94 protein-coding genes, 5 tRNA genes, 3 rRNA genes and 1 pseudogene (2 of these 103 only partly in view) are annotated in these 115343 nt (G+C 61.6%); 51 read left to right on the top strand and 52 right to left on the bottom strand.

Translation table 11 applies throughout. The annotated features are described in order from the left end of the window. The 3 genes from REH59_RS06165 to REH59_RS06155 form a co-directional block, all read left to right on the top strand. Nucleotides 1-774, top strand: partial view of an OprD family porin gene (locus tag REH59_RS06165; protein WP_012051471.1) — the 3' portion only. It extends 492 nt beyond the left edge of the window; only the last 774 of its 1266 coding nucleotides appear in the window; the start codon falls outside the window, past its left edge; the stop codon is at nt 772-774. Nucleotides 775-934: 160 nt separating this feature from the next. Next, the gene (locus tag REH59_RS06160; RefSeq protein WP_004575745.1) at nt 935-2650 is read left to right on the top strand and encodes a proline--tRNA ligase; all 1716 of its coding nucleotides are present in this window, start codon (nt 935-937) and stop codon (nt 2648-2650) included. Nucleotides 2651-2670: 20 nt separating this feature from the next. After that, a complete protein-coding gene (locus REH59_RS06155) occupies nt 2671-3624 on the top strand; it encodes a hypothetical protein (protein WP_003254789.1) in 954 nt (317 codons plus the stop codon). Between the two features lie 26 nt (nt 3625-3650). Here REH59_RS06155 and dinB read toward each other — a convergent pair whose 3' ends face one another. Beyond that, entirely contained in the window at nt 3651-4709 is a 1059-nt protein-coding gene (gene dinB / locus REH59_RS06150; protein WP_167551148.1) for a DNA polymerase IV, read from the bottom strand. A 221-nt stretch (nt 4710-4930) separates the two neighbouring features. On the opposite strand from dinB, the gene REH59_RS06145 reads away from it, so the two are divergent. From REH59_RS06145 to REH59_RS06125, 5 genes are all read left to right on the top strand, one after another. Next, nucleotides 4931-5007: transfer RNA gene (locus REH59_RS06145), tRNA-Met, on the top strand. 134 nt (nt 5008-5141) lie between these two features. Beyond that, nucleotides 5142-5218, top strand: a tRNA-Met gene (locus tag REH59_RS06140). A gap of 134 nt (nt 5219-5352) precedes the next feature. Further along, nucleotides 5353-5429, top strand: a tRNA-Met gene (locus REH59_RS06135). 261 nt (nt 5430-5690) lie between these two features. After that, nucleotides 5691-8333, top strand: a complete 2643-nt coding sequence (mprF, locus tag REH59_RS06130) for a bifunctional lysylphosphatidylglycerol flippase/synthetase MprF (protein ID WP_128573779.1) — start codon at nt 5691-5693, stop codon at nt 8331-8333. Then, nucleotides 8333-9625 (top strand): virulence factor family protein, encoded by a 1293-nt coding sequence (locus REH59_RS06125; RefSeq protein WP_014861198.1) that lies wholly within the window; start codon nt 8333-8335, stop codon nt 9623-9625. Before mprF ends, REH59_RS06125 begins: the two co-directional genes overlap by 1 nt. 49 nt (nt 9626-9674) lie before the next feature. On the opposite strand, the gene REH59_RS06120 is transcribed toward REH59_RS06125, so the two are convergent. After that, nucleotides 9675-11585, bottom strand: a complete 1911-nt coding sequence (locus REH59_RS06120; protein WP_012051466.1) for a potassium transporter Kup — start codon at nt 11583-11585, stop codon at nt 9675-9677. A 235-nt stretch (nt 11586-11820) separates the two neighbouring features. Here REH59_RS06120 and rimO point away from each other — a divergent pair, with 235 nt between their 5' ends. Continuing rightward, nucleotides 11821-13152 (top strand): 30S ribosomal protein S12 methylthiotransferase RimO, encoded by a 1332-nt coding sequence (gene rimO, locus REH59_RS06115; protein WP_004576169.1) that lies wholly within the window; start codon nt 11821-11823, stop codon nt 13150-13152. A gap of 71 nt (nt 13153-13223) precedes the next feature. Here rimO and REH59_RS06110 read toward each other — a convergent pair whose 3' ends face one another. The 4 genes from REH59_RS06110 to REH59_RS06095 all read right to left on the bottom strand — a co-directional run bounded on the left by REH59_RS06110 (nt 13224) and on the right by REH59_RS06095 (nt 17406). Then, entirely contained in the window at nt 13224-13973 is a 750-nt protein-coding gene (locus tag REH59_RS06110) for a hypothetical protein (RefSeq protein ID WP_012051465.1), read from the bottom strand. A 54-nt stretch (nt 13974-14027) separates the two neighbouring features. Beyond that, the gene (locus REH59_RS06105; protein WP_320450408.1) at nt 14028-15782 is read right to left on the bottom strand and encodes a DUF5666 domain-containing protein; all 1755 of its coding nucleotides are present in this window, start codon (nt 15780-15782) and stop codon (nt 14028-14030) included. Beyond that, nucleotides 15779-16624, bottom strand: a complete 846-nt coding sequence (locus tag REH59_RS06100; protein ID WP_003254799.1) for a DUF6502 family protein — start codon at nt 16622-16624, stop codon at nt 15779-15781. The genes REH59_RS06105 and REH59_RS06100 overlap by 4 nt, the downstream gene beginning before the upstream one ends. A 191-nt stretch (nt 16625-16815) precedes the next feature. After that, nucleotides 16816-17406: a hypothetical protein gene (locus REH59_RS06095; protein ID WP_265536610.1), complete on the bottom strand. Its 591-nt coding sequence runs from the start codon at nt 17404-17406 to the stop codon at nt 16816-16818. Between the two features lie 294 nt (nt 17407-17700). Between REH59_RS06095 and REH59_RS06090 the strand changes: the two genes are divergently transcribed. The 4 genes from REH59_RS06090 to tsaA all read left to right on the top strand — a co-directional run bounded on the left by REH59_RS06090 (nt 17701) and on the right by tsaA (nt 20196). Continuing rightward, a complete protein-coding gene (locus REH59_RS06090; protein ID WP_003254803.1) occupies nt 17701-18156 on the top strand; it encodes a GNAT family N-acetyltransferase in 456 nt (151 codons plus the stop codon). Nucleotides 18157-18275: 119 nt separating this feature from the next. Next, nucleotides 18276-18986 (top strand): rRNA pseudouridine synthase, encoded by a 711-nt coding sequence (locus REH59_RS06085; protein ID WP_010952344.1) that lies wholly within the window; start codon nt 18276-18278, stop codon nt 18984-18986. Between the two features lie 49 nt (nt 18987-19035). Then, on the top strand, nt 19036-19497 hold the full coding sequence (locus tag REH59_RS06080) for a DUF1456 family protein (RefSeq protein ID WP_003254807.1): 462 nt from the start codon (nt 19036-19038) through the stop codon (nt 19495-19497). A gap of 6 nt (nt 19498-19503) precedes the next feature. After that, nucleotides 19504-20196: a tRNA (N6-threonylcarbamoyladenosine(37)-N6)-methyltransferase TrmO gene (gene tsaA, locus REH59_RS06075; RefSeq protein WP_014861188.1), complete on the top strand. Its 693-nt coding sequence runs from the start codon at nt 19504-19506 to the stop codon at nt 20194-20196. A 194-nt stretch (nt 20197-20390) separates the two neighbouring features. On the opposite strand, the gene REH59_RS06070 is transcribed toward tsaA, so the two are convergent. The 4 genes from REH59_RS06070 to REH59_RS06055 all read right to left on the bottom strand — a co-directional run bounded on the left by REH59_RS06070 (nt 20391) and on the right by REH59_RS06055 (nt 24883). Further along, complete coding sequence (locus REH59_RS06070) at nt 20391-21713, bottom strand: dicarboxylate/amino acid:cation symporter (RefSeq protein ID WP_014861189.1); 1323 nt, start codon at nt 21711-21713, stop codon at nt 20391-20393. 349 nt (nt 21714-22062) lie between these two features. Next, a complete protein-coding gene (locus REH59_RS06065) occupies nt 22063-23409 on the bottom strand; it encodes an ATP-binding protein (RefSeq protein ID WP_014861191.1) in 1347 nt (448 codons plus the stop codon). Then, nucleotides 23406-24083 carry a response regulator gene (locus REH59_RS06060; RefSeq protein ID WP_004576835.1) on the bottom strand — a complete coding sequence of 226 codons (678 nt, stop codon included), beginning with the start codon at nt 24081-24083 and terminating at the stop codon, nt 23406-23408. The genes REH59_RS06065 and REH59_RS06060 overlap by 4 nt, the downstream gene beginning before the upstream one ends. A gap of 194 nt (nt 24084-24277) precedes the next feature. After that, nucleotides 24278-24883 (bottom strand): outer membrane beta-barrel protein, encoded by a 606-nt coding sequence (locus REH59_RS06055; RefSeq protein ID WP_320450407.1) that lies wholly within the window; start codon nt 24881-24883, stop codon nt 24278-24280. Nucleotides 24884-25012: 129 nt separating this feature from the next. Here REH59_RS06055 and REH59_RS06050 point away from each other — a divergent pair, with 129 nt between their 5' ends. Next, nucleotides 25013-25804, top strand: coding sequence for a dienelactone hydrolase family protein (locus REH59_RS06050; protein ID WP_003254816.1), 792 nt, complete (start codon nt 25013-25015; stop codon nt 25802-25804). Between the two features lie 247 nt (nt 25805-26051). After that, complete coding sequence (locus tag REH59_RS06045; protein WP_121782961.1) at nt 26052-26753, top strand: 4'-phosphopantetheinyl transferase family protein; 702 nt, start codon at nt 26052-26054, stop codon at nt 26751-26753. A gap of 3 nt (nt 26754-26756) precedes the next feature. On the opposite strand, the gene REH59_RS06040 is transcribed toward REH59_RS06045, so the two are convergent. Together REH59_RS06040 and REH59_RS06035 are read right to left on the bottom strand one after the other, a co-directional pair. Beyond that, nucleotides 26757-28364 carry an ATP-binding protein gene (locus REH59_RS06040; protein WP_003254818.1) on the bottom strand — a complete coding sequence of 536 codons (1608 nt, stop codon included), beginning with the start codon at nt 28362-28364 and terminating at the stop codon, nt 26757-26759. Next, entirely contained in the window at nt 28361-29059 is a 699-nt protein-coding gene (locus REH59_RS06035; protein WP_004576832.1) for a response regulator transcription factor, read from the bottom strand. The genes REH59_RS06040 and REH59_RS06035 overlap by 4 nt, the downstream gene beginning before the upstream one ends. Nucleotides 29060-29807: 748 nt before the next feature. Here REH59_RS06035 and REH59_RS06030 point away from each other — a divergent pair. From REH59_RS06030 to REH59_RS06020, 3 genes are all read left to right on the top strand, one after another. Continuing rightward, nucleotides 29808-32687, top strand: coding sequence for a ribonucleoside-diphosphate reductase subunit alpha (locus tag REH59_RS06030; protein WP_003254820.1), 2880 nt, complete (start codon nt 29808-29810; stop codon nt 32685-32687). Nucleotides 32688-32826: 139 nt separating this feature from the next. Beyond that, nucleotides 32827-32958 carry a hypothetical protein gene (locus REH59_RS06025; RefSeq protein WP_003254821.1) on the top strand — a complete coding sequence of 44 codons (132 nt, stop codon included), beginning with the start codon at nt 32827-32829 and terminating at the stop codon, nt 32956-32958. 440 nt (nt 32959-33398) lie between these two features. Then, nucleotides 33399-34649 carry a ribonucleotide-diphosphate reductase subunit beta gene (locus REH59_RS06020; protein ID WP_003254823.1) on the top strand — a complete coding sequence of 417 codons (1251 nt, stop codon included), beginning with the start codon at nt 33399-33401 and terminating at the stop codon, nt 34647-34649. Between the two features lie 437 nt (nt 34650-35086). Here REH59_RS06020 and REH59_RS06015 read toward each other — a convergent pair. The 3 genes and pseudogenes from REH59_RS06015 to REH59_RS06005 all read right to left on the bottom strand — a co-directional run bounded on the left by REH59_RS06015 (nt 35087) and on the right by REH59_RS06005 (nt 36975). Next, a pseudogene (locus REH59_RS06015) lies at nt 35087-35374 on the bottom strand (type II toxin-antitoxin system RelE family toxin). Continuing rightward, a complete protein-coding gene (locus REH59_RS06010) occupies nt 35364-35603 on the bottom strand; it encodes a type II toxin-antitoxin system RelB/DinJ family antitoxin (RefSeq protein WP_014861196.1) in 240 nt (79 codons plus the stop codon). Before REH59_RS06010 ends, REH59_RS06015 begins: the two are co-directional and overlap by 11 nt. 152 nt (nt 35604-35755) lie before the next feature. Then, a protein-coding gene (locus tag REH59_RS06005; protein WP_143496094.1) for an IS3 family transposase occupies nt 35756-36975 on the bottom strand; the annotation gives its coding sequence in 2 pieces (ribosomal slippage) (nt 35756-36627 and nt 36627-36975; 1221 coding nt in all). Between the two features lie 713 nt (nt 36976-37688). On the opposite strand from REH59_RS06005, the gene REH59_RS06000 reads away from it, so the two are divergent. From REH59_RS06000 to REH59_RS05965, 8 genes are all read left to right on the top strand, one after another. Continuing rightward, on the top strand, nt 37689-38927 hold the full coding sequence (locus REH59_RS06000) for an OprD family porin (RefSeq protein WP_004577198.1): 1239 nt from the start codon (nt 37689-37691) through the stop codon (nt 38925-38927). 707 nt (nt 38928-39634) lie between these two features. Next, entirely contained in the window at nt 39635-40441 is an 807-nt protein-coding gene (locus REH59_RS05995; protein ID WP_014860606.1) for an NAD-dependent epimerase/dehydratase family protein, read from the top strand. Between the two features lie 22 nt (nt 40442-40463). Beyond that, nucleotides 40464-41345, top strand: coding sequence for a glucurono-1,5-lactonase (locus REH59_RS05990; protein WP_014860607.1), 882 nt, complete (start codon nt 40464-40466; stop codon nt 41343-41345). A gap of 64 nt (nt 41346-41409) precedes the next feature. Beyond that, nucleotides 41410-42381 (top strand): TRAP transporter substrate-binding protein, encoded by a 972-nt coding sequence (locus REH59_RS05985; protein ID WP_003254830.1) that lies wholly within the window; start codon nt 41410-41412, stop codon nt 42379-42381. A 66-nt stretch (nt 42382-42447) separates the two neighbouring features. Continuing rightward, nucleotides 42448-42975, top strand: a complete 528-nt coding sequence (locus REH59_RS05980) for a TRAP transporter small permease (RefSeq protein WP_003254832.1) — start codon at nt 42448-42450, stop codon at nt 42973-42975. Further along, nucleotides 42976-44256 carry a TRAP transporter large permease gene (locus REH59_RS05975; protein WP_014755560.1) on the top strand — a complete coding sequence of 427 codons (1281 nt, stop codon included), beginning with the start codon at nt 42976-42978 and terminating at the stop codon, nt 44254-44256. 54 nt (nt 44257-44310) lie between these two features. Continuing rightward, nucleotides 44311-45234 (top strand): EamA family transporter, encoded by a 924-nt coding sequence (locus REH59_RS05970; protein WP_003254835.1) that lies wholly within the window; start codon nt 44311-44313, stop codon nt 45232-45234. Nucleotides 45235-45258: 24 nt separating this feature from the next. Next, nucleotides 45259-46128, top strand: coding sequence for an aldose 1-epimerase (locus REH59_RS05965; RefSeq protein WP_014860609.1), 870 nt, complete (start codon nt 45259-45261; stop codon nt 46126-46128). 73 nt (nt 46129-46201) lie between these two features. Here the strand turns inward: REH59_RS05965 and REH59_RS05960 are convergent, their stop codons facing one another. From REH59_RS05960 to REH59_RS05895, 14 genes are all read right to left on the bottom strand, one after another. Then, a complete protein-coding gene (locus tag REH59_RS05960) occupies nt 46202-47098 on the bottom strand; it encodes a LysR family transcriptional regulator (protein ID WP_014860610.1) in 897 nt (298 codons plus the stop codon). Nucleotides 47099-47206: 108 nt separating this feature from the next. Next, entirely contained in the window at nt 47207-49243 is a 2037-nt protein-coding gene (locus tag REH59_RS05955; protein WP_014860611.1) for a pyridoxamine 5'-phosphate oxidase family protein, read from the bottom strand. Nucleotides 49244-49270: 27 nt separating this feature from the next. Continuing rightward, nucleotides 49271-49900: a glutathione S-transferase family protein gene (locus REH59_RS05950; RefSeq protein ID WP_012051444.1), complete on the bottom strand. Its 630-nt coding sequence runs from the start codon at nt 49898-49900 to the stop codon at nt 49271-49273. A 169-nt stretch (nt 49901-50069) separates the two neighbouring features. Next, nucleotides 50070-50621, bottom strand: coding sequence for a UPF0149 family protein (locus REH59_RS05945; protein WP_014860612.1), 552 nt, complete (start codon nt 50619-50621; stop codon nt 50070-50072). Nucleotides 50622-50712: 91 nt separating this feature from the next. Beyond that, nucleotides 50713-51702 carry an asparaginase gene (locus tag REH59_RS05940; protein ID WP_014860613.1) on the bottom strand — a complete coding sequence of 330 codons (990 nt, stop codon included), beginning with the start codon at nt 51700-51702 and terminating at the stop codon, nt 50713-50715. Next, entirely contained in the window at nt 51699-52853 is a 1155-nt protein-coding gene (locus REH59_RS05935; protein ID WP_014860614.1) for a hypothetical protein, read from the bottom strand. The genes REH59_RS05940 and REH59_RS05935 overlap by 4 nt, the downstream gene beginning before the upstream one ends. Before the next feature lie 10 nt (nt 52854-52863). After that, on the bottom strand, nt 52864-53760 hold the full coding sequence (locus REH59_RS05930; protein WP_320450406.1) for a nitrilase family protein: 897 nt from the start codon (nt 53758-53760) through the stop codon (nt 52864-52866). Nucleotides 53761-53905: 145 nt separating this feature from the next. After that, nucleotides 53906-55840: a flavin monoamine oxidase family protein gene (locus REH59_RS05925; RefSeq protein WP_014860616.1), complete on the bottom strand. Its 1935-nt coding sequence runs from the start codon at nt 55838-55840 to the stop codon at nt 53906-53908. A gap of 142 nt (nt 55841-55982) precedes the next feature. Then, nucleotides 55983-57626, bottom strand: a complete 1644-nt coding sequence (locus REH59_RS05920) for an acetolactate synthase large subunit (protein ID WP_004576806.1) — start codon at nt 57624-57626, stop codon at nt 55983-55985. 923 nt (nt 57627-58549) lie between these two features. Then, a 5S ribosomal RNA gene (gene rrf, locus REH59_RS05915) occupies nt 58550-58665 on the bottom strand. 131 nt (nt 58666-58796) lie between these two features. Further along, nucleotides 58797-61689, bottom strand: a 23S ribosomal RNA gene (locus tag REH59_RS05910). 234 nt (nt 61690-61923) lie between these two features. Next, nucleotides 61924-61999, bottom strand: a tRNA-Ala gene (locus REH59_RS05905). 6 nt (nt 62000-62005) lie between these two features. Then, nucleotides 62006-62082, bottom strand: a tRNA-Ile gene (locus tag REH59_RS05900). A 77-nt stretch (nt 62083-62159) separates the two neighbouring features. Further along, a 16S ribosomal RNA gene (locus REH59_RS05895) occupies nt 62160-63696 on the bottom strand. The 16S, 23S and 5S rRNA genes sit together here with 2 tRNA genes alongside, the layout of an rRNA operon. Before the next feature lie 457 nt (nt 63697-64153). Here REH59_RS05895 and REH59_RS05890 point away from each other — a divergent pair. The 3 genes from REH59_RS05890 (at nt 64154) to REH59_RS05880 (ending at nt 69042) form a co-directional block, all read left to right on the top strand. Beyond that, nucleotides 64154-65050: a formate/nitrite transporter family protein gene (locus tag REH59_RS05890; RefSeq protein ID WP_014860086.1), complete on the top strand. Its 897-nt coding sequence runs from the start codon at nt 64154-64156 to the stop codon at nt 65048-65050. Nucleotides 65051-65331: 281 nt separating this feature from the next. Further along, the gene (locus REH59_RS05885; RefSeq protein WP_014860085.1) at nt 65332-66405 is read left to right on the top strand and encodes a diguanylate cyclase; all 1074 of its coding nucleotides are present in this window, start codon (nt 65332-65334) and stop codon (nt 66403-66405) included. 51 nt (nt 66406-66456) lie between these two features. Then, nucleotides 66457-69042, top strand: coding sequence for a bifunctional diguanylate cyclase/phosphodiesterase (locus REH59_RS05880; protein WP_012051436.1), 2586 nt, complete (start codon nt 66457-66459; stop codon nt 69040-69042). A gap of 14 nt (nt 69043-69056) precedes the next feature. Here REH59_RS05880 and REH59_RS05875 read toward each other — a convergent pair whose 3' ends face one another. The 8 genes from REH59_RS05875 to REH59_RS05840 all read right to left on the bottom strand — a co-directional run bounded on the left by REH59_RS05875 (nt 69057) and on the right by REH59_RS05840 (nt 74456). After that, nucleotides 69057-69395: a DUF2025 family protein gene (locus tag REH59_RS05875; RefSeq protein WP_003254855.1), complete on the bottom strand. Its 339-nt coding sequence runs from the start codon at nt 69393-69395 to the stop codon at nt 69057-69059. A gap of 222 nt (nt 69396-69617) precedes the next feature. After that, a complete protein-coding gene (locus REH59_RS05870; RefSeq protein WP_003254857.1) occupies nt 69618-70487 on the bottom strand; it encodes an HlyD family secretion protein in 870 nt (289 codons plus the stop codon). A gap of 12 nt (nt 70488-70499) precedes the next feature. Beyond that, complete coding sequence (locus REH59_RS05865) at nt 70500-70706, bottom strand: DUF1656 domain-containing protein (protein WP_003254859.1); 207 nt, start codon at nt 70704-70706, stop codon at nt 70500-70502. Next, complete coding sequence (locus REH59_RS05860) at nt 70693-72681, bottom strand: FUSC family protein (RefSeq protein ID WP_003254861.1); 1989 nt, start codon at nt 72679-72681, stop codon at nt 70693-70695. The genes REH59_RS05865 and REH59_RS05860 overlap by 14 nt, the downstream gene beginning before the upstream one ends. A gap of 205 nt (nt 72682-72886) precedes the next feature. Then, the gene (ccoM, locus tag REH59_RS05855; protein WP_003254862.1) at nt 72887-73003 is read right to left on the bottom strand and encodes a cytochrome c oxidase subunit CcoM; all 117 of its coding nucleotides are present in this window, start codon (nt 73001-73003) and stop codon (nt 72887-72889) included. Nucleotides 73004-73138: 135 nt separating this feature from the next. Continuing rightward, nucleotides 73139-73300, bottom strand: a complete 162-nt coding sequence (locus REH59_RS05850; RefSeq protein WP_003254864.1) for a hypothetical protein — start codon at nt 73298-73300, stop codon at nt 73139-73141. Between the two features lie 67 nt (nt 73301-73367). Continuing rightward, nucleotides 73368-73697 (bottom strand): hypothetical protein, encoded by a 330-nt coding sequence (locus tag REH59_RS05845; RefSeq protein ID WP_012051431.1) that lies wholly within the window; start codon nt 73695-73697, stop codon nt 73368-73370. A 63-nt stretch (nt 73698-73760) separates the two neighbouring features. After that, nucleotides 73761-74456, bottom strand: a complete 696-nt coding sequence (locus REH59_RS05840) for a M949_RS01915 family surface polysaccharide biosynthesis protein (RefSeq protein ID WP_014860082.1) — start codon at nt 74454-74456, stop codon at nt 73761-73763. 150 nt (nt 74457-74606) lie between these two features. On the opposite strand from REH59_RS05840, the gene rapA reads away from it, so the two are divergent. Both rapA and REH59_RS05830 read left to right on the top strand, forming a co-directional pair. Next, complete coding sequence (gene rapA / locus REH59_RS05835) at nt 74607-77453, top strand: RNA polymerase-associated protein RapA (protein WP_014860081.1); 2847 nt, start codon at nt 74607-74609, stop codon at nt 77451-77453. Nucleotides 77454-77729: 276 nt separating this feature from the next. Then, the gene (locus REH59_RS05830) at nt 77730-79994 is read left to right on the top strand and encodes a putative bifunctional diguanylate cyclase/phosphodiesterase (RefSeq protein WP_014860080.1); all 2265 of its coding nucleotides are present in this window, start codon (nt 77730-77732) and stop codon (nt 79992-79994) included. On the opposite strand, the gene REH59_RS05825 is transcribed toward REH59_RS05830, so the two are convergent. Further along, nucleotides 79894-80781, bottom strand: a complete 888-nt coding sequence (locus REH59_RS05825) for an NAD(P)-dependent oxidoreductase (protein WP_003254870.1) — start codon at nt 80779-80781, stop codon at nt 79894-79896. The genes REH59_RS05830 and REH59_RS05825 overlap by 101 nt on opposite strands. Before the next feature lie 192 nt (nt 80782-80973). After that, a complete protein-coding gene (locus tag REH59_RS05820; protein WP_004576203.1) occupies nt 80974-81285 on the bottom strand; it encodes a DUF2288 domain-containing protein in 312 nt (103 codons plus the stop codon). Between the two features lie 360 nt (nt 81286-81645). On the opposite strand from REH59_RS05820, the gene REH59_RS05815 reads away from it, so the two are divergent. The 8 genes from REH59_RS05815 (at nt 81646) to nhaA (ending at nt 90534) form a co-directional block, all read left to right on the top strand. After that, a complete protein-coding gene (locus tag REH59_RS05815; RefSeq protein ID WP_012051426.1) occupies nt 81646-82761 on the top strand; it encodes a branched-chain amino acid ABC transporter substrate-binding protein in 1116 nt (371 codons plus the stop codon). A gap of 185 nt (nt 82762-82946) precedes the next feature. Continuing rightward, entirely contained in the window at nt 82947-83870 is a 924-nt protein-coding gene (livH, locus tag REH59_RS05810) for a high-affinity branched-chain amino acid ABC transporter permease LivH (protein WP_003254876.1), read from the top strand. After that, nucleotides 83867-85123, top strand: a complete 1257-nt coding sequence (locus REH59_RS05805; RefSeq protein ID WP_003254877.1) for a high-affinity branched-chain amino acid ABC transporter permease LivM — start codon at nt 83867-83869, stop codon at nt 85121-85123. Before livH ends, REH59_RS05805 begins: the two co-directional genes overlap by 4 nt. Then, nucleotides 85120-85887, top strand: coding sequence for a high-affinity branched-chain amino acid ABC transporter ATP-binding protein LivG (gene livG / locus REH59_RS05800; protein ID WP_003254878.1), 768 nt, complete (start codon nt 85120-85122; stop codon nt 85885-85887). Before REH59_RS05805 ends, livG begins: the two co-directional genes overlap by 4 nt. Then, nucleotides 85888-86589, top strand: coding sequence for an ABC transporter ATP-binding protein (locus REH59_RS05795; RefSeq protein WP_003254879.1), 702 nt, complete (start codon nt 85888-85890; stop codon nt 86587-86589). Between the two features lie 88 nt (nt 86590-86677). Then, nucleotides 86678-87352 carry a COG3650 family protein gene (locus REH59_RS05790; RefSeq protein ID WP_014860078.1) on the top strand — a complete coding sequence of 225 codons (675 nt, stop codon included), beginning with the start codon at nt 86678-86680 and terminating at the stop codon, nt 87350-87352. A 103-nt stretch (nt 87353-87455) separates the two neighbouring features. Beyond that, nucleotides 87456-89063, top strand: a complete 1608-nt coding sequence (locus REH59_RS05785; RefSeq protein WP_003254881.1) for an NAD(P)/FAD-dependent oxidoreductase — start codon at nt 87456-87458, stop codon at nt 89061-89063. Between the two features lie 277 nt (nt 89064-89340). Next, nucleotides 89341-90534, top strand: coding sequence for a Na+/H+ antiporter NhaA (gene nhaA, locus REH59_RS05780; RefSeq protein ID WP_029380530.1), 1194 nt, complete (start codon nt 89341-89343; stop codon nt 90532-90534). A gap of 69 nt (nt 90535-90603) precedes the next feature. On the opposite strand, the gene REH59_RS05775 is transcribed toward nhaA, so the two are convergent. After that, on the bottom strand, nt 90604-91068 hold the full coding sequence (locus tag REH59_RS05775; RefSeq protein WP_003254883.1) for a glycine zipper 2TM domain-containing protein: 465 nt from the start codon (nt 91066-91068) through the stop codon (nt 90604-90606). 147 nt (nt 91069-91215) lie between these two features. On the opposite strand from REH59_RS05775, the gene REH59_RS05770 reads away from it, so the two are divergent. After that, nucleotides 91216-91449 carry a hypothetical protein gene (locus REH59_RS05770; protein WP_014860076.1) on the top strand — a complete coding sequence of 78 codons (234 nt, stop codon included), beginning with the start codon at nt 91216-91218 and terminating at the stop codon, nt 91447-91449. A 39-nt stretch (nt 91450-91488) separates the two neighbouring features. Here the strand turns inward: REH59_RS05770 and pdxH are convergent, their stop codons facing one another. From pdxH to dinG, 5 genes are all read right to left on the bottom strand, one after another. Then, nucleotides 91489-92136, bottom strand: coding sequence for a pyridoxamine 5'-phosphate oxidase (gene pdxH, locus REH59_RS05765; protein WP_003254885.1), 648 nt, complete (start codon nt 92134-92136; stop codon nt 91489-91491). 19 nt (nt 92137-92155) lie between these two features. Beyond that, complete coding sequence (locus REH59_RS05760; RefSeq protein WP_012051421.1) at nt 92156-93133, bottom strand: OmpA family protein; 978 nt, start codon at nt 93131-93133, stop codon at nt 92156-92158. Between the two features lie 99 nt (nt 93134-93232). Continuing rightward, the gene (locus REH59_RS05755; RefSeq protein WP_004576208.1) at nt 93233-94378 is read right to left on the bottom strand and encodes an EstA family serine hydrolase; all 1146 of its coding nucleotides are present in this window, start codon (nt 94376-94378) and stop codon (nt 93233-93235) included. Between the two features lie 134 nt (nt 94379-94512). Next, nucleotides 94513-96747: a beta-galactosidase gene (locus tag REH59_RS05750; protein ID WP_014860075.1), complete on the bottom strand. Its 2235-nt coding sequence runs from the start codon at nt 96745-96747 to the stop codon at nt 94513-94515. Nucleotides 96748-96826: 79 nt separating this feature from the next. Continuing rightward, nucleotides 96827-98971 (bottom strand): ATP-dependent DNA helicase DinG, encoded by a 2145-nt coding sequence (dinG, locus tag REH59_RS05745; protein ID WP_003254889.1) that lies wholly within the window; start codon nt 98969-98971, stop codon nt 96827-96829. 98 nt (nt 98972-99069) lie between these two features. Here dinG and REH59_RS05740 point away from each other — a divergent pair, with 98 nt between their 5' ends. Next, nucleotides 99070-99534, top strand: a complete 465-nt coding sequence (locus REH59_RS05740; RefSeq protein WP_003254890.1) for a CopD family protein — start codon at nt 99070-99072, stop codon at nt 99532-99534. Nucleotides 99535-99656: 122 nt separating this feature from the next. Here the strand turns inward: REH59_RS05740 and REH59_RS05735 are convergent, their stop codons facing one another. The 3 genes from REH59_RS05735 to REH59_RS05725 form a co-directional block, all read right to left on the bottom strand. Beyond that, the gene (locus REH59_RS05735) at nt 99657-99932 is read right to left on the bottom strand and encodes a DUF1145 domain-containing protein (RefSeq protein WP_003254892.1); all 276 of its coding nucleotides are present in this window, start codon (nt 99930-99932) and stop codon (nt 99657-99659) included. Nucleotides 99933-100030: 98 nt separating this feature from the next. Then, nucleotides 100031-100750: an OmpA family protein gene (locus REH59_RS05730; protein WP_004576210.1), complete on the bottom strand. Its 720-nt coding sequence runs from the start codon at nt 100748-100750 to the stop codon at nt 100031-100033. Between the two features lie 89 nt (nt 100751-100839). Continuing rightward, nucleotides 100840-101532, bottom strand: coding sequence for an OmpA family protein (locus tag REH59_RS05725; protein ID WP_010952284.1), 693 nt, complete (start codon nt 101530-101532; stop codon nt 100840-100842). Nucleotides 101533-101691: 159 nt separating this feature from the next. Between REH59_RS05725 and REH59_RS05720 the strand changes: the two genes are divergently transcribed. The 4 genes from REH59_RS05720 to REH59_RS05705 are packed head-to-tail and all read left to right on the top strand — an operon-like array spanning nt 101692 to nt 103352. Beyond that, nucleotides 101692-102186, top strand: coding sequence for a DUF6231 family protein (locus REH59_RS05720; RefSeq protein ID WP_004576211.1), 495 nt, complete (start codon nt 101692-101694; stop codon nt 102184-102186). Nucleotides 102187-102188: 2 nt separating this feature from the next. Then, a complete protein-coding gene (locus REH59_RS05715) occupies nt 102189-102665 on the top strand; it encodes a YchJ family protein (RefSeq protein WP_003254897.1) in 477 nt (158 codons plus the stop codon). A 2-nt stretch (nt 102666-102667) separates the two neighbouring features. Continuing rightward, nucleotides 102668-103141, top strand: coding sequence for an LEA type 2 family protein (locus REH59_RS05710; RefSeq protein ID WP_014860072.1), 474 nt, complete (start codon nt 102668-102670; stop codon nt 103139-103141). Nucleotides 103142-103148: 7 nt separating this feature from the next. Continuing rightward, a complete protein-coding gene (locus REH59_RS05705; RefSeq protein WP_014860071.1) occupies nt 103149-103352 on the top strand; it encodes an SEC-C metal-binding domain-containing protein in 204 nt (67 codons plus the stop codon). A gap of 167 nt (nt 103353-103519) precedes the next feature. Here the strand turns inward: REH59_RS05705 and REH59_RS05700 are convergent, their stop codons facing one another. From REH59_RS05700 to REH59_RS05685, 4 genes are read right to left on the bottom strand one after another with little or no spacing between them, the layout of a single operon-like run. Continuing rightward, nucleotides 103520-104422 carry a pyridoxal-phosphate dependent enzyme gene (locus REH59_RS05700; protein ID WP_014860070.1) on the bottom strand — a complete coding sequence of 301 codons (903 nt, stop codon included), beginning with the start codon at nt 104420-104422 and terminating at the stop codon, nt 103520-103522. After that, nucleotides 104419-105630: an MFS transporter gene (locus REH59_RS05695; protein ID WP_014860069.1), complete on the bottom strand. Its 1212-nt coding sequence runs from the start codon at nt 105628-105630 to the stop codon at nt 104419-104421. The genes REH59_RS05700 and REH59_RS05695 overlap by 4 nt, the downstream gene beginning before the upstream one ends. Then, complete coding sequence (locus REH59_RS05690; protein WP_004576216.1) at nt 105627-106415, bottom strand: alanyl-tRNA editing protein; 789 nt, start codon at nt 106413-106415, stop codon at nt 105627-105629. Before REH59_RS05690 ends, REH59_RS05695 begins: the two co-directional genes overlap by 4 nt. Then, nucleotides 106412-107125 (bottom strand): serine O-acetyltransferase, encoded by a 714-nt coding sequence (locus REH59_RS05685; RefSeq protein ID WP_003254905.1) that lies wholly within the window; start codon nt 107123-107125, stop codon nt 106412-106414. Before REH59_RS05685 ends, REH59_RS05690 begins: the two co-directional genes overlap by 4 nt. A 172-nt stretch (nt 107126-107297) precedes the next feature. Here REH59_RS05685 and REH59_RS05680 point away from each other — a divergent pair, with 172 nt between their 5' ends. The 6 genes from REH59_RS05680 to REH59_RS05655 form a co-directional block, all read left to right on the top strand. Further along, nucleotides 107298-108638 (top strand): PLP-dependent aminotransferase family protein, encoded by a 1341-nt coding sequence (locus REH59_RS05680; protein ID WP_012051411.1) that lies wholly within the window; start codon nt 107298-107300, stop codon nt 108636-108638. 103 nt (nt 108639-108741) lie between these two features. Then, nucleotides 108742-111183 carry a penicillin acylase family protein gene (locus tag REH59_RS05675; RefSeq protein WP_014860068.1) on the top strand — a complete coding sequence of 814 codons (2442 nt, stop codon included), beginning with the start codon at nt 108742-108744 and terminating at the stop codon, nt 111181-111183. A 126-nt stretch (nt 111184-111309) separates the two neighbouring features. Further along, entirely contained in the window at nt 111310-112326 is a 1017-nt protein-coding gene (locus REH59_RS05670) for a ligase-associated DNA damage response exonuclease (RefSeq protein WP_012051409.1), read from the top strand. Further along, nucleotides 112323-113981 (top strand): ATP-dependent DNA ligase, encoded by a 1659-nt coding sequence (locus tag REH59_RS05665; protein WP_014860067.1) that lies wholly within the window; start codon nt 112323-112325, stop codon nt 113979-113981. Before REH59_RS05670 ends, REH59_RS05665 begins: the two co-directional genes overlap by 4 nt. A 113-nt stretch (nt 113982-114094) precedes the next feature. Beyond that, nucleotides 114095-115210, top strand: coding sequence for a succinylglutamate desuccinylase/aspartoacylase family protein (locus tag REH59_RS05660; protein WP_003254913.1), 1116 nt, complete (start codon nt 114095-114097; stop codon nt 115208-115210). A 67-nt stretch (nt 115211-115277) separates the two neighbouring features. Then, nucleotides 115278-115343, top strand: the 5' portion of a protein-coding gene (locus REH59_RS05655; protein ID WP_014860066.1) for a ligase-associated DNA damage response DEXH box helicase. The gene runs 2385 nt beyond the window's last position; only the first 66 of its 2451 coding nucleotides appear in the window; its start codon is at nt 115278-115280; its stop codon lies off the right edge, out of view.

Here is a 115343-nt window from a genome sequence, read left to right as displayed (position 1 = left end):
ACCAGCAACGAGATCGAAGGGCTGACCCTGCACGCTGGTCACTTCACCAGCCTGACTGCCCAGGAACAAACCAACCGCGACAGCTTCGGCCTGAAGGAAGCCAACGTGGTCGGCGGCACCTACGCCTTCACCGACAACCTCAGCACCAGCCTGTACTACTCGAAGGTTGAAGACTACTGGCGCAAATACTACGCCAACGTCAACTGGGCGCTGCCAATCTCCGACAATCAAGGCCTGGTGTTCGACTTCAACATCTATGACACCAAGAGCGAAGGCTCTGCCGAGTACCGCGCATTCGATGGCGAGAAGCTGGACAACCGCGCGTTCAGCCTGTCCGGCGCCTACAACATCGGCGCTCACACCTTCACCCTGGCCTACCAGAAAGTCACCGGTGACGGCGACTATGGTTATGGTATCGACGGTGGCGGCACCATCTTCCTGGCCAACTCCGTGGCCCGCTCCGACTTCAACGCCGAAGACGAGAAATCCTGGCAGGCTCGCTACGACCTGAACTTTGCCGAATACGGCATTCCAGGCCTGACCTTCATGACCCGTTATGTACGCGGTTCCGACGCCAACGTCGCCGGCACCACCAACGGCAAAGAATGGGAACGCGACGTCGACATCAAGTACGTGCTGCAGGAAGGCCCGGCGAAAGACCTGAGCTTCCGCGTGCGTCAAGCCACCTACCGTTCTTCCGATGGTGTCTACTACGATTCCCCATCGATCGACGAACTGCGCCTGATCGTGGAGTACCCGCTGAGCATCCTGTAAGCCTGGCTTGCAGTGCCCCGCACCTGAAAAAGCCCGGCAATCACGCCGGGCTTTTTCTTGGCTGACAAGTGTCACGCCCTGGGGCATCCTGTACGCCTTCGTTTCCCCCCCGTACAATGCGGGGCTATTTCAACGTCTTAGGCAATCGACACGGCTAACCATGCGCACCAGTCAATATTTGCTCGCCACCCAGAAAGAAACCCCTGCCGACGCAGTGGTCATCAGCCATCAGCTCATGCTGCGTGCCGGCATGATCCGCAAACTGGCCTCCGGCCTGTACACCTGGCTGCCGATGGGCTTGCGGGTAATGCGCAAGGTCGAAGCCGTGGTGCGTGAGGAAATGAACGCCGCCGGCGCCCTGGAGGTGCTGATGCCGAGCATCCAGCCCGCCGAGCTGTGGCAGGAATCCGGTCGCTGGGAGCAATACGGCCCTGAGCTGCTGCGCCTGAAAGACCGCCACCAGCGTGACTTCTGCGTCGGCCCTACCCACGAAGAAGTGATCACCGACCTGGCCCGTAACGAGCTGTCCAGCTATAAACAGCTGCCGCTCAACCTGTACCAGATCCAGACCAAGTTCCGTGACGAAATCCGCCCGCGCTTCGGCCTGATGCGTGGCCGCGAGTTCATCATGAAGGACGCCTACTCGTTCCATGCCGACCAGGCTTCCCTGCAGGAAACCTACGACCGCATGCACCAGGCGTACAGCAATGTGTTCACCCGCCTGGGCCTGGACTTCCGCCCTGTGCAGGCCGACACCGGCTCGATCGGTGGCAGCTACTCGCACGAGTTCCACGTGCTGGCCGAGTCCGGCGAAGACGACGTGATCTTCAGCGACAGCTCCGACTACGCCGCCAACATCGAGAAAGCCGAGGCTATCCCGCGTGAAACCGTGCGCCCTGCCCCTACCGAGGAGCTACGCCTGGTCGACACCCCGAACGCCAAGACCATCGCCCAGTTGGTGGAAAACCACGGCCTGCCGATCGAAAAGACCGTCAAGACCCTGATCGTACGCGGTGCCGAAGAGGGCAAGCTGATTGCCCTGATCGTCCGTGGCGACCACGAACTGAACGAAATCAAGGCCACCAAGCTGGAACAGGTTGCCGACCCGCTGGTCATGGCCACCGAAGCCGAACTGCGCGACGCCATTGGCGCCGGCGCCGGCTCGCTCGGCCCGCTCAACCTGCCACTGGAAATCATCATCGACCGCTCGGTTGCCCTGATGAGCGACTTCGGCATTGGCGCCAACATCGACGACAAGCACTACTTCGGCGTCAACTGGGAACGCGACCTGCCGGTGCCACAGGTTGCCGACCTGCGTAACGTGGTCGAAGGCGACCCAAGCCCGGACGGCCAGGGCACCCTGGTGATCAAGCGCGGCATCGAAGTGGGCCACATCTTCCAGCTGGGTACCAAGTACAGCGAGGCATTGAAATGCCAGGTACTGGGCGAGAACGGTAAGCCGGTGGTTCTGTCGATGGGCTGCTACGGCATCGGCGTTTCCCGCGTGGTCGCCGCGGCCATCGAGCAGAGCTATGACGACAAGGGCATCATCTGGAACGACGCCCTGGCCCCGTTCCAGATCGCTCTGGTGCCGCTGCGCTATGAAACCGAGGTGGTCCGTGAGGCAACCGACAAGCTGTACGCCGAACTGACTGCTGCCGGCTTCGAAGTGCTGCTGGACGACCGCGACAAGAAGACCAGCCCAGGCATCAAGTTTGCCGACATGGAGCTGATTGGCATCCCACACCGCATCGTCGTCAGCGATCGCGGCCTGGCCGAAGGCAACCTGGAGTACAAGCACCGCACCGAGCAGGACGCCCAGGCGTTGCCGCTCAATGAAGTGCTGACCTTCCTGCAGGCCCGCGTTCGCCGCTGATAACCAATGCACGAGTGATCATGTACAAGCGAAGTACCTTTACCCTTGGGGGCGCCGCACTGTGCGGCGCCCTGCTCGTCAGCGGCTGCGCCAACCAGATGTCCCAGCGCAGCGACCATGAGGAGCGCGTCGAGCGCAAACTGCTCGAGCACACCCTGCAGATCGATGTCGGCGAGCCGAAGGTGATGGAGCTTCCGCAGCGACGTGTGCGCGTGCATGAGCAAAAGCGCTTCGAAGTGACCGAATTCGAAGTGACCCGTCGCTATGACCGCTACACGCCTTACCAACCCTGGCGGGAGATCTACGAGATCCCGCTGGGTGCAGTGGCCGTGGTGGCGGGTGTCGGCGCCAATGTGGTCAACGTCTTCGCCTTGGGCAACCTGCCGCAAAGTATCACCCACGACTGGCTCAGCTATGGCGTGGATGGGCTCAATCCGTTCATGAACGTGCCATCCAACGGCCGCGCCCAGCAGAACCTGGCCGGGATCAGCGAAGTGCAGAAAGGCCAGCGAGAGGAATCCACCAGCCTGCCCTGGAGCGAGCGCCTGGTCGAGGTCAAGGCCGGCAAGATGACCCACGAGCTGACCACGGACCGCAACGGCGTGCTGCGCCTGAACCTGCTCGACAGCCCGTTCTCCGAGCAAAACCTCAACCACGTCGGCACCCTGCACCTGCAAGTACTTGACGAGGACAATGCGGTACGAGGCGATGCCAGCCTGTTGGTCAGCGCTACCCTGCGCAATAAGCTGCTCGAAGCCCATGAGCTGATCTTCGATGACCTCGAAGATGATGATGTCGGCCAGTGGGTGCACCGGGTCAAGCGCCTGTCCGAACTGGGCCTTGAAGAGGAAGCCAGTGAAATGGAACAGAGCCTGATCGAGCTGACCCGCAACGATCCGGAGCTGCAACAGGAGTTCCTGCAGTCGCTGACCAAGGCCACTGGCCGGTTGGTGGCGGATCCAGGCGTGCATTAATAGAAGGGGCTGCATTGCAGCCCCTTTCATTTAGGCGGGAACAGCTCCAGCTGTTCATGTGCGCCCCGCAAGTCACGCAACCTCACCCCTACCCCTAGCAAGCGTACCGGCTTGCCGCCACGGGCGAACGCCTGCCCCAGCAATTGCCGATAACTCTCCAGGTCCCGGCCGGCCCCGGCTTGCTCCATGGTGGTCTGGCTGAAGTCATGGAACTTGACCTTGACGAACGGCTTGTCTGGCCGGTAACTGCTGTCCATTCGAGCGATGCGTTCGTTCAGGCTAGCCAGCAGATCTGGCAGCCGCGCCAAGCAACTGGCCAGGTCTGGCAGGTCGGTGTCGTAGGTATTTTCCACACTCACCGACTGGCGTCGGCTGTCGTTATGCACTGCACGCTCATCGATCCCCCGCGCCAACCCCCACAACCGCTCGCCAAAACTGCCGAACTCGCGCACCAATGCCAGCCGCGACCAATCACGCAACTGCAGGCAGGTTTCGATGCCCAGCCGCGTCAGTTTGTCGGCCGTCACCTTACCCACCCCATGCAACCTGGCCACCGGCAAGGCTGCAACGAACGTTTCCACTTCATTTGGGGTAATCACGAACAGCCCGTTGGGTTTGCGCCAGTCACTGGCGATCTTGGCCAGAAACTTGTTAGGCGCCACGCCAGCCGACACGGTGATATGCAGGGTGCGGGCAACACGCCGGCGTATATCCTCGGCAATGCGCGTTGCGCTGCCCGAATACCACTGGCTGTCGCTGACATCCAGATAGGCTTCGTCCAGGGACAAAGGCTCGATGAGCTCTGTGTAGTCGCGAAAGATCGTGTGGATTTCCCGCGAGGCCTCACGGTAGGCCTCGAAGCGCGGCTTGACGATCAACAGATCGGGGCAGAGCTTCAGCGCATGCCGCGATGACATGGCCGAGCGCACGCCATAGGCACGCGCTTCATAGTTGCAGGTGGCGATTACCCCGCGATGGTCGGGCGAGCCCCCCACCGCCATGGGGCGACCGGCCAGGCGCGGGTCATCACGCATCTCGATCGCAGCGTAGAAACAATCGCAGTCGACGTGGATGATCTTGCGCAAGGACATGGACGACCGTCAGCACTGTAAATTCATACAGATAGTATCGCATGCGCCCTCCTCTGAAACAGCTCACCTGCTTTGCTACACGATAATCGGCCTGAAAGCCCCGCCGTGACTGAGCTGTACACGGATATGAAGCGCTAAGGGTTTGAACAAAAAAGGTTTTTCCAAAACAATTGCTTGACATCGGAGCGTAAATCCGTAGAATTCGATCTCACAGGCGCGGGATGGAGCAGCCTGGTAGCTCGTCGGGCTCATAACCCGAAGGTCGTCGGTTCAAATCCGGCTCCCGCAACCAGATTCGAGAAAAGGCCACTGTTAACGCAGTGGCCTTTTTCTTTGCCCGTTAAAAAGCTTTTCCGAAAAAGCCTCGAAAAATCAAAGCCTAGCGCTTGACATATAAACTACACGCTGTAGAATCCGCCCCACTGACGCGGGATGGAGCAGCCTGGTAGCTCGTCGGGCTCATAACCCGAAGGTCGTCGGTTCAAATCCGGCTCCCGCAACCAGATTCAAGAAAAGGCCACTGTTAACACAGTGGCCTTTTTCTTTGCCTGCTGATAAGCATTTGCGAAAAAACGTCGAAAAATCAAAGCCTAGCGCTTGACATACAAACCACACGCTGTAGAATCCGCCCCACTGACGCGGGATGGAGCAGCCTGGTAGCTCGTCGGGCTCATAACCCGAAGGTCGTCGGTTCAAATCCGGCTCCCGCAACCATATTCGTCAGAACAAACCCCGCCTGTGTAAAAGCAGCGCGGGGTTTGTTGCTTTATACCTCCCTGACTTTCGTCGCCTCGATTTTCCCTCCCCTCATGCCAACCCGCAGGCTTGAGATGTCGTGCCCAGGATGAACTATCTTTAACCCTGCCAAGCCGCTGCAAACGCCTGAGGCCGGAGTAACATTGGATACGTTTTCCTAAGGGACTTTCACTTGGCCGCACCTTTCCTTCACCTCGCGCTGCATGCCCGGGGCAACTCATGACTTCGCACAATCCCGAACCTCCGGTGCCACTCGCTACGGCGCTACCCGGTGCTGTGCAGCGCCTGCCCCTACTCGAACGCCTGAGTCGCTACCGCCAGCCCATAGGCCTGATGGTGACCCTGTTACTGTTCACGATGGCCTTGATTGCCTGCCGCCACCTGCTGAGCGAGCTGGACATCTATGCCTTGCACGATGCCATGCTCAGCGTGCCCACCCAGTCATTGCTGGGCGCCTTGCTGGCAACGGTGATCGGCTTTGTGATCCTGCTGGGCTACGAGTGGTCGGCCAGCCGCTATGCGGGCGTGAAACTGCCAGCACGCAGCCTGGCACTGGGCGGCTTCAGCGCCTTTGCCATCGGCAACGCCATCGGCCTGTCGATGCTCTCTGGCGGCTCGGTTCGCTATCGCCTGTACGCACGGCAAGGGCTTGGTGCTGGCGAAGTCGCACGCATGACCGTGTTTGCCAGCCTGTCACTGGGCTGCGCGCTGCCGCCCCTGGCCGCCTTGGCGACATTGAGCAACCTGCCGGCGGCCTCGACAGCGCTCGGGTTGGCGCCCGGCCTGCTGGCAGCTGTTGCCAGCGCCGTGCTGGTGGTGTCTGCCTTACTGGTAATTGGCTTGTACCGCCGACGCCTGGCCGAGCAACCGGCGGCCAATAACCTGCTCGTTCAACTGGGGCGGCGCACACTTCGCCTGCCGGATGCACGCCTGGCGGCCCTGCAATTGCTGATAACCGCGCTGGATGTGGCGGCGGCGGCCACCGTGCTCTACCTGTTGCTGCCCGAAGCCCCTCCTTTCGGCGCGTTCGTGCTGGTGTACCTGCTGGCCTTGGCCGCGGGCGTGCTCAGCCACGTACCGGGCGGCGTCGGGGTGTTCGAAGCGATCCTGCTGGCGGCCTTTGCCGACCAGCTCGGTGCCGCACCGCTGGCGGCTGCCTTGCTGCTGTACCGGCTGATCTATGTGGTGCTGCCACTGCTGCTGGCCTGCGTGTTGCTGCTGGCCAATGAAGCCCGACGCCTGCTGTTTGCGCAACAGGCCATCAAGGCCGCTTCAGGTCTGGCCGCACCGATCCTGTCGATTCTGGTGTTCCTGTCCGGCGTGGTGCTGCTTTTTTCCGGTGCCACGCCCGAGATAGATACGCGCCTGGAGCATATGGGTTTCCTGGTGCCACACCGGCTGATCGACGCCTCTCATTTCGGCGCCAGCCTGATCGGTGTGCTATGCCTGCTGCTGGCCCAAGGCCTACGCCGGCGCCTGTCCGCCGCCTGGCTACTGACCACCGTGCTGTTGCTGGTCGGCGCCCTGCTGTCGCTGTTGAAGGGCTTTGACTGGGAAGAGGCTTGCCTGCTGACCTTTACCGCCGCCCTGCTCGCACTGTTCCGCCGCTCGTTCTATCGCCCCAGCCGACTGCTGGAGCTGCCCTTCTCACCGGTTTTCCTGGTGGCCAGCGCCTGTACGGTGGGCGCATCAGTGTGGCTTCTGCTGTTCGCCTACCAGGATGTGCCTTACAGCCATCAGCTGTGGTGGCAGTTCACCCTCGATGCCGACGCGCCACGCGGCCTGCGCGCCGCCATGGGCAGTGCCTTGCTGCTGGCTGCCGTGGCACTGACGTGGCTGCTGCGCACAGCGCCGCCCGTGATCCACCTGCCCGATGAAGAAGAGCTGCAACGCGCCAACCGCATCCTGCAGGCCTCCGACCAACCCGACGGCGGCTTGGCGCTGACTGGCGACAAGGCGTTGCTGTTCCACCCGCGTGGTAACGCGTTCCTCATGTACGCCCGGCGCGGCCGCAGCCTGGTGGCGCTGTACGACCCGATAGGCCCGGCCCAGGAACGCGCCGAGATGATCTGGCAGTTCCGCGACCTGTGCGACCTGCACCACGCACGCCCCGTGTTCTACCAGGTACGTGCGGAGAACCTGCCGTTCTACATGGACATCGGCCTGACCGCATTGAAGCTCGGTGAAGAAGCCCGGGTCGACTTGCGCCGCTTTGACCTTGAAGCCAAAGGCAAGGAGATGAAAGACCTGCGCTACACCTGGAACCGCGGCGGACGCGATGGCCTGAGCCTGGAGATCCATGAGCCCGGCCACGCCCCGTTGACTGAGCTGAAGGAAATTTCCGACGCCTGGCTCGGCGGTAAAAACGTGCGCGAGAAAGGCTTCTCGCTGGGGCGCTTCAGCCCAGACTACCTGCAACACTTCCGCATAGCCCTGATTCGCTTCCAGGGCCGCCCGGTAGCCTTCGCCAACTTGCTGGAAACCCATGGAAACGAGCTGGCCAGCCTCGACCTGATGCGTGCGCACCCCGAAGCGCCAAAGCTGACCATGGAGTTCATGATGATCGGCTTGATCCTGCACTACAAAAGCCATGACTACGGGCGTTTCAGCCTGGGCATGGTACCGCTGTCCGGCCTGCAACCCAGGCGCGGCGCCCCCTTGACCCAGCGCTTGGGTTCGCTGGTGTTCCGCCGTGGTGAACAGCTTTACAACTTCCAGGGGCTTCGACGCTTCAAGGACAAGTTCCAGCCGGACTGGGAACCCCGCTACATGGCCGTGCCAGCCGGGCTTGACCCGCTGGTGGCACTGGCCGACACCGCCGCCCTGATTGCAGGCGGCCTGACTGGATTGGTGAAACGCTGATGACCCGACGCTTTTGGTTGTACCTGCTGGTTCCCCTGCTGCTGGCCGCCCTGGGTGGTGCGCTGGCCTTCTGGCTGTGGACGCGCCCGGCCCCCGAGGCGCGCCTGGAGCAAATGAGCATCAATGACACCAGCATCACCCGTGTTACCCCTGGCGTGCACCCCAAGGCCCGGGTGGCCATCGGCGTGCCACAAGACCAGGCACTGACGGGCAAGCAACTGCTCGACCTGAGCCAGGCCGGTGAAGCCCAGCTGGTACAGGTGATTCTGCCGCCTGGCGACTGCAGCAAGCAGCAACAGGCCATGGACCAGGCGCTGACCCAACTGCAGGAAAAACCGACCTTGGTCGCCGGCATCGGCCCCGGTGCCACCCAGGCCTGGCGCTGGCTGGCCAGCCAGAACGATGACAAGGCGCGGGCCATTTCCGTGGGCTTCACCCTCGAACAGCCTGACTGCCAGGCACCGCTGCCCAAATCGGCTGCCCATGGCCACTGGAACGTCGCCTGGAACGACAACCCGGATGACGCCAGCGCCGCCTTCGTGCGCGACCAGGCCAACGCCGAAACCAGCATCAGCGACTACGACATCCACTTGCCACAAGTGCTCAAGGCGCAACTGACCCAAGCCCTGGTCGGCCGCGACGGTAACGCACTGGCCATCCCGGTGGTCGAAGTGCCGGCCGGGCAAACCACAGACACGGTTACCTTGTTCCTCTCTGGTGATGGCGGCTGGCGCGACCTGGACCGCGACGTGGCCGGGGAAATGGCCAAGCTGGGTTACCCGGTGGTGGGCATCGACACGCTGCGCTACTACTGGCAGCACAAGACCCCGGAACAAAGCGCCGCCGACCTTTCCGAGCTGATGCATCACTACCGGCAGAAGTGGGGTACCAAGCGCTTCGTATTGACCGGCTATTCGTTCGGCGCCGACGTGCTGCCGGCAATCTACAACCGCCTGCCCGTCGAGGACCAGCAGCGTATCGACGCGGTGGTGCTGCTAGCCTTTGCGCGCAGTGGCAGCTTCGAGATCGAGGTCGAGGGTTGGCTGGGCAAGGAAGGCCAGGAAGCGCCAACCGGGCCGGAAATGGCCAAGCTGCCAGCGTCCAAGGTCGTGTGCGTATATGGCGTCGAGGAAACCGACGAGAGCGGTTGCACGGAAAAGACGGCAGTGGGTGAGCGCCTGAAACTGCCTGGTGGTCACCACTTCGACGAGAACTACCCGGCACTCGCCAAGCGCTTGATTGGCGAGATCGAGACGCGCCAGGGCAAGACCAGCGTAGCTGAACAGAACTGACAAGGGTCAGGGCCGCTCTGCGGCCCTGACCCTTTCTGTGCAAACCCATTCAGATCTCGACCTGCGTCCCCAGTTCGATCACCCGGTTCAACGGCAGGTTGAAGAAGCGCAAGTTGCCGTTGGCATTTTTCAGCAGGAACGCGAACAGGTTGCCCCGCCAGCGCGACATCCCCTCCAGCCGTGACGCGATCACCGTCTCGCGGCTGAGGAAGTAGGTAGTGCGCATTGGCGTGAAGTCCAGGTCATCCAGATGACACAGCTTCAACGCGGCAGGCACGTCCGGCTCATCCATGAACCCAAAGTGCAGCAACACACGGAAGAATCCGTCGCCATAGGCTTCCACCTCGAAACGCTCATGTTCCGGTACCCGCGGCCGGTCTTCGCTGACCACAGTCAGCAGCACCACCTGGCTGTGCAACACCTGGTTGTGCAACATGTTGTGCAACAGCGCATGCGGCACGGCATCGGAGCGTGCCGTCAGAAACACTGCAGTCCCCTCGACCCGATGCGGTGGCTGAATGCGGATGCTGCTGATGAACAATGGCAATGGCAGGGCACCTTCATCGATGCGCTCGACCAGAATCTGCTTGCCGCGCTTCCAGGTGCTCATCAGCAGGTAGAGCACACCACCGGCCAACACGGGGAAGGCACCACCCTGGACGATTTTCGGCACATTGGCGGCGAAGAACAGCCCGTCGACAAACAGGAAGCCGACCAGAATCGGCACTGCAAGCAGCGGCGGCCACTTCCACAGCAGCAGCATCACCGCGGACACCAGGATGGTGGTCATCAGCATGGTACCGGTGACCGCAACCCCGTAGGCTGCCGCCAGAGCGCCCGAGGACCCGAAGCCGATGACCAGCAGCACCACACCCACCATCAGCGTCCAGTTCACTGCACCAATGTAGATCTGCCCCTGCTCGTCGCTTGAGGTGTGCTGAATCTGCATACGTGGGATGTAGCCCAGCTGAATGGCCTGACGGGTCAGGGAGAAGGCCCCGGAAATCACCGCCTGCGAAGCGATAACCGTGGCCATGGTGGCCAGCCCGACCAACGGCAGCAGCGCCCAGCCCGGCGCCAGCAGGTAGAACGGGTTGCGCGCGGCCTCCGGGTTTTGCAGCAGCAGTGCACCCTGGCCAAAATAATTGAGCACCAGCGCCGGGAGCACCAGGATGAACCAGGCCCGGGCAATCGGCTTGCGGCCAAAGTGCCCCATGTCGGCGTACAGCGCCTCGGCACCGGTCAGCGCCAGCACTACCGCACCCAGAATGGCCACGCCAATACCGGGGTGCACCACGAAGAAGTTGACTGCCCAGCCCGGGTTGAACGCCTTGAGTACTTCCGGGCTCTGCGAGATGCCATGCACACCCAGCGCGCCCAGCGCCACGAACCAGGTCACCATGATCGGACCAAACAGCTTGCCGATCTTCTCAGTGCCATGTTGCTGCACCAGGAACAGCGCCACCAGCACCACCAGCGAAATTGGCACCACCCAGTGGTCGATGCCATCGAAGGCCAGGCCCATGCCCTCCACCGCCGACAGCACCGACACCGCCGGGGTGATCATGCTGTCGCCATAGAACAGCGAAGCGCCGATCAAGCCACAGATCACCATCAGCGTGCGCAGCCGCGGGTACGCCGCCGTGGCCCGCCGCGCCAGAGCGGTCAACGCCATGGTGCCGCCCTCCCCCTGGTTATCGGCACGCAAGATGAACATCACATACTTGAATGACACCACCCACAACAACGACCAAAGGATCAGCGACAGGATCCCCAGCACGCCATCATGGTTGACCGACACCCCGTAGCCGCCGGTAAAGACTTCCTTGAGGGTATACAACGGGCTGGTGCCGATATCGCCATAAACTACCCCGACCGCCGCCACGAGCAGGCCCACCGACCGTGACGCACCCTGCTTCCCCTCGTGCCCGCCCTCAGCGTGACTGCTTGCCTGAACCATCGACCACTCCCGCAAACGGCCTTCACGGCCCTTGGTAATCAATCTGCCACCAGGCCCTGGAAGGTACCCCGGCGCAACGGCGCGAAGCATAGCGCAGCGTTCGTCGTATTTCTGCTGGTCAAGCGCCCTTGCGCTCGCTAGAATTGCGCACTTTTTGATCAGAGGCGCCAAAAGCGCCCGTCAAGTTCGCCCCCGATTCCGGCCGGGCGACCTGTATTCAATACCGAGGTTAGTCATGTCCACCACGCCCGCCACCCCCAAGGTAGGTTTCGTAAGCCTGGGTTGCCCAAAAGCCCTGGTCGACTCCGAGCGCATCCTGACCCAGCTGCGCATGGAAGGCTATGAAGTCGTACCCACCTACGAGGACGCCGACGTGGTGGTGGTCAACACCTGCGGCTTCATCGACAGCGCCAAGGCCGAATCGCTGGAAGTGATCGGCGAAGCCATCAAGGAAAACGGCAAGGTGATCGTCACCGGCTGCATGGGCGTCGAAGAAGGCAGCATCCGTGACGTGCACCCAAGCGTGCTGTCGGTCACTGGCCCGCAGCAGTACGAGCAGGTAGTCAACGCCGTTCACGAAGTGGTGCCGCCGCGTCAGGACCACAACCCGCTGATCGACCTGGTGCCGCCACAGGGCGTCAAGCTGACCCCGCGCCACTATGCCTACCTGAAGATCTCCGAAGGCTGCAACCACAGCTGCAGCTTCTGCATCATCCCGTCGATGCGCGGCAAGCTGGTCAGCCGCCCGGTGGGTGAAGTGCTGAGCGAGGCCGAGCGCCTGGTCAAGGCCGGGGTGAAGGAAATCCTGGTGATTTCCCAGGACACCAGCGCCTACGGCGTCGACGTCAAGTACAAGACCGACTTCTGGAACGGCCGCCCGGTGAAGACCCGCATGCTCGAGCTGTGCGAAGCACTGAGCAGCCTGGGCGCCTGGGTACGCCTGCACTATGTGTACCCTTACCCGAACGTTGACGACGTGATCCCGCTGATGGCTGCCGGCAAGATCCTGCCGTACCTGGACATCCCGTTCCAGCACGCCAGCCCGAAAGTGCTCAAGTCGATGAAGCGCCCGGCCTTCGAAGACCGCACCCTGGCGCGCATCAAGAACTGGCGCGAGCAGTGCCCTGAGCTGGTGATCCGCTCCACCTTCATCGTCGGCTTCCCGGGCGAGACCGAGGAAGACTTCCAGTACCTGCTGGACTGGCTGACCGAAGCCCAGCTCGACCGCGTGGGCTGCTTCCAGTACTCGCCGGTGGAAGGCGCCCCGGCCAACGACCTGGGCCTGGCCGAAGTACCGGACGACGTCAAGCAAGAGCGCTGGGACCGCTTCATGGCCCACCAGCAGGCCATCAGTGCTGCCCGCCTGCAATTGCGCATCGGCAAGGAAATCGACGTGCTGATCGACGAAGTCGAGGAACAAGGTTCGGTTGGCCGCAGCTTCTTCGATGCACCGGAAATCGATGGCAGCGTGTTCATCGATGGCGACCATGGTTTCAAGCCAGGCGACAAAGTGCGTTGCCGTGTGGTGGATGCCGACGAGTACGACATGTGGGCTGAACCCATCTAAAACGGCTGAAGCCTGCAAAGCCCCTGCCCCGGCGTTCTCCATAGGGAATGACCGGCGCAGGGGCTTTTTTGTCAGAACGTGTGAAACAGCATCAGGCCGCCCTCGGCATCCGGGCTGGCATCCGAGAAGCCTTTGACTGCATAGAGTTGGACTTTCCACTGCTGGTTGAGCTTGTGGGTGAGGAACAGGGTAAGCTCCTTGATCTGCGCCCCGGTCGAGACCACTTTCTGCCGCCAATCGTAGGAGGCGCCGGCCGAAGTACCGACCGCCACCGGAAGGGCAAAGCCGAGACTGGCAAATACCGGGTCATCGAAGTCGCTATCGGGCGGGTCACCGAACTTCTTCCAACCCAGCGTCGCGAAACCGGTGACCGGGCCAAAGCCCTTGGCTATGTCGACCTGGGTGGTGTAATCGTACTGGCCGGTGCCCAGGCACTGGTCTTCATCAGCGGTAGGGAATTTGACCTTGCCGATCAGGTCCAGCATCAGGCCGCCGTCACGACCATCGAGCAGTGCATAGGCGGCGCTGGCAACCGTGTCACCCAACCCGCTTTCCACGTCTCGGCAACCACCGGGCAAGGGGTCACCATTGGGGCCGACTTCGGGGTTGGTGATACGCAACCAAGGCACGGTAACCTTGTAGGTCATGGGGCCGCTCTCATACTTGCCGACCACCGGCACATACCAGATTTCCGAAGTGGTGCCGGTACCATAGTCGCCACTTGAATAATCCATGCCAATGGCGGCACTGAAGGTATCGGCCAGCGCCGACACGCAGGTGCACGAGAGCAAACAGGCGAACAGAGGGAGCGTGGGTCTCATTTGCAACTCAGTACTCTTTCGGGAAGCATGGCCAGACTTACCCAGCCTAGTTGGCTAACGCCCGGATCGCTCTGGATGCTCGACTTTTTCCACCGTCTCTGCCTTTTCCGGCCTCTCCACCTTTTCAACTTTCTCTGGTAACTCCACCTTTTCGACCCGTTCAGGCTTTTCTACTTTTTCTACTTTCTCGGGCTTCTCGACTTTCTCGACTTTCTCGACTTTCTCGACCTTCTCGACTTTCTCGACCTTCTCGACCTTCTCGACCTTCTCGACTTTCTCGACTTTCTCGACCCTCTCGACTTTCTCGACTTTCTCGACCTTCTCGACCTTCTCGACCTTCTCGACCTTCTCGACCTTCTCGACCTTCTCGACTTTCTCGGGCTTCTCGACCTTGTCTACTTTTTCGACCTTTCCGGTGTTTTCGACTTCGACCTTCTCAACCCGATCGGAGCTTCCACTGTTGCTACGCGTCGATTGCTCCGATGCGTCGAGGTGTACCGACTCTCCCGACTTGTCACCACTGCCATGGTCACTGGGGCCGTCAACGGCACTGCGCCCACTGTGATCATCGCTGTTTTCATCACGATCGTTGGCCCCATCGCTTGCGCCATGACCGCTGCTGGAGCCGCCGGAGCTGCTTCCGTCATGCTCACCACCGTGCCCCGACTGGCTTCTGTCAGGATTGTCGACACGGCCGTCCTGGAATTCCACGCGGGTTGCCCGCAGCTCGTGAGTTCCATTGAGCACCCCGCTCACCCGCACACGTTGATCAAGCGCCAACGCCGCTGGCTGCCGACCGACAATTACGGTGCCCTGCCCCAATGTCACATTGAGACCTGCAACCACCAACTGCCGAGCTTGTGTGCGCTGTACCAGCCCTTCAACCACCGCCTGCTGGACACGACCAGCAAAAGGCAGGCTCGGGTCTGGACGGGTTTGTGCCACTTCAAGCTGGCGCCCGGTCCACTGGCCGCGCACCAGCACCTCACGTGCAGGCGCCACACGGGTACCCAACTTCAACCCTTGAAGGCTGCCAGTGCGATCAACCGCGCCGATGGCGCTGGCCTCCCTCAACCCCGGTGCCCGTTCGATACGGGTCGCCACGACTTCTCCCCGGGCATCGCGCAGGCCGCTGACCCTCACGGGCTCACCCGGGCGCAACCCTTCAGCTACCCGCGCGCCAGCGGCCAGCCGCACGGGTTGCCCCATGACCCGCAGTGGGGCCGAGGCATTGGGCAGCGCCGTCAACGGCCCTTCGAAGACGTTGAGGATCGAAATGCGCCCCGCTTGCAGGCCGCGCTGGGTGGCGAATGCCTCCACCGCCACCACCTGCCCGATCGCCAGGTGACCACTGCTGGCAGGCGCACCGTTCTCACTCACCGGTACGTCCTTGCCATAGTGCACTTCCATGCCATTGACGCAGATCGAGGCGAAGCCGGTGATGGTACCGACGATGCCTGTACCCCCAGTACCACCCGGGCGCAGGATCGGCGTACCGGTACCACCTACATCACCGTGGCGCTGATCAAAGTAGGTGCCGTCCACACCCTCCGCCACCGCGCCTGTGCCGCCTGTACCACCCGGGCGTTGCTGGACTGGGGCACCGGTGCCACCGACGCCGCCATTTTCATTGCGCACACCGGTGCCGCCCATGCCACCGGGGAACTGCAGGCCTGCGGCACCGGCCATACCCATCTCGTCACGGCTGACACACACCGGCGCTGCGGCCACCTCGGCCGGGGCCATCAGGTTCCCCCCGAAAACCAGGGCAAACATGACAGCACTGAGGTAGCGCACAGGAAGAGTCATGGGCCGGGTGTCTTCGACGGGTCGGAATCGGTAGCTTCAGTGTAGAAATAAAGCCCGACAGTGATGCGCTGACGTTGTTCGATACCGGGCTCATCAGCACTCTCCAACGCTGCTGCAAGCCGGCTGAAGGCAAGTAGTGTCTGCATGCCATCCTTGGCTACCACATCTCGCAAATGCTCGACGCTGGCCGGGCTCAAGGCATCGTAGTGCACGCTACGCTCAAAAAATGGCGGACCTTCGCCGCTGAGGTTGTGCACCGCCGCACAGGCATGGTCATGCAGGTTGTGGCCGAAGTACGCAGCCTTTTCATCAAAACCCTTCTGTGGCACGAATGCATGGGCTTCCAAGTGCACGCAATCCTGCTCATCGAGCCGCACGACGCCCAGGCGCAACCATTCGTCCAGCACCACCCGGCCGCGGATATCGGTGCTGACCTTGGCGACCAGGGCGTCGAATGAGCAATCGCCACCCACACTGGCTAGCCGCGCAAGCGCCCTCGCCTGGCCGGGTGCCGAGCAGAATGGTGGGGTGTTGGTCCATACATTGACCAATTGTGCACCTAGCGTGATGTTATCCGGCAGGGCCGCAATTGCAGTGTCACCCTCATTACGCAGCCGCCGGACATCTTTACGATGTACGCCGGTAAGCAGGCTGATGCGGCTATCGGTTGGCGCGGTGTCGTTCAGGCGAAACTCGCGATGGGCCACATCGACGAACACCTCCTTGAGCAGGTCGGTGAACATCGTGTAGGTAACCCCTTTGCGCAGCATCAGGCGCACCAGCGGGCGCATCACACGCCGCAGCGCACTCAGCATCGACGGGGGTAAGACAGGCGATTGCATCGAGGGCATTCCTTGACAGAGGCACCCAGTATAAGACGCGGGAATTAATCCCACGCAAACCGCAATCATATCCCGGCATGGACGAGGAAAAAGCTGTCAGCGCTCATTGGAAATGACGTGATAAAGGCAAGACAGGCCAGAACCTGCTCATACAAAACCCGTCCGCTGGGTTTTGTATGGGCCACTTCGGGTCAGCGCCAATCAGCTTCTGCTGTTGTCATCCCCGGCCTCGCCGCCGGCATGAACACCGTGGTCATCACCGGGTTCGCCACCCACATGGTTGCCGTGATCGTCACCAGGTTCACCACCAACATGATTGCCGTGATCATCGCCAGGCTCACCGCCGACATGATTACCATGATCATCCCCGGGTTCCCCACCCGCGTGATTGCCATGATCGTCACCCGCTTCAGCATGGTTGCTGCTGCGCCCAGCGTTTGAATTACCCTCGTGGCCACTGCCGCTGTTGCCGGCATGGCCACCACCGTCACCGCCGCTGCCGTGGCCACCACTTCCGCTTCCGCCACCATGGCCACCGCCGCCACCACTTCCACCACCACCGTGGCCACCGCCACCGCCACTTCCACCACCACCGTGGCCACCGCCACCGCCACTTCCACCGCCACCGTGGCCACCGCCACCGCCACTTCCACCGCCACCGTGGCCACCGCCACCGCCACTTCCACCGCCACCGTGGCCACCGCCGCCGCCACTTCCACCGCCACCGTGGCCACCGCCACCGCCACCGCCACCGCCATCTTTAGCGTAGGCACTGGAGCCATGAGAAATCGAGTCAGGGATCAAGGCAATGGACATCGACAACACGCCAGCTACAGCAGCCGCGAGTAAAGCCTTCTTGAACAGCAGGTGGATTTGCATAGTCCGTCTCCAGGTCTTCGCCACGAGAACGCCAAATCGGTCAGTAATCTTGCTTCAGATTGAACTTATATTTGCGTGGGATTTTTTCCCACGCTTAATTAATAGACCGTCACTCCCCAGGTCTCAAGCGCCAAGCGAACAAGCCGACCGGTGGTTGGCCTGCTATGTTTTCCCTATCGTCCCAGAGGAACACCGGCATGGCTGCGCTACTGACGCTGCAAACCCCGCGCTTGTGCGACTACAGCGAGCTGGTACAGGTGTGGGAGGATTCAGTACGCGCCACCCACGACTTTCTGCCAGAGGGCTATATCCTGCTACTGCGCGAACATGTGCTGCGCCGCTACCTCGACGCAGTGATGCTGATCTGCTGCAAGGACCGCCAGCGCATCTGTGGTTTCGCCGGTGTCGCCAACGGGCGGGTGGACATGCTGTTCGTCGCACCTGGCTACCGCGGCCAAGGGGTAGGCAAGCGCCTGCTGCGCTATGCCATCAATGAGCTGAATGCCGAGTACCTTGACGTCAACGAACAGAACCCGAAAGCGCTGGGCTTCTACCTGCATGAGGGTTTCGAGGTCATCGGCCGTTCGGAAACCGACGGCCTGGGCCAGCCCTATCCTCTGCTGCACATGAGGCTAATGCGCACAGTGCCTTGAGGCGGCGCCTGAATGTGCCGCGCTATGTGTCCAAAATGGCGCATCTGACACAGATTCCCATCATCTACCGCTTGCAGGCAGGTACAATGGAGGCCTTTCCCTGCCTTGCGAATTGCCCCATGTCCGAACCCGTCCGCCTGTCCAAACGCCTCATCGAGCAGCTCGGCTGCTCCCGCCGCGAGGCCGAGCAGTACATTGAAGGAGGCTGGGTAACGGTCGATGGCGTGGTGGTCGAGCAGCCGCAGTTCAAGGTTGAGCAGCAGCGCGTCGAACTGCTGCCGGGCGCCCGTGCCGAAACCCTGGAGCCAGTGACCCTGCTGCTGAACCAGCCAGCCGGCATGGACAGTGAGGACGCCCGCGCCAGCATGAACATGGGCAGCCTTAGCGAGGCCCACCGCGAAGGCGTGCGCGCCCTGCACGGGCATTTTGCCCGGCAGGCCTGCGTGGCACCGCTGGAGCGTGGCGCCAGCGGCCTGCAGGTGTTTACCCAGGACTGGCGGGTATCCCGCAAGATCGAGGCCGACCTGCGTCGCCTGGAGCAAGAGTTCATCATTGAAGTGCGCGGCGAAACCACCCCCCAGGCGCTGGAACGCCTGGCGCGTGGGGCCATGCGCAATGACCGCGAGTTGCCCAAGGCCAAGGCCAGCTGGCAGAACGAGACACACCTGCGCATGGTGTTGAAAAACCCACAACCAGGGCAGATTTCCGAGCTATGCGCCTACCTGCGCCTGGAGCTTTTAGGCATGCGACGCATTCGCCTGGGTGGTGTGTCGATGGGCAAGCTGCCCTTGGGCCAATGGCGTTACCTGGCTACCTCCGAACGTTTCTAAGCAATACGCCGCGCCGGAACGCGCGGCACCTGAACAGGATTCTGCTGCAATGAACCACAACGACGTCCTGCGCAGCCTGCGCTACATGCTCAAGGTGAACGACGCCAAGATGGCCGAGATCATCGGGCTCTCTGGCCTCGAAGTGCATCCTCTGGTGCTGGCCACCTACCTGAAAAAAGAAGAAGAGGAAGGCTTCGTGCGCTGCCCGGAACGGGTGATGGCGCACTTCCTTGACGGCCTGGTGATCTACCGCCGAGGCAAAGACGATAGCCGCCCGCAGCAGCCGATCGAGCTGCCGGTAACCAACAACCTGATCCTCAAGAAGCTGCGTGTGGCCTTTGAGCTCAAGGAAGACGACCTGCACGCGATTCTCAAGTCGGTCAACTTCCCGGTCAGCAAACCTGAGCTCAGCGCGCTGTTCCGCAAGGCTGGCCACGACAACTACCGCCCGTGTGGCGACCAGTTGATGCGCAACTTCCTCAAGGGCCTGACCCTGCGCGTGCGCGGCTGAGTGGCCATGCAGCATACGGTTGTCCCGGTCGGCATCGTCCACTCCTGTTTCAAGGAAAAGTTCGCCATTCCGCGCCAGCCGCAGCTGGCGCCTGCCGCCCGTGGCGTGCTCGAACTGTTGCCGCCGTTCAATCAAGGTGACGCGGTCGAAGGCCTGGAGCAGGTCAGCCATATCTGGCTGCTGTTCCTGTTCCACCAGGCCCTGGAAGAAAAGCCGCGCCTGAAAGTGCGGCCTCCGCGTCTGGGCGGCAACAAGAGCATGGGGGTGTTCGCCACCCGCGCCACCCACCGGCCCAACGGCATCGGCCAGTCGGTGGTACGCCTGGAGGGCGTGGAGCCCGGGCGCCTGCTGCTGTCCGGGATCGACCTGCTCGACGGCACGCCGGTGCTGGACATCAAGCCGTATGTGCCCTATGCCGACAGCGTCGCTGGCGCCAGCAACCAGATGGCCAATGCAGCGCCTGTGGCAATTGCCGTGCAGTGGGCGGACAACGCCCTGATCCAGGCCCGCGAGCATGCGCTGCGTTTGAATGAGCCGCTGGTGCAACTGATCGAGCAATGCCTGGCGCAGGACCCACGGCCGGCCTACCAGATACCACCGTCCGAGCGGGTGTACGGGGTGAAGTTCTGGGATGTGCAAGTAAGGTGGCATTACCCACAGCCGGAGGAGATCCGGGTGTTGGAGGTGGTACTGGGCTGAGGGCCGCCGCATCGCCCTGTGTGGGAGCGGCCTTGCGTCGCGAAAGGGCTGCGCAGCGGCCCCAAGAATTCAGCCATCCTGCAAGGTCGCCGGGGCTGCTGCGCAGCCCACTCGCGACGCAAGGCCGCTCCCACAGGGACCGCGCAGACACGAAAAAGGCGACCTTGGGTCGCCTTTCTCATTTCAACCGGCTATCAACGAGCCGGGCCTTCAGCCACGCCCAGGTCGTCCGTCGGGCGGGTATCGATCAGCGGCGCACCACCGGAGGCCAATTCCGAAGCCAGCTTGTCGTTGTCCATTTCCTTGACCCACTTGGCCACTACCACGGTGGCAACGGCGTTGCCCACCAGGTTGGTCAGGGCGCGGGCTTCGGACATGAAGCGGTCGATGCCAAGGATCAGCGCCAGGCCGGCAACCGGCAGGTGGCCAACAGCCGACAGGGTCGCGGCCAGCACGATGAAGCCCGAACCGGTAACGCCGGCAGCACCCTTGGAAGCCACCAGCAGCACCAGCAGCAGGGTGATCTGGTGAGTGATGTCCATGGTGGTGTCAGTGGCCTGAGCGATGAACACCGCAGCCATGGTCAGGTAGATCGAGGTACCGTCCAGGTTGAACGAGTAGCCAGTCGGGATAACCAGGCCTACTACCGATTTCTTGGCACCCAGGCGCTCCATCTTGGCCAGCATGCGTGGCAGGGCCGACTCCGAGGACGAAGTACCCAGCACGATCAGCAGTTCTTCACGGATGTAGCGGATCAGCTTGATCACGCTGAAGCCGTGGGCACGGCAGATACCGCCCAGCACCACCAGCACGAACAGCAGGCAGGTGATGTAGAAGCAGGCCATCAGGTAGCCCAGCTGCACCAGCGAGCCAACACCGTACTGGCCGATGGTGAAGGCCATGGCGCCGAAAGCGCCGATCGGGGCCAGCTTCATGATCATGTTGATGATGTTGAACATGACGTGGGCGAAGCGGTCGATCATGTCCAGTACCGGCTTGCCGTAGCTGCCCAGGCGGTGCAGGGCGAAGCCGAACAGTACCGAGAACATCAGCACTTGCAGGATGTCGCCGTTGGCGAAGGCGCCGACGACCGTATTGGGGATGACGTTAAGCAGGAAGCCGACGGTCGTCTGCTGCGCGCCGGCGGCGGCGTAGGCAGCCACGCTGCTGGCGTTCAGGGTGCTGACGTCGATGTGCATGCCAGCGCCTGGCTTGACCACGTTGACGACGACGAGGCCGATGATCAGGGCGATGGTGGAGACGATTTCGAAGTACAGCAACGCGTAGCCGCCGGTTTTGCCGACCGACTTCATGCTCTGCATGCCGGCAATGCCGCTGACCACGGTACAGAAGATGATCGGGGCGATGACCATCTTGATCAGTTTGACGAAGCCGTCACCCAGGGGTTTGAGGGCAACGCCCGTTTCCGGGTAGTAGTGGCCGAGCAGGATGCCGATGGTGATGGCGACCAACACCTGGACATACAGGGATTTGTACAGCGGCTGACGTGTCGTCATGGCTAATTTTCCTCAAGTGTGCCGGTTCACCCTTCCCAGGGTGATGGGGGCACCTGAATCGCTAACCCTCCTGCACTTGGAGGGATTTGTCGTTGTGTTCGAGCTGCCTGGGCAGGCCTCTGCGAGGATCAATAGCAAGGGTGGTGCCAAAATGCCCATGAAGGGTGCAAAGCCCGTATTTGCTAGGAATAAATGCCCAACGACAGGGCGATATTCCCGAGACGGATTGGCGGATTTCCGCCCGATGGCGGAATTTGTACAAGGAGGAATGGCGGAAATCCGCCCTTTGTGGATTGCCTGTGCCCCCATTCGCGGGTTGACCTGCGAATGGGCCGGCACAGGCTAGGGATCAATCCAGGTTGAAGGTGATCCTGAACGCAGCGCCCCCCAGCGGCGAATCGCCAAGGCTCAGTTCGGCGTCATAGCTGTCGACGATATCCTTGACCACGGCCAAGCCTATGCCCTGCCCCGGGTGCTGGCTGTCCAGCCGCTCCCCACGCTCCAGAATGCGTTCACGCTGGTCGGCGGGCACGCCCGGCCCGTCGTCCTCGATGCACAAGGTCAGATACCCCGGCGCCTTCACCAGGCTCACCCGCACTTGGCCCAGGCTCAGCCGGTAGGCGTTCTCCAGCAGGTTGCCGAGCATTTCCAGCAACGCGCCCTGCTCCATCGGCACCTGCGCCGCGTCCGGCAACTCCAGCAGCACGTTCACACGTTTTTCCCGGTAAACCTTGGCCAAGGTGCTGCACAGGCTGTCGAGCAACGGCCGCAGCAATACGCTGTGGCGGACCAGGCCACTCTTGCGCAGGCTGGCGCGTTGCAGCTGGTAGTCGATCTGCTGGCTCATGCGCTCGATCTGGCTTTGCAGCACCCGCGCCTGCTCGCGCTCGCCGCTGCGCTGCTGCAAGCTTTCACCCACACCCTGCAACACCGCCAGCGGCGTCTTCAGGCTGTGGGCCAGGTCGTCCAGCGAATCACGGTAGCGCGTGCGCTGCTCACGCTCACTGCGCAACAGACGGTTGAGCGAGCGGGTCAGGCGCAGCAACTCGCGTGGGTGCTCACCGCTCAGACCGTCACGTGCACCTGATTCCACTTCATCCAGTTCGTGGCTGAGGCGTCGCAACGAGCGCAGCCCCCAGGTCAGGCCTGCCCACAACAACACCATGAGCGCCAGCAATGCAGCGCCGAACCCCAGGTAGAGCTTTTCGCGCAGGCCATTGAGGGTGGCCTTGTACTCGCTCACGGGCTGCAGAGCGACAATGCTGTAGGCGGCACTCTGCCCACCCAACAGCTTGATCTCGACGTCGTACACGAAGAACTCTTCGCCATCGGACTGGTGAATGCGGTCGAACTCGTTGCCGCGCCCGTCATAGCGCGGCTGGTAGTTGATGTGCCGGTCGGCGGTGGCACGCGACTGCCAGACCAGCTTGCCGTCGCGGTCAAAGATATAGCCGAGCAGGCCTGTGTAGGGCAGGTTGTAGCGCTCGTCCGGCAGCAGTGTCGGCATCTGCAGCTGGCCATGCTCGATACGCGCAGCGGAAATCAGCGTGGTCACATCAGAGGCCAGACGCTGCTCGATCGATTCCTGCAGAGCCAGGCTGAAGGCCTTCTGCAAGGCCGGCAGCAGCGCCAGCATGAACAGCAGCGCCAACACTGCGGCGGCCAGCATCAGGCGCACCCGCAGCGAGCGGATCATCGGCAGCGCTCGGTGAACAGGTAGCCCAGGCCGCGCACCGTGTCGATGGGTTTGAAGCCGCGCTCGCCTTCAAGCTTGCGGCGCAGGCGGCCAACCAGCACTTCGATGACATTGGGGTCGCGCTCCTCGTCACCTGGGTACAACTGTTCCATCAGGCGATCCTTGGCCACCACCTGCTGGTGATGGCGCATGAGGTATTCGAGGATGCGGTATTCGTAGGCAGTCAGGGCCAAGGCGTGTTCGTCGAGGGTGGCCTGCTTGCGGTTGAGGTCAAGTACCAAGGGGCCAGCGGTGATGGTCGACTGGATGAAACCACTGGAGCGGCGTAACAGGGCATTGAGCCGTGCTTCAAGCTCCTCGAACTGGAACGGCTTGACCAGATAGTCGTCGGCACCGGCGGCCAGGCCCTCGACCTTGTCTTGCCAGTTGCCACGGGCTGTGAGGATGAGAATGGGGAAGGTCTTGTCCTGGCTGCGCAGCCGCGTGATCAGCTCCAGGCCGCTGATACCGGGCAGGCCCAGATCGATGATGGCAAGGTCGAAATGGTACTGCTCGGCCTGGTACAGCGCCTCTTCGGCATCAGCGACCGCCTCGACCACATGGCCGCTTTCGCCCAGGCGGGTGTAGAGGTGATGGCGAAGCAGGGCTTCGTCCTCGACCACCAGCAGTTTCATGTGCAGCTCCTTATGTGTATTGCCTGTACCGGCCTATTCGCGGGTATGCCTGCTCCCACAGCAATCGCACAGTCTCTGAAACGTGTGCAGCACCCGCACAAGCCAAAGGTACTGCACAGTTTCAGCGGTTTGTGCAGTACCTGTGGGAGCGGGCGTACCCGCGAAGGCCGCTACAGGATAACGCGGCTCGTTCGTCAGAACTTGTAACTTGCTGCCAGGTAGGTCTGCGCGCTGCTGGTCAGGCGCAGGGTGCCATCCTTCGGCCCGCCATGCGCGCCCACCTCGGTCGCGGCATTGGTGCGCAGGTAACTGTAGCCCAGTTCGACCGAGGCCTTGTCGGTGATGTCCTGGATCACACCGGCCTGCAAGCCGTAGGCATAACCGTAGTCAGTGTCCCGGCTGGCGCCTGGCGAGTCCTGGGTCAGCTTGGTCACACCCAGGCTGCCACCACCGAACAGCTTGGTGGTATCGCCCACCGGCAGGAACAAGTCGTAGCTGCCAAGCAGGTTTTCCTGGCGCAACTTCAGGCCACTGTGGTCGCCAGAGACGTTGTCATAGGTCATGTAGTAGCGGCCCTGGTCGTTGATCTTGCCCAGACGCACACCCCAGGTATCGTCCTTGCCGATGATACCGTCGGCGTTGAGGTGGTCGGTGTTGCGTTGCAGCAGGCCGGACTTGCGGACTTTGTCGCTGGTCTGGCCGTAGGTGAGGCTGGCGAAGTTGTCGTCCGCAGCTTGGGCGGTGGTGATGCCAGCGGCACAGACGGCCATGGCGGCAAGCAGGGTATTGAAGGTTTTCATGGCTGGGTACTCCAGTTGGGTGCGCTGTTTCGGTCTGGAAGCTAGAGTAATCAGGGCACCCTGAACCGCGACTGAACCCTGGCTGAACCCCGGCTGAACGAACCGATAGCAAAACAAGGAGTTGTGAACATGCGAGCCCTGCTGGCCCTGACCCTGATGTGCAGCGCCGCCCTCGCCCAAGCGGCGGTAGTGACCCGTGAAATTCCTTATCAGGACGACGATGGCAACCGCCTCGTCGGCTACTACGCCTACGATGACGCGCTGGACGGCAAACGCCCAGGCATTGTTGTGGTGCATGAATGGTGGGGCCTGAACGACTATGCCAAGCGTCGTGCGAGAGATCTTGCCGCCCTGGGCTACAAGGCACTGGCCATCGACATGTACGGCGATGGCAAGCACACCGAGCATCCGCAGGATGCCCAGGCATTCATGGCTGCAGCGATGAAGAACCCGGCCGCAGCAGCAGCGCGCTTCGACGCGGGCCTGGAGTTGTTGAAAAAGCAGCCGAATGTGAACAAGCATCAACTGGGCGCTGTCGGCTACTGTTTTGGCGGCAAGGTGGTGCTCGATGCCGCACGCCGGGGAGAAAAGCTCGATGGCGTGGTGAGCTTCCATGGCGCACTGGCCACCCAGACCCCGGCAAAACCTGGCGTGGTGCGGGCCGATATCCTGGTCGAGCATGGTGCGGCGGACAGCATGGTCACCCCACAGCAGGTGGAGGCGTTCAAGGCCGAGATGGATGCGGCCAAGGTCAACTACCAGTTCGTCAGTATTGAAGGGGCCAAGCACGGGTTCACCAACCCCGATGCCGATCGGCTCAGCCACGGTGAACATGGGGGGCCGGACATTGGCTATAACAAGGCCGCGGACGAGCGTTCCTGGGCGGATATGCAGGCGTTCTTCAAGAAGGTGTTCAAATAAAAGATTGTGCAATCGTTGTAGGAGCAACTGTCTTGCTCAATTTCTAAAAGCTGGCGCGATCCCTGTGGGAGCGGGCTTGCCCGCGAACACGGGCGAAGCCCGTGCCATCCACCGCGGTGTATGCTTCGCGGGTAAACCCGCTCCCACACGGATCACGCTGTGATCTGCGCCATGTTTTCATGGCTGCGGTAAGTCATCCTGCCACGCCACCTCCCTCAGCGCCTGCACAGCTGGCACAATAGCCGCCATGAACACACTTCCTGCCTGTTGCGCCCCGCTCCAGCACCACTGGCCCCTGCCCCGCCCATTGCCCGGCGCGGTGCTGGTCAGTTGCGCCTTCGACCCTGCCCACTTGGCCGCCGACGACTTCCAGCGCGCTGGCGTACTGCCCAGCGCCAGCCTGCTGCGCTCGGTGGCCAAGCGCCAGGCCGAGTACCTGGCCGGCCGCGTATGTGCCCGCGCCGCGCTCCAGCACCTGGACGGCCGCGACTACGTGCCCGGCACCCACGAAGACCGCTCGCCCATCTGGCCCGCCGGTATTCATGGCTCGATCACACACGGCAAGGGCTGGGCCGCCGCGGTGGTCGCCGGCGAAAACAGCTGCCAAGGTCTGGGCCTGGATCAGGAAGCCTTGCTGGATGACGAGCGCGCCGAGCGGCTGATGGGCGAAATCCTTACCCCGGCAGAGCTGGAGCGCCTGGACCGCCGCCAGCTTGGGCTTACGGTCACCCTGACGTTCTCGCTGAAGGAAAGCTTGTTCAAGACCCTGTACCCACTGACTCGCCAACGCTTCTACTTCGAACACGCAGAAGTGCTCGACTGGTCCGCAGAAGGGCTGGCGCGCTTGCGCCTGCTCACCGACCTGTCACCGCAGTGGCAGCAAGGCGCAGAGCTGCAAGGTCAGTTCTGCCTGCAGGACGGCCACCTGCTGAGCCTGGTCAGCGTCTGACCTTCACAGCGGTGCCTGCTGCCTTGGCCAGTTCAGGCTGAAGCAGGCACCGCCCAACGCCTCGCTGCGGCCCACCGTGGCCCGGCCCGCGTGCCAGTAGATGATCCGCCGTACGATCGACAGGCCCAGGCCATGCCCGCCCGAGGCACGGGTGCGGCTGTCATCGAGGCGGGTGAAGGGCGTGAAAATGCGGTCCCAGAAGCCCTCGGGGATCCCTGGGCCGTCATCCTCCACATCGATACGGCAACGTTGCTGGCCCAGCTGATAGCTCAGGCGCACTTCGCCCTCGGCATGGCGCATGGCATTGCCGACAAGGTTCTGCAGGGCCCGGTGCAAGTAGCGCGGCTCGGCCTCGACCCAGGCGCCTTCGGCATCCGCGCCCTGACAGTCGCCGCGCACCACCCGCACCTCGGCACGCAAAGGTGCCAGCTCTTCGATCACCCGATCGAGCAAGGCATCCAGATCGACCCGCTGGAACTTCAAGGCCGGTGCGCCCTGCTCCAGGCGGGCGTAGGTCAGCATCTCGTCGACCAGCTTGTCGAGGTCCTGGATATCCCCGTCCATGCCCGCCAGATGCTTTGCCCGCACCTGTTCAGTCGTGGCGCTTTCGATCATCTCCAGGCCAAAGCGCAGGCGCGCCACCGGCGTGCGAAGCTCGTGGGACACCGCTCGCACCAGCTCGCGCTGCATGGTCAGCGAGCGCTGCAGGTGCTCGGCCATGCCATTGAAGGCAGCCGCCAGGCGCCCTACCGAGTCGGCGTCGCCGGCCGGCACGCGGGTATCCAGGCTGCCTTGGGCGATGCGCGTGGCAGCAATCTCCAGGCCGGACACACGACGTTCCAGCTGACGCACCAGCAGGTAGACCACCAGGCCGATCAGGCACAGCCCCAGGAAGGCAATCAGAATCAGCAACTGCGGCGGGTAAGGGTTGAGCTGGTACAGCGGGCCGATTTCCAGTACCCATGGCGAGCCCGTCAGCCCGGCGAACACCCGGATCGAGTCACCATCCTTGCCCAGCGCCATCACCGTGTCGCCCTCCTCCACGCGGCGCCGCTGGTCATCGTCCAGGCTGACCCGCTCGATACGTTGCAAGGCAACGCCAAAGCCGAAGCCCTTTTCCTGCTTGATCTGTGCCAGGCGCTGCTGCTGTTCGGTTACCGGGTAGCGCACCAGTTCGTCGGCCAATAGATAGAGGGTGGCCCGCGCCAACTGCTCGCTGATCTGTTTGATCTGCGCGACCAGCATCAGGTCTTCCTGGCCCACCTTGCGTAGCACTTGCGCCGCATGCGGGCCAATCTTCTCGACCACCACCAGGCCACGGTACAGGCGCGCCCGCTGGCCACCGTCAAGGCTGCGTGCGCTCATCGGTTGCAGCGCCAACGGCACGCCAAGCAGGCGTTCCCAGATCAGCAGCGAACGCTTGCGTTGGGTTTCATTCTGCATTGCCAGGTTGTCGGCCATCAGGCTGAAGGTGCCCTGGGCCAGGCCCTCGCGATGCTGGGCAGCGCGCACTTCGTTGACCAGGTGCAGGCTGAGCACGCCAAGCAGGGCCACCAGCACCAGCACGGCCAGCATGCCGCCGTAGATGCGCAGGAAGATCGAATTGTTCATGGTGCCTCGCCCACGAACAGGTAGCCTTTGCTGCGCAGGGTCTTGATCAACCGCGGCTGAAGCGGGTCGTCGCCGATCTTGGGGCGGATTTTCGAGATGCGGATATCGATGGAGCGGTCCTGGCCGTCGTAGCCCACGCCACGCAGTGCGGTGAAGATCTGTTCACGGGTCAGCACCCGGCCAGCGTTGCTGGCCAACAGCCAGAGCAGATCGAATTCGGCGCCGGTCAGTTCGATCAACTGCTCGCCCAGGTGCGCCTCGCGCAGGCGGTTGTCGATACGCAGCGCACCGAAGGCCAGGTCCTGGCGCTTGCTGTCCACGGTTTCGCTGCGGCGCAGCAGGGCCTGGATACGCGCCAGCAGCAAGCGTGGGCGCACGGGTTTGCAGACGTAGTCGTCGGCACCCAGGTCCAGGCCCTGAACCTGGTCGAGTTCATCGCTGCGCGCGGTGAGCATGAGGATCGGCCCCTGGTACTGGCTGCGCACCCGACGGCAGATGCTCAGGCCGTCCTCGCCGGGGAGCATCAGGTCGAGGATCACCAGGTCGGGCTGGCTGTCGATGATGCGCCTCGCGGCGCGGGCGCCATCGGCCTCCACCGCGACCTCGAAACCATTGGCCTGCAGGTATTCGGCGGTGAGCTCGGCGAGGCGCTGGTCGTCTTCGACGATTAGGATGCGGGGTATGGGGTGGTCCATGGCTTTGGCCTTGTTGTTCTTGGGATCGTGTCAGGGCAGCTGAGAGTATGAATGTAGATGGGGGGCCCTGCGAGACCGAGCGCCCCGCGGACGGTGCTCGATCTCCCAGGCACCCCAGATCTTCAGACACGCCCTACCGCCCCCTCGACTGAACCGTTTTTTGTGACAGGCTTCGCGCCCAAAAAAAACTGCCCAAGGGCGTCACGGTGCAGAAAAATACTGCAAACCACTTGGCACAAGGCCTACAGCGAATACCCACCATTCACTCACAAAGTACACACAACTTATCCACAGGCGCTCGCCTTGCAAAGCCCCCAATACCGCATTATCTTGTATCCCGATCGTAGCGAACCACTAGATATAGGGGTTCGTGCAAAATCACACACAAAAGTCAACCCGCAAGATCAAGCGATTTTCCGGGTGGAACTTCAGGTGATTTCAGCAGCCAAACCGCTCCTGCGGAGGCGACCGAGGCAAGCCCTTCCAGGGCCTTGTTCGGGCATGGGTGTTGCAGGCCAGCCCTGGCATCCATCAGCAACAGATTTTGGGCCCCGCCCAAAACCTTTGACTTCGGCCAGGGAGCGGCAAGCCATTGCCCCTAATTCCTGAGTCTGTCCCGAAGTCGGTACGCCCGTGCGGGCGGATGCGCATGCTTTGTGCATCCCCGCAGGGCCATCGAGCAAGTGGACGGAACGGTGGGCGCCCATAGGGCGCCTGAACAATATAGAAATTGTGGAGACACCCACCCATGCAAACCGACACAACTCGCGAGAACCCGCAGGCCAAGGTGCCGCAGGCCGCCGATTCCAACCAGGATCTGGCTGCCACCGCCCCTGGCCAACTGCGCGTGATCAAGCGTAACGGCACTGTCGTCCCTTACACCGACGACAAGATCACCGTCGCCATCACCAAGGCGTTCCTCGCAGTTGAAGGCGGCACCGCCGCCGCTTCGTCGCGCATCCACGACACCGTCGCGCGCCTGACCGAACAGGTTACCGCCACGTTCAAGCGTCGCATGCCATCGGGTGGCACCATCCACATCGAAGAAATCCAGGACCAGGTCGAACTGGCCCTGATGCGCGCCGGCGAGCAGAAAGTCGCCCGCGACTACGTGATCTACCGTGACCAGCGCGCCAAGGAGCGTGCCACCCGCGCCAACACCGACGCCGTGGTCGAGCCGCACCCGAGCATCCGCATCACCCTGGCCGACGGCAGCCTGGCGCCGCTCGACATGGCCCGCCTGAACACCATCATCAGCGAAGCCTGCGAAGGCCTGGCCGAAGTCGATGGCGACCTGATCCAGCGCGAAACCCTGAAGAACCTGTACGACGGCGTGGCCATCAAGGACGTCAACACCGCCCTGGTGATGACCGCCCGTACCCTGGTGGAGCGCGAGCCGAACTACTCGTTCGTTACCGCCCGCCTGCTGATGGACACCCTGCGCGCCGAAGGCCTGGGCTTCCTGAATGTAGCCGACAGCGCCACCCACCACGAAATGGCTGACCTGTACGCCAAGGCCCTGCCGGCCTACGTCGCCAAAGGTATCGAGTTCGAGCTGCTGAACCCGGCCCTGGCCGACTTCGACCTGGAAAAACTGGGCAAGGCGATCAACCACGAGCGCGACCAGCAGTTCACCTACCTGGGCCTGCAGACCCTGTACGACCGCTACTTCATCCACAAGGATGGCGTGCGCTTCGAGCTGCCGCAGGTGTTCTTCATGCGTGTGGCCATGGGCCTGGCGCTGGAAGAGAAAGACAAGGAAGCCCGTGCGATCGAGTTCTACAACCTGTTGTCGTCGTTCGACTACATGGCCTCGACCCCGACCCTGTTCAACGCCGGTACCCTGCGCCCGCAGCTGTCCAGCTGCTACCTGACCACCGTGCCGGACGACCTGTCGGGCATCTACCACGCGATCCACGACAACGCCATGCTGTCGAAATTCGCCGGCGGCCTGGGCAACGACTGGACCCCGGTCCGTGCACTGGGCTCGTACATCAAGGGCACCAACGGTAAATCCCAGGGCGTCGTCCCGTTCCTGAAAGTGGTCAACGACACCGCCGTTGCGGTCAACCAGGGTGGCAAGCGCAAAGGCGCTGTATGTGCCTACCTGGAAACCTGGCACCTGGACATCGAAGAATTCATCGAGCTGCGCAAGAACACCGGTGATGACCGCCGTCGTACCCACGACATGAACACCGCCAACTGGATTCCTGACCTGTTCATGAAGCGTGTCTTCGATGACGGCAAGTGGACCCTGTTCTCGCCTTCGGAAGTGCCAGACCTGCACGACCTGACCGGCAAGGCCTTCGAAGAGCGCTACGAGTACTACGAAGCCCTGACCGAGTACAACAAGATCAAGGTGTTCAAGACCATCCAGGCCAAAGACCTGTGGCGCAAGATGCTGTCGATGCTGTTCGAGACCGGCCACCCATGGCTGACCTTCAAGGACCCGTGCAACCTGCGTTCGCCGCAGCAGCACGTGGGCGTGGTCCACAGCTCGAACCTGTGCACCGAGATCACCCTGAACACCAACAAGGACGAGATCGCAGTCTGCAACCTGGGCTCGATCAACCTGCCGAACCACATCGTCGATGGCAAGCTGGACACCACCAAGCTGCAACGCACCGTGAACACCGCTGTGCGCATGCTCGACAACGTGATCGACATCAACTACTACTCGGTGCCGCAAGCGCGTAACTCGAACTTCAAGCACCGTCCGGTCGGCCTGGGCATCATGGGCTTCCAGGATGCGCTGTACCTGCAGCACATTCCTTACGGCTCCGATGCTGCCGTCGAGTTTGCCGACAAGTCGATGGAAGCGGTCAGCTACTACGCCATCCAGGCTTCTTGCGACCTGGCCGATGAACGCGGCGCCTACGAGACCTTCCAGGGTTCGCTGTGGTCCAAGGGCATCCTGCCGCTGGATTCGCAACAGATCCTGATCGAGGCCCGTGGCCAGAAGTACATCGACGTCAACCTGGAAGAAACCCTGGACTGGGCGCCGGTACGTGCCCGCGTGCAGAAAGGTATTCGTAACTCGAACATCATGGCCATCGCGCCAACCGCGACCATCGCCAACATCACTGGCGTGTCGCAGTCGATCGAGCCTACCTACCAGAACCTGTACGTGAAATCGAACCTGTCGGGCGAATTCACCGTGATCAACCCGTACCTGGTTCGCGACCTCAAGGCCCGCGACCTGTGGGACTCGGTCATGATCAACGACCTGAAGTACTACGACGGTTCGGTACAGCAGATCGAGCGTATCCCGCAAGAGCTGAAAGACCTGTACGCCACTGCGTTCGAAGTCGAGACCAAGTGGATTGTCGACGCTGCTTCCCGTCGCCAGAAGTGGATCGACCAGGCGCAGTCGCTGAACCTGTACATCGCGGGTGCATCGGGCAAGAAGCTGGACGTGACCTACCGCATGGCCTGGTACCGTGGCCTGAAAACCACCTACTACCTCCGTGCCCTGGCCGCGACCAGCACCGAGAAGTCGACCATCAACACCGGCAAGCTCAACGCCGTTTCCAGCGGTGGCGACAGCGCCCCGGTCCAGGCAGCCGGCCCAGCGCCAGTGCCGAAGGCCTGCGCGATCGACGAGCCTGACTGCGAAGCCTGCCAGTAAGGCCTGAATGCCGTGCGGGGTGCCTACGGGTGCCCCGCGCGGCATTTTTGTATCCGCGCCTCAGAGAAACCTTGCCCTTTGCCCACTGTTCACGCAGCTCGGTAAAAGAACAGGACCTCTCAAAAAAGGATGTAAGCCCATGGCGCGGAAAAAACTGGCATCTCGCAAGATTGGTCGCAACGCAGAAACCGGCCGTTTCACCTCAGTGGAACAGGCACGCAAGCACCCCAAGACACACATTGTCGAAACGCTGTATACCCACCGTAGCTAGGGGTAGCTGGCCTCATCTCCGGCAAGCCCGCGGTGAGGCCGATTCCGCCAATACAGCCCTCAGAAACACCATATGATGTGCCTTAAAATTTAAACTGGCACAACATATAGGTTGGCGCTACACTCTCCCCCCGTAGAAGAAGCCACCCGCTTCGTGAACGGACGCACGCCAAACCGGTCAAAAAAGTTACCCTCGCCGGCAAGACACGCGCCCCGATCGAAGGTGAATTCCGGTATACTTTGCGCCCTCTGAAAAGAGCACCTATTCAATTGTCCTGGCCCCTCCCAGAGGCCTGGCCAGGTACAAGCCAGAACACATTCAGATGTAAACGAGAGTCAGCCTCTCGAGCTGCCCATTCGCCGTTACGGCCTTGCGTCAGGCATCACATTCTTAAAATCCAACCGGTTGCCTCTGGGCGACCCTCAAGCAGGAGCCAAACCATGCTGAGCTGGGACGAATTCGACAAAGAAGACGGCGAAGTAGCCGCCAAAGGCAACACCCCTGCGCAGGCCGCTGCCGCCGCCACCCTCGACAAGCTCGACAGCGCCGGTGGTGCCGCCGCCCTGGAGGCCCGTGCGGCCACCGCTTCTGACTCCGAAGCCGTCAAACGTGCCAAGGCTGCCCTCGACGCCCTCGACGTTGCCGAAGGCCTGGCCGAGCTGGAAGGCTCCTCGGCCCGCGTTGCAGTAGATGAAAAGCGCATGATCAACTGCCGCGCCGACCTCAACCAGCTGGTACCGTTCAAGTACGACTGGGCCTGGCAGAAGTACCTGGACGGCTGCGCTAACCACTGGATGCCGCAAGAGGTCAACATGACCGCCGACATCGCCCTGTGGAAGAGCCAGGACGGCCTGACCGAAGACGAGCGCCGCATCGTCATGCGCAACCTCGGCTTCTTCTCCACCGCCGACTCGCTGGTTGCCAACAACCTGGCCCTGGCCGTGTACCGCCTGATCACCAACCCGGAGTGCCGCCAGTACATCCTGCGCCAGGCCTTCGAAGAGGCGATCCACACCCACGCCTACCAGTACTGCATCGAGTCGCTGGGCATGGATGAAGGCGAGATCTTCAACATGTACCACGAGATCCCGTCGGTCGCTAAAAAAGCCGCATGGGGCCTGAAGTACACCCGCGCCATCTCCGACCCGGAATTCAACACCGGCACCGTCGAAACCGACAAAGAGCTGCTGCGCAACCTGATCGCCTACTACTGCGTCCTGGAAGGCATCTTCTTCTACTGCGGCTTCACCCAGATCCTGTCCATGGGCCGCCGCAACAAGATGACCGGCGTGGCCGAGCAGTTCCAGTACATCCTGCGTGACGAGTCGATGCACCTGAACTTCGGTATCGACGTGATCAACCAGATCAAGATCGAGAACCCGCACCTGTGGGATGCGGCGATGAAGGAAGAAGCGACCCAGATGATCCTGCAAGGAACTCAGCTGGAGATCGAATACGCCCGTGACACCATGCCACGCGGTGTACTGGGTATGAACGCGGCGATGATGGAGGACTACCTCAAGTTCATCGCCAACCGTCGTCTGACTCAGATTGGCTTGAAAGAAGAATATCCAGGGACTACCAACCCGTTCCCATGGATGAGCGAGATCATGGACTTGAAGAAAGAGAAGAACTTCTTTGAGACGCGTGTGATTGAGTATCAGACTGGTGGGGCGTTGAGCTGGGACTGATCGTCCGGGCTGAGCATCGAGAAGGCTGCCGATTGGCAGCCTTTTTTTATGATTTTCCCCGAGAGTCCTGACGTCAGTTACGAAGATTGATTTCTTAATCCTATAAAAGACCGCCCCTGCGAAGGCCCATGTGAACAGGGGACCATTTATTGCCTGTGCTGGCCTCTTCGCGGGTGAACCCGCTCCTACAGGGATCGCAGTTTGCCGGGGTTACCTGGCAAGCTGGTCTGCCTGACTTGGCAATGAGCCCTATGGGCTGATGGGGGACCTGTGCGGGTTCATCGAGGCGTTGAACCCCCGCGAACACCGGCGCAGCCGGTGCCATACACCGAGTCGGATTCTTCGCGGGCATGCCCGCTCCCACCGGAGCAGAGCTCTGGCTTTGAGGCGGTGATTTACCTTGAGATTGCGACCTGGGACCGCCAAATCCTTGAAGCCTACTCAAGGCGCTCAGCAGCCTTTTTGTAAGCTTGGTCTCTTTCACGGCGATCGACAGCGACGACAAAAACCACGATCTCTTGGTCAATGACCTGATAAACCAGCCTATACCCGCTGCTGCGAAGCTATATCTTGTAGCAATCTAGCAGCGAGTGAAGGCGGTTTGCCTCGATTCGAGGTTTCAGCAGGACCTCTGCCAGTTTCTTCTTGAACTGCTGACGCACGGTATCGCCCAGCTTCTTCCACTCTTTCAATGCGCGGGCATCGAAGTCGAGGCTATAGGTCATCCAGCTTTACCCTCACGCGCTGCGGAGAAGCAAGCCGCTCTTGTACGGTAGCAATGAGATCTTCATCTTCCTCGGTCATCAGGACCGGCCGGAAGGGTAGCTTGCCCCGCTCAGCTACATATTGCAGGGCCTGGCGCATGAGTTCGGAGGGGGTGACACCGAGGCGATTGAGCTCTTTGTAGGCGCGGGCTTTGAGATCATCGTCGACGCGGATATTGATAGAAGCCATGACATAGCCCTCATGTAAAGACGATTGTCATTACACTGCACTGATCGTGGGGACTCTGCAATGGCAGTTTGTCTGCCGGAAGTGACCACAGCGCCATTCCCTTTGTCTAGTCCTGAAATAGGTTTACACCTGTTCAGGTAGGCCGACATGCCTCAAAACGCCCGATGCACCGCATCGGGCGTTTTGTTTTTCAGGGCCATATGAGGCCGTTCTGTATTGTAAATCTGCACTGCCTCGTCAACCATCTGCCTCGCTTGTTCCAGATCTTCAGGGCTACTCAACAGCAGCTCCATCTTGAGGATTCCGTTGATTCGCTCGGCCAGCGCGTTCTGGTAGCAGTCATACCCATCAGTCATGGAGCACTGAACGCCGTGCCGTTGATGTAGTGACTGGTATAGCGCCGAGCAATATTGGATTCCTCGATCCGAATGGTGGACTAATGGCTGGCGACGACGGCGCTTGCGTAATGCCTGCTTGAAGGCTTGCGCCACTGACTCGGCATGCAGGCTTTCATGGACGTGGTGGCCAACAATCTTCCTGGAGTACGCATCCGTTACCAGGCTCAGGTACAGCGGGCCCTTGCGTGCCGGCAGGTAAGTAATGTCGGCAACCCAGACGTGCTCCGGCCTTGTCGGAACGATCTGACTTGGGCCGGGTTTGAGTAAATTGGGATGGCGGTAGAAGCGATGAAAGCTTTGTGTTGTCTTGTGATAGGCCCGCTTAGGCAGCACTAGCAAACGGCGCTCTCCCAAGACCTGGAACAGCCTATCTCGGCCGACCTGGAATCGTCTGTCAGGTTGGCAATGCAGCAGATAGTGCAGCTTGCGTGTGCCCAGACGAGGCTGGCGTATCCGGATCTGCTGTACAAACTCAACCACCCGGTCTGCCTGGCGTTCTTTGCCATCAGCAACTCGATTGCGTTTGTAGTAAGCCTGTCGACTGATGCCTAGAAACTGACAAGCCCTGGCAATGCTCAGTCCTGCGACTTGACCTTGCGTGAGGACTTGCCGGATCGCTTTTTTACGACCGAGACACCATAGTCATTTTTCAGAACATCAACGACCGTCTCAAAGAATTGGGCCTTCTGGCTCATCAGCTCAAGCTGCTGCTCAAGCTCTTTGATCCGCTGCTCTGGAGTGAGCGTTTTTGGGTCAGACATCGCGCAGCTCCTCTCGTCGCGGATCGAGGCCCCCTGGCTCCAATCCTGCCGACCGTGCTTACGCAACCATACCAGAACCGTCGAGCGACCCTGGATGCCATACCGCACCTGGGCCTGCTTGTAGGTCAGTTCGCCTTTTTCTATCTGATCAACCACCGCCAATTTAAAAGACAGTGAGTAATCACGCTGTGTGCGCTTTACACCTTGCTCCATCAGACTCTCCGGAAATTCGGGATGGGAGGTGTAAACCTTATTCAGGACGGGACACTTCAAATGAAGAGGCCTCGCCCCTGCCGACAGGAGGGGTACGGCACCAGCAAGGATGCCGGGACTGGACATGCCAGTCTACGTGGTCAAGGGCGAGGCCAGATCTGAAGATAGCGCAGGCTCGGGGATGGGGCCACCGCAGTTACGATTTGATTTTTAACCCTGCCCCCGGTTTGCGGTGCGAGGCGGCCAATGGGGTGGATGGCACGGGCTTTACCCGTGTTCGCGGGCAAGCCCGCTCCTACCAGTAGATCGTGTACGTGCGTGGCATGGTGCATGGCAGTTGTAGTATGTCTGCAGCGCGTTCAGGGTAGAGCCTCTGCCGCTCAGTTTTTGGCGTCTAGTACCCTATTTGCTCTGCGATCAGCCGTTGACAGCCCTCCTCCCCCTTGCTAATAATCGCCCACAGTTGTACGACAACGCATAACAAAAACAACAATCAGTGGACGAACTCATGTCGACATCCATCCCGCTACACCTACGTCTGTTGCATACCCCTCTTCCCCCGGCCAGCTCGCGTAAACCTGCCAGTACGTAGCGCCCGGTTACCGCGCATTCACCCCTGGCCCTGACCGGCCCGTTATCTACCCGCCCCTGCCGCAGGCCGCTTGCGCGTGCCCGGTGGACGGGCTGCCACACCCTTAGGGAGCACAACAATAATGAAAATCTGCCACACCCTACCCTTCGCCCTGCTTGGCGCCGGGGTTATCGCCGGCCTGCCGGGCACCAGCCTGGCAGCGGGATTTGTCGAGGACAGCAAGGCCACCCTCGGGCTGCGCAACTTCTACATCAACCGCAACTTCACCAACCCCAGCAACCCACAGAGCAAGGCCGAGGAGTGGACGCAAAGCTTCATCCTCGATGCCCGCTCGGGGTTCACCGAAGGGCCAATCGGCTTCGGCGTGGATGTGCTGGGGCTGTGGTCGGTCAAACTCGACGGCGGTGGCGGTACCTATGGCACGGCGTTGCTGCCACGCCATGACGATGGCAAGCCGGCAGACGACTACGGGCGCCTGGCAGTGGCGGGCAAGGCGCGTATTTCCAAGACCGAACTGAAGATCGGTGAATGGATGCCGGTACTGCCGATTCTGCGTTCGGACGACGGGCGTTCGTTGCCACAGACGTTCCGTGGCGGGCAGGTTACCTCCAACGAAATCGCAGGGCTGACCCTGTACGGCGGCCAGTTCCGCGGCAACAGCCCGCGTAACGACGCGAGCATGGAAGACATGAGCTACGGCGGCGGCGTGTCGGACCGTTTCAACTTCGTCGGCGGCGAGTACAAGTTCAACCAGGACCGCACGCTGGTGGGGCTTTGGAATGCGGTGCTGAAGGACGTGTACCAGCAGCAATACCTGCAACTGAGCCACAGCCAGCCGGTGGGTGACTGGACCCTGGGTGCGAACCTGGGCTACTTCCATGGCGACGAGGACGGCTCCGAACGCGCCGGGCAGCTGGACAACAAGACCTACTCGGGGATGTTCTCGGCCAAGTACGGTGGCAGCACCTTCTGGGTGGGGCTGCAGAAAGTCGATGGTGATACCTGGATGCGGGTGAACGGCACCAGTGGCGGGACCTTGGCCAACGACAGTTACAACTCCAGCTTCGACAATGCCAACGAGCGTTCGTGGCAGGTACGCCATGACTTCAACTTCGTCACCGTCGGGGTACCGGGGTTGACCCTGATGAACCGCTACATCAGCGGGCGCGATGTGCACAGCGGGGGCGTGACCGATGGCAAGGAGTGGGTGCGTGAAACGGAGCTTGCGTATGTGATCCAGAGCGGGGCGTTCAAGGATTTGAGCGTGAAATGGCGTAACTCGTCGATTCGCCGGGATTACAGCAATAACGAGTTCGATGAGAACCGGTTGATCTTCAACTATCCGCTGTCGTTGCTCTGATCAAGACCTGCGGGTTTACCCGCGAATACGGTGGTGGCTGCGACGGTGAACGACGGGTGGAGATTGGCCAGCAGGGCCGGCCCTTTCGCGGGTGAACCCGCTCCTACAACGGCCTGCGCCCAACCACCGACCTGTGTCCACACCCGATCAGGTGTAGGAGCGGGTTTACCCGCGAATACGGTAGCGGCGGCAACGGCGAACGGCGGGTGAAAACTGGCCAGCAGGGCCGGCCCTTTCGCGGGTAAACCCGCTCCTACACAGCGGCCTGCGCCCAACCACCGACCTGTGTCCACCCTCGATCAGGTGTAGGAGCGGGTTTACCCGCGAATACGGTGGTCGCGGCAACAGTGAGCGGCGGGTGGAGATTGGCCAGCAGGGCCGGCCTCTTCGCGGGTAAACCCGCTCCTACACGACGGCCTGCGCCCAACCACCGACCTGTGTCCACCATTGATCAGGTGTAGGAGCGGGTTTACCCGCGAATACGGTGGCGGCGACAACGGTGAACGGCGGGTGGAGATTGGCCAGCAGGGCCGGCCCTTTCGCGGGTAAACCCGCTCCTACGGGCGACCGCGCAGGCCTTTCGCCCTTTCTTACCCGCGAAAAGGCCGGCAAAAGCCGCCCAAGCCTCATTGACAACACACAGAACCACCGCCAATAATCACCCAAGTCATACGACAACCTACAACAACTAACAACAAGAGCCGGCCATGACCACTACCCCCTTCAATCGCCTGCTGCTCACCGGAGCCGCAGGCGGCCTGGGCAAGGTCCTTCGCGAACGCCTGAAAGGCTACGCCGAGGTCCTGCGCCTGTCTGACATCAGCCCCATGGCCCCGGCCGCGGGCCCGCATGAAGAAGTCATTACCTGTGACCTGGCCGACAAGGCTGCGGTACATGCCCTGGTCGAGGGCGTAGACGCCATCATCCACTTTGGCGGGGTTTCTACCGAACACGCCTTCGAAGAGATTCTCGGCCCCAATATCTGCGGCGTGTTCCACGTGTACGAGGCGGCGCGCAAGCACGGGGTCAAGCGCATCATCTTCGCCAGCTCCAACCACACCATCGGTTTCTATCGCCAGGATGAGCGCATCGACGCTCACGCGCCGCGCCGTCCCGACAGCTATTACGGGCTGTCCAAGTGCTACGGCGAAGATGTGGCCAGCTTCTACTTTGACCGCTACGGCATCGAGACCGTCAGCATTCGCATCGGCTCTTCGTTCCCGCAGCCACAGAACCCGCGCATGCTCTGCACCTGGCTGAGCTATGACGACTTGGTGCAACTGATCGAACGTGGGCTATCGACGCCCGACGTTGGCCATACCATCGTCTACGGCGCCTCCGACAATCGCACCGTGTGGTGGGACAACCGCCATGCCGCGCACCTGGGCTATGTGCCCAAGGACAGCTCGGAAGCCTTCCGCGCAGCCGTGGAGGCCCAACCGGCACCCGCCGACGATGACCCGAGCATGGTCTACCAGGGCGGCGCTTTCGCCGTGGCCGGCCCGTTCAACTGACCCCACGCCAGGAGGCACGGCCATGAACTGCGAACTGATCGTCGACGCCCGTAACGGTACCGGCGAAAGCCCTGTGTGGCACCCCGGTGAACAGGCCTTGTACTGGGTAGACATTCCCGCTCGCCAATTGCATCGCTGGCAAGCGGCCGATGGCAAACACCAGTTCTGGCAAGGCGACGAGATGCTGGCCTGCATCGCCCGCAGCGGTCAGGGCTGGGTTGCGGGTATGGAAAGCGGCATCTTTCAGCTCCAGGCCAGGGCGGACGGCAGCCTGGACAGCCGGCTGCTCAGCAACGTGCAGCACGCCCAGGCCGGCATGCGCTTCAACGATGGCCGCTGCGACCGTCAGGGCCGCTTCTGGGCCGGGACCATGCTGCTGGACATGCAGCAAGGCGCCCATGTGGGTGCGCTGTACCGGCATGACGGCGAAGGCCACCTGCACCTGCAGCAGGACGGCATGATCGTGCCCAACGGCCTGGCGTTCAGCCCCGACGGCAAGCGCATGTACCTGTCCGACTCACACCCCAACGTGCAGAAGGTGTGGGCCTTCGACTACGACACCGACAACGGCACGCCGCACAACAAGCGGCTGTTCGTCGACATGCGCGGCTACCCAGGGCGCCCCGACGGCGCCGCGATCGACCAGGATGGCTGCTACTGGATCTGCGGCAACGACGCCGGGCAAGTTCACCGCTTCACCCCTGACGGGCGCCTCGACCGCTCGCTCAGCGTGCCGGTGAAAAAGCCGGCCATGTGCGCCTTTGGTGGCGCCAACCTCGACACCCTGTACGTCACCTCGATCCGCCCCGCGGGCATCGACCTCGGCGACCAGCCACTGGCTGGCGGGGTATTTGCCCTCAACCCTGGCACCAAGGGCCTGGAGGAACCTGCCTACCGGGGCTGAGCCCCACTGCCACACCCACACTTGCACGCCCGAAACCGGATAATAAAAACCACGGAGTTTCATCATGACGTTCAAACGCAAGCTGCTTCTTGCCGTACTCCCGTTCGCCTTCAGCGTGGCCATGCCCGCCTCGGCGCTGGACATCAAGTTCGCCGAAATCCACCCGGCCGGCTACCCGACCGTGGTCGCCGAGCAGAACATGGGTAAAAAGCTGGAACAGGCCAGCAATGGCGACATTACCTTCAAGATGTTCGCCGGCGGCGTGCTGGGATCGGAAAAGGAAGTGATCGAACAGGCTCAGATCGGCGCCGTGCAGATGACCCGCGTCAGCCTGGGGATCGTCGGCCCGGTAGTGCCGGATGTGAACGTGTTCAACATGCCGTTCGTGTTCCGCGACCATGAGCACATGCGCAAGATCATCGATGGCGAGATCGGCCAGGAGATCCTCGACAAGATCACCAACTCCGACTTCAACCTGGTGGCCTTGGCCTGGATGGACGGCGGCTCGCGCAGCATCTACACCAAAAAGCCGGTGCGCAGCCTGGAAGACCTCAAAGGCATGAAGATTCGCGTACAGGGCAACCCGCTGTTCATCGACATGATGAACGCCATGGGCGGCAACGGCATCGCCATGGACACCGGGGAAATCTTCAGTGCCCTGCAAACCGGGGTGATCGACGGCGCCGAGAACAACCCGCCGACCTTGCTTGAGCACAACCATTTCCAGAGCGCCAAGTACTACACCCTGACCGGCCACCTGATCCTGCCGGAGCCGGTGGTGATGTCCAAGACCACCTGGAACAAGCTCACTCCGGAGCAGCAGGTGCTGGTGAAAAAGGTCGCGCGCGAAGCACAGATGGAAGAGCGTGCGCTGTGGGACGCCAAGTCTGCCGCCAGCGAAGAGAAGCTCAAGGCCGCCGGTGTCGAGTTCATCACTGTCGATAAGAAACCGTTCTTCGAAGCCACCGCATCGGTACGCGAGAAGTACGGCGCGCCGTACGCCGACCTGATGAAGCGTATCGACGCCGTCCAGTAATACCAGCCCCTTCCAAGACGACCTCGGCAGTGCGGCCGCCGCCGCCCTGCCGCTTTGGTGATGCCTATGAAATCGCTTTTCCTGAGCGTGAACGACACGCTGTACCGCAGTTGCATCTGGATCGCGGGCCTGTCGATCCTGGCCATGACGCTGATCATCCCGTGGGGCATCTTCGCCCGCTACGTGCTGGGCACCGGCTCCAGCTGGCCAGAGCCAGTCTCTATCCTGCTGATGGTGGTATTCACCTTCGTTGGTGCCGCCGCCAGCTATCGCGCCGGGGCGCATATGGCGGTGGGGATGATTACCGACCGGTTGCCGCCGCTGCAGCGCCAGCTGGTCGCCCTGCTGGTACAACTGCTGATGATCGTGGTGTGCGTGTTCATGACCTATTACGGCACCCGGCTGTGCATCACCACCTGGAACCAGTCGCTGGCCTCGCTGCCCGGTGTGCGGGTCGGCATGACTTACGCGCCGATCCCGGTCGGCGGCGTGCTGACGCTGGTGTTCGTGCTGGAAAAACTCCTGCTGGGCGATCAGAGCAACCGCAAGGTCGTGCGCTTTGATCTGGTCGAAGAAAACGAAGGAGCTGCGTAAATGGAAGCGTTCATTCTGTTGGGCAGTTTCATCGTGCTGATTCTGATCGGCATGCCGGTAGCCTACGCCCTGGGCCTGTCGGCACTGATCGGCGCCTGGTGGATCGACATCCCGCTGCAGGCGATGATGATCCAGGTGGCCAGTGGGGTTAACAAGTTCTCGCTGCTGGCGATTCCGTTCTTCGTGCTGGCCGGCGCGATCATGGCCGAAGGCGGCATGTCGCGCCGGCTGGTGGCCTTTGCCGGGGTGCTGGTGGGCTTCGTGCGTGGCGGGCTGTCGCTGGTCAACATCATGGCCTCGACCTTCTTCGGTGCGATTTCCGGCTCGTCGGTAGCCGATACCGCCTCGGTGGGCTCGGTGCTGATCCCGGAGATGGAGCGCAAAGGCTACCCGCGTGAATTTTCCACCGCCGTGACCGTCAGCGGTTCGGTGCAGGCGTTGCTGACCCCGCCCAGCCACAACTCGGTGCTGTACTCGCTGGCGGCGGGCGGCACGGTGTCGATCGCCTCGCTGTTCATGGCAGGGGTGATGCCCGGCCTGCTGCTGAGCGCGGTGATGATGGGCCTGTGCCTGTTGTTCGCCAAGAAGCGCAACTACCCCAAGGGCGAAGTGATCCCGCTGCGCCAGGCGCTGAAAATTGCCGGTGAGGCGCTGTGGGGCCTGATGGCCATGGTCATCATCCTCGGCGGTATCCTGTCGGGGGTGTTCACCGCCACCGAATCGGCAGCCGTGGCGGTGGTGTGGTCGTTCTTCGTGACCATGTTCATCTACCGCGACTACAAGTGGCGCGACCTGCCCAAGCTGATGCACCGCACAGTACGGACCATCTCCATCGTGATGATCCTGATCGGCTTTGCCGCCAGCTTCGGCTACGTAATGACGCTGATGCAGATCCCGTCGAAGATCACCACCGCGTTCCTGACCCTGTCGGACAACCGCTACGTGATCCTGATGTGCATCAACTTCATGTTGTTGCTGCTGGGCACAGTGATGGACATGGCGCCGCTGATCCTGATTCTTACCCCGATCCTGCTGCCGGTGATTACCGGCATCGGCGTGGACCCGGTGCACTTTGGCATGATCATGCTGGTAAACCTGGGGATCGGCCTGATAACGCCACCGGTGGGCGCGGTGCTGTTCGTGGGCTCGGCCATTGGCAAGGTGAGCATCGAGTCGACGGTGAAGGCGCTGCTGCCGTTTTACCTGGCGCTGTTCCTGGTGCTGATGGCAGTGACTTACATTCCAGCGATCTCGCTGTGGCTGCCTAGCGTGGTGCTGTAATTTTGACCGGGGGCCGCTTGGCGGCCCCTGGGCTCTTGCAAATGGATCCTGCACATGGCTGTCCCCTCCTCGGCTGTACCGCTTTTCCCCCGCAAACTGGCCATCGCCTTGCTCGCCCTGCTGGCCTGTTCATTCGCCGGCAACCACATCGCCGCGCGCATCGCCTTCGATGACGGCACCGGCGTGCTGCTGGCCATCCTCTGCCGCTCTGGCATCACCTTCCTGGTACTGGCCGGGCTGCTGCTGTGGCAACGCCAGGCCCTGGCCCTGCCCGCTGGTGCGCGCCGGTGGCAGCTGCTGCTCGGCCTGCTGATTGCCACCCAGAGCCTGTGCCTGTACTCGGCGGTGGCGCGTATTCCAGTGGCTTTGGCGCTGCTGGTGGGCAACACCTTCCCGATGCTGCTGGCGCTGCTCACCTGGGCGCTGGGCGGCGCACGCCCCACGGGCCGCACCGTACTGTTCATGGGCCTGATCCTGTGCGGCCTGGTGCTGGCGCTGGATGTCCCGGCACGCCTGGCCGACAGTGCTGCGGCCAACCCGCACTGGGTGCCAGGGGTCAGCCTGGCCTTCGGCGCCGCCTGTGCCTTTGCCTGCGCCTTGTGGATCACCGACCATAAACTGGCCAGCGTGCGCGGCCCCGTGCGCAGCCTGCTGACTTTGCTGATCGTGTTCTCCAGCATGCTGGTTGCAGGCGCAAGCGGCGTGATGCCGTCCGGTTTGTCACTGCCAGGCAGCAGCAGTGGCTGGGCGGCCTTGGCCAGCCTGGTAGTGCTGTATGGCTTGGCCTTCACCTTGCTGTTCGTTTGTGTGCCAAGGCTGAACATGGCGCAAAACGCACCCGTGATGAACGTCGAACCCATCGCCACGCTACTGCTGGGCTGGGCCTTGCTCGACCAGCAACTCGGCACCCTGCAATTACTCGGCGGCGCGGTGGTGGTGTGCGGCATCGTGCTGCTCACCTACCGTCGGGCCAATTGATCGTTCATTTAAATGGAGCCTTGAATGCCTGCGACCGAACTGCACCTGCAGGACCGCCTGACCCGCCTGAGCCTGGCTCCGGAGTTGGGCGCCAGCCTGGTCAACTGGGAAGTGAAAGCGACCGGGCAAGCGCTGCTGCGCCATTCCGACCTGGCCGCACTGGAAAGTGGTACGCCACGACGCCTCGCCTGCTACCCACTGGCGCCTTGGTCCAACCGCATTGGCGAGGGTGGCTTTGCCCGACCCGAGGGGTGGCAGGCACTGGCACCCAATACCGGGCATGACCCTTACCCGATCCATGGCAGTGCCTGGCAGCAGGCCTGGCAGGTGGAGCACCACAGTGAACAGCGAGCACGGCTGACGCTAGACAGTGCTGTGCCGTTTGCTTACCGGGTCACGCTGGATGTGCATCTGCATGAGGGGTGCCTGAACCTGGACCTGCATGTAACCCATCTGGATGAGTCGGCCAACTGGTACGGGTTGGGGTTGCACCCTTACTTTCCGCGGTATCCCGATACCAAGTTGTACGCATCGGCACGCAACGTGTGGCTGGCCGAGGATGGGCGGTTGCCGTCGTACCAGGCCGAGGTGCCCGAACAATGGCGCTTCAATGCCCTGGGGCGTTTACCCGAGACAGTGGTTGATCACGCCTTCAGTGGCTGGCCAGGCGAGTGCGTGATCGAACAGCCCAGCGCGGGTTATCGACTGGCGTGCAGTGCCAATGGGGCCGAACACTTCTTGCTGTATTGCCCGCAGGGACAAGGTTTTTTCTGCTTTGAACCTGTTAGCCACCCAATCAATGCGCATCACCTGCCAGGGCGACCGGGGTTGCGGTTGCTGAACCGGGGGGAGGCAATGACCCTGGGGTTCAGGATGCAGTATCGGGCGTTGTGAGCGGGCTGCCTGAAAAAGGGCCGTCACGATAGCGAACATTGTCTGGCGCCATTTCTCGACGCGCTGAACGACCTCAATCCAGCTGCTGATCGCGCAAGTCTTGCGCCAGCATGTCGATAAAGGCCCTGACCTTGGCCGAGCCGTACTTGCTTTCGCGGTGCAGCACATGAATGGGCCAGGGCGCCTCTTCGTACTCGGCCAGCAGCACCTGTAACTGCCCGCTGACCAGTTCGTCTGCCACCTGGTACGACAGCAGCCGGGCAATCCCCAGCCCGCCGCTGGCAGCTGCGATTGCCCCGTCATTGCTGGTTACCGTCAGCCGTGGCTTCATGCGCACCAAGGTCGGCTCGTCGGTCACTCCGAAGCGCCAACCCGCCCGCGGCGACAGGTTGGTGGTGCCGATTATCGCATGCCCGGCCAGGTCCGACGGGTGCTTCGGCACACCATGGCGCGCCAGGTAGTCGGGCGAGGCACACAACATGCGCCGCACCCTGCCCACCCGCAACGCCTTCAACCCGGAGTCGGGCAACGGCCCGATGCGCACGGCCACGTCCATGCCCTCCTCGACCATGTTCACCACGCGGTCGAGAAAAAACGCGGAAACGTCGACTTCCGGGTACTGCTGCAGGTAACGGACGATGCACGGCATGACGAACTTCTTGCCGAACAAAATCGGCGCGGTCACCGCCAGGTCGCCCCTGGGCGTCGCGTTGATGCCGGCAGCGGCTTCATTGGCCTCGTGAATACTGGCGAGAATGTGCCGGGTGTCTTCCAGATAGCGACCGCCGGCCTCGGTCAGACGCACGCTGCGTGTTGTGCGCAGCAACAGTTTGACCCCGAGCTGCTCTTCCAGGGCGCTGACGGCGCGGGTGACGGCGGCCGCAGAAATGTCCAGACGGCGGGCAGCCGCGGCGAAGCTTTCCAGCTCGCCGACGGCGACGAATACCTTCATCAGGTGGATCTGGTCCATGCGGGCTCCTGAGGGTAATGGGGCGTGCGGATTATCGTTCATCTGGATGCGTGGTGTTAGCTGTGCCGGCCTCTTCGCGGGCAAGCCCGCTCCTACGACTGGCTTGAATCAGACATCCAGCACCAACGCCTGCATCCCCTCCTCCCCCTTCGCTGGCACAGCACAACAGATCAGCACCGACCCTGCCTCCGGCAACTCTGCCGGCGGATTCGGATAATGCACCTGGCCGCTCACCAGCCGGGTCTTGCAGGTACCACACGAACCACCCCGGCAACTGAACTCCGGTGCCAGCCCACGCGCCTCGGCCAGTTCCAGCAAGGTGCCGCTACCGGGCACCCAGCGAGCCTCCTTGGCCGACGCAGCAAAATACACCGGCACCGGTTCGTCGGCGGCAGGCGGCTGTTGCAAGATTGGCTGATCTGCGTCGGTGTGCCGCCGCAGCGTCGACGGGCCAAACGCTTCGGCGTGAATCCGCGCATCCGGCACATGCACCCCACGCAGCCCTTCGTAAAGCTGCTGGGTGAAGCTGCCCGGCCCACACAGGTAGAAATCGTAGTCGTCCAACGCCAGCGTTGCCTTGACCTGTTCGATACCCAACCGGCCGGCAAACTCGTAATCACGACCGACCTGCGCGTGCCCTTCAGGCTGGCTCAGGGCGCGGTGTATATGCAGTAGTTCGCCAGCCTGTTGCTGCAAGGTCGCCAGTTCCTGCTGGAACGGCAAGTCGGCCAGGCTGCGTGCGCCATGGAACAGATGAATGCGCCGGGCCTGCCCCGTCCTCAACTGCTGACGCAGCATGGCCAGCAACGGCGTGATGCCCACGCCCGCGCCGATCAGCACCAACGGGCGCGTGCTTTGCTGATCAAGCGTGAAGCTGCCCATCGGCGGCCGCACATTCAACACCTCGCCGGCCACAACGTGCTCATGCAAATACCGCGAAGCCGGGCCCTGGGCTTTGACGCTGATGCGCAAGAATCCATCGTCGGGGGCACTTGAAAGGCTGTAGGTGCGGATCAGCGCCGGCTCGCCATCACGCGTCACCTGCACAGGCAGATGCTGGCCAGGGGCAAAGGCCACACGGCAGCCTGCCGGTGGTTCGAGATAGAACGAGCGGATGTCGCGGCTTTCCTGCTCCACCCGCAGCACCCGCCAGGCCAGCCATTGGCGCTGTTGTCGCCGCTGCTCCAGGCGCGCATCGGCCTCGGCCCAGGTACCGGTCATCAGACTGGTCGGCGCGTATTCCTTGAAAGCCCAGCGCAGGGCAACGGCTGCCGGACGCCACACCACCTGCTCGACCTGCAGTGTCCATAACCGCTCAGCCCCTTCAAAGGCCTGGATGGCCGGGCTGTCCAGCAGCACCTCGGCACGCCCGTACAGTTGCAACACATTGCCATTATTGAAGTCGATGAACAGCAAGCCGGCCCGCGGGTTGACCACCAGATTACCCAAGGTGTTGAAATGCAGATTGCCAGCATAGTCGGGAATCGTCAGCCGATTGCCTTCGACCTTGATGAACCCTGGCCGGCCACCACGGTGAGAGACATCTACCGAGCGCTGGCCGTCAGCATGCTCGACATAGCTGGCGACGAAGAAGGTATCGGCCGCCTGGATCATGCTGACGGTTGAGGTATCCAGTGTTGTCGCATCGATGCGCCCGAGGGCGGGTTCGGTGACGCGGGTGTAGTCACGCAACTGGATGTACTGCGGGCAGTTGCCAAACGCCTGCTCTACGGCCACTTGCAGTTGCCCTTGGGCAGCGTGGCGGATCTGCCCGTTGATGCGATTGCGCCGACGGGTGTGCAGTTCGATCCCCAGCAGGCCGACCGCCTGCCCGGCTGCCAACCCGGGGGTGGCGGGGTCATCTGCTGGCAGCGTGGTGTGGATCGTCAGCATACGAGGGTCGGGCGAGCTTACGAACCCTTCTGGCCCCTCCAGCAGCGTGGCCCAAGGCCGACCCTGGGCATCCACACTGGCGGCGACCATGAAGGGTAACTGGTGATAGAACGTTCGGTGCTGGTCGGGCATGTGGTCACGAATGACCTTTTGCCCGAACGCCTCCATGCGTTCTGCTACACCGACCTTTTCCTGCAGGGTCTTTTCACCCGTATGCCAGGGCGAGGGGCGGTGATCAGGAGATTGTTGCATGGCGGCGCTCCTCGCGATGGCGGGGTTTCAGGCGTGGGTTTGCAGCCCGATCACGGTGCGCGGCATGGGGACGAAACGCGGCAGCGCCTCGATCCGCGCCAGCCAGTTGCGCACATTGGCATAGGGCTCCAGCGACACGTTGCCTTCAGGGGCGTGAGCGATGTAGGAGTAGTTGGCAATGTCCGCAATCGTGGGTGTGCTACCCGCCAGGAATGGCGTCTTCGCCAACTCGGCATCGATCACCTTGAGCAAGGTGTGGGCACGGGAAATCACTTCGTCGGCATTGAATGAAGCCCCGAACACCGTGACCAGGCGGGCGGCGGCCGGGCCAAAGGCCAGCGGGCCGGCAGCGACTGATAACCAGCGTTGCACACGGGCGGCGGCGGCAGGTTCTTCGGGCAGCCAGGCGCCGTTGTCATACTTTTTGGCCAGGTAGACGAGGATGGCGTTGGAGTCGGCAATCACCGTGCCGTTGTCATCAATGACCGGAACCTGGCCGAACGGGTTGAGGGCGAGGAAGTCCGGCTGCTTGTGCGCGCCTTTGGCCAGGTCGACGAACACCAGCTCGGTGGGCAGGTTCAGTAGCGAGAGCATCAACTCGATGCGATGAGCATGGCCAGACTTGGGGAAGTTGTAGAGCTTGATCGGGTTCGACATGGGCTTGGCTCCTGGTCAGCGCCGGGATGGGGCTGATGGAGCACATGCTGCACTGGATCGGCTGGTAGCAGAATCAGTGCGCAGGGGAAACCATAATTTCGCAGGGCGGAATAATGGTTTCCAAACACTTGCGCTGGCGCCTGCAGGTGAGCGCTAGCCTACGATCCGATCAGTGCAGTTTTTTGAAATGTCGGTACAGCCCACGCGCAGCCTCGACCACCTGCGGCACACAGGCCTGGATATCCTCATCGCTCATCTGGTCCAGCAGCTCGAAGTTATCTTCCAACCCATGTAGCGAAATGGCCTTGAGGAGCGGGGCCTGCTCCGGTGGCAACTCGCCCCAACCGGCCACCTGGGTACCGCGCATGTAGCCGAAACACCACTCCTCCATCACGATCACAGTGCCCTGCTCGCATTCGCGTTCCTCGAATAGCGGTTCGAACTGGTCGACCTCATTGCTCAGTTCTTCTGCCACCTGGCTGGCATAACGCAGCATCAATGCCGTGTAGGCCTCCTCATGGGCGGGCTTCTTGAACTTCGGTACCTTGCCACCCGCTACCGCCGGCAGCCATTGTTCCGGCAGGACAGTGATCGGCGAACTGGCGAGTGCGACGAAAAAGCCATTGAGCTCGGCCAGGTCCAGCACCGAGTAGTCATTGCCATAGGTGATCAGCAGGTCTTCGAGGCGGTCGAGTTCTTTTTCGCTGAGTACGGGGAGCATGGGTAAGAATCCTGGGAAGCAAAAGTGTGTGCACCCTAGCACAGCAACGCCGGAAGGGCTGCCCGCGCGAACGCCCGCGCGGGCAGATGGTTCAGGGCTGCAACCAGGCCTGCAGCTCATGTTGCCGGTCGGTGCCTATCAGCAGCCACAGCAAGATGCGGCATTTGCGCGGGCAGAGTGGCCCAGCCATGTAGACGCCTTTTTTCTGCAAGTCGATTTCTGCGCCAGCAAACCCGTAGGTTGCCCGGGCTGTAGGCCCTCTCCCAGTGCGTGTAGCAACCAATACCGGCAAGGTGGGCGCCAGGTGTTCCAGCACTTCGGACCAACTGGCAGAAACATGACCAGCACCGAAACCGGCGATGACCACCCCCTCGTAACCCAATGCGGCCACAGCCTGCAGCAGCGCCGTGTCTGCGTCCAGGCAGGCTTCCAGCAGGGCAACGCGCTGGTCGGTGCGATACGGTAACGGCAACACTTCCCGTCGCCCGGGCGGATGGCGATACAACACAACACCCTCCACAACGTCGCCCAACGGGCCACATCCGGGCGACTCGAATGCCGCCATCGCCAGGCTGGCCGTCTTGCGAACCCTTGCCGCGCAGTGGACCTGATCATTCATGACCACAAGCACACCTCGCCCACGGCTGTCTTGTGCCAATGCAACCTGAGCCGCAGCCAACAAATTGGCCGGCCCATCATTGCCCGGCTGACTCGCCGAGCGCATGGCACCGGTCATCACCAATGGCGCATCGAATGGCCAGAGCAGATCCAGGAAATAGGCCGTTTCCTCAAGGCTGTCGGTCCCTTGGCTCAATACCAAAGCCTGGGCTCCGCGCTCCACCTCGCCCCGGGCCCATGCCAGCACCTCCAGCAACGTCGCGAAGCCCAGCGATGCACTGGGGAGCAGGCACAATGAAGCAACGTTCAACTGCGCCATCTCGCGCAACTGTGGAACCTGAAGCAGTTGCCGCTCACAATCCAGGCTTGGCGTCACACCATCCCCGACAGTACCCAGCCGCATACTGACCGTGCCGCCCAGAGTGGCGATCGACAGCCTGGGCAGGCTCGAATGTTCGCTCATGCTTCTCCCCCCACAATCAACCCGACTATCGGCACAATGCCAAGCGTGCAGATGGCCATCGACACCACATTGCCGATGTAGCCATGCACATAGGCCGGCAACCGCTGAGTGATCGCCACTGCCAGCGGCGGAGCCACCAGGGCACCCAGCACTGCACTGGCCACCACCACTTGCCAGCTGCCGCCATGTGTCAACACCGCGGCCGGGACGATCGACACGATCGGAATGTAGGTAGGGTACCACCCACGGGCTTTCCACTGTCCACGCCAGCATACAACCCCGACCAGGGATGCCAGGGCCTGCCCGGCCACTATTTGCATCACCAGCATAGAACCGTAGGACAGTGCAGCCGGGCTCAACAGGTAAGCCAGCAACACACCCAGCAGTAGCCCGAGGCTGGCCAATTCATTACCAAAGAATGGGGCTTCGCTGAAGTCGGCCAGAACGCGCCGCAAAGTCCAGACCACACCGTAGTCAGGCTGATTGACAACCGGCGCCACGACGGTGGGTTCACCGCATTGGCGTACCCATGAAGGAAAGCGCTTGCACAGGATGAAGGCCACGACGCTTGCCACAGCCATGCCACTCACATTGCCCACTACCACGGGCAACTGCAGGGGATAACACAGGTAATTGACCATCAGCAGGCTGGCCGGTGTTACCAGTAGTGCCCCCAGTAGCGCCCCCGTGATCGTCACCCGCCAGCCCGCACCAAAAAGCAAGACCATGGCTGCCGGCAATGACACGAAGGCAACGAACGTTGGTTGCCAGATGCCACTGGCCAAGGTCCATCCCCACAACGCATGGCTGAGCAGCAAGCCCAAGAGCGAGCTGGTAAACACCCATGGCCATAATCCGCTGCCATAGCAAATGGCAAAGCCCTGCCAGCGGTACCCTCGCACCTGCGCCCAGTGCGCCAGGCACGCGCCCAGCAGCAAGCCCAGCGCGGGCAGTTCGTGCTTGTAGAAAGCCACTTCACTGATATCACCAACAATCCAGCGCAAGCGGCTGAGCGGCTCATCGAGCGTCGCCACCCTCTGTGCATAATCCAGCCATTGGCCATGGGCAAGGCTTGCAGCGAGAAACACCAGCAGGCAGCCGAACATCAACACAAGCCAATGCTGCTGTCGTGAGAAGAAGTGCGTGTTCATTCGCAACTCCTCAACGTGGCATAGGTGCATGCAAGCGATAGCCAAGGGTGGCATCGTAGAGGTCGGTTCGCCGGTCTCTTGGCAGGTCGTTGAGGCTGTTCCAGATCGGTGCCGACCGTGCACTGCTCAAATCGACATCGGCATAGATAATCTCCTCGGCTTCTGCACTGCCCACCTCGCCGATCGGCCAGCCATGAGTACCGGCGATCAGCGAGCAGCCCAGGAAGCGCCCGCCCCGCTCACTGCCGACGCGGTTCGCGGCGGCGATATAAACGTTGGTGACATGCGCTGCCGTCATGGTCAGGTACGAGGCCATGCAGCGCCCTGCATCATCGAACAACGGCGGCGGGGTCCATACCCAGTTGTTGAGGCTGCAGATGATGTCGGCACCTTGCGCGGCCATCACCCGTGGCACTTCCGGGAACCAGATGTCCCAGCAGATCAGCAGGCCGATACGGCCGATAGGCGTCTCGAACACCGGGAACCCCAGGTCACCAGGGGTGAACCAAAGCTTTTCCTGGTTCCACAGATGCGCTTTGCGGTAGTGCCCGAGCAGGCCTTCGGGGCCAAACAGTACAGCACTGTCGTATAGCTTCAGCCCGTCACGTTCGGCAAACCCCGCAGCCAGGTATACCTGGTACTGCTTGGCGAAGTCGGCCCAGGTTTTCAGGCAAGGGCCGTCCTGCAGCACCTGCGCATGGGAATAGGCATCGGCACGGGAGTTGAAGGTGTAGCCCGTGTTGGCCAGTTCAGGCAGTACGATCAGGTTGGCACCTTCGCGTGCTGCGCGCCGGGCCAATGCCAGGCCTCTGCTCACGTTGCTCTCACAGTGCTCAAGACCGACCTGAGGGTCGTACTGGATGACAGCGATACGTACGGGGCTGACGGGGGAACAGGATTCAGACATGGCGGCTTCCTTCTTGTGGTTGTTTTGGAAGGACGCCAGTAAAGCGATGTTGGGTCAGGGAGCGACAGTCAGGAGAGTCCTATGGAACCAAAGGAAAATCACACAATGGCAGTAGGACTCCCCCTACAAAATGACCCGTACGCCGTTATTTCCCAACCTGATAGTGGGGGTAGTACTCGAGGGTAAAGCCACCATTGAACTCGGCTGACGTGTTGTTGCAGAGGTTGATGACCGTATCGATTGCCGTGCGCAAACACGGCTCGGTCCATCCAGCGTCAACTGAGAAGGACTCGCCAGCCAGATACAGCCCTGAGCGCGCACTCAGGTCTCGGTTGTATTTCATCAGGTTTACAGCATCAAAGTAGGTACCTGCCCTATACAACTTCGCGCACCCGAGCGCATTTCGATCTGTGATCCAACGCTGTATGCAAATATTTCGAGTATCGACGTAAGGTGAAATAGCCTCCCCCACATTGGTGCAGCGTAGAAGGATCCGATCGAGCTCCTTCAGACATTTACTCGCCAACTCCGCATCAGAGAAGGCTGCCAATTTGGTAGCGTCATCCTCCCAGGTATAACTGAGGAGAATGCAGTCATCTGGATAGCTATCGTTGTACCGATAGGCATAGACATCGTGCACAAAGCTATCGGTAATCAGAATTTGCGGCATCGGCTTGTGGTCGAGGAAACTTTTCTTCAACGGTGCATAGACCTTGCAACTGGTCTCCCAATGGGCATGCTTCCAGGCATCGATAATCGGCTGCGGCAACATCTGGCGGGTGAAGCCGCTGAGGCTGATGTTGGTTTCGATCAGCCATGACGGAGTGGTCATGATTACGCTGTCGAAGTCTTCATATTCGGTGCTCTCGTGTAACGGATCACTGCATCGCCAACGGTATCCGACCCGAATACGGCCACTTTCCAGCTTCTGCACCGCACACACGGACGTATCAGTCAGTAGCCCATCACTTGTTTTCAGAAGATGTTCATATAGCGAGATCCCACCCATGCCGACGTCTAGGTGCAAAAGGCTTTCGTCGAGGGCCGCAAGTCCGAGATAAGCTGGCCCTTGAAACGGCAATCCCCTGCTATCAGGGATATTGTTTGCTTCAAGATGCGGCGCAGTGTAAGGCACCCCTCCTGAATCCACACGGCCATGCACCAACTGCAAGTGACTGCTGAAGCCAAAGATTGCCGTACGTAGCGGGTACAGGCAGCAAACATCATAAAATGCTCCCCAGCTGCCATCGCCAATACCGATTGCATAGAAAATGGCTGACTCGTCACTGCTCATGCCCAAACCGCCAAAGTCACCCGGGTTTTCAGGATCCCAGGCAGCAAGGGCGGGCAAATGCACCAGATCCCTGAACGACAGTCGATGATAGCGTTCGACGATTTCCCGCCATATCGACTCCCAGCTTGACGTGCCATAAACCGCGGCAACATGTTCAGCAAATTGCTGAGCAAAATTGCGCCATTTCTCGTAGACCTGCTGCAAGGCTGCCGTAGGGGGTGGGGTTTCGCCTGACGGATTACGCCAGATCAAAAGACCCGGGTCACCTTCCCCTTCTAATTGACCTTCGCGAAGATAAATTCCCGTAGCATTCACCCAAGGTGTACCTGGGTTAGGGAAGTCAGAAATCCGCAGCTCGAACAGCTTTGCGTAATAGGCCATGAGCGAGCGACCCTCTTTAGGCGACTCTCCAGTCCTATTGAAGAACGGCATGCGCATCGCCCCCATTTCAAAAGGGGTTGCAGGTTGCTTGTGGCTTGCTGAGCTGTTCACGACCGTCAGGTGTCGCCCGCCTACACGCCGGGACTGCTCAATCAAGGTGATACGGTTGAAACCACAGCGCAATAACTCGCGGGCAGCAGTCAGCCCGGTAACTCCGGCACCGACGATGCAAATGCGGTGATCGGGTTGTGTGGCACGTGCGACGCCGCCCTCTTGTTCGAGAAGCCGGCGGTAGTCGAAGCAGAGATCCGGGGGATTAGGGAAACGTGCGGCCCATGGCTGCATAGGCCGTGATGGGTCGATGGCCAGATCGGCAGGATGGTTGTGTGTTGAACCAATAGTCATGTTCTCGGGTTCTCCATGAGTAGAGAACCTGAGAATGATCAATTGCAACAGGCGTGAAGTGGTTGCTAACTACCACCCGCCGGCACCTACAGGATCTGAGATACCTGTGGGTGCCGGCTTACAGCGATAAGGTCGTCAGGGCTTACACCGCCAGCGCGCGCTCACGCAGCTCGCTGTTGAGGATGCGGTCGTTCTCGCTGTAATCGACCGGGCAGTCGATCACGTGCACACCTGGGGTCTTGATGCAGTGCTCCAGCAGCGGCAGCAGGCCTTCGGCGCTTTCCACGCGGTGGCCGTTGGCGCCGTAGGCTTCGGCATACTTGACGAAGTCCGGGTTGCCGTAGTCCAGGCCGAAATCGGTGAAGCCCATGTTGGCCTGCTTCCAGCGGATCATGCCGTAGCCGTCGTCACGCAGGATCACCACGGTGATGTGCATGCCCAGACGTACTGCAGTCTCCAATTCCTGGCTGTTCATCATGAAGCCGCCGTCACCACACACCGAGATTACCGGGCGGTCCGGGTGCACCAGATGCGCAGCCATTGCCGATGGCAGGCCGGCGCCCATGGTCGCCAGGGCGTTGTCCAGCAGCACGGTGTTTGGCTTGTGCGCTTTGTAGTTGCGGGCGAACCAGATCTTGTAGATGCCGTTGTCCAGGGCGACGATGCCTTCGGACGGCAGTACACGACGGATGTCAGCCACCATGCGCTGTGGGTAGACCGGGAAGCGGTCGTCGTCGGCGCCTTCGGCGATCTGTGCTTCGTTGGCTTCACGGATGGCCATCAGGCGGGTGAAGTCCCAGTGCGACGTGTCGTTCAGTGCTTCACTGATCTGCCACACGGCGTTGGCGATGTCGCCGATCACTTCTACTTGCGGGAAGTACACAGCATCGACTTCGGCAGAGCGGAAGTTGATGTGGATGACTTCGGTGCCGCCACGGACCATGAAGAACGGCGGCTTCTCGATCACATCGTGGCCGATGTTGATGATCAGGTCGGCGGCTTCGACGGCGCGGTGAACGAAGTCGCCCGACGACAGCGCAGCGTTGCCGAGGAAGCGCGGGTGGCGCTCGTCGACCACGCCTTTACCCATCTGGGTGGTGATGAACGGGATGCCGGTCTTGTCGATCAGTTGCTTGAGGACCTTGGCGGTCATCTTGCGGTTGGCACCGGCACCGATCACCAGGATCGGGTTACGCGCGTTCTGCAGTTTCTCGACGGCAGCTTCAATGGCCACGTGCTCGGCCAGCGGGCGGCGGTGCAGGCTGCGCGGGATCGGCAGCGCGTCGGTCTGCTCGGCGGCGATGTCTTCCGGCAGCTCCAGGTGCACCGCACCCGGCTTTTCTTCTTCGGCCAGGCGGAAGGCTTCGCGCATGCGGGCCGGGATGTTGTCGGCCGAGGCGAACTGGTGGGTGTACTTGGTGATGGGGTCCATCATGCCGCACACGTCAATGATCTGGAAGCGACCCTGCTTGGACTTCTTGATCGGCTTCTGCCCGGTGATCATCATCATCGGCATGCCGCCCAGGTAGGCGTAGGCGCTGGCGGTCACCAGGTTGGTGGCACCAGGGCCGAGGGTCGACAGGCTGACGCCGGTCTTGCCGGTCAGACGACCGTAGGTGGCAGCCATGAAACCTGCAGACTGCTCGTGACGGGTCAGTACCAGCTTGATCTTCGACTTGCGCAGGGATTCGAGCAGGTCGAGGTTTTCCTCACCGGGAATGCCGAATACATACTCGACACCTTCGTTTTCCAGGCATTGCACAACGACATCGGCGGCCTTGGCCATCTTGCTTGCTACCTCAAGTGATGGGACGGGGAAGTCCAGAAATGCGCAGCACGGTACGCTGGCATCGCCAGGTCCAGAGCAGAAGTGCCCCGAACCAAAGTCTTGACGTAGGGGGGGGGCGGGAAAGTCACGTTAATGATGCGTGGAGGCCATTCTAGCCTGGCGTCGCACCATCCTCTGTAGGAGCGGGTTTACCCGCGAAGAGGCCGGCCCTGCTGGCCAATTTCCACTTGCCGTTCACCATTGCCGCCGCCACCGTATTCGCGGGTAAACCCGCTCCTACACAGTTTGGTGGTGGACACACATCGGGGGGTGGACACAGGCCGTCGTAGGAGCGGGTTTACCCGCGAAGAGGCCGGCCCTGCTGGCCAATTTCCACCCGCCGTTCACCGTTGCCGCCGCCACCGTATTCGCGGGTAAACCCGCTCCTACACAGATTGGTGGTGGACACACATCGGGGGGGGACACAGGCCGTCGTAGGAGCGGGTTCACCCGCGAAGAGGCCGGCCCTGCTGGCCAATTTCCACCCGCCGTTCACCGTTGCCGCCACCACCGTATTCGCGGGTAAACCCGCTCCTACACAGATTGGTGGTGGACACACATCGGGGGGTGGACACAGGCCGTCGTAGGAGCGGGCTTACCCGCGAAGAGGCCGGCCCTGCTGGCCAATTTCCACCCGCCGTTCACCGTTGCCGCCGCCACCGTATTCGCGGGTAAACCCGCTCCTACACAGTTTGGTGGTGGACACACATCGGGGGGGGGACACAGGCCATTGTAGGAGCGGGTTTACCCGCGAACACCGGCGAAGCCGGTGCCCTCCACCGAGCTGCCTGTTCCCACAGTGATTCGAGCAGGTCCAGTTTTTTTGCCCACAAAGACAAAACCCCTACCTGCATGCGCAGATAGGGGTTTTGCGAAATGAATCTTGACGATGACCTACTCTCACATGGGGAAACCCCACACTACCATCGGCGATGCATCGTTTCACTACTGAGTTCGGGATGGGATCAGGTGGTTCCAATGCTCTATGGTCGTCAAGAAATTCTGTTGCCAGAATGTCCAGATGGACAGCCCAGCGAATTCGGATATGCGATATTTGTGGTCTTACGAATTTTCGGGTCTTTCGTCTTCACCACCGCAATCTGCGTCAGCAAATTGCTTGGGTGTTATATGGTCAAGCCTCACGGGCAATTAGTATTGGTTAGCTCAACGCCTCACAGCGCTTACACACCCAACCTATCAACGTCGTAGTCTTCGACGGCCCTTCAGGGGATTCAAGATCCCAGTGAGATCTCATCTTGAGGCAAGTTTCCCGCTTAGATGCTTTCAGCGGTTATCTCTTCCGAACATAGCTACCCGGCAATGCCACTGGCGTGACAACCGGAACACCAGAGGTTCGTCCACTCCGGTCCTCTCGTACTAGGAGCAGCCCCTCTCAAATCTCAAACGTCCACGGCAGATAGGGACCGAACTGTCTCACGACGTTCTAAACCCAGCTCGCGTACCACTTTAAATGGCGAACAGCCATACCCTTGGGACCGGCTTCAGCCCCAGGATGTGATGAGCCGACATCGAGGTGCCAAACACCGCCGTCGATATGAACTCTTGGGCGGTATCAGCCTGTTATCCCCGGAGTACCTTTTATCCGTTGAGCGATGGCCCTTCCATACAGAACCACCGGATCACTAAGACCTACTTTCGTACCTGCTCGACGTGTTTGTCTCGCAGTCAAGCGCGCTTTTGCCTTTATACTCTACGACCGATTTCCGACCGGTCTGAGCGCACCTTCGTACTCCTCCGTTACTCTTTGGGAGGAGACCGCCCCAGTCAAACTACCCACCATACACTGTCCTCGATCCGGATAACGGACCTGAGTTAGAACCTCAAAGTTGCCAGGGTGGTATTTCAAGGATGGCTCCATGAGAACTGGCGTCCCCACTTCAAAGCCTCCCACCTATCCTACACAAGCAAATTCAAAGTCCAGTGCAAAGCTATAGTAAAGGTTCACGGGGTCTTTCCGTCTAGCCGCGGATACACTGCATCTTCACAGCGATTTCAATTTCACTGAGTCTCGGGTGGAGACAGCGCCGCCATCGTTACGCCATTCGTGCAGGTCGGAACTTACCCGACAAGGAATTTCGCTACCTTAGGACCGTTATAGTTACGGCCGCCGTTTACCGGGGCTTCGATCAAGAGCTTCGCTTGCGCTAACCCCATCAATTAACCTTCCGGCACCGGGCAGGCGTCACACCCTATACGTCCACTTTCGTGTTTGCAGAGTGCTGTGTTTTTAATAAACAGTCGCAGCGGCCTGGTATCTTCGACCGGCATGGGCTTACGGAGCAAGTCCTTAACCCTCGCCGGCGCACCTTCTCCCGAAGTTACGGTGCCATTTTGCCTAGTTCCTTCACCCGAGTTCTCTCAAGCGCCTTGGTATTCTCTACCTAACCACCTGTGTCGGTTTGGGGTACGGTTCCCAGTTATCTGAAGCTTAGGAGCTTTTCTTGGAAGCATGGTATCAACCACTTCGTCGCCTAAAGGCAACTCGTCATCAGCTCTCGGCCTTGAAATCCCGGATTTGCCTAAGATTTCAGCCTACCACCTTAAACCTGGACAACCAACGCCAGGCTGGCCTAACCTTCTCCGTCCCTCCATCGCAATAACTGGAAGTACAGGAATATTAACCTGTTTTCCATCGACTACGCTTTTCAGCCTCGCCTTAGGGACCGACTAACCCTGCGTCGATTAACGTTGCGCAGGAAACCTTGGTCTTTCGGCGTGCGAGTTTTTCACTCGCATTGTCGTTACTCATGTCAGCATTCGCACTTCTGATACCTCCAGCAAGCTTCTCAACTCACCTTCACAGGCTTACAGAACGCTCCTCTACCGCATCATCATACGATGATACCCGTAGCTTCGGTGCATGGTTTGAGCCCCGTTACATCTTCCGCGCAGGCCGACTCGACTAGTGAGCTATTACGCTTTCTTTAAAGGGTGGCTGCTTCTAAGCCAACCTCCTAGCTGTCTAAGCCTTCCCACATCGTTTCCCACTTAACCATGACTTTGGGACCTTAGCTGACGGTCTGGGTTGTTTCCCTTTTCACGACGGACGTTAGCACCCGCCGTGTGTCTCCCATGCTCGGCACTTGTAGGTATTCGGAGTTTGCATCGGTTTGGTAAGTCGGGATGACCCCCTAGCCGAAACAGTGCTCTACCCCCTACAGTGATACATGAGGCGCTACCTAAATAGCTTTCGAGGAGAACCAGCTATCTCCGAGCTTGATTAGCCTTTCACTCCGATCCACAGGTCATCCGCTAACTTTTCAACGGTAGTCGGTTCGGTCCTCCAGTCAGTGTTACCTAACCTTCAACCTGCCCATGGATAGATCGCCCGGTTTCGGGTCTATACCCAGCGACTAAACGCCCTATTAAGACTCGCTTTCGCTACGCCTCCCCTATTCGGTTAAGCTCGCCACTGAATATAAGTCGCTGACCCATTATACAAAAGGTACGCAGTCACCTAACAAAGTAGGCTCCCACTGCTTGTACGCATACGGTTTCAGGTTCTATTTCACTCCCCTCTCCGGGGTTCTTTTCGCCTTTCCCTCACGGTACTGGTTCACTATCGGTCAGTCAGTAGTATTTAGCCTTGGAGGATGGTCCCCCCATATTCAGACAAAGTTTCTCGTGCTCCGTCCTACTCGATTTCATTGATAAGAGATTTTCGTGTACGGGGCTATCACCCACTATGGCCGCACTTTCCAGAGCGTTCCACTAATCTCAAACCAACTTAAGGGCTGGTCCCCGTTCGCTCGCCACTACTAAGGGAATCTCGGTTGATTTCTTTTCCTCAGGGTACTTAGATGTTTCAGTTCCCCTGGTTCGCCTCTTGCACCTATGTATTCAGTACAAGATAACCAGCTTATGCTGGCTGGGTTCCCCCATTCAGAGATCTCTGGATCACAGTCTGTTTGCCGACTCCCCAAAGCTTATCGCAGGCTACCACGTCTTTCATCGCCTCTGACTGCCAAGGCATCCACCGTATGCGCTTCTTCACTTGACCATATAACCCCAAGCAATCTGGTTATACTGTGAAGACGACATTCGCCGAAAATTCGTACGTTGCTCTTTCGAGCAGAACTCACAAATTTTACCTTAGCCTGATCCACCAGCAGTGAAACTGGTGTTCAGTCTATATCTATCACATATCCGAATTTTTAAAGAACGATCTGACAAAAGCCAGAAATCAACATTCGACACGAATGCTCATTTCTGAGTTTGATCAAGGTACAGCAAGTGGTGGAGCCAAGCGGGATCGAACCGCTGACCTCCTGCGTGCAAGGCAGGCGCTCTCCCAGCTGAGCTATGGCCCCGCATATTGGTAGGTCTGGGCAGATTTGAACTGCCGACCTCACCCTTATCAGGGGTGCGCTCTAACCAACTGAGCTACAGACCTATATAGGGTCTTGATCGTCTTCGACAATGAATCAAGCAATTCGTGTGGGAGCTCATCAGCAGGCTGATGTCGTCGATTAAGGAGGTGATCCAGCCGCAGGTTCCCCTACGGCTACCTTGTTACGACTTCACCCCAGTCATGAATCACACCGTGGTAACCGTCCTCCCGAAGGTTAGACTAGCTACTTCTGGTGCAACCCACTCCCATGGTGTGACGGGCGGTGTGTACAAGGCCCGGGAACGTATTCACCGCGACATTCTGATTCGCGATTACTAGCGATTCCGACTTCACGCAGTCGAGTTGCAGACTGCGATCCGGACTACGATCGGTTTTGTGAGATTAGCTCCACCTCGCGGCTTGGCAACCCTCTGTACCGACCATTGTAGCACGTGTGTAGCCCAGGCCGTAAGGGCCATGATGACTTGACGTCATCCCCACCTTCCTCCGGTTTGTCACCGGCAGTCTCCTTAGAGTGCCCACCATAACGTGCTGGTAACTAAGGACAAGGGTTGCGCTCGTTACGGGACTTAACCCAACATCTCACGACACGAGCTGACGACAGCCATGCAGCACCTGTGTCAGAGTTCCCGAAGGCACCAATCCATCTCTGGAAAGTTCTCTGCATGTCAAGGCCTGGTAAGGTTCTTCGCGTTGCTTCGAATTAAACCACATGCTCCACCGCTTGTGCGGGCCCCCGTCAATTCATTTGAGTTTTAACCTTGCGGCCGTACTCCCCAGGCGGTCAACTTAATGCGTTAGCTGCGCCACTAAAATCTCAAGGATTCCAACGGCTAGTTGACATCGTTTACGGCGTGGACTACCAGGGTATCTAATCCTGTTTGCTCCCCACGCTTTCGCACCTCAGTGTCAGTATCAGTCCAGGTGGTCGCCTTCGCCACTGGTGTTCCTTCCTATATCTACGCATTTCACCGCTACACAGGAAATTCCACCACCCTCTACCGTACTCTAGCTTGCCAGTTTTGGATGCAGTTCCCAGGTTGAGCCCGGGGCTTTCACATCCAACTTAACAAACCACCTACGCGCGCTTTACGCCCAGTAATTCCGATTAACGCTTGCACCCTCTGTATTACCGCGGCTGCTGGCACAGAGTTAGCCGGTGCTTATTCTGTCGGTAACGTCAAAACAGCAAGGTATTAACTTACTGCCCTTCCTCCCAACTTAAAGTGCTTTACAATCCGAAGACCTTCTTCACACACGCGGCATGGCTGGATCAGGCTTTCGCCCATTGTCCAATATTCCCCACTGCTGCCTCCCGTAGGAGTCTGGACCGTGTCTCAGTTCCAGTGTGACTGATCATCCTCTCAGACCAGTTACGGATCGTCGCCTTGGTGAGCCATTACCCCACCAACTAGCTAATCCGACCTAGGCTCATCTGATAGCGCAAGGCCCGAAGGTCCCCTGCTTTCTCCCGTAGGACGTATGCGGTATTAGCGTTCCTTTCGAAACGTTGTCCCCCACTACCAGGCAGATTCCTAGGCATTACTCACCCGTCCGCCGCTGAATCAAGGAGCAAGCTCCCGTCATCCGCTCGACTTGCATGTGTTAGGCCTGCCGCCAGCGTTCAATCTGAGCCATGATCAAACTCTTCAGTTCAATACTGCTTGGGTTTTTAAGAAACCCTAAACTTGGCTCAGCAATCTCAAATGACTATGTGATTTCTCGCATGGTCACTTGTGATGCTGATAATCTTTTTGACTATCAGTCCGTACTCACAAGCACCCACACGAATTGCTTGATTCAATTTGTTAAAGAGCGTTTGGTTAAGAGCTTTTCGTCTCAACCGAGGCGCGCATTCTACGCTTTCCTCAGAGCCTGTCAAGCGTTTATTTTGAAGTTTTTTACCACCGCTTTCTTTCGAAAGCTAACAACTTCAACAACTTACCGCTTGCCCCGAAGCGTTCATCGCTGCGAGGAGGCGAATAATACGCGCTTTGAAATCAGAGTCAACACCTTGTTCTGAAAAACTTTTCCATCAACGTTTTGCCGCTAACCGGCAACTAATGAAAGCGCCGTGGATCTGTAAAGAAACACACCACGGAGCGTAGCGGCCATGAGCAATGGGCAAAGCGAGAAAACCCCCGGCCTCTCTGCAGATGAAGAGCAGGAGGTCAGCCACAGCCAACCGCCGCGGGCGGCTGTGCTGCACGAAATCATTCGCTACCAGGGCGACCAGGAACTGGAACGTACACTTGCCGCGTTGTGGTGGTCGGCACTTGCCGCCGGCCTGTCCATGGGGCTGTCGTTGATGGCCATGGGGCTATTCTACGCCCGCCTGCCGGAAGGCGATGGTGCCCAGGTGGTCGCCAGCATCGGCTACAGTGCGGGCTTTCTTGCCGTGATCCTGGCACGCCAGCAACTGTTCACCGAAAATACGCTCACCGCCGTGCTGCCCGTCATGACCGCCCCTACGCTGGCCAACTTCGGACGACTGCTACGCCTCTGGGGCGTGGTGTTGTTTGGCAACCTGGCAGGCACCCTGCTGGTAGCCTGGGTGATGCTGGAACTGCCGATCTTCGACAGCAAGACCGATGTGGCATTCCTGGAGGTCGGTCGCAAGGTAATGAAGAACGACATCAGCCAGATGTTCGCCAAGGGCATAGTCTCAGGCTGGATGATTGCCACCATGGTCTGGATGATCCCTTCAATGGAGCACGCCAAGATCTGGATCATTCTGATGATCACCTACCTGATGGCCCTTGGCGATTTCACTCATATAGTGGTGGGGTCAGTCGAAGTGTCCTACCTGGTGTGGGCTGGCGACGAAACCTGGAGCCGTTTCTGGCTGGAATTTGCACTGCCGACGCTGGCGGGCAACATCATCGGTGGCAGTTTCATCTTCGCCTTGATCAGCCATGCGCAAGTGCGCAGTGACAGTGGCAAACCACCCTCGCGGCTTCTGAACGACGACCAGCCCCAGTCCGCGCGCAGCAGACATGAGCCAAAATGATAATCAGCGTGCCGCTACGGTGAGCTCATGCCCCTGGCCCTGCTTACTCATGGGCCAGGGCTACACATCCGTTCTGCCCGCCATGCGGTGACTCCAGGTTACCCCGCTCCCGTCCGCGGCGCGCCCAGTCGCACCTGAGCCTGGTTATCGACGGCCCACCACAGTGATCGAATCAACCGTGAATTGGCTTGTAAGGTCATTTCTCGCCGATGTAACACTGTTCAACAATATTCATCCGAATTATGCGATGAACGGTACACCGGCAGAAGAAGATCAGCATTATGGACAATCGCATCGGCAAAGGGCTTTCATTCGTCAAGCGCATCTACCTGCCGCGGGTCATTGGCCTGGGAATCGGCCTGTTCACTGTCATGGCGGCGATTGCGCCGCTGTCGCCCCCCTCCTGGACATGGCTGCTAGTACTGTTCAATGGTTTGCTGTGGCCGCACGTGGCCTACCAGTGGGCTGCCCGCTCGGCAACGCCTTACCAGGCGGAACAGCGCAACCTTCTGCTGGACTCGCTGATGGGCGGGTTCTGGACTGCCGCCATGCACTTCAACCCGCTACCCAGCGTGACCGTGCTGTCGATGATGACGATGAACAACGTCGCCGCCGGCGGCAAGCGCATGGTCTTTCGCGGAGCGCTGGCGCAACTGGCTGGCATGCTCGCCGCCATCCTGCTGCTTGGCCCTGGCTTGCAATTGATCGCCACGCCCCTGCAGGTCTATGCGTGCCTGCCAATGCTGGCGCTGTACCCACTGGCCTTGGGCTGGGTGTGCTACCAGCTTGCGATCAAGCTGGGCGACCACAAGCGCCGGCTGAGCGACCTGAGCCTCACCGACAGCCTGACCGGGCTGTTCAACCACGGCGCCTGGAAGGACCTGCTGCAGCTCAAGTTCCAGGCGTGCAAGCAGCGACAGGAGCACGCGGTGATTGCCCTGATCGACATCGATCACTTCAAGACCATCAACGACACCTTTGGCCATGTGGTCGGCGACTGTGTACTGCGCCAGCTCAGCGCTGAGCTGCGGCGCAGTTTGCGCGAGGGCGACCAGGCCGGGCGTTACGGCGGCGACGAATTCTGCGTGATCCTGCCCGAAACCAGTGAAGCCCAGGCCTGCCAAGTCATGGAGCGTCTGCGCGAGCGGGTTTCCAGCTACCGCAACCCACAGTTACCGCACCTGCGCATCAGCCTGAGTATCGGCCTGTCACCCTTCGAGGCCAACCTCGAGTCCCCCGAGCACTGGCTCGAACAGGCGGACAAGGCGCTGTACATCGCCAAGCACGCTGGCCGCGATCAGGTCAATTTTGCCCGCGGTGAAGCTGCCGCGCTCAGGCTGGCCTATCCTGATTGAACCTCCTTCCTGTCTGCCTGGCGGGAGGTTGCCTGAAGGAGCCGCTCGCGCATGGCCAGGACCGCCAAGCTTCTACCCGCTAGCCCCACACCGCGCTTTCAGGTGCGCCACCTCATTGCCGGTTTCAGCGCAGTGTTCGGCCTGGCTTGCCTGGTCATTCTCGGCGCTCTGTTCAATATCGCCAGCACACTCGACCAACAGGAGCGCCAGCGTAGCGCCTTCCATGCGAACCAGGCGCTGGAACAACGGCTGCTCGCCTCGCGCCAGTTTCTGTCCAGCTATGCCGTATGGGATGCAGCCTTCGAGCACTTGTCGGGCCAAGCCGACTGGCAATGGGCCTACGAGGAAAAAAACATAGGTGAGTCGCTGTACAGCGCCAGCGGCTACGAAGGGGTGTTCGTAGTGGAAAACGACCGCACCACCTATGCCTTGTTCAAAGGCCAGCCCAGCCAGGCAGGTGCCAACACCTACATAGACACACCGCTGCAGCCGATCATCGAACAAGCCCGCGCGGCAGCAGTTTCACGCGAGCAAATCACCCATTTCGTGCTGTTCAATGGCTGGCCGGCCGCACTCAGTGCAGCAGCCGTGCGCCCGGACCGGGAGGTTACCGACAGCGAGGTGAGTCAGGCGCCGGTGATGCTGTTCATTGACCAGCTCACCGAAAGCAAACTGGCGCAGTTGGGCAACGGCGCCGGCCTGACGGGCATGCACGTGGAAAAGGAGGATATGCAGGATCACAGCCACCTGCGCATCGACCTGGGCGACACCGGCTACCATCTGACCTGGAACAGCCCACTGCCGGGGCGTCAGATGCTGCGGGCAGTGTTGCCAGCACTGTTGTGCGCACTACTGATACTTGGCCTGGTGATGCTGTACCTGTTCCGCCATGCCTTGCGCAGCTCCCGGGCAATCGGCCTCACGCTCGTGCATCTGCAACAAAGCAACCAGGCCCTGGAGGCCAGCGAGCAGCGTTTCCGCGCGGTGGCCGAATCGGCATCCGACTGGATCTGGGAAACCGACCGGCATCAACGCCTGACCTACCTGTCGCAACGCTTCGCCAACGTCACCGGCTACCCGGTAGACGGCTGGCTGGGCCACCCGCTCAACCAGTTGCTGGCCTGCGACACCACGCCGTTGTCACCTTGGCTCGACGCCCTGGCTACCGCCGACCCGCAGCAATTGGCCAACCTGCGCTGCACTTACCGCGACCAGAATGGCCAAAACCGCTACTGCCGGATATCCGCCCGCGCTATCTGGCGCGATGGCAAGGCCATCGGTTTTCGGGGTACCGCCAGCGATATCACCGACGAAGTCGACGCCCACGCGCGCATCCAGCATCTTTCGCTGCACGACCCACTGACCGGGCTGGCCAACCGCAACAAACTCGCCCGGCACTTGGAGCAGGCCTTGTTGCGCGGCAGTGACTCGCCGCCGCTGACCTTGTTGCTGCTGGACCTGGACAACTTCAAGCCGATCAACGACTCGCTCGGTCATGCCGCCGGAGATGCCGTGCTGCAAGAAGTGGCAACGCGCCTGCGCGACACCACCCGCGATGGCGACCTGGTCGCGCGTCTGGGCGGCGACGAGTTCATCCTGGTACTCAGCGGTATGGACAACAGCAGCGAGATCGACCGCTTCTGTGCGCGCCTGATCGGCCTGCTGCAGCAACCCATCGTCTTCGAAAGCCAGCCGCTGCACATCGGTGCCAGCATTGGCGTTGCCCAGACGCGTAACCAGGGCTTCGATGCAGGTGAGCTGATCCGCTGCGCCGACATCGCCCTGTACCAGGCCAAGGCCGATGGAAAGAACACATGGCGCTACTTCGTTGCCGAAATGAACCAGCAGATCCAGTACCGCCGCCAGCTGGAGAACGACCTGCGCCGGGCCCTGCGCAATGAGGAGTTCGAGTTGCATTACCAGCCGCGCTACCGCCTCGACGACCTGCGTATCGTCGCGGTCGAGGCCTTGGTGCGCTGGCGGCATCCACAGGAAGGGTTACTGGGGCCGGACACCTTCATTCCGTTGGCCGAGCAGAGCGACATCATTGTTGCGCTGGGCCGCTGGGTGCTTCGCGAAGCTTGCCGCACTGCCCATGACTGGCCAGCCGACGTGCTGGTTTCGGTCAACCTGTCGCCTGCGCAGTTCTTGCGCAGCGATGTGGTAGCCGACGTGCGCGAAATTTTGCTCGACACGGCCTTCCCCGCCCAGCGGTTGGAACTGGAGATTACCGAGAACGTGATGCTCAACGACATCGAGGGCGCGCTAGGCACCATGCTGTCGCTCAAGGAGCTAGGGGTGCGCCTGAACATGGATGATTTCGGCACCGGCTATTCGTCGTTGGGCTACCTGCGTACTTACCCGTTCGACAGCATCAAGATCGACAAACGCTTCATCAGCGGCCTGAACAACAACGGCGGCAGCGACCGCGCTGTGGTCCAGGCCATCATCAACCTGGGTGAGGCGATGGGGCTGACAGTGACAGCCGAAGGCGTGGAAAGCGAACATCAACTCAAGGCGCTGGAAAACGATCGCTGCCATGAAGTGCAAGGCTATTACCTGAGCATGCCCCTGGACAGCGCCGGATTGGCGGCGTTGTTGCACCAAACCTCCCAAAGCACTGCACAACCCTTGTAGACGCGGCCTTGCTCCTAAACAGACTGGGTGTGCTGCTGCAGGCTGCGCTGCGCCACGATTTCGGGCAGATCACAGCGGCGCAGGTAGGCGCGCAGCGGTTCACCAATGTTCAAGCGGTCATCCACATGCTGATCCAGCAACAGCGACAGCCGTTCGCGGCACAACGCCATGCGCTGCCCTTGCTCGGGCCGCCAGACAAACTCGCTGCAGGGGGTGATACTGGCGTCGGCCACGTCCATGCCGAACGCGTCCTCGGAGAAACGCACGATATGAACACCGCGCTTGCCGTGAAAACCGACAAAGCCCTTTAGCTGATCGGCGGCGTTGCAGATATCCTGGGAAGTGATGGCCATGACGTAACCTCGCAATGAAATCGGAAGATACGCACGCCTGGCGGAAGAAGGGTTGCCTCTGTCGGGCAACTCACAGCGGCAGCCTAACGCAACTGGCGGGCCGTTCGCCAAATTTTTTCGTGCCTGCCCAACGTCGTCGACGAACTCAAGCTGTACTGCCTTCACCACACGCCCCGGCTGTACCGCTTCGACCGTTACATCTCTGTCTATTGGGCAGCACCATCACTGCGGGTCGCGGTCCTCATGCACTTGCACACTCGCCGTCATACCCGCACTCAAGGTCAGCCCTTCCGGCACCTGATCCAGGCGAATCCTCACGGGTATGCGCTGGGCCAGTCGTACCCAGTTGAAGGTCGGCTCTACCTCCGGCAGCAACTGGCTGTCCGGGTTGCTGTTGCGGTCGGTGATGCCGCGGCTGATGCTCTCCACGTGCCCCTGCATCGGTTCACCCGTGCCCATCAGCCACACCTTCACAGTGTCCCCAACGCGAATGCGCGGCAGCTTGGTTTCCTCGAAATAGGCCTGGATGTAGAACGTCGAATCATCCACCAGCGCCATCACCGATTCCCCGGTGTTCACATAATTGCCTTCGGCCAGACGCAGATTGGTGATATGCCCGCTGCGCGGTGCCCGCACCTCACTGCGCGCCAGGTTGATCCTGGCCACCTGCAACTGCGCCTCGGCCTCATGCAACTCGCCACGCGCGATGGCGGCATTGATCTGGGCGTTTTCACGCAACTCGGCACTGATCGCCTCTGGCCCCAAGGCAGTACGCCGGGCTGCTTCACGCTCGCGCAAGCGCAATTGCTGGGCGCGGGTCTCGGTCACCGCGCTGGCCTGATCGAACGCGGCCTGGAAGCGCTCGCGGTCAATGCTCATCAACAGGTCGCCAGCCTTGACCTGCTGGTTGTCATGAACCTTGAGTTCGCGAACCCAGCCAGACACGTCAGGCGCAATCACCACCACATCGGCGCGCACACGGGCATCGCGCGTCCATGGGGTGAGCATGTAGTACTGCCACAGCTGGTAGCCGGCCAACACGGCCAGGGCCACCACACACAGGGTCACCAGAATACGTACGGCCGCACGCATCGAAACACTCCTTTATAAAGTTCCCAGCAGGCGTACCACCAGGAACAACACACAGACGAACAGCGCTGCGTCGAACAGCGCTTCATGCCAGATCCAGCGCCCCAACGGTGTGGCCTGCACCACCAGGCGCAGCAGGCCGGTGAGCAGCAGCGCCAACAACACATAAAGCAGAAACGGGCTGAGCAGCACACCGCCCACTTCCCACTCACGCAAACCCATGGGTGTCCTCCTGCCAGCGGCACCATTTGCCCCAGCTTTTCTGCAATTGCAGTACCGCCCCTTCGGCCAGGCGAAGCGGGTCGCTGGCTGGCAGCCGACGCAAGGCTGCAATGAACTGCTCACTGGCAGCATCCAGCCGCTGCCCACGCCCGGCAGCCGGCCCTTTGGCCAGCACTGCCTCCACGTGTTGCAGGTACTCGCGCTCGGCCCGCCCCAAAGGGGCCTGGGCGACCGCCAGGCACATGCGCAGGTGCACCAGTTCGTCGCCGATATCCAGCCCGTGCAGGCCGTCATCCCAGCGTTTGCGTTCGCCTTCCGGTAATTCACTGGCATGCCGCGCCAGTTGCATCAGCCGGTCGGCCATGCGCCCGCCAAACCAGCTGTCAGCCCCGCGCAGGTCGCGCCGGGTCAGGCGCACCAAGTCGTTCTGCGTTGCAGCACGCAAGCGCCGGCCCAGCCAGGCCGGGTGGCGGAACACCAGCAAGCGGAAGGCCATGACCGCTGCCGACACCCCCACCAGCATGGCCAAGGCACTGTTCAACATGGTCGCCACGCCGAACTGCATGGCGTTGAGCGGCGACACCAGCACAATGAAGTGCAGGCAATAGGAAGTGGCCGTAGCCCCGGTACGCGGATGGGCCATGCCCAGTGCACCAAGAAACAGTGGCACGCCCATGCCCAGGCAGAGCATGGCGAAACTGCTCCATTGCGGCAGCATGATCTGCCCGACCAGAAACGCCGCCGGTATCGCCAGGAATATCCCGCGCAGAAAACTCAGGCCGATCTGTGCGCCGTTTTCGCGACTGGCGAACAGGCTGCAGACCACGCAGGTCAGCACCAGGCCACCCGGTGCCGAAGGCCAGGCCGTGGCCAGCCAGAAACCACTCATTACCAGGAAGGCCAGCGCACTGCGCGAGCCGAACAGCAAGGCCAGCGACCAGTCTCGGTGCACGGCCAGCCCCTGGGACACGTCCTTGGGCGCCCTGCCCGCCTCCACATCCTCAAGTGCCTGGCTGGCGGCCATGGCATAGTCCAATAGCAGGGCCATGCGCGCCAGGCAGAAGTGCTCCGCCGAACTGATCTGCTCGTCGTGTGCGGCATCCCAGATACGCTGACGCAACAACAACAGGCTGGGCTGGTCGGGTTGGTCGAGCAGCGTACGCACTTCCTGCAACCAGGGCGTCAGGTGCTCGACCTCACACTCATCCAGTTGCCGCCACTGGCGGCGCACCGAACGGGAAATACGCAACAACACCAGCAGTTTCTGGCTAAGGCCACGAATGGCACGGGCACGTTGGCGCCCGCGATTGCCCTCGAACCAGGCATGTTCACGTTGGCTGTCGATGGCAACGATGCGTCCCAGGCTTTCCAGCAGGCCCTTGCGCGCCTCGTCCTCTCCGCCCAGCATGGCTCTGGCGGCCTGCAGGCCGTTCTGCCAGGCCTGCCGTGCCTGCCCGCCCAGTTGCTGCTCGACCCGCATGGGCCAGAGCAAGGCACTGCTGGCTGTTGCACAGAAAATACCCAGGCAGATCTCGGTACAGCGCGCCACGGCCTGGTCGAATACCTGCAGGGGGTGGTCAATGGCCGGCAAGGCAATGATCGCTGCGGTGTAGCCGGCCAGCACGAAAGCATAGGCCCAGGCGCTGCGCAACTGGGTGGACGCGGCGGTACACAGGGCCAGCCACAGCGCCAAGGCAAGCAGGAACAGCCCGGGGGTCTGGGCGAACAGGCCGATGAACAGCACTGACATGACTGTGCCGACCAACGTGCCGGCTAACCGCGCCAAGCCTTTCTGCACCACCATGCCCGATAGCGGCTGGGCGACGATGAAAGCAGTCATCAATGCCCAGGAGGGTTGCTCCAGCCCCCAGCGCATCGCCAGCCACAACGCCAGGCCGCCACCGAGCAGGGTCTTGATGGCAAACTTGAGGGCGAGGCTGCTGGGCGCGAACAGGGCCTGAAAGGTGATGGGCACGAGGCGGACCTTGCGGGGAAAAGTCTTGCTGAAAAGATAGACAATGATGAGCAGAATAAAGCGGAAACGATTAATTAGCTAGCTAATCATGTATATGCGATTGGCCTGTACCGAGAGCGACAGCTCAGGCAATAAAAAATGCAGGCAAAAAAAATGGGCGACCGAAGTCGCCCTAAATGCCTTGCGTGCTCGTGTACCCGGAAGGTCAGCGCGGCTTGCGCTTGTTCGAGTCCTTCCAGATGAAAATGCCCAGACCGGCAAAGAAGGCGACCATCAGCCCGACCGTTACCACACCGGCGATAACCACGTTGTCGAAGAACATGCTGGCCTCCCCATTCGTTTGCCGTTGTCCGATGGGTACACGTTAACCAATGTGGCGGCGGGGAAAATTGATCAGTGTCAATGGTGCCCGAGGCCGGGCACGCGAGGGGGGCGCAGGGTTGACCTGCGTCAAGTTTCAACGCTTCTTAGGTTTGCCCTTGGGCTTCTTTTTCTTGCTGGTACTCAAAGGCAGGGCCTGCTCGAAAGCATTGCGCATTTCGTTCAGCCGCTTTTCCTTGAGGTCGTGGACGCGCTTGGCACGTTCGGCATCGAAATCGATGAGGTTGTCTTGGCTCATGGGTGGGCTCGACGATCAACAGAGAAATGCATGATGAAGCCAGGCGCAGGCGCTGACCAGCCCCGTATCAGACTTCGATGTCCACCAGCAGTCCTTGGCGTACATGCTCGCCCATCAATGGCGCTACCGGCACGGTATTGTCGGCATTGACCTCGTCACCCGGGACGGCATCGTAGCGTTCCTGCTCGCCCTTATCGCGGCGTTGCTGCTGGCGGCGCTGTTCATCGCGCAGCAACAATACCTGCTCCTGCGGGTCGCGCTGGCGCTTGAGGTCAATGGCACTTTCGCCGGACGCAGGCTGCGTCGGCACCACCGGCTTGATATCGGGGGTTGGCTTGACCGGGTCCTGTTGCGAGGTGACCGGGGCGGCACTGAGCGGAATGATCGGCGGCAGCATGGACGTTCTCCTATGCCCCCTGTATCGGCAGGCGCAGCTTTACCTTGATGTCATGGACAACATTTACTCGGCTTCGTCACCCGGCTCGTCGTCGACTGGCGGACTGGCCTCGCTCCAGGGCCGCTTGTACACCTGTTGCCAAACCGCATCCATATGATCGCGTAACACCTTCGGCGCGGCTTTCAGCGAAGCGCTGTCCTCGCGCTCACCACCGATCGGTTCCTCGCCCGCCGGGGTGATCAGCGACTGGCCGGTAATGGTGTAACTGGCCTGCCCTTCACGCATCTCGATGGCGATGTCATGCGGGTCGATACCGCCGCCGCAGAACGCATGGCTGGCCACCGTTATCTCGGCCACCCCATTCTTGTTCAGGTCGCTCACATCACTGACGTCATTATAGAAGTCCACGTCCAGGTCCAGCCCCGGGCAGGTCGTTTCCTGCTCGACCTGCCAACGCGCCTTGAAGGTGTCGTTCTCGGCCGTGCGCCCGTACAAGGTGGCCTTGAGCACCACCTTGTCCACTTCCTGTTCGCTTTCCAGGTCGCTGGCCTGGCCATCGCTGCGGCTCAGGACCAACAGCCCTTCGCCGTCACTGTCACGAAAGTGCACGCTCTTTATCGGCGTCTGCACGCCCAGTACCTCAAGCTGCTCCATCGGAATGGGGGGCAATGTCTCAAAGTTTTTCTGCTCGCAGGCGCTCAGCAGCACCAGGCTGCCCACGGCCATCGAAGCGCTGATCCAGCGGTGCTTGGCAGACATGTTGATCCGGGGCCCTCATCGGCGGCGCTGTGCAGGGCGATGAAACGACTAGACTGTGCCTTTCGATACCTTTCGGTGCTCTCGGCACTTTGGTCTGACCGGCCGATCCGTTAACATAATCGGCTTTTTCATCGCGGGAGTTCAGGCAGTATGGCGCAGCAGTATCAACCGGGGCAACGCTGGATCAGCGACAGCGAAGCAGAGCTCGGCCTGGGTACCATCCTGGCGCAGGATGGCCGCCTGTTGACCGTGCTCTACCCGGCCACTGGCGACACCCGCCAGTATTCCCTGCGCAATGCGCCGCTGACCCGCGTGCGCTTCTCGCCAGGTGACCAGATCACCCACTTCGAAGGCTGGAAGCTGACCGTACGCGAAGTCGAGGACATCGACGGGCTGATGGTCTACCACGGCCTGGACGGGCAGAACCAGCCTCGCACCCTGCCCGAAACCCAGTTGTCGAACTTCATTCAGTTCCGCCTGGCCAGCGACCGCCTGTTCGCCGGGCAGATAGACCCACTGTCGTGGTTCAGCCTGCGCTACAACACCCTGCAGCACACCAGCAAGCAGATGCAGTCGGCACTGTGGGGGTTGGGCGGCTGCCGCGCACAGCCCATCGCCCACCAACTGCACATTGCCCGCGAAGTCGCCGACCGCAGCGCCCCACGCGTTCTGCTGGCCGACGAAGTGGGCCTGGGCAAAACCATCGAAGCCGGCCTGGTCATTCACCGCCAGCTGCTGTCGGGTCGCGCCAGCCGCGTACTGATCCTGGTGCCGGAAAACCTCCAGCACCAGTGGCTGGTGGAAATGCGCCGGCGCTTCAATCTGCAAGTGGCGCTGTTCGACGCCGAGCGCTTCATCGAAAGCGACGCCAGCAACCCGTTCGAGGATGCCCAACTGGCGTTGGTTGCCCTGGAGTGGCTGGTCGACGACGAAAAGGCCCAGGACGCACTGTTTGCCGCTGGCTGGGACCTGATGGTCGTCGACGAAGCCCACCACCTGGTCTGGCACGAAGACCAGGTCAGCGCTGAATACGGCCTGGTCGAGCAACTGGCCCAAGTGATTCCGGGCGTACTGCTGCTCACCGCCACCCCCGAGCAGCTTGGCCAGGACAGCCACTTCGCCCGCCTGCGCCTGCTCGACCCCAACCGTTTTCATGACTTGGCCGCTTTCCGCGCCGAGAGCGAACACTACCGCCCGGTAGCCGAGGCGGTGCAGGAACTGCTCGACGAGGGCCGTCTGTCACCCAAGGCCCACGCCACCATCCTGGGCTTCCTGGGTGCCGAAGGCGAAGCCCTGCTGGCTGCAGTCAGCGACGGCGACACCCAGGCCAGCGCGCGGCTGATTCGCGAGCTGCTGGATCGCCACGGCACCGGCCGCGTGCTGTTCCGTAACACCCGTGCGGCGATCCAGGGCTTCCCCGAGCGCCAGTTGCACCCCTACCCGCTGCCCACGCCCGAGCAATACCGCGACCTGCCAGCCGGCGAGCACGCCGAGCTGTACCCGGAAGTTGCCTTCCAGGCCCAGGGTGAAGTGGCCGATGACGAGCGCTGGTGGCGTTTCGACCCACGCGTCGACTGGCTGATCGACACCCTGAAGATGCTCAAGCGCACCAAAGTGCTGGTGATCTGCGCCCACGCCGAAACCGCCATGGACCTGGAGGACGCCCTGCGCGTGCGCTCCGGCATCCCGGCCTCGGTGTTCCATGAAGGCATGAGCATCCTCGAGCGCGACCGTGCAGCTGCCTACTTTGCCGATGAAGAGTTTGGCGCCCAGGTGCTGATCTGCTCGGAAATCGGCAGCGAAGGCCGCAACTTCCAGTTCGCTCATCACCTGGTGATGTTCGACCTGCCAGCGCACCCCGACCTGCTCGAACAGCGCATCGGCCGCCTTGACCGGATTGGTCAGAAGCACACTATCCAGTTGCACATCCCGTACCTGCAAGACAGCCCGCAAGAGCGCCTGTTCCAGTGGTACCACGAAGGGCTCAACGCCTTCCTCAACACCTGCCCCACCGGCAATGCCCTGCAGCACCAGTTCGGCCCACGCCTGCTGCCGCTGTTGGAAGGCGGCGATCACAAGGCCTGGGATACCCTGGTGGCCGACGCCCGCAGCGAGCGCGAGCGCCTGGAAGCCGAACTGCACACTGGCCGTGACCGCCTGCTGGAGCTCAATTCCGGCGGCGCCGGCGAAGGTCAGGCGCTGGTCGAGGCCATTCTCGAACAGGACGACCAGTTCGCCCTGCCGATCTACATGGAAACCCTGTTCGACGCTTTCGGCATCGACAGCGAAGACCATTCCGAGAACGCACTGATCCTCAAGCCGAGCGAGAAGATGCTCGATGCCAGCTTCCCGCTGGGCGACGATGAAGGCGTGACCATCACCTATGACCGTGGCCAGGCGCTGTCACGCGAGGACATGCAGTTCCTCACCTGGGAGCACCCGATGGTGCAGGGTGGCATGGATCTGGTGCTGTCAGGCTCGATGGGCAACACCGCCGTGGCGTTGATCAAGAACAAAGCGCTCAAACCAGGCACCGTACTGCTTGAACTGCTGTTCGTCAGCGAGGTGGTGGCACCCCGCAGCCTGCAACTGGGCCGCTACCTGCCGCCGGCGGCACTGCGCTGCCTGCTCGACGCCAATGGCAACGACCTGGCGTCACGCGTGGCCTTCGAAACCCTCAACGACCAGCTCGAGAGCGTACCGCGCGCCAGCGCCAACAAGTTCGTCCAGGCCCAGCGCGATGTGCTGGCCAAGCGTATCAGTGGCGGCGAGGAGAAGATCCTGCCGGCCCACAACGAGCGCGTGGCCGAAGCCCAGCGCCGCCTGACAGCCGAGGCCGACGAAGAGCTGGCGCGCCTGGTGGCATTGCAAGCGGTCAACCCAAGTGTGCGTGACAGCGAAATCGACGCCCTGCGCAAGCGGCGCGAAGATGGCCTGGCAATGCTGGAGAAGGCCGCCCTGCGCCTGGAAGCCATTCGCGTGCTGGTGGCTGGCTAACGCAGGCCCCGCGCCCTTGTGGGAGCGGGCACGCCCGCGAACACCGGCGAAGCCGGTGGCATCCATCGCAGTGGATGCTTCGCGGGCTCGCCCGCTCCCACAGGAAGGCATCAGGGCCCCAAATTTATTCCTCACTGCGATTGGAGTTATAACCAAATCGTAGAAATCATTGTGCCATTAGTCAGGAAGGCTTAAGCACTCCTTCCTATACTGCCTCTGGACAGTCTGCACAGGGTTGTAGCGCAGACGAGTGAAAACTCGATCAAGAGGCATTCCATGGAATGGCTGGGGCTGCAACTGTTCGCCGATCTTCCCGCAACCGGGCGCATCGTCATCGACTGCCGTCATGAACCGCTCTTGGTTCTGCTCGCCTATTGCGTTGCTTGCGCGGCCTGTTTCGCCACCCTCGACATGGCCGAGCGCCAGTCCCACAGCGACGACCCCACCGCCCACCGGCAATGGAACATGCTTGGAGCTTGCTGCCTGGCAGGCGGCATATGGGCCATGCACTTCATCAGCATGCTGGCCTTTCGGGCCCCGGTGGACGTGCACTACGACGTATCCCTGACCATTCTTTCGCTGCTCATCGCACTGGGCGTGGCCTGGCTGGCCATGCACAGCCTCGAACGCAGCAAGATGCGCGCGCACCACTTCGTGCTGAGCGCAGGGCTGATCGGCCTGGGCATCATCCTCATGCATTTTGTCGGCATGGCCGCGATGGAAACGGGTGCCCGCCAGTACTACCAAACCGGCTTGCTACTTGCCTCTGCCGCCATTGCCCTGCTCACCGCCCTGACCTCGCTGTACCTGGCCCGCTACTTGCGCAATGGCAGCGGCACCCTGTACCAGGCCATGAAGTACGGCGCCAGCCTGCTGATGGCGGGCGGCATCGTCGCCACTCATTTCACCGCGATGTCGGCCATGACCTTGATCATCCCTGCCGATACCGCACTGCGCCTGCCGTCTGGCGACAACAGCCTGCAGCTGGGACTGGGCATCGGCTTCATCACCCTGCTGATCAGTGGCGCCAGCATCAGCGCCGCACTGGCCGACAAGAAGCTGCAAAGCAAGGAGCACGACCTGCGCCGGGTCAGCGTACTGCTCAGCCAACTGGACCAGGCCCGCGCTTCGCTGCAGCAGGCGGCGCACTATGATGCCCTGACCAACCTGCTCAACCGCCGCGGATTCAACCAGGTGTTCGCCGAGCGCCTGGTCGAAACTCAGGCCAGCGAAAACCGCCTGGCCGTGATGTTTCTCGACATCGACCATTTCAAGCGCATCAACGACAGCCTCGGCCACGACGCCGGTGACGAGCTGCTCAAGGTAATCGCCCACCACATCAAGGCCGCTACCCGCAGCCACGACCTGGTTGCGCGTTTTGGTGGCGACGAGTTCTGTGTGGTCACCAGCCTGAACAGCCGCGACGAAGCCCGCCACCTGGCCCAGCGCATCATGCAACGGATGAAAGACCCCATCGACCTGGGCGGGCGGCGCATGGTCATGACCACCAGCATTGGTATAAGTATCTTCCCGGACGATGGCGGCACAGCCGAAGAGTTGCTCAAGCATGCCGACCTGGCCCTCTACCAATCCAAGGACAACGGGCGCAACAGCCTGAATTTCTTCAATGACAGCCTGAAGGCTCGCGCGTCGATCGCCTTGCAACTGGAAGAAGAGCTGCGCCTGGCGCTGCTCGAAGAGCGCGGGCTGTGTGTGCACTACCAGCCGATCTTCGACCTGCGCAGCGGGCAAGTGGCCAAACTGGAAGCGCTGGTACGCTGGCAGCATCCTCAACACGGCCTGCTCGGGCCCGACCGTTTTGTCGGCATTGCCGAAGCCAACGGCCTGATCATCGACCTTGACCTGTGGGTGCTGCGCCATGCCTGTGCCGACCTGGCCCACTTGCAGCGCCACGGCTACGGCGAGGTCCAGGTCACGGTCAATTGCTCGGCAGTCACCCTCAGCCACGACGAACTGCCTAAGGAAGTAGAAAAGGCGCTGTTCCACGCCGCCCTTGCGCCGCGCCACCTGGAGCTGGAGGTGACCGAGAACGCCCTGGTGGGCGATATCCAGCGCACGGTCAGCCTGCTCAAACGCGTCAGGGCTTTGGGGGTGGCACTTTCGATCGATGATTTTGGTACCGGCTACTCGTCACTGGCTTACCTCAAGCGCCTGCCGCTGGATGTGCTGAAGATCGACCGCACCTTCCTGCAGGATGTACCGGGCAGCCAGAAAGACCGGGAAATTGTCCAGGCGATCATCGCCATGGCGCATACCCTGCACCTGCGGGTAGTCAGCGAGGGCGTGGAAACCGCCGAACAGCAGGCGTTCCTCGAAAGCCATGGCTGCGACTACCTGCAGGGCTACCTGTTGGGGCGCCCCGTACCGCTGGCCGAGTTGCGCCCACTGCTGGAGCGGTTGCAGCGCCAGAACGGCCGGATCACACCTTGTTGCGATACAGCTCTACCAGGGTCGCCGGATCTTTTTGCAGGTAACCCTGGCTACCGTGCAAGCGCATCAGTTGCGCGGCAAGGCCACTGAGCGGCGTCGCCGAGCCTTGCTCGCGGGAAAACTTGACCGCGCCATCGAGGTCCTTGAGCAGCGTGCGTACGTGCCACTTGATTGGCTCGAAGCGGCTCTCGGCCATTTGCGGCGCAAGAATCTGCAATGGCTTGGAATCGGCAAAGCCACCCGCCAGCGCCTCAGCGATCAGCGTCGCGTCCACGCCCGACTGTTCGGCCAGTGCCACCACTTCTGCAATTACCAGGGCATTGCACGCGACGATCATCTGGTTGCACGCCTTGGTCACCTGTCCCGTGCCTACCGCGCCCATATGCGTCACGCGCTGACCAAGCACCTCCAGCACCGGGCGTGCACGCTGCAGATCGGCCGCTTCACCGCCCACCATGATCGCCAGCGTGCCCGCTTCGGCACCGGGCGTACCGCCAGAGACAGGTGCATCCAGCCAGGCCATGCCGCACAGTGCTGCCAGTTCGGCAGCCATTTCACGGGTGGCGGTGGGTTCCAGGCTAGAGAAATCGATCAGCAACTGGCCGCTGCGCCCGCCCTGGGCAATGCCTTGCTCGCCAAACACCACCTCACGCACCACCGCCGTGTCGGCCAGGCACAGTAATACCATGTCGCTGTCACGGCACAATTCGGCCGGGCTGCTGGCCAGGCGCGCGCCAGCAGCGACCAGTGCGGCGCACTTGTCCGGGCTGCGGTTCCATACCGTCAGCGGATAGCCCGCTGCCAGCAGGCGGCGGCACATGGGCAGGCCCATCAGGCCGATGCCGGCGAATCCAAGCGAAGGTAGTGCAGTGCTCATCGATAAACTCCTGACTGATTCGAACATTTCCCAGGCGGGCTACGATTCCGTTGGCGCCTGCCAGAACGGCGGCCACATTACGCATCCCGTAAACTGTTACCGCCACGCCGAATTGTTACTTCCCTCTACCCGCCTTGATCGCTTTCAAGCACCAAAACGGAGCTGATGCGTATTTTTGCGCACCAAAAAAGATCACGCTTCTTCCTGGCCCTTCACCTGTATCACGATGAACGGCGAAACCACCACCGCCCAGATCTCTGGGTCGCGGCTTTGCAGGTCCAATGCCTGCTCGGCCGATACCGGCCCAACAGTGCCATCACTACGCCACTTGGCGAAGATCTCGCTGCGATTCTCGGCCATCGCCTCAGCAACGGCGATCAGGTCAAGGCAGGGGTCGACCCAAATCAGGTCACCCTTGGCCCAAAAACGCTCCAGCGCTTTCCACTCGATGATTGCCGTCTCGCCAAGCAATTTGGCATAGAGGGTGCTTGTTTGATCAGTCATGGGTGGTATCCGCAAAAAATCGGTCAATAAAAAAGGCCGGCATTTTTGCAGAAAAACCCGGTTTCAAATATGTAATTTGGTCGATTGACCCCGAAGTTGTGGGGCGGGATCGCAGATGCAGGCAGTTTGATGGCGCCTTTCTGTATCTTTCTGTCGATCAAGCGACAACGCAGGAAAGACGCACTTTTCGACCGCTTTTCAAGCGCTCGAACAGCGCTCTACACTGTACCGGTACAGTTCCGGGACATGTTCCGGGGGAAGGTGGGCTAGCGCGTTGGCATGGCCACGCCGCAAATCCCGCCCGGTCTGTAGCCCTGGCCGCCAGGACTATAAGAATTACAACAGAATGAGTGGAGCACTATGATCAAGATTTCCAAGCTGTTCGCCGCAATGGTACTGGCCGGGGTAGCCAGCCATTCGTTTGCCGCCGATACCATCAAGATCGGCATCGCCGGTCCCAAGACGGGTCCTGTGACCCAGTACGGCGACATGCAGTTCATCGGCGCCAAGCAAGCCATCAAGGATATCAACGCCGCGGGCGGCGTGGATGGCAAGATGCTCGAAGCCAAGGAATACGACGACGCCTGCGACCCTAAACAGGCCGTGGCAGTCGCCAACAAAGTGGTCAACGACGGCGTCAAGTTCGTGGTCGGCCACCTGTGCTCCAGCTCCACCCAGCCTGCGTCCGACATCTACGAAGACGAAGGCGTGATCATGATCACCCCGGCCGCCACTTCGCCGGAAATCACCGCCCGTGGCTACAAGCTGATCTTCCGCACCATCGGCCTGGACAGCGCCCAGGGCCCGGCCGCCGGCAACTACATCGCCGACCACGTCAAGCCGAAGGTCGTTGCCGTCCTGCACGACAAGCAGCAGTACGGTGAAGGCATCGCCACCGCCGTCAAGCAAACCCTTGAGAAGAAAGGCACCAAGGTTGCCGTCTTTGAAGGCCTGAATGCCGGTGACAAGGACTTCTCCTCGATCATCCAGAAGCTCAAGCAGAACAACGTCGACTTCGTCTACTACGGCGGCTATCACCCAGAGCTGGGCCTGATCCTGCGCCAGGCTCAGGAAAAAGGCCTGAAAGCCAAGTTCATGGGTCCGGAAGGCGTGGGCAACGACTCCATTTCGCAGATCGCCCAGAACGCTTCCGAAGGCCTGCTGGTCACCCTGCCGAAATCGTTCGACGCAGACCCGGCGAACAAGAAGATCGTCGACGCCATCAAGGCTGACGGCAAGGACCCAAGTGGCCCGTTCGTATTCCCTGCCTACTCGGCTGTCGAGCTGATCGCTCAAGGCATCAAGAAAGCCGGTTCCGATGATACCGACAAGGTGGCCGAGGCCATCCACAAAGGCACCTTCAAGACCCCGACCGGCGAACTGTCGTTCGACGACAAAGGCGACCTGAAAGACTTCAAGTTCGTGGTCTACGAATGGCACTTCGGCAAGCCGAAGACCGAAGTCTCCCCTCAGTAACTGCGTGACTAATAGCTGACCTACGAGCCCACTGTGCGAGCAGTGGGCTTCGTTTTATGAGGTTCATGGGCCCGATCCCCGCGATCCGGGGGCAGGCTCACCTGAAAATCTTAAAACCGTCACCCGCGGTTTCCTGGCCGTACCCCTGCCAGTGAAATGCAAATCAGGTTTTTAGGAGCGCTGTAATGCCTGAGATCTACCATTTCTTCCAACAACTGGTTAATGGATTGACCATCGGCAGCACCTATGCCTTGATCGCCATCGGCTACACGATGGTGTACGGCATCATTGGCATGATCAACTTCGCCCACGGCGAGGTGTACATGATCGGTTCCTACGTGGCCTTCATTGCCCTGGCGGGCCTGGCCATGATGGGTATCCATTCGCTGCCGATCCTGATGACCGTCGCCTTCGTCGCGACGATCTTCGTCACCAGTGCCTATGGCTACAGCATCGAACGGGTTGCCTACCGCCCCCTGCGCAACAGCAACCGTCTGATCCCGCTGATTTCCGCCATCGGCATGTCGATTTTCCTGCAGAACACGGTCTTGCTTTCGCAGGACTCCAAGGACAAGTCCATCCCCAACCTGATCCCCGGGAGTTTCTCCTTCGGACCAGGCGGTGCTGAAGAAGTACTGATCAGCTACATGCAAGTCCTGGTGTTCGTTGTCACCCTGGTGGCCATGACCCTGCTCACCCTGTTCATCTCTCGTTCCCGCCTGGGCCGCGCCTGCCGCGCCTGTGCCGAGGACATCAAGATGGCCAACCTGCTGGGCATCAACACCAACAACATCATCGCCCTCACCTTCGTCATCGGTGCCGCCCTGGCTGCCGTGGCGGCCGTGCTGCTGAGCATGCAGTACGGGGTGATCAACCCCAACGCCGGTTTCCTGGTGGGCCTGAAGGCTTTCACCGCGGCGGTACTGGGTGGCATCGGCAGCATCCCGGGCGCCATGCTCGGCGGGCTGGTGCTGGGCGTGGCCGAAGCGTTCGGTGCCGATATCTTCGGCGACCAGTACAAGGACGTGGTGGCATTCGGCTTGTTGGTTCTTGTCCTGCTATTCCGGCCGACCGGCATCCTGGGCCGCCCGGAGGTTGAAAAAGTATGAACAGAAATCTCAAACAGGCGTTCTTCAGCGCCTTGCTGGTGTGGGCCGTGGCCTTCCCGGTACTGGGCCTGAAACTGAGCATCGACGGCATCAGCCTGGTCGTGCACAGTCAGGGCTCGTTCACCATCAGCATCATCGCCGTGTGTTCGGTGCTGATGTTCCTGCGCGTGCTGTTCGACAAGCAGTGGAGTTCGGTGATGGGCCGCCGATCGGATCGCAAGCTGATCCCCCCGGCAGTCAGCAACTACCTCACCCTGCCCAAGACCCAGCGCTACGTCATCATCGGGTTGATCGTGATGGCACTGGTATGGCCGTTCTTCGGCTCTCGCGGTGCGGTCGACATCGCCACGCTGATCCTGATCTACGTGTTGCTGGGCCTGGGCCTGAACATCGTGGTCGGCCTGGCGGGCCTGCTCGACCTCGGCTACGTAGGCTTCTATGCCGTCGGTGCCTACAGCTACGCCATGCTCTCGCATTACCTGGGCTGGAGCTTCTGGGTGTGCCTGCCGATTGCCGGCCTGATGGCTGCCACCTTCGGCTTCCTGCTCGGCTTCCCGGTGCTGCGCCTGCGTGGTGACTACCTGGCGATCGTGACCCTCGGTTTCGGTGAGATCATCCGCCTGTTCCTGCGTAACCTCACCGATTGGACCGGCGGCCCCAACGGCATCAGCAACATCCCCAAGCCGGAGTTCTTCGGCCTGACCTTCGAACGCCGTGCGGCCGAGGGCATGCAGACCTTCCACGAGTTCTTCGGGCTGCAATACAACTCGATCAACAAGGTCATCTTCCTGTACCTGGTGGCCCTGCTGCTGGCCCTGCTGGCGTTGTTCGTGATCAACCGCCTGCTGCGCATGCCGATCGGCCGCGCCTGGGAAGCCCTGCGTGAAGACGAGATCGCCTGCCGTGCACTGGGCCTGAACCCGACCGTGATCAAGCTCTCGGCATTCACCCTGGGTGCCTGCTTCGCCGGTTTCGCCGGCAGCTTCTTCGCCGCGCGCCAAGGCCTGGTGACGCCGGAGTCGTTCACCTTCATCGAGTCGGCGATCATCCTCGCCATCGTCGTGCTGGGTGGCATGGGTTCACAACTGGGCGTGATTCTCGCGGCCATCGTGATGATCCTGCTGCCTGAGCTGATGCGTGAGTTCAGCGAATACCGCATGCTGATGTTCGGTGCGCTGATGGTGTTGATGATGATCTGGCGTCCGCAAGGCCTGCTGCCTATGCAACGTCCACACATGGAGCTGCGTCGATGAGCCGCGAAATTCTGCAAGTCAGCGGCCTGAGCATGCGCTTCGGCGGCTTGTTGGCGGTCAACGGCGTGGCCCTGACCGTCAAGGAAAAACAGGTGGTGGCGTTGATCGGCCCGAACGGCGCCGGCAAGACCACCGTGTTCAACTGCCTGACCGGCTTCTACAAGCCCAGCGGCGGTACCATCCTGCTCGATGGCCAGCCGATTCAGGGCCTGGCCGGCCACCAGATCGCCCGCAAGGGCGTGGTGCGGACCTTCCAGAACGTGCGGCTGTTCAAGGAAATGACCGCACTGGAAAACCTGCTGATCGCCCAGCACCGCCACCTCAACACCAACTTCTTCGCCGGCCTGTTCAAGACACCGAGCTTCCGCCGCAGCGAGAAGGAGGCCATGGAACGCGCGCAGTACTGGCTGGAGAAGGTCAACCTGACCGAGTTCGCCAACCGTACGGCCGGCACCCTCGCCTACGGGCAGCAACGCCGCCTCGAAATCGCCCGCTGCATGATGACCCAGCCACGCATCATCATGCTCGATGAACCGGCAGCCGGCCTGAACCCGAAGGAAACCGAAGACCTCAAGGCTCTGATCGCCTACCTGCGTGAGTCGCACAACGTCACCGTGCTGCTGATCGAGCACGACATGAAGCTGGTGATGAGCATTTCCGACCATATCGTGGTGATCAACCAGGGTACCCCCCTGGCCCATGGCACGCCGGAGGAGATCCGCGACAACCCTGACGTGATCAAAGCCTACCTGGGGGAAGCGTAAATGCTGAAGTTCGAAAACGTTTCCACTTTCTACGGCAAGATCCAGGCGCTGCACAGCGTCAACGTGGAGATCAACCAGGGCGAGATCGTCACCCTGATCGGCGCCAACGGTGCCGGCAAGTCGACCTTGCTGATGACCCTGTGCGGCTCGCCGCAGGCGCACAGCGGCAGCATCAAGTACCTGGGTGAAGAGCTGGTCGGCCAGCCCTCCTCGCACATCATGCGCAAAAGCATCGCGGTAGTGCCGGAAGGCCGTCGCGTGTTCGCTCGCCTGACGGTCGAGGAAAACCTGGCCATGGGCGGTTTCTTCACCGACAAGGGCGACTATCAGGAGCAACTGGACAAGGTCCTGCAACTGTTCCCGCGCCTGAAAGAGCGTTACATCCAGCGCGGCGGCACCATGTCCGGTGGCGAGCAGCAGATGCTGGCCATCGGCCGGGCGCTGATGAGCAAGCCCAAGCTGCTGCTGCTCGACGAGCCTTCGCTGGGCCTGGCGCCGATCATCATCCAGCAGATCTTCGACATCATCGAACAGCTGCGCCGCGATGGCGTGACGGTGTTCCTGGTGGAGCAGAACGCCAACCAGGCGCTGAAGATCGCTGACCGGGCGTATGTGCTGGAGAACGGTCGGGTGGTGATGCAGGGCACCGGTGAGGCACTGCTGACCGACCCGAAGGTGCGCGATGCCTACCTGGGGGGTTGAATGAAAAAGGGCCTTCGGGCCCTTTTTTCTGCCCGCAGGACGTGTATCGTGGCCAGCTCTTTGGCAAAGATTCCCCGGAGCCCGCCCCATGCGCCTCACCCCTACCCTGCTGCTCAGTGCCCTGCTGCCGCTGTTCGCTGGCTGCCAGCTACTGGCCGAGCAGCCCCGTGACCCGAACATCGGCACCACACGCATGCAGGGCGAACTGAGCGCCAACGGCGGCCGCCTGTTGTTCAAGCCCTGCAGCGAAGCACGCCGCTTCGTGATCAACGACGTCGCCGGCACCGGCATCCTGCAGGAGTCCGCCAACCTGGCCAAGGACGCCAATGCCAAGTTGTTCGCCGACGTGCGCGGTCGCCTCACGGGCGCCAAGCAGGCCGACAACGACGGCCAGCTGGAAGTCAGCCGCCTGTACCGCCTGGAACCCTCCACCCGCGCTTGCGACGACCCCAACTTCAAGCAGCTGACCCTGCGCGCCAAAGGCCATGAACCGGACTGGGACATCAAGGCCAGCGGCAAGGGCATGGTGCTCAACCGCATCGGCAAAGACCCGCTGCCACTGCCATTTCTCGAAGAAGAAGTGCCCGGCGGCGGCCTGACCCTGACCAGCGAAGCCAACGGCCAGCACGTGGAACTGTGGGTCGCCCCGCAACGCTGCGTCGACAGCGCCACCGGCGCCATCCACCACCTGCGCGCCGAACTGCGCATCGACGGCCAGACCCTGCGCGGCTGCGGTTACTACGGAGGTGCGCGCGACAACTGATCGCCGGGCGCTTTTATCCTGCCAGTCAGGGCGTCTAACAGCTTATACTTGGCGGTTTGTGTAAAGCCGCCGGCCGCCCATGGCCGGGATACTGGACCCTGCCATGCTACGAATCACCGAACTGAAGCTGCCCCTGGACCATCCCGACGAAGCGTTGCGCGAAGCCATCGTCCAGCGCCTGGGCATCCGCGACGAGCAACTGCTCAGCTTCAACCTGTTCAAGCGCAGCTACGATGCGCGCAAGAAGAACAGCGAACTGCTGTTCATCTACACCATCGACCTGGAAGCCAGCAACGAAGCCGAGCTGCTCAGCAAGTTCGCCGATGATCGCAACATCGGCCCAGCCCCCGACGTCACCTATAAGTTTGTTGGCCAGGCCCCGGCAGGCCTGCAGGAGCGCCCGATCGTGGTCGGTTTCGGCCCGTGCGGCATCTTTGCCGGCCTGTTGCTGGCACAAATGGGCTTCAAGCCGATCATCCTCGAACGCGGCAAGGAAGTGCGCCAGCGCACCAAGGACACCTGGGGCCTGTGGCGTAAAAGCGTGCTCAACCCTGAGTCCAACGTGCAGTTCGGTGAAGGCGGCGCCGGTACCTTCTCGGACGGCAAGCTGTACAGCCAGATCAAGGACCCGCAACACCACGGCCGCAAAGTGCTGGAAGAATTCGTCAAGGCCGGTGCGCCAGACGAAATCCTGTACATCAACAAGCCGCACATCGGCACCTTCCGCCTCACCGGCATGGTCGAACAGATGCGCCAGGACATGATCGCCCTGGGGGCCGACGTGCGCTTCCAGGAGAAGGTCACCGACCTGTTGATCGAAGATGGCCAACTGACCGGTGTAGTGCTTGAAAGCGGCGAGCAGTTGCACTCTCGCCATGTGGTATTGGCTCTGGGCCACAGCGCCCGCGACACCTTCCGCATGCTGCACGCCAAAGGTGTCTACATGGAAGCCAAGCCGTTCTCGGTGGGCTTCCGTATCGAGCACCCGCAAACGCTGATAGACAAGGCACGTCTGGGCAAGTACGCCGGCCACCCGAAACTGGGTGCCGCCGACTACAAGCTGGTTTACCACGCCAAGAATGGCCGCTCGGTATACAGTTTCTGCATGTGTCCGGGTGGCACCGTGGTCGCGGCCACCAGCGAGCCTGGGCGAGTCGTCACCAACGGCATGAGCCAGTATTCGCGTAACGAGCGCAACGCCAACTCCGGCATCGTCGTCGGCATCGACCCCGAGCGCGACTACCCGGGTGGCCCGTTGGCCGGTATCGAACTACAGGAGCGCCTGGAGGCGCACGCCTATGTAATGGGCGGCAGCAACTACCAGGCCCCGGCGCAGCTGGTGGGTGATTTTGTCGCCGGCCGGCCCTCGACCGCACTGGGCAGTGTCGAGCCGTCCTACAAGCCGGGCGTGACCTTGGGTGACCTGGCGCCGAGCCTGCCGGACTTCGCCATCGAGGCGATCCGTGAGGCACTGCCGGCGTTCGACCGGCAGATCAAGGGCTATAACCTGCATGATGCGGTGTTGACCGGGATCGAGACGCGTACCTCGTCGCCACTGCGGATTACCCGGGGTGAGGACTACCAGAGCCTGAACCTCAAAGGGCTGTTCCCGGCGGGTGAAGGGGCCGGGTACGCGGGCGGGATCCTGTCAGCTGGTGTGGATGGCATTCGCATCGCAGAGGCGGTGGCGCGGGATATGCTCGGCCTCTGACTCTTTAGCGACTGACAGGGCCTCTTCGCGGGTAAACCCGCTCCTACACGGAACAATGGCCCCCTGTAGGAGCGGGTTTACCCGCGAAAGGGCCCGGTCCGGCACCAGACTATTCCAGCACCTACTCCAGACTTCCCCTCCCCCATCCTTCCCCAAATCCATCTAGGCTTGCCCCAGGCCTGTCAGCAACAACATATAACAAAAACGAATATGTCTTTTGTTTGAAAGCATATCTCTACAGGCTAGGGTGTACGCCCGCACCCTTCGTAAACTGCTCATGGAGGGCCTACAGCCCGTGCGTAGCCTGTTTACCCGTTTCTTCCAGCTCGAAGCTGCCAGCGGCCTGCTGCTGATCGCCGCCGCCGTTCTGGCCCTGATCATCAACAACTCGCCACTGTCCTACCTGTACGGCGGCTTGCTCGACGTACCCGTCGCCGTCCAGGTCGGCGCGCTGAACATCGCCAAGCCATTGCTACTGTGGATCAACGACGGCCTGATGGCCCTGTTCTTCCTGCTCATCGGCCTGGAGGTCAAACGCGAGGTGGTCGACGGTCACCTGTCCAAGCCCTCACAAGTGATTCTGCCTGCCACCGCAGCCGTGGGCGGCATGGTGGTGCCAGCGCTGATCTACTGGTTCATCAACCGTGACAACCCTGCAGCTGTGGCAGGCTGGGCGATCCCTACCGCCACCGACATCGCCTTCGCCCTCGGCGTCCTGGCCCTGCTCGGCAAGCGCGTACCGGTGTCACTGAAGTTGTTCCTGATGACCCTGGCGATCATCGACGACCTGGGTGCGATCATTGTCATCGCCCTGTTCTACTCCGGCACCCTGTCGAGTGTGTCGCTGCTGCTGGCTGCGGCCTGTCTGGTGGTGCTGGTGGCGATGAACCGGCTTGGCGTCGTCAAGCTCGGGCCCTACATGATCGTTGGCCTGATCCTGTGGGTCTGCGTGCTCAAAAGTGGCGTGCACGCCACTCTGGCCGGTGTCGCCCTGGCCCTGTGCATCCCCCTGCGTACACGCAATGCTGAATCGTCACCTCTTTTGGCGCTGGAACACGCCCTGCACCCTTGGGTGGCCTATGCCATCCTGCCCATTTTCGCCTTCGCCAATGCCGGCGTTTCGCTGGCAGGCATGACCGTAGACAGCTTCATCCACCCCGTGCCGATGGGCATCACGGTCGGCCTGTTGCTGGGCAAGACCGTGGGGGTTTTCGGCCTGACCTGGGTGGCGGTCAAGCTGCGCCTGGCCGCGCTGCCTGCGGGTGCGGGTTGGGGGCAAATTCTGGGGGTGGCGATACTCTGCGGCATTGGCTTCACCATGAGCCTGTTCGTAGGCTCGCTCGCCTTCGCCCCGGGTAGCAGTGAGTATGCCGGCATGGACCGCATGGGTATTCTTACTGGTTCGTTCTTTGCCGCGGTGATCGGCTACGCCGTCACCGCAATGGCCAGCCGCAAAACCAGCGTTGCCTGACTTGGCTGAAGCATGAAAAAACCCCGACTGGCAGCAGCCATGTCGGGGTTTTGTTTTACTGCGCTACGGTCAGTGCGAAACGCGGCTGGTACCGTCAACTGTCATGATGCGCACGCGCTCGCCAACGCGGAAGACTTCGTTCTCCTGCACGGCCTGTACATAGGCGCGCATGCTGCCATCATCTTCACGAACGGTAATTTCGACACCTTGGGTACGGGTCAGGCCTTCTTCTGCTGCGGAACCCGCCAAGCCACCGGCCACGGCACCGATCACGGCAGCCACGATGCTGCCACGGCCACCGCCCACGGCGCTGCCGGCTACACCACCCACGATGGCACCGGCACCGCCGCCAATCGGGGTCTTGGTGCCCTCGATCTTGACCGGACGCAGGGATTCGATGGTACCCATACGCACGGTTTGCACGCGGCGGGCTTCGTCACGAGAGTAGCTGTCACCGGTCAGGCTCGAGGCACAGCCCCCCAGCAGCAGCGACATGGTGGTAAAGGTCGCCACCAGCAAAGCGGATTTACGCATGGGTAAAGTCTCCATAAGTCAGGTGCTCATTAGACGCTGCACATTGACGGCTGTCACGGTACAAACGTAATAAAATTGTTTTCATTCAGCCGGGGTACAGCCTGCCGGGCTGTGTCGAAGGCCTTTCAAGTGAGACCAAGAATAGCCATGGATTACTTCATCGTCGTGGTCACCACCGTTGCGGGACTGTATTTCCACTGGTGGTTGTATGTGCGCATGCGCCGCTGGATGGACCGCGACCTGGCGTTGTCGCTGGCAGGGGCCGATCCTGAAAAACGCGCGTTCATGCTGGAAAGGTTGGCGCAGGCGCGCCAGGAGAAGGTGGGGCGTAAGCAACTGGCGGGGTGGTTGGAGCGCGAGGCGGCAGGTTATCCGGGGTAGCTTGATCAATGGCTGGGGCCGCTTGGCGGCCCCAGTTGCTCAGGGCGCCAGCCGCTCTCGCAGCCACTGCCCATCCACCAGCCGATAGTTCAAACGATCATGCAGGCGGCTTGCCCGCCCCTGCCAGAACTCGATGCGCTCGGGCAACAAACGGTATCCCCCCCAATGCTCAGGGCAGTGCGGCTGGGTGTCGGAGAAACGCGCTTCGGTGGCCTTAACCAGGCCCTCCAGCTCTTCACGCCCGGCAATCACGCGGCTCTGTGGCGAAGCCCAAGCCCCTAGGCGACTGCCCAGCGGGCGTACCTGGTAGTAGGCATCCGACTCCTGCGCCGTGACCTTCTGCACCCGGCCCTCAATGCGCACCTGACGTTCCAGGGCCGGCCAGAAGAAGGTCATTGCCGCAAAGGGGTTGGCTTGCAGTTGCTGGCCCTTGGCGCTGTCATAGTTGGTGAAGAAGGTGAAACCCTGCTCGTCGAGCCCCTTCAACAGCAAAACACGGCAATGCGGGCGACCTTCGCCGTCCACCGTGGCCAAGGTCATGGCGTTGGCTTCTACCGGTACCTGCTCGGTTTTCACCGCATCGGCGAACCACTGGTGGAACAGGGCGAACGGCTCCCCTGGTGCCTGGGCTTCGGCCAGGCCATCACGGGTGTAGTCGCGGCGCATATCGGCCAGGGATTGGGTCATTACTGCGGTTCCTTGACGATCAGTTGGTCTTCGCAGGGCTGTTGGCAGCTACTTTCTTGTCAACGGCAGCTTTCTTGGCGGCAGGCTTGGCCGGCGCAGCTTTTTTCTTGGCTGCAGTCTTCGCAGGCGTTTTGGCCTTGGCTACAGGTTTCTTCACCGCAGCCTTGACGGCCGGTTTGCTGCCAGCGGCCTTGGCGGCGGGTGCCTTGGCATCCTGCACCGCCACCATCGAGGCCGGGGCGGGTGCCGGGGCGGCCTGCTGGTATTTGGCCAGCAGCGCGACCATGGTGTTTTGCGGGGTCAGCAACATTTCCACGCGGCGGTTCAGGGCGCGCCCCTCGGCGCTGTCGTTGGCAGCGCGCGGCATCACCGAACCCATACCCTTGAGGGTCAGGCGGTCACGCTGCAGGCCGCTGAGGCGGAAGATGGCCGATACCGAAGCGGCGCGCTCCAGGCTGAGCTTCTGGTTGGCAACGGCGGCACCGCTGCTGTCGGCATGGCCCAGTACCAGCACGGCAGTCTTGGGGTCGCCTTCGACAGTCTTGGCGACGCGGGTGATCGGGCCCAGGGACATGGGCAGCAACATGTTCGGGCGATCGGGATTGTACGAGCTGTCCACCGGCAGGGTTACCGCCAGCACATTGTCACGACGCTCCAGCTCCAGCTTGCTGTCCTTGATCGCTTCGCGCAGCTTGGGCTCGTATTCGTCCAGCCAGGCCTGCGTGGCCTTCTGATCGATCTTTGGCACCACCGGCCCCTTGGCTTGCTTGTCGTCACCGCCAAACGGCCACCACCAGCGGCTGGAGCTTTCGGATTTGGCATCGGCTTTGGCCACGTTTTCAGTGACGGCTGACTTCACTTCCTGCTCGGCAACCTTGTCCGAACCGAAAGGCCACCAGCTGGAGCCACCTTCCTTGGAGCCGTCCGGGGAGTGGCTGGCGCAGCCGGTAACGGCGGTCAGGCACAGGGCGAGTGCTAAGGTTTTATGTGAAGACATCAGCGATACACCATGAAATAGAAAGATATTTTGCCTACGAACTTCAGGCGTTGGCATTGAGAATAGTCAAAGGGGTGTGGCAATACCCGCATTACCCGATCAAAGGCAACTGGCAAGGACGCGTACCAGTTTCTGGGCGCGTGGGTCCATCAGCACGTAAGGGCCGAGGGTATTGACCACAAAACCGAAGGCCACATCGTACTCCGGGTCGGCAAAACCGACCGAACCACCGGCACCGGGGTGGCCAAAGGCGCGGGCGCCGAGACCAAAGGTGGCATTGGCCACATCGGGCTGGTCGAGCATGCAGCCCAGGCCGAAACGGGTCTGGGTGAGCAAGGTACGGTCCTGGCCAAGGCTATGCTCGCGGGTCAGCTCATCGAGCAGTTCGGATTCAAGCAGGCTGCCGTCCAGCAGCCCGGCATAGAACCCTGCCAGGCTGCGTGCGTTGCCATGGCCATTGGCCGCTGGCTGCTGCATGCGCCGCCATTCCGGTTTGTTGGTGCTGGTCAGTATCGCGGGCGGATTGGTAAAGGCACGGGTCGACAGTGCCTCAGGCTCGCGCATGGTCACCTGCAGCAAGCGTTGCGCTGCACTGTCTCCAGCATTGCCCTTGCCACGGGCGATATGCGCCACGCGGTGGAACTCTTCGTCGGCCAGGCCAACATGGAAATCCAGCCCCAATGGGCGGGCGGTGCGGGCCACGATCGAGTCGCCAGGGCCACGGCCGTCGGCACGGCGAATCAGCTCGCCGATCAGCCAGCCATAGGTGATGGCGGCATAGCCGTGTTCTGTGCCTGGCGTCCACCACGGTGTCTCGGCTGCCAGGGCATCGACCATGAACTGCCAGTCATACAAGGCTTCAGCCGGCAACAGCTTGCGTATGGCCGGTAAGCCGGCACGGTGGCTGAGTAGCTGACGCAAGGTGATCGACTGCTTACCCGCCTGGGCAAACTCGGGCCAGTAGTTGGCAACCGGAGCATCGAGGGCCAGCTTGCCCTCGCCGACCAGCTGCAGGGCGGTAACAGCCGCGAAAGTCTTGGTGCAGGAGAACAGGTTGGCGATGGTATCGCTGTGCCAGGCCTGCTGGCCGTCCTTGTCGGCACTGCCAGCCCACAGGTCAACGACGGTTTCGCCACCCACCTGGATGCACAGCGCGGCGCCACGCTCCTGGGGATCATCGAACAGCGCGGCAAAAGCTTCGCGCACAGCTTCGAACTTCAGCTCATAGTGACCCTGGATCTGCACCCGCTGCTCTCCGTACGACCATTATCCAAAAAGGTGTGCATTGTTTCAGTAGTTGGGTGTTTTGCAAACAGGCTTGGGCCAAGTGGTCGCGACACAAGGCCGCTCTCACCTGGGTTGACTGCATCTGCCTGATCTCAAGGGGCCGGTTTTTCCAGCTCGGCACGCAGTTGGTTCATGGTTTGCAGATTGCTTTTGCGCACGGCATCGACAAACCCTGGATAGGGCATATCGGTAATCGCCACCAGCCCAAGGTGGCCGTTCTCACCATCGAGCAGGCGACCGCTGGCCGGTTGGTCGAGGTACTGGAACCAGTGCGCACCAACGATCATCGGCTGCGCCAGGGCCGCCTTGAGGAAGTTTGCGTAGGCCGGGCCGCGATCCTCTTCCCGCGCCAGCTCCAATGGCCCCGGCCAGAACGGCCCGCGATCACGCGAGCCGAACTGGAACTCGGACACCAGCACTGGCTTGTCCAGCTCCGCCAGGCGGGCAAAGTCGTAGCCGTCCTGCGGCTTGAGGGTATAGAAGTTGAAGCTCAGAACATCGCAGAACTCGGCGCAGGCCTTGACCGCCTCCGGTGTGCTGACCGCATAGCGGCCCCCCAGGAGCATGTGATTGGGCGCATGCCACTTCAACGAATCGGAAATGGTCTTGAAGTAGGTCTCGGCAAATACCCGCTGGAAGTGCTGGTAGTCACGTTCGATTTCCGGGTGCTCCGGGTCAGGCAACGGCGCCTCGAAGCCAGGATCTTCCATGAGTTCCCAGGCGGTCAGTTCGATGCCCCAGGCCTTGGACAACCCTTCCTGGTTGCGATACTTGTCGCGCAACTGCTTGAGGAATGCGCGTTTGGCTGGCACGTCGGTGGTCAGGCGCAAGGTGCCGTAGGCCAGGCCATAACGGCTCTTGGGGTCGCTTCCAGGAGCGGCCCAGGCCAGTTCGTTATCGGCGAAGTAGCCGATGAGCCAAGGGTCGTCACGGTGATCACGCGCGGCGATGGCCACGGCACGTTCGGTGGCCATGGCAAAACGCGGGTCGAACGGGTCGGGCATGCGGCCCCACCAGTCCATGCCAGTGCTGATGCTGGCGTAGTCGCCTACGATCGACAGCGGCAAGGTATACGGCATGCGTCTGGCTTGGCCAAGCGTCGGCTCGCTCCAGTTGCCAACAGTGTTGAACCCCCAGGCCTGAAGGCGATCAAGCGCATGCGCCTGCCAGCGGTCGGCATCCAGCACCGGCGGCGCGCAATCGGCTGGCTGGCCCTCCACTGCGGGCGGACAGGGTTTGCCATAGGTACGCTGCAGGTTGGCGGCGTAGAAGTCGAACCAGCGCCCCTGCTTGAAATTGCGCCCTTGCGACGAGGCATTGCCATCGTCGTTATTGCTTTCGCCATAGAACGCCGCCAATGCATCGCCCTCAGCGGGCAAGGCCTTGAACATGCCTTCGCGCCCGGCGACATACGTACGCCCGCCGTCTGCCGCCACGGCGTTCACCCCCAGGGAATAAAACGGGTGCCCATCCGGCGTTACCAGGTACCAGCGGCCATCACGCTTTTCGGTGCGAAAGAAGCCCTTGGCTGCAAAGGCCGGGCCGCCCACCAGGCCCCCGTAAGCGTCCAATTGCTGCTTGCCACGCTCTGCCAACCAGCCCTTGAGCTGTTGCTGTTCACGGGTATCGGCCGCCTTGAGCTGCTCGTCACTGGATACCTTCTCGGGCCAATTACCGCGAGTCGACTGGCCATAAGCATCAATCAGTTCGTGGTAGGCCGCCCTGTACGCCTGGTCGTCATCCTGGATACCGACACGCTCGATCAGCAGGCTCTGCGCCACCTTGGGGCTGGGGATGCTCAGGCTGACCGAGGTCACCTGCTTGAGGTCGATTGCACCGGCACTGCTGGTCAAAAGGAGGCGCTGACCACCATGGTTCCAGGGCATCGGCGGGCCGGCGCGCATGCCCTGGTCCAACGGCGAACTGGCCGTCAGGGGCACCAGCACGGTTTGCGCGGGCCCCGCGGGCAGGTCGATACGGCTGGTCAAGGTGCGGCCATCGCTGCCTTGCACGGTGACATCCACGGTCAATGCCCAATCCATGGCACTTTGCAGGCGCAAGGTCAGGAACTGCCCAGCGGACCAGTCCCACACCCCACTCTGCGGGCTCAGGCGTAGGGTCGGCTGCTGGGCCGAGTTGAACACCACACGCCGCAACACCTCGCCCTCGGCCGTTTGTTCCGCGTTGTACTGCGGCATGCCGGCATCCACCGTCGCCACATTGACCACCGAAGCCGGGCGCACGAAGCTGAACAGCGTCTGCTGCCCGGCCAGCAAGGGCGAACTGCACAATAAGGCGAATACGGCGGGCAGGGTGCGGCGGATCATAAGGCTGGGGCTCTCCTTCAGGACCCTGATGGGCCCAAGACGAGTAATGGACAATGCGCCGGCGCAAGTGCTCCGGCGGTCAGGAAATTTCCCGCCGGAACGGCGGCAGCGCATTGAGAATAGCCTTGCCGTAGCGCTGCGTGACCAAGCGCCGGTCAAGCAAGGTGATAACGCCGCGATCCTGCTCGGTACGCAGAAGGCGGCCGCAGGCCTGGATCAGCTTCAACGAGGCGTCAGGCACGGCAATTTCCATGAACGGGTTGCCGCCACGTGCCTCGATCCACTCGGCCAGCGCAGCTTCGACCGGGTCGTCGGGCACAGCAAAGGGAATCTTGGCGATGACCACGTGCTCGCAATACGCGCCCGGCAGGTCGACACCCTCGGCAAAGCTGGCAAGGCCGAACAGCACGCTGTGCTGGCCATCGTCGACCCGCGCCTTGTGCTTGTTCAGTGTTTCCTGCTTTGAAAGGTTGCCCTGGATGAGCACCAGCTTGCGCCAGTCACGGTCCAGACCGTCAAACACATCCTGCATCTGCTTGCGTGACGAGAACAACACCAGCGCGCCACGGGCATCTTCGACGATGTTCGGCAGTTCGCGGATGATCGCCGCGGTGTGCGCTGCTGCATCGCGTGGGTCGGCCTGCAGGTCGGGGACCCGCAACAGGCCGGCATCGCCATGCACGAACGGGCTGGGCACCACGCAGGTGACTGCGTCGCGCGGCAACCCCGAGCGCATGCGGAAACGGTCGAACTTGCCCAGCGCGGTCAATGTCGCCGAGGTCACCAGCGCGCCGTGGGCCACGCTCCACAGGCTGCGCCGCAGCATGTCGGCGGCGAGGATGGGGCTGGCATTGACTTCGATGTCGAACAGCGCGCCACTTTCGGCCAAGGTCAGCCAGCGCGCCATGGGCGGGCTGTCTTCCGGGTCTTCGGCGGTGAAGGCCGTCCACAGCTCCCAGTTACCCTGGGCACGGGTGACCAGGCTGCCAAACAGCGGATACCACTCTTCGGCCTGGTGGCTGGCAATGCCGATATTGACCTCGCCGTCCATGCCTTCCTTGAGCAGGTCCGCCAGGCGGGTGAACAGATCGTTGAGGCGGGCAAAACCCTTTTTCAGTTCGATGCCCACTTCGCGAATCTGCTCCGGCACCACCCCACCCTCGAAACGGTAACGCGGACGCTCACGGCCTTCGGTGTCCTCGCTGGGACGGAAGTCAGCCACCTGTTCACAAAGGGTGAACATGAACTGCTGCTGGGTGCGTACTTCTCGCGCCAGCTCCGGCACCTGCTCGATGTACTTGCCCAGGTCGCCGGGCAGCGGATGCTGGGCCAGCAATTTGGTCAGGTTCTTGGCGGTCTGTTCCAGCCAGTCGGCGGTGGAACGCAGCCGCGAATAATGGGCGAAATGGCCGATGGCCTTGTCTGGCAGATGATGGCCTTCGTCGAACACGTACATGGTATCGCGTGGGTCGGGTAACACTGCACCGCCACCCAGGGCCAGGTCGGCCAGGACCATGTCGTGGTTGGTGACGATCACATCGACCTTGCCCATGCCTTCGCGGGCCTTGTAGAACACGCACTGCTGGAAGTTGGGGCAGTGGCGGCCGGTGCACTGGCTGTGGTCGGTGGTCAGCCGTGCCCAGTCCTGGTCTTCCAGGGCCTCTGGCCAGCTGTCACGGTCACCGTCCCAGCGGTTGCCGGCAAGCTTTTCGATCATGCTGTTGAACAGCTTCTGGCTGCGCTCGTCGACTTCGATGCGGAAGCCTTCTTCCTCGAACAACTGAGCCGTGGCTGACTGGGCGTGGCCTTCCTGCAACAGGATGTCGAGCTTGGACAGGCACAGATAGCGGCCACGGCCCTTGGCCAGGGCGAAACTGAAGTTGAGGCCGCTGCTGCGCATCAGGTCGGGCAGGTCCTTGAAGACGATCTGTTCCTGCAGGGCCACGGTGGCCGTGGCGATCACCAGGCGTTTGCCGGCGGCCTTGGCAGCCGGGATGGCCGCCAGGCTGTAGGCTACCGTCTTGCCGGTACCGGTGCCCGCTTCCACGGCCACCACGGCAGGCTCGCCAGCGCGGCGGCCTTCATCGTCGCAGGCAATGTCGCCAAGCACTTTGGCCACTTCGGCGATCATCAGGCGCTGCCCATAGCGCGGCTTGAGGCTCTTGGCTTCGAGAAAACGCGAATAGGCGCCCTGGATAGTGGCTTTGAGTTCGTTGCTGATCATGGTCTGCAGGCGCCCGGAGGGCTGGATATATTTTCAGTGTTTCGCATGGGGCGGCTATCATACCCCGCTATTGCCCTTTCTGCCGCATGGAGATCCGGATGCTCGCCTTTGCCCTGCCCTACACCCTGCATGTTCTGGCCGCACTCGTATGGGTCGGCGGCATGTTCTTCGCCTGGCTGGTGCTGCGCCCGGCAACGGTTGCAGCCCTTGAAGGGCCTGCCCGCCTGCGCTTGTGGGTGGAAGTTTTCCGACGCTTCTTCGGCTGGGTCTGGCTGGCGGTGGCGATTTTGGCGATAAGTGGTATCGGCATGTTGCACATGCGCTTCAGCGGTTTCGAGACGGCGCCCCGGTACGTGCACGTGATGATCGGTGGCGGGATCGCCATGTTTGCCTTGTTCATGCGCATTCAGGCGTTGCTGCTGCCGGAATTGAAGGCAGCGGTGCAGGCCGAGGACTGGCCGACGGGTGCGGCGGTACTGGGGCGCATTCGGAGGATGGTGGGGATCAATCTGCTGCTGGGGCTGGCAGTGGTTGCGGTGGCCAGTTCACGACTGGTCATCTGACAGGCGCTGCGTGCAACCTGCAGCGAAGCCGGTGCCACGGTGCATGGCGCCGGCGTTGCCGGTGTTCGTGGGCAAGCCCGCTCCGGCAAGGGGTCGCAGTGAGCATCAGAGGCGCTGCAAGATCAGTTCACCCGCGGCGCCTCCCGCGGACGGGGAATGGACATGACATGGAAGATTCCCGTCAACAGGATTTGCAAACGGTCAAACCAACGGTGACTGCGCCCGCGCAGGCTGCGATTGAAAAACAGCACTTCAAGCAGGTGCAGGCCAAACAAGACGATGCCTGCGGCATTGATCAGCAGATTGAAGGGCAAGGGTTGTGGCATCAGCTGATTGAACAGCACTACCCCCCAGAAAGCGACCGTCAGGACCTTGCCCAGGCCCAGGATGAACTTCATACCACGCCCCTATAGAGAGTTGTCATGTCGAGGTGGCCTGATCGAGCAAACCGTGCGAACAACATTAACGGCAAGGCCAAGACAGGCACCAGCACCACTCAGTTGAGGTGCAGCTCCACCCGTCGGTTGCGCGCGCGGCCCTCCTCGGTTTCGTTGTCGGTAACCGGTTCGCTTTCCCCACGGCCCTGGCTGGTGACCTTGCCCATCTCCAAGCCCTGGCCGATCAGGTACTCGGCAACGCTACTGGCGCGGCGTTCGGAAAGTGCCTGGTTGTAGCTGTCGGAGCCCACACCGTCGGTGTGCCCGATCACACGAACCTTGGCCACCGTCGGTGAATTGAGCTTCTCCACCAGGCCTTGCAGGCGTTGCTGGGCCGCCGGCGTCAGTTCGGCGGAGTCGAAGGCGAACATCACCGCGCCGTTGTCATCGAGGGTGATCACCTCTGGCGAGGGTTCGGGTGCACTGGCAGGTGGCGCGGCCGGGTACTGCTTCAGTGGGCAGCCCATGTGATCGACCGCCGTGTTGGCCGGGGTCTCGGGGCAGTGATCGCGCCGGTCGAAAATGCCGTCACCATCTTCGTCACCGTCCTGGGCGTAACAAATCAGCCCGCCGGCGATGGCGCCCAAGGCGCCACCACCGGCAGCCCAGGAAGAACTCTCGATGGCACCAAGGCCACCACCGACCAAGCCGCCCAGCAGGCTGCAGATGGGCCAGGTCCTTTGATTGAGGGGCGCGCTGCCATCGCTGTGCGTAGCGCAGCCCGTGAGCAGGCTGGCAGCCACCAACAGCGGCAAAGCCGCCTTCGACGTCACACTCATGCTGAATGCTCCTGTGTCATTGGCCACAAACGGCTGGCCGGCATGAAGACGCGCCCGTGCCACTGCTCGAGGCACGGGCGCCCGCCGTCTTACCGCTGGATCTTGATCTCGGTACGACGGTTCATGGCACGCCCTTCGGCCGTGGCGTTGTCTGCCACCGGCTGGGTTTCACCCGCGCCGACCACCGAAACGAAGCTGCTGCGCGGTACACCGCTCTCGACCAGGTAGTCGGTCACCGAATGGGCACGTCGCTCGGACAGTTTCTGGTTGTAGCTGTCGGAACCGACGCTGTCGGTATGGCCGCTGACGCTAAGGCGGGCAGAGGGCGCTTCCTGTTTCAGGCGCGTGGCAATGGTATTGAGGCGCTCTTTGTCACTGGCCGTCAGGCGCGCAGAATCGAACTCGAAGTGCACATCGCGGATGACAATGACTTCTTCCTTCTGCACCACCACTTCTTCGACCACCGCAACCGGCTCAGGCGGGCATCCGTTGGCATCGACCTGCACACCACGCGGGGTGCCAGGGCACTTGTCACGGCTGTCTGGCACGCCGTCGCCATCCTCGTCGCCATCGCCATGGGCCCAGCAATAGCCCGCCGCCAGGCCACCGCCCAGCAACGCGCCCCAGCCAGCCCAGCTGGAGCTTTCGATGGCGCCCAGGGCGGCGCCGCCTACACCCCCGACGGCGGCACATTTCGGCCAGTCGGTTTTTTGCAAACCTGCACAACCAGTCAACACACTGGTGAGCAGTACCAGGGGTAACGCTGTGCGTACTATGCTCATTTCATTGCTTCTCCTAGGGGGAATCGGCATAAGGCCGATCTCTGGGAGTAAAGACCGCGCATTCCAACCCTGCCAGCAATAAGCTACGACACGGTCACATGCCCCTTTGCCCGCACGCCGCAGCCCGCTAGTCTTGGATGACTTGAACGAGGAATGGCAATGACCGAAGGTTTCTCCAAACGCACCCCGCAACAGGCCCTGGCAGCCCTGCTCGAGCGCTTCACTCCACAACGGCTGCTGCTGGTGGGTACGCGCTTCCCAGCGCTGGACGCTTTCGCCCAGGCACACCCCCAGGTAACCATCGACACCGCCGCCCCCGGGCCGCTGCCGGCCGAACTGGCCGCCAAGCGCTTTGACCTGGCGGTACTGGTGGACTGCCTGGAGCACTTGCCCAAGCGCACCGGCCTGGAGCTGCTCGGCGGCATTCGCAACCTCAATGCCAGCCGGGTTGCAGTGCTGGCCGACCTGGCTGCCTGCGGCTGGCAGGACACCGACTTTTTCGCCCTGGCCATGTCGGCCAGCGAGAAATTCTGCCGTGAGCAACAGGTTTTGAACCTGTTCACCTATGATCTACATGACTATAAGCAGGTCCCGGACTGGCTCAATGCCAGGTTCTGGGCCAACCCTGAAAACTTCGGCAAGTACTGGTGGTGATGATGAGTGTCTCGGTCTGCCCTTGTGGCAGTGGCAACCTGCTTGACGCCTGCTGCGGGCATTACCATGCCGGTACCCCGGCACCGGATGCCCAGGCCCTGATGCGCTCACGCTACAGTGCCTACGTGCTGGGCCTGGTCGACTACCTGGTAGCCACCACCCTACCGGCCCAGCAAGCCGGCCTGGACCGTGCTGCCATGGCCGACTGGAGTGCACAGAGCACCTGGCTGGGCCTGGAGGTGGAAAGCGCAGAAGTGCTGGGCGGCCAACCCGAGCACAGCTTCGTCACCTTCACCGCACGCTGGCACGACCAAGACGGCGATCATCAGCACCGCGAACGCTCGGCGTTCGTCCAGCATGCCGGCCGCTGGTACTTCATCGACCCAACGGTCGGGTTGAAGGCCGGGCGCAACGACCCCTGCCCCTGCGCCAGCGGGCACAAATTCAAGAAATGCTGCGCCAGCTACGTAGGGAACTGAACATGATCAAGCGCACCCGTCTGCTACTGCTCGGTGCGCTACTGGCATGGCTGACGGGCTGTGCCAGTTGGGGTGAGGACTGGCGCGAGCCCGAAGTGCATCTGGTCGAGGTCGAAACGGTCAAGGCCAGGTTGCTGGAACAGGAGTTCGTGTTGCACCTGCGGGTCGACAACCCCAATGACAGCCGCCTGTTCATTCGTAACGTGTCGTATGCAATACGCCTCAATGACCTGCTACTGGTGCAGGATGAAGCCAGCATATGGCGCAGCGTGGGCGGGCATGCAGGGCGCACTTTCAAGATCACCGCACGAACCAACCTGTGGCAGCACCTGAAGCCACTGGCCAAGCTGCTCAGAAGCAAGCAGCCGCTGCATTACACCCTGCAGGGCGAACTGGCGACCGGGTTGCTCATCCATCGGGACCTGCACATCTCGCGCAGTGGTGAGATAATCCCCGACGATTACATACCGGAGTAACCCTGCAATGTCCCAACAACCCCACGTTCATGGCCCTGACTGCAACCATGACCATGACCATGATCACCACCACGACCACGGCCATGTACACGGCCCGCACTGCAACCACGGCCACCAGGAGCCGGTACGCAACGCCCTGAAGGACGTTGGCCGTAACGACCCGTGCCCGTGCGGTAGCGAGAAGAAGTACAAGAAGTGCCACGGCGCCTGATCGACTGACGCCATAAAAATCTGAGAGATGGCTCGAACACTGTGGGAGCGGGCGCGCCCGCGAACACGGGCGAAGCCCGTGCCATACACCGCGTCGCATGCTTCGCGTGCTTGCCCACTCCCCCAGGTAGCGTGCCAGCCTCTGGATCATGAGCCTGACACAGGAGGCTACGCGGCCTTTCGCCGGTTAGCCCCCAGCAGATCCTGGTACCAGAGGCCGGCATCATAGGCGATGGTCACCAGGGTGGTCTCGACATACCGCGGGTGCTGGGCCATGCGCTGGGCAACCGCCAGGCAGGCAGCGGCTGTATTACCGACGAAAATGCCACTCTGCATGTAGAACCAGCGCTGTGCGGCCAGCATTTCTGCATGTTGCACCTGGGCCCGCTCGTCCACCAGCGACCAGTCCATGAACGGCGGGCAAACGCCCACGGCCATGCCTTCAAAACGATGATCGGTGAACACGCCAGCCCTCGAATCACAGCCATTGGGGTCGACCAGCACCGTCGACACGTCGAAGCCATGGTCTTTCAGCCCCAGGGTGATACCCGTGAAACTGGCGCCAGTACCCGCACAGCCCACGAACAGGATCTGCCGCCCTGCCCCGGCGTTGGTCAGTTGCACGGCCAGTTCACTGGCAGTCTGATAACGATGGGCCTCGATGCCTACCGGGTTGTTGAACTGGTCGGTGTAGAAGTATGACTTGCCCAGCGCGGCCTGGTTATCCAGGTGATGCATCACCACGTCCTTGGGTGTGGCACCGGCCATCAGCATTTCCTTGCCGATCAGTCGGGCACCGAAACACTCCAGCAGATCCCGCTTGGTCTGGCTGAAGCTCAGCCCGACCGCCAGCTCTACGGCGACCTGGTACTTGTGGCAGGCCGCCAGCAAGCCAAAGCCGAAGCTGCCACCGGTTTTCTCGATGACGGTCGTCACCCCGGGAATGATGTCCCCCTTGCGCACGGCATGTTCGATGATCCGCCGCGCCGCCCGGTATTTGTGGCTACCGCCCGGGTTGTTCATTTCCAGCTTGGTGTAGATACGATCGCTGACACTGATGAGCTCGCTCATTTGCGGCTACCTTCCATTGACGTTTGCAGGCAGGCCTTGTTCTGCAGCAGGCTGGCGGTGGCAACCAGCAGCCCCAGGCAGAGGACCATGCAGATGGCGTTGGTACCGTCCCAGCCAACCGAGCTCAGCAACAACGAGGGGCTGAATGCGCCGAGGGTGGCAAAAATGGCAATCGCCAGGTCGTTCTTGCCCTGCATCTGCATCGCTGCCGGGCTGTTTTGCAGTGACTGGGCCAGCAAGGCACCTCCGCCTACGTAAGTGAGGTTCCAGCCCAGCCCGAGGGCAATCAGTGCCAAGGTCATCATGGCGTAGCTGTGCGACCAGATATTCATCGCCGAGCAACCGATCAACAGGGCCAGGCCCGCGCAAATGGTGGTCTTGATACCCAGCCGCTGGATGATGGCGCCGGTGAAGAACGACGGGGCAAACATGGCAATCACATGCCACTGGATCGCCAGGCGGACGTCAGTGAAGTCCTCGTGCATGTGTTTCATGTGCATCGAGGCCTGGATCATCAGCAGGTTCATGATCCCGTAGCCCAGCGCAGCGACAGCCATTGCCACAACCACGCTCGGGCCTGCCGGCTCGGCACGGACACTGGCCGGCTTTGCTGCGCTGTTGACCGCGCTGGCCTTACCGGCATCGTTGGGCAGGCACAGCGCAATCAACAATGAAAGCAACGCCAGGCCGACAAACGCGGCATAACACAGCGAAAACAGTGGGTAGCCACCCACGTCACGCAGCCACTCGGTAAGCGTCGGCCCGACGACAGCCGCGATGACCCCGCCCGCCACGACCAGCGAAAGCGCCTTGGGCTTCAAGGCCTGGGAAAGATTGTCGGTTGCCGCGAACCGGTTGAAGTTGGCGAACGCGATGTACACACCCAATGCAGAGTGGCTGAGGACCAGCGTTGGAAAATGCTGGTGCTCCACCGCCAGAAAGCCGCTGACGCCAGACAGCGCCAGGGGAATCGCGCCCAGCATGAACGCCTTTTTACGGCCGATACGGCTCATCAGCCTGGAGACCGGATAAGTTGCCAGCATCAGGCATAGAAACTGGAACCCGTACGGCACCGTGGACCATGCGGCATCAGGCGCCAGCGCAGCCCCGACAATGGCGGCCATCGTCACCGACATCACGGCAGTCGTCAGGTTGATCGACTGTGCGGTGAAGTACAGGTACGTGCGCCGCGGTAACGTGCTGTTCATAGTGCGTGCTCGTGATAAGTGGACAAGTCGATTTCGGCCTCGGGGAACACGCAGATCAGCCGTTCCTTGCCTTTACCCAGGCGTTTGCGCTTGACGCTAAGGCGCCCGATGCGCCGAGGCGAATCGAGGTGCGTACCACCGCACGGGATTTCGATGCCGTCGTAGGTCCACAAACGCGCGTCTTCCAGGCCTTGAACCGCGTAGTGCTCGATCGGCGCATCGCAGCCAATCAGTTCATTCGCCCGTCGTTCTATTTCAAGTACGTCTTCAGCCGTGAAAGCGTCCTCGACCAGGAAGTCGAAACGGGCCGTGTCCTCCTTGATATGGCAGCCGATCGTCCATTGCTTCAGTTCTTCACGCAGCCCGATGGCGGCGGCATACAGGAAGTGGCTGGCACTGTGAGACAACGTCAGCCGTTCGCGCCGTTCAATATCGATAGTGACGCGGGCCGGCATGCCCACGGTGACTTCATCCAACAGGTGTAAATCATCCGGGTGCAGGCTGTGAATAATAATGCCGCCCAGTTTTCCGCCTTTGAAACCGTCCAGGCGAATAGGGCTACCGTAGAGTTTTTTAACCCAGACGAATCGCACGGTACCCACCGGTAATTCAATGGTGCCGAAGTCCGCTTCCTGGCCGCCCCCTTCTGGATAGGCCACCGTACTCAGCAACTCGATGCCGTCACTGTGCACCCGCGCTACTTGCGTATTCGCGCCCGCCAGGTACTGGTCTTTGTAATACAGTTTTTCGGTATTTCTTAAAACTTCATAGTTCAGAGCGTTCATGATTCCAATACCACCTGCAATGATGTTTTAACCTGTACCCGGGCAGCGGCCGGGACGTCTTTGGTCACAATGCAGCCCGGCCCGATAAACGCACCGTCACCGACATGAATTGCGCCCAGCACACTGGCGAAAGCGCCGATCTGCACCCGGTTACCCAACGTCGGGTGCCTGGGGCTCGAGGGGTTGTCACTGATACCGCGGGCGCCCAGGGTTACGCCGCCAAGCACGTAGCAATCGTCACCAATGGTCGACGTTTCACCAATGACGGTGCCCATGCCGTGATCGATGATGAAGCGCGCACCAATGCGGCTGCGGAAATGGATCTCCGCCCCCGAAAGCATTTTTCCGCGCCTGGAGATCATGGCGGCCAGGCATTGACCGCCGGCGCCGTAGGTCGCGGCGCTATTGTTGTAGATCCAATGGGCCAGCCGATAATGCAAAACCGCAGAATAAGAGGTGTAGGTTTTTGCAATGAAGACCAGGTCGCGGCCGGCAGCCGGATCTTTCATGGCAAATGCCTGTAAATCGGCATGTGCCTGTTCAGTCACACGTTCAATGACCGGTGTTTCTTTCAGTGCTTCGAACTCGACGATTGAACAACACTCCAATAACGCCGAGGTCACAAGATTCTTTACAACTTTGAATGACTCCAGTTCGTCAGGGACAGGAAGCCTGGCAATGACGGCTGATTGCATGTCCATAGGGTGCATGGGCTTGATATCCAGTTGTCTGGTCTGCACAGACGCTAAAAGTGCCGCCTTTGTTGGCAGCCGATAGTTCCGACACGGGGATATTGGCATGTGCTGGCCATTTGCAAACGAACAGTCGACAAGCATTTCCGTTAACTGTTAGGCTTTTTTTTCTAACGGTTTCGGACCTGCCATGATCCCCTGCAGCCTTCATCACCTTTTGAAACAACGCCTGGATGCAGGCGAGTGGTTGCCCGGGCAACGCATGCCCTCCATCCGCAAGCTGACCGCTGCAGTGGACTTCAGTTACCACGACGTCGTGTCGGCCTATGCCCAGCTGGTCAGCGAAGGGGTATTGACGGCATCACCTGGGCGAGGCTACTTCGTGGCAAACCGCGCCAGGCAGACCAGCGTGATCCACGAACCCGAATGCATGGCCGGCGACCCCCTGTTCCGGCTGCTGCAGGGCGGCCAGCACTTCACCAAGCTGGGCAGCGGCTGGCTGCCCCCCGCGTGGCGCGACACCGAACTGCTGGCCAAGGCAATTCGTCGCACGGCGCGGCTGGAGCAAAGCTCGCTGGCAGAGTACGGCGACATCCAGGGGTACCTGCCCATGCGCAAACAGCTGTGCGTGCACATGAAACGGCTGACCCGTGTCGAAGCACGGCCCAACCAGTTGCTGACCACACTGGGTGCCACGCAAGGCCTGGACCTGGTTGCACGGTTGCTGATCAAACCGGGCGACCACGTTTTCGTCGACGAGCCGGGCAACGGCAACCTGATCAAGCTGATCCAACTGGCTGGCGGGCACGTCGTCGGCATTCGGCGGACCCAGGACGGGCCAGATGTGGAAGAAATGAGAAGCCACCTGGCCAGGCACAAGGTCAAGGCGTTTTTCTGCAACAGCACCTTCCACAACCCGACCGGCAGCAACATCAGCCCGCACAACGCCTTCAGCGTCCTGCGCCTGGCGGTGGAGCACGAGTTCTTCGTGGTCGAGGACGATGTCTATGGGGACTTCAGCCCTGCTGTGCGCCAGACCTTTGCCGAGCTGGACAACCTTGACCGGGTTATCTACATCGGCAGCTTCTCCAAATGCCTGTCGGCATCGCTGCGCGTGGGGTTCATTGCCTGCTCGCAAGACCTGATCGAACCGCTCACACGCCTTAAACTGCTGACCTGCGTCGCCGTCCCTGCGTTTTGCGAACGCTTCGTCAACACCATATTGTCGGATGGCACGTATGCCCGGCACATGAAAGACGTGCAGCAGCGCCTGATCCGCCAGCAAGTGCAAACCCAACGCTTGCTGCTCGAGCGCGGCTGGCAGTTCGATATAGCGCCGCAAGGGGGTATGTTCCTTTGGGTCTACCACCCGGACCTGCCCGACCTGCAACCTTTCATGCGTAAACTGGAGCAACACAAGATCCTGCTGATGCCGGGCTCTGCATTCGCGGTGAGCCGTGACTACCAACGCTACACGCGCATCAATTGCACGCATTTTTCCGACGCCTTGGCCGAGCACTTCGAGGTTTGACCCGGCGCGATCAAATAAACCGACCTGGGACCTTGCATGGCGCCTGCGCGCTTACTACCTTAGCGCCTTTCCAAACCAGCCTCGCCTTGCAGGAGCCCTTGCCATGGCCGCCCCCGCCTTTCCTCCCTTCCGCCTGCGGTTCGCAACCGCTGCCACCCTGCTCGGCATGCTCGGGCTGGCCGGCTGCCAGACGGGCGGCTACCAGGATAGCGTGCCACCGACCAGCGGCGTGCAGCCGCTCAAAGGCCTGGCACAGAATGTTTCGGTACGGCGCAATGCCATGGGCGCGCCGCTGATCGAAAGCAGCAGCTTCCATGATGCGCTGTTCAGCCTGGGCTATGTGCACGCCGGCGACCGCATCGAACAGATGGTCGCCATGCGCCTGCTCGCCCAAGGCCGTCTGGCCGAACTGGCCGGCAGCGAGGCGCTGGATATCGACCGCCTCATGCGCGCCGCCAACCTCAAGCAAAGTGCCGCCCAGCAATACGCCGACGCATCGCCACGGCTCAAGCGCTTCTTCGAAGTGTACGCGCGCGGGGTCAACGCCTACCTGTTCCGCTACCGCGACAAGCTGCCAGCAGGCCTGGCCAGTAGTGGCTATCGCCCCGAATACTGGAAGCCTGAAGACTCGGCGCTGATCTTCTGCCTGTACGCGTTCAGCCAGTCGGTCAACCTGCAAGAGGAACTCAGCGCCCTGACCCTGGCGCAGAAAGCCGGTAGCGACAAGCTGGCCTGGTTGCTGCCCGGGGCCCCGGACGAGCCGCTGGCCGAAATGGAAGTGGACAAGCTCAAGGGCCTGAACCTGGCCAGCCAGTTGCCGGGGCTGCCAGCCCTGGCAGCTGCCAGCCAGAAGCTCGCCGACCTCGACCTGCTCGGTAGCCCGGGGTCGGCCAACCTGGCCCTGGGCCCGCAGCGCAGCCGCAGCGGCAAGAGCCTGCTGGCCAGCGACAGCCGCGCCGCCTGGGCCTTGAGCCCGGTACAAATCAATACCAGCAAGTACCAGGTTGCCGGCCTGTCCTTGCCGGGCCTGCCAATTGTGCTGGCCGGCTACAATGGCAAGCTGGCCTGGAGCAGCAGCGCGGTCATGGCCGACAATCAGGACCTGTTCCTCGAGCAGCTGCGCCGCCAAGGCAATCAGCTGAGCTACCTGGCCGATGGTAAATGGCTGCCGGCCCGCGCCCGCAGCGAAACCTACTTTGTACGTGGCCAGCGACCCGTGCGCGAAGTGATGTACGACACCCGCCACGGCACCCTGCTGGCCCAGCCAGAAAACGCCAGCCTGGGCCTGGCGCTGAACCTGCCCCAATTCAAAGGTGATCGCAGCCTGGATGCTCTGTTCGACCTGACGCGGGCCAAGAACGTGGAGCGGGCCTTCGACAGCACACGTGAAGTGACGGCTGCTGCCGTCAACTTTGTTTTCGCCGAGCCTGAGCACATCGGCTGGCAAGTCAGTGGCCGCTACCCCAATCGCCGCGAAGGCCAGGGCCTGCTGCCCTCGCCGGGCTGGGACGGGCGTTACGACTGGGACGGCTATGCCGACCCGATGCTGCACCCGTACGACCAGGACCCGCCCGCAGGCTGGATCGGCCACGCCAACCAGCGCAGCCTGCCGCGCGGCTATGGCATGCAGCTGTCCAGCACCTGGTACTACCCCGAACGTGCCGAACGTCTGGCACAGCTGGCCGGCAACGGTCGCCACGACAGTCGCAGCCTGATGGCCCTGCAGAACGACCAAGTGACCCTGCTGGCCAACAAGCTCAAGCAGATGTTCGACGCACCCGGCATGGCCCAGCCACTGAAGCAGGCGATCGACGCCCTCCCCGCCGGGCAGCGCGACAAGGCCCGCGACACGCTGGCCCGGCTCAAGGCCTTCGATGGCCGCCTGAGCCCGGTGTCGGCCGATGCCGCGCTGTACGAGTTGTTCTTGCAGGAGGTCGCTCGCCAGACCTTCCTCGATGACCTGGGCCCGGAGGCCGGCCCGGCGTGGCAGGCATTCGTCAGCAATGCACGTTTGTCGTTCTCGGCGCAGGCCGATCATCTGCTGGGCCGCGATGACAGCCCCTTCTGGGATGACCGCAACACGCCGCAAAAAGAAGACAAGCCCGCCATCCTCGCCCGCAGCCTGGCGGGCGCAATGGAGGCCGGGATCGCGCAGCTGGGTGCCGACCGACGCACCTGGCAGTGGGGCCAGCTGCACCAGTACCGCTGGCCGGCACCGGCCTACCATGGCCTGGGGGATGCGATCAGCCGTGCGCCGCTTGCCGCAGGCGGCGACTTCACTACCCTGGCCCTCACACCATTCGCCTGGGGCAGCGACTTCGACACGCATCTGCCAGCCTCGGCACGGATGATCGTCGACTTCGGCCAGGCCGAACCGTTGCAGATACTGACCAGCAGCGGCCAGTCCGGCAACCCGGCCAGCGCGCATTACCGCGACGGGCTGGATGCCTGGTTCAAAGGGCGCTTCATGAGCCTGCCACTGCAACAGCAGAACTTCGGCAGGGCGTATGGCAACCAGCGGCTTACATTGGTACCGGGGCGGTAACGGCATTCTTCAGGGGTGCATGAGGGGGCTTGATGAAGTTTTTCAGCAGCGCCCTCCCAAATCCATCCGAACTAACGTCTGGCACCATGCCTCTTAACGGGTAACCCCAGAACCAGTGCCCGTGCCATGGACCTTGTCATCGCCCGCCCCGAAGGCCTGTACTGCCCGCCCGGAGATTTCTACATCGACCCCTGGCGGCCCGTGGACCGGGCTGTCATTACCCACGGCCACGGCGACCACGCACGCAGCGGCAATGGCCATTATCTGACCGCCAGCCCCGGTGCCGGCATTCTGCGCAGCCGCCTGGGCCAGGACATCCATTTGCAGACCCTGCCCTACGGTGAGCGCCTGCTGCACCAAGGCGTGACGTTGAGCCTGCACCCGGCCGGGCACGTGCTGGGTTCGGCACAGGTGCGCCTGGAGTATCGAGGTGAAGTCTGGGTTGCATCCGGTGACTACAAGGTAGAACCCGATGGCACCTGTACGCCCTTCGAGCCGGTGGCGTGCCACACCTTCATCACCGAGTCGACCTTCGGCCTGCCGATCTACCGCTGGCCAAGCCAAAGTGAGATCTTCGCCAGCATCAATGCCTGGTGGCGGGCCAACCGTGAACAGGGCAAGGCCAGCGTGCTGTTCTGCTATGCCTTCGGAAAGGCCCAGCGGATTCTGCATGGGCTGGATGCCAGCATCGGCCCGATCCTCGTGCATGGCGCCATGGAGCCGCTCAACCGGGTGTATCGGGATGCCGGTATCCGCCTGCCGGAAACCCGCTACGCAGGCGATATACCGCGCAACGATCCTCTGCTGCGCCAGGCACTGGTCCTGGCGCCCCCATCAGCCGGCGGGAGTAGCTGGATGCGCCGTTTTGGCGATTACAGTGATGCCTTCGCCAGCGGCTGGATGCTGCTACGCGGCGCCCGCCGACGGCGCGGCGTGGACCGGGGCTTTGTGCTGTCCGACCACGCCGACTGGCCCGGCCTGCTCTGGGCCATTGGCCAGACCGGTGCCCAACGGGTGATGGTCACTCACGGCTCGGTCGAGGTACTGGTGCGCTACCTCACCGAACAAGGCCTGGATGCCCGCGCCTTTGTCACCGAGTATGGCGACGAAGACGATGTGCCCAACACCGCCCCCTCGCCATGAAAGCCTTCGCTACGCTGTTCCTGCGCCTGGACGCGACCACCTCCAGCAATGCCAAGCTCGAGGCACTGCGCGACTACTTTGACATGGCGCCCGCCGACGATGCTGCCTGGGCGGTGTATTTCCTGGCCGGCGGGCGCCCACGCCAACTGGTGCCCACCCGCCTTCTACGCGAACTGGCAACGGCACTGGCTGGCCTGCCCGACTGGCTTTTCGAAGAAAGCTATCAGGCCGTGGGCGACCTGGCCGAGACCATTTCGCTGCTGCTGCCGCTGCACGCCGATGGCAACGATGAAGGCCTGGCCACCTGGGTGGAACAGCACTTGCTGCCCCTGCGCGGGCTAGCGCCTGAGCAAGTCCGCCAGCGCCTGCCGCCGCTCTGGGCACGGTTGGACCGCGCCAGCCTGATGCTATGCCTGAAGCTGATCACTGGCAGCTTTCGCGTGGGCGTGTCAAAGCTGTTGGTCACCCGCGCCCTGGCGCAACTGGCCGGGCTGGACGCCAAACGCGTGGCCCAGCGCCTGGTCGGCTACACCGATATAGGCCATCGCCCCACTGCAGCCAGTTACCAGAGGCTGATCGCCCCGGAGTCCGCCGATGAACACAACCAGCGTGGCGGCCAGCCCTACCCCTTCTTCCTGGCCCATCCGCTGCAAGTGTCCAGCGATCAATTCGATACCCTGCTCGGGCCACCAAGCGATTGGCAAATCGAATGGAAGTGGGACGGCATTCGGGCGCAAGTGGTGAAGCGCGATGGCCAGCTGTGGGTGTGGTCACGCGGCGAAGAACTGGTTACCGAGCGTTTCCCCGAACTGCATGGCCTGGCACAGACGTTGCCTGATGGCGTGGTGCTCGATGGCGAGATCCTGGTCTGGAAACCCGGTGAAACCGAGACGGAACTGGCCGTGCAGCCTTTCGCCTTGCTGCAACAGCGCATCGGTCGCAAAACGCTGGGCAAAAAGCTGCTGAACGATGCGCCGGTGGTGTTGCAGGCCTACGACCTGTTGGAGTGGCAGGGCGATGACTGGCGCAGCCGACCGCAGCACGAACGCCGAAGCCAGCTGGAACGCCTGGTGGATGAACACCCACTTGCCCCCGTGCTGTTGTCGCCTTTGCTGCAAGGCCCGGACTGGGCCGACCTTGCCCGCCAGCGCGAACAGTCACGCAGCCTGGGCGTGGAAGGGCTGATGCTGAAGCAGCGCGAGGCCCTGTACGGCGTGGGGCGCACCAAGGACATGGGCATTTGGTGGAAGTGGAAGATCGACCCGTTCAGCGTCGATGCGGTGCTGATCTATGCCCAACGCGGCCACGGCCGCAGGGCCAGTCTGTACAGCGACTACACCTTTGCCGTATGGGATGCACCGGCAGGTACCCCTGGTCGGGCGTTGGTGCCCTTTGCCAAGGCCTATTCAGGGCTCAGTGACGAAGAAATGCGCAAGGTCGACGCCATCATCCGCAAGACCACGGTGGAAACGTTCGGGCCGGTGCGCAGTGTGACCCCAACGTTGGTGTTCGAGCTGGGCTTCGAAGGCATCGCCCTGTCCCGGCGCCACAAAAGCGGTATCGCCGTGCGCTTTCCGCGCATGCTGCGCTGGCGGCTGGACAAGCCGGTGGAGGAGGCAGATGACCTGGCCACCTTGCAGGCGCTACTGGCCTGAAAAAGTTTGCGATGCCCGACTGCTGCAGGATGAGGCGCATTCGCTGAAACTATGCTTCTATTTTTGAGCCGACCCGTGTCGCAGACCGTTTTCGCCACGCAGCCAGGACCAACATGCACCATTCAACCCATGACCTGCTCTCCCCCGTACCGGGCATCACCCGCCAACTGCACAGTTTCCACTTCGGCCCTCGCAGTGGTGGCAAAGTCTATATACAGGCCTCACTGCACGCCGACGAGCTACCGGGCATGCTGGTAGCCTGGCACCTCAAGCGCCGTCTGGTCGAGCTGGAACAGCAAGGCCGACTGCAGCGCGAGATCATTCTGGTGCCGGTGGCCAACCCGGTGGGCCTGGAGCAAGTGCTGCTGGATGCGCCATTGGGGCGTTTTGAACTGCAAAGCGGCGAGAACTTCAATCGCAACTTCGTCGACCTGTCGGACAGCATCGGCGACCTGATCGAAGAACACCTCACCCAGGACCCGACGCACAACCTTGCACTGATCCGCGAATACCTGCGCCGCGGCCTGGACGCACACCCGGCCCGCACACCCCTGCAGGCCCAGCGCCTGATACTGCAGCGCCTGGCCTGCGATGCCGATATGGTGCTGGACCTGCACTGCGACTTCGAAGCAGTCGAGCACCTGTACACCACACCCGATGCCTGGCCCCAGATCGAACCCTTGGCCCGTTACCTGGGCGCCCAGGCCAGCCTGCTGGCAACGGACTCGGGCGGGCAGTCGTTCGATGAATGTTTCAGCCTGGTCTGGTGGCAATTGCAGCAACGTTTCGGCAAACGCTTCCCGATTCCGCTGGGCTGCTGCTCGGTCACCGTCGAGCTGCGTGGCCAGGCGGATGTCAGCCATGATCTGGCCAGCAAGGACTGCCAGGCGATCCTCGACTTCCTGACCCATGCAGGTGTCATCGAAGGCACCAGCGCCGCTCTGCCCGCGCTGTTACGCCACGCCACGCCGTTGGCCGCGGTGGAACCCGTGGCAACGCCACTGGGTGGGTTGCTGGTTTACCACGCCAAACCGGGCCAGCACCTGGAGGCCGGCCAACTGATTGCCGAAGTCATCGACCCGCTCAGTGACCGAGTCACCGCCCTGCGCAACAGCCAGCCAGGCCTGCTGTATGCGCGTAGCGTACGGCGCATGGCCACGGCTGGCATGGTCATCGCCCATGTGGCCGGCGAACAGGTATGCCGCAGCGGCTACCTGTTGGCCAATTGATCCGGTAAAACCATTGCAGCCGGCAAGTGGTCTGTAGAAGCACAGCCTTCGGAGGGCCACCTGCCTCATGCCTGCTGCTACCGACCTCGCCAATGCCTGGTTTGCCAAGCGCGGCTGGAAGCCCTTCGCTTTC

Origin of the sequence: Pseudomonas sp. BO3-4 (assembly GCF_034044115.1) — a bacterium.
In the GTDB taxonomy this organism is placed as follows: Bacteria; Pseudomonadota; Gammaproteobacteria; order Pseudomonadales; family Pseudomonadaceae; genus Aquipseudomonas; species Aquipseudomonas alloputida.
Note: the sequence above shows the minus strand (reverse complement) of the source record. Positions and strands in the feature narration are given on the sequence as shown.

Bases quoted from the DNA above. Each gene is read 5' to 3' on its own strand.
- REH59_RS05675 (WP_014860068.1), top strand. From the start codon at position 108,742: ATGGCCGCCCCCGCCTTTCCTCCCTTCCGCCTGCGGTTCGCAACCGCT.
- pdxH (WP_003254885.1), bottom strand. From the start codon at position 92,136: ATGACCCAATCCCTGGCCGATATGCGCCGCGACTACACCCGTGATGGC.
- ccoM (WP_003254862.1), bottom strand. From the start codon at position 73,003: ATGTTCTTCGACAACGTGGTTATCGCCGGTGTGGTAACGGTCGGGCTG.
- REH59_RS06025 (WP_003254821.1), top strand. From the start codon at position 32,827: ATGGCGCGGAAAAAACTGGCATCTCGCAAGATTGGTCGCAACGCAGAA.
- REH59_RS05870 (WP_003254857.1), bottom strand. From the start codon at position 70,487: ATGCGTGCGGCCGTACGTATTCTGGTGACCCTGTGTGTGGTGGCCCTG.
- mprF (WP_128573779.1), top strand. From the start codon at position 5,691: ATGACTTCGCACAATCCCGAACCTCCGGTGCCACTCGCTACGGCGCTA.
- REH59_RS05890 (WP_014860086.1), top strand. From the start codon at position 64,154: ATGAGCAATGGGCAAAGCGAGAAAACCCCCGGCCTCTCTGCAGATGAA.
- REH59_RS05875 (WP_003254855.1), bottom strand. From the start codon at position 69,395: ATGGCCATCACTTCCCAGGATATCTGCAACGCCGCCGATCAGCTAAAG.
- REH59_RS05970 (WP_003254835.1), top strand. From the start codon at position 44,311: ATGGCTGTCCCCTCCTCGGCTGTACCGCTTTTCCCCCGCAAACTGGCC.
- REH59_RS05955 (WP_014860611.1), bottom strand. From the start codon at position 49,243: ATGCAACAATCTCCTGATCACCGCCCCTCGCCCTGGCATACGGGTGAA.
- REH59_RS05670 (WP_012051409.1), top strand. From the start codon at position 111,310: ATGGACCTTGTCATCGCCCGCCCCGAAGGCCTGTACTGCCCGCCCGGA.
- REH59_RS05935 (WP_014860614.1), bottom strand. From the start codon at position 52,853: ATGAACACGCACTTCTTCTCACGACAGCAGCATTGGCTTGTGTTGATG.
- REH59_RS05985 (WP_003254830.1), top strand. From the start codon at position 41,410: ATGACGTTCAAACGCAAGCTGCTTCTTGCCGTACTCCCGTTCGCCTTC.
- REH59_RS05735 (WP_003254892.1), bottom strand. From the start codon at position 99,932: ATGAAGTTCATCCTGGGCCTGGGCAAGGTCCTGACGGTCGCTTTCTGG.
- REH59_RS06120 (WP_012051466.1), bottom strand. From the start codon at position 11,585: ATGGTTCAGGCAAGCAGTCACGCTGAGGGCGGGCACGAGGGGAAGCAG.
- REH59_RS06035 (WP_004576832.1), bottom strand. From the start codon at position 29,059: ATGGACCACCCCATACCCCGCATCCTAATCGTCGAAGACGACCAGCGC.
- REH59_RS05885 (WP_014860085.1), top strand. From the start codon at position 65,332: ATGGACAATCGCATCGGCAAAGGGCTTTCATTCGTCAAGCGCATCTAC.
- tsaA (WP_014861188.1), top strand. From the start codon at position 19,504: ATGCAGCATACGGTTGTCCCGGTCGGCATCGTCCACTCCTGTTTCAAG.
- REH59_RS05965 (WP_014860609.1), top strand. From the start codon at position 45,259: ATGCCTGCGACCGAACTGCACCTGCAGGACCGCCTGACCCGCCTGAGC.
- REH59_RS06040 (WP_003254818.1), bottom strand. From the start codon at position 28,364: ATGAACAATTCGATCTTCCTGCGCATCTACGGCGGCATGCTGGCCGTG.
- REH59_RS05770 (WP_014860076.1), top strand. From the start codon at position 91,216: ATGGATTACTTCATCGTCGTGGTCACCACCGTTGCGGGACTGTATTTC.
- REH59_RS05715 (WP_003254897.1), top strand. From the start codon at position 102,189: ATGAGTGTCTCGGTCTGCCCTTGTGGCAGTGGCAACCTGCTTGACGCC.
- REH59_RS06000 (WP_004577198.1), top strand. From the start codon at position 37,689: ATGAAAATCTGCCACACCCTACCCTTCGCCCTGCTTGGCGCCGGGGTT.
- livH (WP_003254876.1), top strand. From the start codon at position 82,947: ATGCCTGAGATCTACCATTTCTTCCAACAACTGGTTAATGGATTGACC.
- REH59_RS06125 (WP_014861198.1), top strand. From the start codon at position 8,333: ATGACCCGACGCTTTTGGTTGTACCTGCTGGTTCCCCTGCTGCTGGCC.
- nhaA (WP_029380530.1), top strand. From the start codon at position 89,341: ATGGAGGGCCTACAGCCCGTGCGTAGCCTGTTTACCCGTTTCTTCCAG.
- REH59_RS06030 (WP_003254820.1), top strand. From the start codon at position 29,808: ATGCAAACCGACACAACTCGCGAGAACCCGCAGGCCAAGGTGCCGCAG.
- REH59_RS05705 (WP_014860071.1), top strand. From the start codon at position 103,149: ATGTCCCAACAACCCCACGTTCATGGCCCTGACTGCAACCATGACCAT.
- REH59_RS05825 (WP_003254870.1), bottom strand. From the start codon at position 80,781: ATGAGCACTGCACTACCTTCGCTTGGATTCGCCGGCATCGGCCTGATG.
- REH59_RS05940 (WP_014860613.1), bottom strand. From the start codon at position 51,702: ATGAGCGAACATTCGAGCCTGCCCAGGCTGTCGATCGCCACTCTGGGC.
- REH59_RS06100 (WP_003254799.1), bottom strand. From the start codon at position 16,624: ATGCAATCGCCTGTCTTACCCCCGTCGATGCTGAGTGCGCTGCGGCGT.
- REH59_RS05695 (WP_014860069.1), bottom strand. From the start codon at position 105,630: ATGAACAGCACGTTACCGCGGCGCACGTACCTGTACTTCACCGCACAG.
- REH59_RS05740 (WP_003254890.1), top strand. From the start codon at position 99,070: ATGCTCGCCTTTGCCCTGCCCTACACCCTGCATGTTCTGGCCGCACTC.
- REH59_RS06085 (WP_010952344.1), top strand. From the start codon at position 18,276: ATGTCCGAACCCGTCCGCCTGTCCAAACGCCTCATCGAGCAGCTCGGC.
- REH59_RS05990 (WP_014860607.1), top strand. From the start codon at position 40,464: ATGAACTGCGAACTGATCGTCGACGCCCGTAACGGTACCGGCGAAAGC.
- REH59_RS05845 (WP_012051431.1), bottom strand. From the start codon at position 73,697: ATGCTGCCGCCGATCATTCCGCTCAGTGCCGCCCCGGTCACCTCGCAA.
- REH59_RS06050 (WP_003254816.1), top strand. From the start codon at position 25,013: ATGCGAGCCCTGCTGGCCCTGACCCTGATGTGCAGCGCCGCCCTCGCC.
- REH59_RS05880 (WP_012051436.1), top strand. From the start codon at position 66,457: ATGGCCAGGACCGCCAAGCTTCTACCCGCTAGCCCCACACCGCGCTTT.
- REH59_RS05960 (WP_014860610.1), bottom strand. From the start codon at position 47,098: ATGGACCAGATCCACCTGATGAAGGTATTCGTCGCCGTCGGCGAGCTG.
- REH59_RS06055 (WP_320450407.1), bottom strand. From the start codon at position 24,883: ATGAAAACCTTCAATACCCTGCTTGCCGCCATGGCCGTCTGTGCCGCT.
- REH59_RS05820 (WP_004576203.1), bottom strand. From the start codon at position 81,285: ATGACTGATCAAACAAGCACCCTCTATGCCAAATTGCTTGGCGAGACG.
- rimO (WP_004576169.1), top strand. From the start codon at position 11,821: ATGTCCACCACGCCCGCCACCCCCAAGGTAGGTTTCGTAAGCCTGGGT.
- REH59_RS06160 (WP_004575745.1), top strand. From the start codon at position 935: ATGCGCACCAGTCAATATTTGCTCGCCACCCAGAAAGAAACCCCTGCC.
- REH59_RS06090 (WP_003254803.1), top strand. From the start codon at position 17,701: ATGGCTGCGCTACTGACGCTGCAAACCCCGCGCTTGTGCGACTACAGC.
- REH59_RS05690 (WP_004576216.1), bottom strand. From the start codon at position 106,415: ATGAACGCTCTGAACTATGAAGTTTTAAGAAATACCGAAAAACTGTAT.
- REH59_RS05725 (WP_010952284.1), bottom strand. From the start codon at position 101,532: ATGAGCATAGTACGCACAGCGTTACCCCTGGTACTGCTCACCAGTGTG.
- REH59_RS06020 (WP_003254823.1), top strand. From the start codon at position 33,399: ATGCTGAGCTGGGACGAATTCGACAAAGAAGACGGCGAAGTAGCCGCC.
- REH59_RS06105 (WP_320450408.1), bottom strand. From the start codon at position 15,782: ATGACTCTTCCTGTGCGCTACCTCAGTGCTGTCATGTTTGCCCTGGTT.
- REH59_RS05730 (WP_004576210.1), bottom strand. From the start codon at position 100,750: ATGAGTGTGACGTCGAAGGCGGCTTTGCCGCTGTTGGTGGCTGCCAGC.
- REH59_RS05930 (WP_320450406.1), bottom strand. From the start codon at position 53,760: ATGTCTGAATCCTGTTCCCCCGTCAGCCCCGTACGTATCGCTGTCATC.
- REH59_RS05785 (WP_003254881.1), top strand. From the start codon at position 87,456: ATGCTACGAATCACCGAACTGAAGCTGCCCCTGGACCATCCCGACGAA.
- REH59_RS05815 (WP_012051426.1), top strand. From the start codon at position 81,646: ATGATCAAGATTTCCAAGCTGTTCGCCGCAATGGTACTGGCCGGGGTA.
- REH59_RS05700 (WP_014860070.1), bottom strand. From the start codon at position 104,422: ATGAGCGAGCTCATCAGTGTCAGCGATCGTATCTACACCAAGCTGGAA.
- REH59_RS05720 (WP_004576211.1), top strand. From the start codon at position 101,692: ATGACCGAAGGTTTCTCCAAACGCACCCCGCAACAGGCCCTGGCAGCC.
- REH59_RS06070 (WP_014861189.1), bottom strand. From the start codon at position 21,713: ATGACGACACGTCAGCCGCTGTACAAATCCCTGTATGTCCAGGTGTTG.
- REH59_RS05830 (WP_014860080.1), top strand. From the start codon at position 77,730: ATGGAATGGCTGGGGCTGCAACTGTTCGCCGATCTTCCCGCAACCGGG.
- REH59_RS06010 (WP_014861196.1), bottom strand. From the start codon at position 35,603: ATGGCTTCTATCAATATCCGCGTCGACGATGATCTCAAAGCCCGCGCC.
- livG (WP_003254878.1), top strand. From the start codon at position 85,120: ATGAGCCGCGAAATTCTGCAAGTCAGCGGCCTGAGCATGCGCTTCGGC.
- REH59_RS05795 (WP_003254879.1), top strand. From the start codon at position 85,888: ATGCTGAAGTTCGAAAACGTTTCCACTTTCTACGGCAAGATCCAGGCG.
- rapA (WP_014860081.1), top strand. From the start codon at position 74,607: ATGGCGCAGCAGTATCAACCGGGGCAACGCTGGATCAGCGACAGCGAA.
- REH59_RS05775 (WP_003254883.1), bottom strand. From the start codon at position 91,068: ATGCGTAAATCCGCTTTGCTGGTGGCGACCTTTACCACCATGTCGCTG.
- REH59_RS05840 (WP_014860082.1), bottom strand. From the start codon at position 74,456: ATGTCTGCCAAGCACCGCTGGATCAGCGCTTCGATGGCCGTGGGCAGC.
- REH59_RS05980 (WP_003254832.1), top strand. From the start codon at position 42,448: ATGAAATCGCTTTTCCTGAGCGTGAACGACACGCTGTACCGCAGTTGC.
- REH59_RS05995 (WP_014860606.1), top strand. From the start codon at position 39,635: ATGACCACTACCCCCTTCAATCGCCTGCTGCTCACCGGAGCCGCAGGC.
- REH59_RS06095 (WP_265536610.1), bottom strand. From the start codon at position 17,406: ATGGCTCCAGTGCCTACGCTAAAGATGGCGGTGGCGGTGGCGGTGGCG.
- REH59_RS05850 (WP_003254864.1), bottom strand. From the start codon at position 73,300: ATGAGCCAAGACAACCTCATCGATTTCGATGCCGAACGTGCCAAGCGC.
- REH59_RS06060 (WP_004576835.1), bottom strand. From the start codon at position 24,083: ATGAAACTGCTGGTGGTCGAGGACGAAGCCCTGCTTCGCCATCACCTC.
- REH59_RS05865 (WP_003254859.1), bottom strand. From the start codon at position 70,706: ATGGGTTTGCGTGAGTGGGAAGTGGGCGGTGTGCTGCTCAGCCCGTTT.
- REH59_RS05760 (WP_012051421.1), bottom strand. From the start codon at position 93,133: ATGTCTTCACATAAAACCTTAGCACTCGCCCTGTGCCTGACCGCCGTT.
- REH59_RS05950 (WP_012051444.1), bottom strand. From the start codon at position 49,900: ATGTCGAACCCGATCAAGCTCTACAACTTCCCCAAGTCTGGCCATGCT.
- REH59_RS05790 (WP_014860078.1), top strand. From the start codon at position 86,678: ATGCGCCTCACCCCTACCCTGCTGCTCAGTGCCCTGCTGCCGCTGTTC.
- REH59_RS05710 (WP_014860072.1), top strand. From the start codon at position 102,668: ATGATCAAGCGCACCCGTCTGCTACTGCTCGGTGCGCTACTGGCATGG.
- REH59_RS06110 (WP_012051465.1), bottom strand. From the start codon at position 13,973: ATGAGACCCACGCTCCCTCTGTTCGCCTGTTTGCTCTCGTGCACCTGC.
- REH59_RS05660 (WP_003254913.1), top strand. From the start codon at position 114,095: ATGCACCATTCAACCCATGACCTGCTCTCCCCCGTACCGGGCATCACC.
- REH59_RS06045 (WP_121782961.1), top strand. From the start codon at position 26,052: ATGAACACACTTCCTGCCTGTTGCGCCCCGCTCCAGCACCACTGGCCC.
- REH59_RS05920 (WP_004576806.1), bottom strand. From the start codon at position 57,626: ATGGCCAAGGCCGCCGATGTCGTTGTGCAATGCCTGGAAAACGAAGGT.
- REH59_RS05750 (WP_014860075.1), bottom strand. From the start codon at position 96,747: ATGATCCGCCGCACCCTGCCCGCCGTATTCGCCTTATTGTGCAGTTCG.
- REH59_RS06080 (WP_003254807.1), top strand. From the start codon at position 19,036: ATGAACCACAACGACGTCCTGCGCAGCCTGCGCTACATGCTCAAGGTG.
- REH59_RS05805 (WP_003254877.1), top strand. From the start codon at position 83,867: ATGAACAGAAATCTCAAACAGGCGTTCTTCAGCGCCTTGCTGGTGTGG.
- REH59_RS05680 (WP_012051411.1), top strand. From the start codon at position 107,298: ATGATCCCCTGCAGCCTTCATCACCTTTTGAAACAACGCCTGGATGCA.
- REH59_RS06155 (WP_003254789.1), top strand. From the start codon at position 2,671: ATGTACAAGCGAAGTACCTTTACCCTTGGGGGCGCCGCACTGTGCGGC.
- REH59_RS06065 (WP_014861191.1), bottom strand. From the start codon at position 23,409: ATGATCCGCTCGCTGCGGGTGCGCCTGATGCTGGCCGCCGCAGTGTTG.
- REH59_RS05975 (WP_014755560.1), top strand. From the start codon at position 42,976: ATGGAAGCGTTCATTCTGTTGGGCAGTTTCATCGTGCTGATTCTGATC.
- REH59_RS05945 (WP_014860612.1), bottom strand. From the start codon at position 50,621: ATGCTCCCCGTACTCAGCGAAAAAGAACTCGACCGCCTCGAAGACCTG.
- dinG (WP_003254889.1), bottom strand. From the start codon at position 98,971: ATGATCAGCAACGAACTCAAAGCCACTATCCAGGGCGCCTATTCGCGT.
- REH59_RS05925 (WP_014860616.1), bottom strand. From the start codon at position 55,840: ATGACTATTGGTTCAACACACAACCATCCTGCCGATCTGGCCATCGAC.
- REH59_RS05665 (WP_014860067.1), top strand. From the start codon at position 112,323: ATGAAAGCCTTCGCTACGCTGTTCCTGCGCCTGGACGCGACCACCTCC.
- REH59_RS05685 (WP_003254905.1), bottom strand. From the start codon at position 107,125: ATGCACCCTATGGACATGCAATCAGCCGTCATTGCCAGGCTTCCTGTC.